Source organism: Candidatus Limnocylindrales bacterium, assembly GCA_035559535.1.
Taxonomy (GTDB): Bacteria; Moduliflexota; Moduliflexia; order Moduliflexales; family JAUQPW01; genus JAUQPW01.
On the sequence record DATMBG010000021.1, the window covers coordinates 115,343 to 226,397 of the forward strand.

Annotated in this window: 90 protein-coding genes and 2 pseudogenes (1 of these 92 only partly in view); 41 read left to right on the forward strand and 51 right to left on the reverse strand. The window is 45.7% G+C overall.

Translation table 11 applies throughout. The annotated features are described in order from the left end of the window. The 5 genes from VNM22_06375 to VNM22_06395 all read left to right on the forward strand — a co-directional run. A protein-coding gene (locus VNM22_06375) for a lysophospholipid acyltransferase family protein (GenBank protein ID HWP46771.1) crosses the window boundary here: on the forward strand, positions 1-218 show its 3' end. The gene continues 448 nt to the left of window position 1, outside the view; the window shows 218 of its 666 coding nt (coding positions 449-666); its start codon lies beyond the left edge, outside the window; its stop codon occupies positions 216-218. 548 nt (positions 219-766) lie between these two features. Further along, positions 767-1,525, forward strand: coding sequence for a ComEC/Rec2 family competence protein (locus VNM22_06380; GenBank protein HWP46772.1), 759 nt, complete (start codon positions 767-769; stop codon positions 1,523-1,525). Next, positions 1,492-2,031: a VanZ family protein gene (locus tag VNM22_06385; protein HWP46773.1), complete on the forward strand. Its 540-nt coding sequence runs from the start codon at positions 1,492-1,494 to the stop codon at positions 2,029-2,031. Before VNM22_06380 ends, VNM22_06385 begins: the two co-directional genes overlap by 34 nt. A gap of 127 nt (positions 2,032-2,158) precedes the next feature. After that, complete coding sequence (locus VNM22_06390) at positions 2,159-3,121, forward strand: diguanylate cyclase (GenBank protein ID HWP46774.1); 963 nt, start codon at positions 2,159-2,161, stop codon at positions 3,119-3,121. Positions 3,122-3,214: 93 nt separating this feature from the next. Next, the gene (locus VNM22_06395; protein HWP46775.1) at positions 3,215-4,027 is read left to right on the forward strand and encodes a Phenylacetic acid catabolic protein; all 813 of its coding nucleotides are present in this window, start codon (positions 3,215-3,217) and stop codon (positions 4,025-4,027) included. A 112-nt stretch (positions 4,028-4,139) separates the two neighbouring features. Here VNM22_06395 and VNM22_06400 read toward each other — a convergent pair whose 3' ends face one another. Continuing rightward, positions 4,140-5,126, reverse strand: a complete 987-nt coding sequence (locus VNM22_06400) for an ornithine cyclodeaminase family protein (protein HWP46776.1) — start codon at positions 5,124-5,126, stop codon at positions 4,140-4,142. 185 nt (positions 5,127-5,311) lie between these two features. On the opposite strand from VNM22_06400, the gene icd reads away from it, so the two are divergent. Further along, positions 5,312-6,556, forward strand: a complete 1,245-nt coding sequence (gene icd / locus VNM22_06405) for an isocitrate dehydrogenase (NADP(+)) (GenBank protein HWP46777.1) — start codon at positions 5,312-5,314, stop codon at positions 6,554-6,556. 81 nt (positions 6,557-6,637) lie between these two features. Then, on the forward strand, positions 6,638-7,564 hold the full coding sequence (gene mdh, locus VNM22_06410; GenBank protein HWP46778.1) for a malate dehydrogenase: 927 nt from the start codon (positions 6,638-6,640) through the stop codon (positions 7,562-7,564). A gap of 195 nt (positions 7,565-7,759) precedes the next feature. Here mdh and VNM22_06415 read toward each other — a convergent pair whose 3' ends face one another. The 42 genes from VNM22_06415 to VNM22_06620 all read right to left on the reverse strand — a co-directional run bounded on the left by VNM22_06415 (position 7,760) and on the right by VNM22_06620 (position 59,949). Then, positions 7,760-9,655 carry an ABC transporter ATP-binding protein gene (locus VNM22_06415; GenBank protein HWP46779.1) on the reverse strand — a complete coding sequence of 632 codons (1,896 nt, stop codon included), beginning with the start codon at positions 9,653-9,655 and terminating at the stop codon, positions 7,760-7,762. 344 nt (positions 9,656-9,999) lie between these two features. Continuing rightward, positions 10,000-10,719 (reverse strand): CpsD/CapB family tyrosine-protein kinase, encoded by a 720-nt coding sequence (locus VNM22_06420; protein ID HWP46780.1) that lies wholly within the window; start codon positions 10,717-10,719, stop codon positions 10,000-10,002. Next, positions 10,720-12,195 (reverse strand): GumC family protein, encoded by a 1,476-nt coding sequence (locus tag VNM22_06425; protein HWP46781.1) that lies wholly within the window; start codon positions 12,193-12,195, stop codon positions 10,720-10,722. 9 nt (positions 12,196-12,204) lie between these two features. After that, entirely contained in the window at positions 12,205-13,797 is a 1,593-nt protein-coding gene (locus tag VNM22_06430; protein ID HWP46782.1) for a polysaccharide biosynthesis/export family protein, read from the reverse strand. 172 nt (positions 13,798-13,969) lie between these two features. Then, complete coding sequence (locus VNM22_06435; protein ID HWP46783.1) at positions 13,970-16,942, reverse strand: tetratricopeptide repeat protein; 2,973 nt, start codon at positions 16,940-16,942, stop codon at positions 13,970-13,972. A 6-nt stretch (positions 16,943-16,948) separates the two neighbouring features. After that, a complete protein-coding gene (locus VNM22_06440) occupies positions 16,949-18,703 on the reverse strand; it encodes a hypothetical protein (GenBank protein ID HWP46784.1) in 1,755 nt (584 codons plus the stop codon). Positions 18,704-18,739: 36 nt separating this feature from the next. Further along, positions 18,740-19,747 carry a GDP-mannose 4,6-dehydratase gene (locus tag VNM22_06445; protein ID HWP46785.1) on the reverse strand — a complete coding sequence of 336 codons (1,008 nt, stop codon included), beginning with the start codon at positions 19,745-19,747 and terminating at the stop codon, positions 18,740-18,742. A 43-nt stretch (positions 19,748-19,790) separates the two neighbouring features. Continuing rightward, positions 19,791-21,086, reverse strand: a complete 1,296-nt coding sequence (locus VNM22_06450) for a glycosyltransferase (GenBank protein HWP46786.1) — start codon at positions 21,084-21,086, stop codon at positions 19,791-19,793. Positions 21,087-21,135: 49 nt separating this feature from the next. Then, positions 21,136-21,909, reverse strand: coding sequence for a formyl transferase (locus VNM22_06455; GenBank protein HWP46787.1), 774 nt, complete (start codon positions 21,907-21,909; stop codon positions 21,136-21,138). Beyond that, entirely contained in the window at positions 21,899-22,900 is a 1,002-nt protein-coding gene (locus tag VNM22_06460) for a polysaccharide deacetylase family protein (protein HWP46788.1), read from the reverse strand. Before VNM22_06460 ends, VNM22_06455 begins: the two co-directional genes overlap by 11 nt. A 57-nt stretch (positions 22,901-22,957) precedes the next feature. Further along, positions 22,958-24,844 carry an asparagine synthase (glutamine-hydrolyzing) gene (asnB, locus tag VNM22_06465; protein HWP46789.1) on the reverse strand — a complete coding sequence of 629 codons (1,887 nt, stop codon included), beginning with the start codon at positions 24,842-24,844 and terminating at the stop codon, positions 22,958-22,960. 43 nt (positions 24,845-24,887) lie between these two features. Next, positions 24,888-26,045: a UDP-N-acetylglucosamine 2-epimerase (non-hydrolyzing) gene (gene wecB, locus VNM22_06470; GenBank protein ID HWP46790.1), complete on the reverse strand. Its 1,158-nt coding sequence runs from the start codon at positions 26,043-26,045 to the stop codon at positions 24,888-24,890. Positions 26,046-26,380: 335 nt separating this feature from the next. Then, positions 26,381-27,013, reverse strand: a complete 633-nt coding sequence (locus tag VNM22_06475) for an acyltransferase (protein HWP46791.1) — start codon at positions 27,011-27,013, stop codon at positions 26,381-26,383. A 3-nt stretch (positions 27,014-27,016) separates the two neighbouring features. Then, positions 27,017-28,243, reverse strand: coding sequence for a DegT/DnrJ/EryC1/StrS family aminotransferase (locus tag VNM22_06480; GenBank protein HWP46792.1), 1,227 nt, complete (start codon positions 28,241-28,243; stop codon positions 27,017-27,019). A 43-nt stretch (positions 28,244-28,286) separates the two neighbouring features. Beyond that, positions 28,287-29,015, reverse strand: coding sequence for a glycosyltransferase (locus VNM22_06485; GenBank protein HWP46793.1), 729 nt, complete (start codon positions 29,013-29,015; stop codon positions 28,287-28,289). A 112-nt stretch (positions 29,016-29,127) separates the two neighbouring features. Continuing rightward, positions 29,128-30,213 (reverse strand): Gfo/Idh/MocA family oxidoreductase, encoded by a 1,086-nt coding sequence (locus VNM22_06490; protein HWP46794.1) that lies wholly within the window; start codon positions 30,211-30,213, stop codon positions 29,128-29,130. A gap of 84 nt (positions 30,214-30,297) precedes the next feature. Further along, positions 30,298-32,043, reverse strand: coding sequence for a hypothetical protein (locus VNM22_06495; protein ID HWP46795.1), 1,746 nt, complete (start codon positions 32,041-32,043; stop codon positions 30,298-30,300). 18 nt (positions 32,044-32,061) lie between these two features. After that, the gene (locus VNM22_06500; GenBank protein HWP46796.1) at positions 32,062-33,144 is read right to left on the reverse strand and encodes a glycosyltransferase family 4 protein; all 1,083 of its coding nucleotides are present in this window, start codon (positions 33,142-33,144) and stop codon (positions 32,062-32,064) included. Position 33,145: 1 nt separating this feature from the next. Continuing rightward, on the reverse strand, positions 33,146-34,513 hold the full coding sequence (locus tag VNM22_06505; protein HWP46797.1) for a glycosyltransferase family 39 protein: 1,368 nt from the start codon (positions 34,511-34,513) through the stop codon (positions 33,146-33,148). A 662-nt stretch (positions 34,514-35,175) separates the two neighbouring features. After that, a complete protein-coding gene (locus tag VNM22_06510) occupies positions 35,176-36,429 on the reverse strand; it encodes a glycosyltransferase (protein ID HWP46798.1) in 1,254 nt (417 codons plus the stop codon). 7 nt (positions 36,430-36,436) lie between these two features. Further along, positions 36,437-37,360: a glycosyltransferase gene (locus tag VNM22_06515; protein ID HWP46799.1), complete on the reverse strand. Its 924-nt coding sequence runs from the start codon at positions 37,358-37,360 to the stop codon at positions 36,437-36,439. 36 nt (positions 37,361-37,396) lie between these two features. Continuing rightward, positions 37,397-38,515 carry a glycosyltransferase family 4 protein gene (locus VNM22_06520; GenBank protein HWP46800.1) on the reverse strand — a complete coding sequence of 373 codons (1,119 nt, stop codon included), beginning with the start codon at positions 38,513-38,515 and terminating at the stop codon, positions 37,397-37,399. Beyond that, complete coding sequence (locus VNM22_06525; GenBank protein HWP46801.1) at positions 38,512-39,516, reverse strand: glycosyltransferase family 2 protein; 1,005 nt, start codon at positions 39,514-39,516, stop codon at positions 38,512-38,514. The genes VNM22_06520 and VNM22_06525 overlap by 4 nt, the downstream gene beginning before the upstream one ends. Then, positions 39,513-40,727 (reverse strand): glycosyltransferase family 1 protein, encoded by a 1,215-nt coding sequence (locus tag VNM22_06530; protein HWP46802.1) that lies wholly within the window; start codon positions 40,725-40,727, stop codon positions 39,513-39,515. The genes VNM22_06525 and VNM22_06530 overlap by 4 nt, the downstream gene beginning before the upstream one ends. After that, positions 40,724-41,530, reverse strand: coding sequence for a class I SAM-dependent methyltransferase (locus VNM22_06535; protein ID HWP46803.1), 807 nt, complete (start codon positions 41,528-41,530; stop codon positions 40,724-40,726). Before VNM22_06535 ends, VNM22_06530 begins: the two co-directional genes overlap by 4 nt. After that, positions 41,527-42,654, reverse strand: coding sequence for a DegT/DnrJ/EryC1/StrS family aminotransferase (locus VNM22_06540; protein ID HWP46804.1), 1,128 nt, complete (start codon positions 42,652-42,654; stop codon positions 41,527-41,529). The genes VNM22_06535 and VNM22_06540 overlap by 4 nt, the downstream gene beginning before the upstream one ends. Next, a complete protein-coding gene (locus tag VNM22_06545; GenBank protein ID HWP46805.1) occupies positions 42,651-43,064 on the reverse strand; it encodes a hypothetical protein in 414 nt (137 codons plus the stop codon). The genes VNM22_06540 and VNM22_06545 overlap by 4 nt, the downstream gene beginning before the upstream one ends. 103 nt (positions 43,065-43,167) lie before the next feature. Continuing rightward, on the reverse strand, positions 43,168-43,989 hold the full coding sequence (locus VNM22_06550; GenBank protein HWP46806.1) for a methyltransferase, TIGR04325 family: 822 nt from the start codon (positions 43,987-43,989) through the stop codon (positions 43,168-43,170). A 2-nt stretch (positions 43,990-43,991) separates the two neighbouring features. Next, on the reverse strand, positions 43,992-44,930 hold the full coding sequence (locus tag VNM22_06555; GenBank protein ID HWP46807.1) for a hypothetical protein: 939 nt from the start codon (positions 44,928-44,930) through the stop codon (positions 43,992-43,994). A 34-nt stretch (positions 44,931-44,964) separates the two neighbouring features. After that, positions 44,965-45,843, reverse strand: a complete 879-nt coding sequence (locus VNM22_06560) for a sulfotransferase domain-containing protein (protein HWP46808.1) — start codon at positions 45,841-45,843, stop codon at positions 44,965-44,967. A gap of 30 nt (positions 45,844-45,873) precedes the next feature. Next, positions 45,874-47,100, reverse strand: coding sequence for a glycosyltransferase (locus tag VNM22_06565; GenBank protein ID HWP46809.1), 1,227 nt, complete (start codon positions 47,098-47,100; stop codon positions 45,874-45,876). 4 nt (positions 47,101-47,104) lie between these two features. Further along, positions 47,105-48,217: a DegT/DnrJ/EryC1/StrS family aminotransferase gene (locus tag VNM22_06570; protein ID HWP46810.1), complete on the reverse strand. Its 1,113-nt coding sequence runs from the start codon at positions 48,215-48,217 to the stop codon at positions 47,105-47,107. Positions 48,218-48,249: 32 nt separating this feature from the next. Then, positions 48,250-49,119 (reverse strand): formyltransferase family protein, encoded by an 870-nt coding sequence (locus tag VNM22_06575; protein ID HWP46811.1) that lies wholly within the window; start codon positions 49,117-49,119, stop codon positions 48,250-48,252. Beyond that, positions 49,119-50,126: a GNAT family N-acetyltransferase gene (locus tag VNM22_06580; GenBank protein ID HWP46812.1), complete on the reverse strand. Its 1,008-nt coding sequence runs from the start codon at positions 50,124-50,126 to the stop codon at positions 49,119-49,121. Before VNM22_06580 ends, VNM22_06575 begins: the two co-directional genes overlap by 1 nt. 359 nt (positions 50,127-50,485) lie before the next feature. After that, the gene (locus VNM22_06585; protein HWP46813.1) at positions 50,486-51,586 is read right to left on the reverse strand and encodes a Gfo/Idh/MocA family oxidoreductase; all 1,101 of its coding nucleotides are present in this window, start codon (positions 51,584-51,586) and stop codon (positions 50,486-50,488) included. After that, positions 51,583-52,473 carry an acyltransferase gene (locus tag VNM22_06590; GenBank protein HWP46814.1) on the reverse strand — a complete coding sequence of 297 codons (891 nt, stop codon included), beginning with the start codon at positions 52,471-52,473 and terminating at the stop codon, positions 51,583-51,585. Before VNM22_06590 ends, VNM22_06585 begins: the two co-directional genes overlap by 4 nt. Next, complete coding sequence (locus VNM22_06595; GenBank protein HWP46815.1) at positions 52,470-53,723, reverse strand: ABC transporter ATP-binding protein; 1,254 nt, start codon at positions 53,721-53,723, stop codon at positions 52,470-52,472. Before VNM22_06595 ends, VNM22_06590 begins: the two co-directional genes overlap by 4 nt. Before the next feature lie 30 nt (positions 53,724-53,753). After that, a complete protein-coding gene (locus VNM22_06600) occupies positions 53,754-54,605 on the reverse strand; it encodes an ABC transporter permease (GenBank protein ID HWP46816.1) in 852 nt (283 codons plus the stop codon). Positions 54,606-55,203: 598 nt separating this feature from the next. Continuing rightward, positions 55,204-56,361 carry a DegT/DnrJ/EryC1/StrS family aminotransferase gene (locus VNM22_06605; protein ID HWP46817.1) on the reverse strand — a complete coding sequence of 386 codons (1,158 nt, stop codon included), beginning with the start codon at positions 56,359-56,361 and terminating at the stop codon, positions 55,204-55,206. 33 nt (positions 56,362-56,394) lie between these two features. Then, positions 56,395-56,910: a UpxY family transcription antiterminator gene (locus VNM22_06610; GenBank protein HWP46818.1), complete on the reverse strand. Its 516-nt coding sequence runs from the start codon at positions 56,908-56,910 to the stop codon at positions 56,395-56,397. A gap of 153 nt (positions 56,911-57,063) precedes the next feature. Further along, entirely contained in the window at positions 57,064-58,377 is a 1,314-nt protein-coding gene (locus VNM22_06615; GenBank protein ID HWP46819.1) for a FecR family protein, read from the reverse strand. Positions 58,378-58,449: 72 nt separating this feature from the next. After that, positions 58,450-59,949, reverse strand: a complete 1,500-nt coding sequence (locus VNM22_06620) for an MtrB/PioB family outer membrane beta-barrel protein (GenBank protein HWP46820.1) — start codon at positions 59,947-59,949, stop codon at positions 58,450-58,452. 815 nt (positions 59,950-60,764) lie between these two features. Here VNM22_06620 and leuS point away from each other — a divergent pair. The 3 genes from leuS (at position 60,765) to holA (ending at position 64,889) form a co-directional block, all read left to right on the forward strand. Beyond that, entirely contained in the window at positions 60,765-63,263 is a 2,499-nt protein-coding gene (gene leuS, locus VNM22_06625) for a leucine--tRNA ligase (protein ID HWP46821.1), read from the forward strand. Positions 63,264-63,329: 66 nt separating this feature from the next. Next, complete coding sequence (locus VNM22_06630; protein HWP46822.1) at positions 63,330-63,854, forward strand: LptE family protein; 525 nt, start codon at positions 63,330-63,332, stop codon at positions 63,852-63,854. A gap of 27 nt (positions 63,855-63,881) precedes the next feature. Further along, positions 63,882-64,889 (forward strand): DNA polymerase III subunit delta, encoded by a 1,008-nt coding sequence (gene holA, locus VNM22_06635; GenBank protein ID HWP46823.1) that lies wholly within the window; start codon positions 63,882-63,884, stop codon positions 64,887-64,889. Positions 64,890-65,443: 554 nt separating this feature from the next. Here holA and rpsT read toward each other — a convergent pair. Continuing rightward, positions 65,444-65,725: a 30S ribosomal protein S20 gene (rpsT, locus tag VNM22_06640; GenBank protein HWP46824.1), complete on the reverse strand. Its 282-nt coding sequence runs from the start codon at positions 65,723-65,725 to the stop codon at positions 65,444-65,446. Positions 65,726-66,013: 288 nt separating this feature from the next. Here rpsT and VNM22_06645 point away from each other — a divergent pair, with 288 nt between their 5' ends. From VNM22_06645 to VNM22_06695, 11 genes are all read left to right on the forward strand, one after another. Further along, the gene (locus tag VNM22_06645; GenBank protein ID HWP46825.1) at positions 66,014-69,133 is read left to right on the forward strand and encodes a HEAT repeat domain-containing protein; all 3,120 of its coding nucleotides are present in this window, start codon (positions 66,014-66,016) and stop codon (positions 69,131-69,133) included. Between the two features lie 72 nt (positions 69,134-69,205). Next, entirely contained in the window at positions 69,206-69,922 is a 717-nt protein-coding gene (locus VNM22_06650; GenBank protein ID HWP46826.1) for a MotA/TolQ/ExbB proton channel family protein, read from the forward strand. A gap of 4 nt (positions 69,923-69,926) precedes the next feature. Then, positions 69,927-70,358: a biopolymer transporter ExbD gene (locus VNM22_06655; protein HWP46827.1), complete on the forward strand. Its 432-nt coding sequence runs from the start codon at positions 69,927-69,929 to the stop codon at positions 70,356-70,358. Further along, a complete protein-coding gene (locus tag VNM22_06660) occupies positions 70,355-71,599 on the forward strand; it encodes a cell envelope integrity protein TolA (protein ID HWP46828.1) in 1,245 nt (414 codons plus the stop codon). The genes VNM22_06655 and VNM22_06660 overlap by 4 nt, the downstream gene beginning before the upstream one ends. A gap of 80 nt (positions 71,600-71,679) precedes the next feature. Then, positions 71,680-73,011 (forward strand): Tol-Pal system beta propeller repeat protein TolB, encoded by a 1,332-nt coding sequence (tolB, locus tag VNM22_06665; GenBank protein HWP46829.1) that lies wholly within the window; start codon positions 71,680-71,682, stop codon positions 73,009-73,011. Between the two features lie 109 nt (positions 73,012-73,120). Continuing rightward, positions 73,121-74,086, forward strand: coding sequence for an outer membrane protein assembly factor BamD (gene bamD, locus VNM22_06670; protein ID HWP46830.1), 966 nt, complete (start codon positions 73,121-73,123; stop codon positions 74,084-74,086). A gap of 13 nt (positions 74,087-74,099) precedes the next feature. Beyond that, complete coding sequence (gene gcvT, locus VNM22_06675; GenBank protein ID HWP46831.1) at positions 74,100-75,230, forward strand: glycine cleavage system aminomethyltransferase GcvT; 1,131 nt, start codon at positions 74,100-74,102, stop codon at positions 75,228-75,230. A gap of 59 nt (positions 75,231-75,289) precedes the next feature. Further along, complete coding sequence (gene gcvPA / locus VNM22_06680; protein HWP46832.1) at positions 75,290-76,729, forward strand: aminomethyl-transferring glycine dehydrogenase subunit GcvPA; 1,440 nt, start codon at positions 75,290-75,292, stop codon at positions 76,727-76,729. Positions 76,730-76,776: 47 nt separating this feature from the next. Continuing rightward, complete coding sequence (gene gcvPB / locus VNM22_06685) at positions 76,777-78,345, forward strand: aminomethyl-transferring glycine dehydrogenase subunit GcvPB (protein HWP46833.1); 1,569 nt, start codon at positions 76,777-76,779, stop codon at positions 78,343-78,345. 171 nt (positions 78,346-78,516) lie between these two features. Continuing rightward, entirely contained in the window at positions 78,517-79,557 is a 1,041-nt protein-coding gene (locus VNM22_06690) for a TRAP transporter substrate-binding protein (protein HWP46834.1), read from the forward strand. Between the two features lie 19 nt (positions 79,558-79,576). Next, entirely contained in the window at positions 79,577-81,388 is a 1,812-nt protein-coding gene (locus tag VNM22_06695; GenBank protein ID HWP46835.1) for a TRAP transporter large permease subunit, read from the forward strand. 73 nt (positions 81,389-81,461) lie between these two features. Here VNM22_06695 and VNM22_06700 read toward each other — a convergent pair whose 3' ends face one another. Then, positions 81,462-82,016, reverse strand: a complete 555-nt coding sequence (locus VNM22_06700; GenBank protein HWP46836.1) for a TlpA disulfide reductase family protein — start codon at positions 82,014-82,016, stop codon at positions 81,462-81,464. Between the two features lie 190 nt (positions 82,017-82,206). Between VNM22_06700 and VNM22_06705 the strand changes: the two genes are divergently transcribed. After that, the gene (locus VNM22_06705) at positions 82,207-83,628 is read left to right on the forward strand and encodes a radical SAM protein (GenBank protein HWP46837.1); all 1,422 of its coding nucleotides are present in this window, start codon (positions 82,207-82,209) and stop codon (positions 83,626-83,628) included. Positions 83,629-83,716: 88 nt separating this feature from the next. Next, a complete protein-coding gene (locus VNM22_06710) occupies positions 83,717-84,880 on the forward strand; it encodes an NAD(P)/FAD-dependent oxidoreductase (GenBank protein HWP46838.1) in 1,164 nt (387 codons plus the stop codon). 21 nt (positions 84,881-84,901) lie between these two features. Here the strand turns inward: VNM22_06710 and VNM22_06715 are convergent, their stop codons facing one another. Further along, positions 84,902-85,567 carry a YceI family protein gene (locus VNM22_06715; protein ID HWP46839.1) on the reverse strand — a complete coding sequence of 222 codons (666 nt, stop codon included), beginning with the start codon at positions 85,565-85,567 and terminating at the stop codon, positions 84,902-84,904. A 187-nt stretch (positions 85,568-85,754) separates the two neighbouring features. Here VNM22_06715 and VNM22_06720 point away from each other — a divergent pair. Then, positions 85,755-85,934: pseudogene (locus tag VNM22_06720) on the forward strand (glutathione S-transferase N-terminal domain-containing protein). A 186-nt stretch (positions 85,935-86,120) separates the two neighbouring features. Further along, a complete protein-coding gene (locus tag VNM22_06725) occupies positions 86,121-86,483 on the forward strand; it encodes a glutathione S-transferase family protein (protein HWP46840.1) in 363 nt (120 codons plus the stop codon). A 656-nt stretch (positions 86,484-87,139) separates the two neighbouring features. Here VNM22_06725 and VNM22_06730 read toward each other — a convergent pair. The 3 genes from VNM22_06730 to msbA all read right to left on the reverse strand — a co-directional run bounded on the left by VNM22_06730 (position 87,140) and on the right by msbA (position 91,863). Continuing rightward, entirely contained in the window at positions 87,140-88,513 is a 1,374-nt protein-coding gene (locus VNM22_06730; GenBank protein ID HWP46841.1) for an O-antigen ligase family protein, read from the reverse strand. A 399-nt stretch (positions 88,514-88,912) separates the two neighbouring features. Beyond that, positions 88,913-90,040, reverse strand: a complete 1,128-nt coding sequence (locus VNM22_06735; protein HWP46842.1) for a glycosyltransferase family 9 protein — start codon at positions 90,038-90,040, stop codon at positions 88,913-88,915. A gap of 5 nt (positions 90,041-90,045) precedes the next feature. Further along, on the reverse strand, positions 90,046-91,863 hold the full coding sequence (gene msbA / locus VNM22_06740; protein ID HWP46843.1) for a lipid A export permease/ATP-binding protein MsbA: 1,818 nt from the start codon (positions 91,861-91,863) through the stop codon (positions 90,046-90,048). Between the two features lie 382 nt (positions 91,864-92,245). Between msbA and VNM22_06745 the strand changes: the two genes are divergently transcribed. Further along, entirely contained in the window at positions 92,246-93,634 is a 1,389-nt protein-coding gene (locus VNM22_06745; protein ID HWP46844.1) for a sigma 54-interacting transcriptional regulator, read from the forward strand. A 216-nt stretch (positions 93,635-93,850) separates the two neighbouring features. On the opposite strand, the gene VNM22_06750 is transcribed toward VNM22_06745, so the two are convergent. Next, on the reverse strand, positions 93,851-95,263 hold the full coding sequence (locus VNM22_06750; GenBank protein ID HWP46845.1) for an undecaprenyl-phosphate glucose phosphotransferase: 1,413 nt from the start codon (positions 95,261-95,263) through the stop codon (positions 93,851-93,853). A 228-nt stretch (positions 95,264-95,491) separates the two neighbouring features. Between VNM22_06750 and VNM22_06755 the strand changes: the two are divergent. Further along, a pseudogene (locus tag VNM22_06755) lies at positions 95,492-95,701 on the forward strand (DnaJ domain-containing protein). Between the two features lie 582 nt (positions 95,702-96,283). Here VNM22_06755 and VNM22_06760 read toward each other — a convergent pair. Continuing rightward, positions 96,284-96,685, reverse strand: coding sequence for a hypothetical protein (locus VNM22_06760; GenBank protein ID HWP46846.1), 402 nt, complete (start codon positions 96,683-96,685; stop codon positions 96,284-96,286). Positions 96,686-97,230: 545 nt separating this feature from the next. Between VNM22_06760 and VNM22_06765 the strand changes: the two genes are divergently transcribed. The 14 genes from VNM22_06765 to VNM22_06830 all read left to right on the forward strand — a co-directional run bounded on the left by VNM22_06765 (position 97,231) and on the right by VNM22_06830 (position 110,815). Further along, positions 97,231-98,250 (forward strand): WYL domain-containing protein, encoded by a 1,020-nt coding sequence (locus VNM22_06765; GenBank protein ID HWP46847.1) that lies wholly within the window; start codon positions 97,231-97,233, stop codon positions 98,248-98,250. A gap of 64 nt (positions 98,251-98,314) precedes the next feature. Beyond that, positions 98,315-98,863 (forward strand): hypothetical protein, encoded by a 549-nt coding sequence (locus VNM22_06770; GenBank protein ID HWP46848.1) that lies wholly within the window; start codon positions 98,315-98,317, stop codon positions 98,861-98,863. Positions 98,864-98,900: 37 nt separating this feature from the next. Then, on the forward strand, positions 98,901-99,035 hold the full coding sequence (locus VNM22_06775; protein ID HWP46849.1) for a hypothetical protein: 135 nt from the start codon (positions 98,901-98,903) through the stop codon (positions 99,033-99,035). A 221-nt stretch (positions 99,036-99,256) separates the two neighbouring features. Beyond that, positions 99,257-99,616: a hypothetical protein gene (locus VNM22_06780; protein ID HWP46850.1), complete on the forward strand. Its 360-nt coding sequence runs from the start codon at positions 99,257-99,259 to the stop codon at positions 99,614-99,616. Beyond that, a complete protein-coding gene (cas7a, locus tag VNM22_06785) occupies positions 99,607-100,950 on the forward strand; it encodes a type I-A CRISPR-associated protein Cas7/Csa2 (GenBank protein ID HWP46851.1) in 1,344 nt (447 codons plus the stop codon). Before VNM22_06780 ends, cas7a begins: the two co-directional genes overlap by 10 nt. Beyond that, entirely contained in the window at positions 100,931-101,791 is an 861-nt protein-coding gene (gene cas5a / locus VNM22_06790) for a type I-A CRISPR-associated protein Cas5a (protein ID HWP46852.1), read from the forward strand. The genes cas7a and cas5a overlap by 20 nt, the downstream gene beginning before the upstream one ends. Continuing rightward, positions 101,760-103,181: a CRISPR-associated helicase Cas3' gene (cas3, locus tag VNM22_06795; protein ID HWP46853.1), complete on the forward strand. Its 1,422-nt coding sequence runs from the start codon at positions 101,760-101,762 to the stop codon at positions 103,179-103,181. The genes cas5a and cas3 overlap by 32 nt, the downstream gene beginning before the upstream one ends. Next, complete coding sequence (locus VNM22_06800) at positions 103,159-103,686, forward strand: hypothetical protein (protein HWP46854.1); 528 nt, start codon at positions 103,159-103,161, stop codon at positions 103,684-103,686. Before cas3 ends, VNM22_06800 begins: the two co-directional genes overlap by 23 nt. After that, complete coding sequence (locus VNM22_06805) at positions 103,673-104,506, forward strand: hypothetical protein (protein HWP46855.1); 834 nt, start codon at positions 103,673-103,675, stop codon at positions 104,504-104,506. The genes VNM22_06800 and VNM22_06805 overlap by 14 nt, the downstream gene beginning before the upstream one ends. After that, positions 104,503-105,555: a hypothetical protein gene (locus VNM22_06810; GenBank protein HWP46856.1), complete on the forward strand. Its 1,053-nt coding sequence runs from the start codon at positions 104,503-104,505 to the stop codon at positions 105,553-105,555. Before VNM22_06805 ends, VNM22_06810 begins: the two co-directional genes overlap by 4 nt. A gap of 39 nt (positions 105,556-105,594) precedes the next feature. Next, complete coding sequence (cas6, locus tag VNM22_06815) at positions 105,595-106,392, forward strand: CRISPR-associated endoribonuclease Cas6 (protein HWP46857.1); 798 nt, start codon at positions 105,595-105,597, stop codon at positions 106,390-106,392. 259 nt (positions 106,393-106,651) lie between these two features. Further along, the gene (locus VNM22_06820) at positions 106,652-107,161 is read left to right on the forward strand and encodes a hypothetical protein (protein HWP46858.1); all 510 of its coding nucleotides are present in this window, start codon (positions 106,652-106,654) and stop codon (positions 107,159-107,161) included. Positions 107,162-108,447: 1,286 nt separating this feature from the next. Then, the gene (locus VNM22_06825) at positions 108,448-109,749 is read left to right on the forward strand and encodes a serine hydrolase domain-containing protein (GenBank protein HWP46859.1); all 1,302 of its coding nucleotides are present in this window, start codon (positions 108,448-108,450) and stop codon (positions 109,747-109,749) included. Between the two features lie 121 nt (positions 109,750-109,870). Further along, positions 109,871-110,815 (forward strand): DUF2231 domain-containing protein, encoded by a 945-nt coding sequence (locus tag VNM22_06830; GenBank protein ID HWP46860.1) that lies wholly within the window; start codon positions 109,871-109,873, stop codon positions 110,813-110,815. Positions 110,816-111,055 lie beyond the last annotated feature (240 nt).

The following is a 111,055-nucleotide window of genomic DNA, read 5'->3' on the forward strand; positions in this document are numbered from 1 at the left end:
TAACGGCTTCAGCTAAAAGATATAAGGAGTTTCAGAGTTGGGATCGATTCTTAGTTCCCTATCCTTTTTCAAAGGCTGTGGTCCTCTTTGGAGAGCCGTTTTTTGTACCTTCAAAGGCAACAGAGCAAATGATTGTTGATTATCAGGAAAAATTACAAAAAGAATTAAACCGGATTACAGAAGAAGCGGATCAGTATTGTCGATGGAAAATTTCTTGACATTTAAGAAATAAAATCATTCACTAATACTGTTCTCCCTTAAGGAAGGGAAATACCTTTAATCCCAAATTTACAGGCTCTGTAGTTCCAGACCCATTCGCTAAGAAAGGATAGCCCGGTCAGGTAATACCGGATGGGTATTGAAATTTGGTAAAAAGGATAGGGACCGTCTCACCCAGGCCTTCTCCACATGCGGGAGAGCCAGGGAGAGGTTGCCTACGTGAGGGTAACCCTGCAGGATTGCTTTCAAGAGTATCTTTTCGCTAACCTAACCCCCTTCCCGCGTCGAGAAGGGGGAACTTGGTGTATACACGCCAAGATCTCTCCCTTTCCCTCACAAGGAAGGGGAGTTGGAGGGACTAGTCCAAAAAATACCCTTAAAAGCCGCAGGATCATTCCTACCCGGCATGCAACCTTTTCAGAGGGGAGGGGGAGGCTGTCCCCTATTCCACCAGGATGGATAGGACCCATTCTAATTAAGAGAGGTCAATATGTTTCCTTTGCTTCTTATTTTCACCTTTTTTTCAACCCTGGCAGGAGGGTCCCCTTTGCTGGAAGTTTTTTTCTTCGATGTGGGATATGGAGATTCCATTTTGATACGATTGCCGGAAGGCCGACATGTCCTTATCGATGGGGGATATCCTGAATATGGAGCCCGGGTCGTAGACGAAATCAAAAAATTAGGGATTACCCACTTAAATCTGGTCGTTTCTACCCATCCCCACCCGGATCATATTGGAGGACTTGCCGAGGTTTTGAATCATTTTAAGGTGGATAGAGTCTTCGGAAGCCACCCCCTGACCTCGGATTTGCTTCCAGAGGCCTTTGTAAGTGCCATCAAAAATAAAAATATCCCCTATAAACCCGGAAGACGGGGAGAGAAGCTCTTTGAATCCGAGGAACTGAGTATGGAGATCTTTCACCCGGTTCAGGTAGACGAAGACCTGAATAACAGTTCTATAGGAATTCGATTAAAATTTAAGAATATAAGTTTTTTATTTACCGCAGATATCAGCCCAAGAGCTGAAAAAGAGCTCCTCCTGGCCGGAGTTCCTTTACAGGCCAATGTTCTCAAGGCCGGACACCATGGGCATGCCACGCTTCGGGAGTTTATAGAGGCCGTTCGACCCGACCTGGTAGTTATTTCCGTAGGAGAAAACCCTTATGGAGCCCCTTTACCTGAAACCCTGGAATTATATCAACAATTGGGGATTAAAATTTTAAGGACCGATCAGATGGGTACGATCCGTCTGGCAACCGATGGTTTAACCCTATGGAACCTTACAAATTCAAACAAAAAGCCTTAGATTGGCTTATTTTAATTCTTTATACCGGAATCGTCTACGCAACACTCTACCACGCCCGGCTGGTTTCCACCTTTCTCCGACAACGTTTAGGATCCTGGTATTCCCCCTTTGTGAATATTTTCATCCTAGCCATGGGAACCTTCTTTCTGATTCAGATGGGGCAAAAGAGATGGACCTCCTACTTATTCCTTGTTCCGATTTTCGGAATATATGTGTACCTGTTTAAGCAACTTCCTTTACCGGAAGAACGGATCCATTTCCTGGAATATGGGGTTATGGGCTACCTTTCCCTCCGAGCCTTAGCCCACACTTTCCCTCCCCCATCACTTTATCTATGGGCTGTGGGTCTAACTTTCCTTCTGGGATGGATCGATGAAGGTATTCAAGGACTTTTACCAAACCGGATTTACGATATACGGGATGTATTCATGAATGGACTTTCCGGGATTTTAGGAATTCTGGTTTATAAAATTTTATTAAACCCGAACACTTCTCCCCATACCTAATCTTAAGGGGGTATTTGTTGATTTGTCCGGAAGCCTTGGGTAATCCTTAGAAGATTGAATAGTCTTTTTCGGGGGTTTGATGAGGGATATCTCCAAATCTCCTTAAAGCTTTAAGAAAATACACTTCATGGCAAAAATACTTGTGGTTGACGATCATACTAATATTTTGCTCCTTATTTCCTTAATCCTGAAGCAATATAACTATCAGATTATAACCGCCGAAGATGGGGTAGAAGCTATTGAAAAGGCCAGAAAAGAGCAACCTGATTTGATTCTCCTTGATGTCCAAATTCCTAAAATTGACGGGTACAGGGTCTGTCAAATCCTTAAAGAAACAAAGGAAACCAGGACGATTCCCATTATTTTCATTTCTTCAGCCCATCGAGATTTAAAGGATATCATCCGGGGACTGGAGACTGGAGGTACCGATTATATTACAAAGCCCTTTGATAATTTAGAGCTTGTAGCCCGCATCAAAGCTAACCTGCGAATCAAGATGCTGTATGACGAGCTCGAGGAGAAGAATCGACGTTTAAAGGAGTTATACAATGAATTGGAAGAAAAAAATAGAGACTTAGAAAGGATCGCCGTTACCGATGGATTAACCGGGCTTTACAACCATAGACATTTCTACGAACGTCTCACCGAAGAGTTTGCGAAAGCAGTACGCCATAACTTAAATCTATCCTGTATTATGTTAGATATCGATCACTTCAAGAAAATCAACGACACTTACGGACATTTGCAAGGGGATAAAATTCTCAAGAGCTTCTCAGAAATCCTCAAAACCAGCATTCGACATACCGACATAGCCGCCCGGTATGGGGGAGAGGAGTTTTCTATTCTTTTACCCCATACCGACATAAAAGGGGCCTTTCTGGAGGGGGAACGTATTCGAGTCCGTGTCAGCATGGCAGAGTTTCCCTGCCAGGACCAAATCTTAAACATAACCGTTAGTCTGGGTATCTCAACTTACCCCCATGAAAAAATTCAAACGGCCAACGACCTGGTCAGTTATGCAGACCGTCTTCTTTATGAGGCCAAGCGTTTAGGGAGAAATCAAACCGTTATTTCCACCGATAATTCTTAATCTCTAGGTTTGGTGGGATTTTTGCATAATTATATGAAAAGATAAACATAATTGCCTAAAAAGATAAAAAAGACCTAGGAAGGAGGTTCTGACATGGAAAAAGAGGAAAGAATGATGGCCAAGATTCGGGCGGGGGAGAAAATAGAATCTCCCGAAGAAATGACCGAGGAGTATCGGGAGAATCTTATCCATCTGATGCTCATGCAGGCGGATTCTGAACTGGCGGGAGCTTATGGTTACGTACCCATCATCATGAAAGCTCCTAATATTACCGAAGCTCTAGCCGTAGCGACCATTGTCAAAGATGAAATTCGCCATGCTCGGGTTATGTATAAGCTTTTGGAAGATCTGGGGGTCGATATGGAGGCCCGGTTTAAGCAGTATGATTATACCCTGAGGGTGAGCGATAAGATGGATCTTGGAAGTCGGCGTGTGGCCGGAGATGCCCGGGTCAATATTTTCTACTATCCCATTGAAACCTGGGCCGATTTTGTCATGTTCAACTTCTGTATGGATCGGGGTGCAGGTCATCAACTGGTGGATGCCTTGCATTGCAGTTACGGTCCCTGGAGTCGAGCCATGGAAGGTATCTTCAAAGAAGAAAGTATGCATATCTCCCATGGAGAAACCTGGGTAAAGCGTATGGCCCAGGATCCGGCTACACGGGACGAAATTCAAGAGGCTTTAAACCGATGGTATCCGCGAACCATGAACATCTTCGGCCGTCCGAATTCCCCTCGTAATAAACTTTACCGTAAACTGGGTCTTAAACAACGAGACAACGAGGAAGTTCGTCAGGCTTTTGCCAGGGAAGTGAAGGAGTTTGTAGAACAGGTTGGGTTAACCCTACCGGAATGGAAACCCAACTGGGAGAAGGTAAGCGAAGAAGCGGCCATTCCGGGTTAATGGCTCTTTGGGAACTCTCCCTTTATAGATTCCGGTCCGGCAGGCAAGGATCTTGAAGATGGAGGGCCGGGTATCCTGGGATCAGGGAGAGGAAGAGCTTTACGGTATTCTGTTATGTTTCATTGTATAGAATAGTTCCGACTCCTAGCTGCACGGCCCTATCATAAGCCAGCTTTGCCGTAGCCGCATCTTCAATGGCAACTCCTACCGATTTAAACAAGGTAATTTCCTGATCGTTGGTGCGTCCGGCCTTCTGTCCCATCACCAGTTCACTCAGCTCTGCATAAATATCCTCCAGGGTGATAAGCCCCATTTGAATCGGGATCAGGAGATCTCCTGCTTCAGTCTGGGTCCCTTCATAGGTATCTACAACAATTTTAGCCGCCTGAACCAGATCTTCATCGACCTCGCGGGCCTGAGGGGTAAAAGCACCGATAGCATTAATATGAGTTCCCGGCGTAACCTCCCGACCTTGAAAAACAGGTACTTTAGAGGTTGTAGCCGTTACCAGAATATCCGAGTCCTTGACGACTTCTTCCGGTCGGGACATAGCTTCAACGGGAATCTGATACTTTCTGCTCATTTCCTTGGCAAACATCTCCGCCCTGGCCAGGGTTCGGCTATAGACCAGAACTTTTTTCAACGGAAAAGAAGTCTTAAGGGCCCATAATTGGAATTCTGCCTGAACTCCCGCACCAAAAATACCTAAAACCGTAGAAGATTTACGGGCTAAATACTTAGAGGCTATGGCAGAAGCGGCCCCTGTTCGGATACCTGTCAGATAGGTCCCATCCATAACCGCTAAAGGTCGTCCGGTCTTCGCATCATTTAAGATGTACAGGGCCATCACCGAAGGGAGCCCCTTTTGAGGATTTTGAGGATAAACAGAGACCAGCTTGCTCCCCATAACTTCGGAACCTCCTAAAAAGGCCGGCATCAAAAGTAGAGTTCCTTCCAACTCCGGAATCTCCAGGGAAAATCGGACAGGCATCCGATACTTTCCCTCCCCATACTCTCGAAAAGCATTCTCCACGGCCTCGATAACTTCTTCCATACGGAGAAGTTGTTTAAGGTCTTTTTGTGAAAGAAATCTCATCATGGTTTTCCAGCTCCCTCGACTCCTGGTCGTTACCAAGAAAACTCTTGACAATCCCATAAAGATCCACCAAGATGGTGGAGTAGTTTGAATCCTCTTTTTAGTTTTTTAATTCTATGGCATAGAACAAGAGGAGTAAAGGGAAAACAGTTAAATTTTTAGTAACCCTTCGAAGGATTAAACATCATATGATCACATTTGACAAATTGAAGGTACCTACGGAAGGAGATAAAATAGAAATTCAAGACGGCCATCTCAAGGTTCCAGACCAACCGATTATTCCCTTTATAGAGGGCGATGGAACCGGACGGGATATCTGGCGCGCCACTCAACGTGTTTTGGATGCCGGAGTAGAGAAAGCTTATCAGGGACGTCGAAAAATCATCTGGTTTGAGGTCTATGCAGGGGAAAAGGCCAAAAAATTCTACGATGAATGGCTACCTAAAGATACCTTGCGGGCCATTGAATATTTTATTGTAGCCCTCAAGGGTCCTCTAACAACTCCTGTTGGAGGAGGAATCCGAAGCTTGAACGTAACTCTCCGGCAGACGTTGGATCTTTATGCCTGTATTCGACCGGTTCGTTATTTCCAGGGAGTTCCCACACCGGTCCGTAATCCGGAGAAAATGAATGTGGTTATCTTTCGAGAAAATACCGAAGATGTCTATGCAGGGATTGAATGGAAGGAGGGATCGGAAGAAGCGAAAAAGGTTATTCGGTTTTTAAACCAGGAAATGGGAGTTCAGATTCGGGCAGATTCGGGGATTGGAATTAAACCCATCAGTATTACAGGTACTAAAAGATTGGTCCGTAAAGCTATTCGCTATGCCATTGAGCGTAAGCGTAAAAGTGTTACCTTAGTCCATAAGGGGAACATCATGAAATTTACCGAAGGTTCTTTCCGGGATTGGGGATATGAACTGGCAAAGGAAGAATTTGCCGATCAAACCCTTACCGAAGATGAAGTAAATGCAGTGTATGAGGGGAAAGCTCCGGAAGGGAAGATTATCATAAAGGATCGGATTGCCGACAGCATGTTTCAGCAAATTTTAACCCGGGCGGATGAATACGATATCATTGCAACTCCCAATCTCAACGGAGATTATCTTTCTGATGCCTGTGCGGCCCAGGTTGGAGGGCTTGGAATGGCCCCGGGTGGTAACATAGGGGATTATATTGCCCTTTTTGAGGCTACCCACGGTACAGCCCCCAAATATGCCGATAAAGACATGGTAAATCCCGGATCCCTTATCCTTTCTGGCGTTATGCTTTTGGAATATCTGGGATGGACCGAAGCGGCTGACCGGATCACGCGAGGACTCGAGAAAACTATCCTGCAGAAGCGAGTTACCTATGACCTGGAGCGGCTCATGGAAGGAGCTACAAAACTCAAGACTTCGGAATTTGGAAATGCCATTATAGAGAATATGTAGAAAAGGATACTCAAAGAAGGTGGAAGAAGGGGAGAAGGGAAGATGTAGCATCCCTTCTCCCCTTCTCCCTTTAGGTAAAAGATGCGTAAGAAAATTACCATTGTAGGTGCAGGTAATGTCGGAGCAACGGCGGCTCACTGGGCTTGTACGAAGGAATTAGGAGATATTGTCCTGGTCGATGTTATCGAAGGAGTTCCTCAAGGAAAGGCCTTAGATCTTCAAGAAGCAGGACCCATCGAAGGCTATGATGTAAAAATCATCGGGAGCAACAGTTATGAAGAAACCAGAGGATCCAATGTGGTGGTTATAACCGCCGGAATTGCCCGGAAACCGGGGATGAGTCGAGAGGATCTCCTGGACATCAATGCCCGGATTGTGAAAGAAGTTACAGAAAAGATTGTAGCCCTTTCCCCTCAAGCCATCCTGATTGTTGTTTCCAACCCTCTGGATGTGATGGCCTATGTGGCCCTGAAGGTCAGTCAATTTCCGAAAAATCGGGTCATTGGAATGGCCGGGGTTTTAGATACGGCAAGGTTTCGAACCTTTATTGCCATGGAATTAGGGGTTTCTGTGGAAGATATCCAGGCCTTTGTTTTGGGAGGGCATGGAGATTCCATGGTTCCCCTGGTCCGCTACTCCAATGTGGGCGGGATTCCCATCGAAAAACTCTTAACCCAGGAACAAATCGCTCGCATTGTGGATAGAACCCGAAAGGGGGGGGGAGAAATTGTAAACCTGCTTAAAACCGGAAGTGCTTACTATGCCCCCTCCGCAGCGGTCATTCAAATGGTAGAGGCCATTCTTAAAGATAAAAAGCGTATTCTCCCCTGTGCTGCCTATCTGGAAGGAGAGTATGGGATCAAAGGTGTTTATGTAGGTGTACCTGTTTTATTAGGTTCAAACGGTATTGAAAAGATCTTCGAAATCGAGCTCACGAAAGAAGAAAGCGAGGCTCTCAGGACTTCGGCGGAAGATGTGCGAAAATCCATGGAAAGACTGACCTTATAACGACCCTGGGGTTTCCTGGAACAGAGGTCCAGCTCTTTATACTCATCCTGATTGAAGAGGTCGTATTCTATCCATTCCCTCTGAAGAGGTGGCACCCTGGGCAGGGACGACCCTGCAGGCCCTCAAGCAGACAGCCCCTCCTCCCCCTTCGATCCCCCCGCATGCGGGGGGAAGGGGGGCGGGGAGGGAATTAGGTCATAAAAAACCAACCTCTGAAAAACCCTTACGCCCGGATACTGGATCGTAGAGAAAACTATTTTTAAATTGCTCAGCATACAACCGGGCGTAAAGACCTTGCTGCCTCAAAAGTTCCTCATGATTCCCCATTTCCACAATTCTTCCTTCTTCCAGTACCACAATTCGATCGGCATTCATCACTGTGGAGAGTCGATGGGCGATAATCAAAGTCGTCCGATTTTTCATTAGCTTTTTCAGTGCATCTCGAATAAGATTTTCCGATTCAGAATCCAGGGCCGAGGTCGCCTCATCCAGAATGAGAATTTTAGGGTCTTTTAAAAAAGCCCGGGCTAAGGCAATCCTTTGTTTTTGACCTCCGGATAACCGAATTCCCCTTTCCCCGACTTCTGTATGGTATTGTTTGGGTAACGACATAATAAAATCATGGATATGGGCTGCTTTTGCGGCAGTTATAACTTCCTCTCGCGTAGCTTCCGGATTTCCCATCCGGATATTATCGAAAAGGGTCCCACTAAAAAGGATATTCTCTTGCATTACCATCCCTATCTGTTTCCTGAGGGATTTTAAGCTTACCTGCCTGATATTCACCCCATCTATGAAAACATCCCCCTCATGGGGATCATAAAATCTAGGGATCAGTTTAACCAGACTCGATTTACCTGCACCACTCCGCCCTACCAGAGCTAAAACTTCCCCCGGTTTTACCTGAAGATCGATTCCGCGAAGAACCCCTTTCTGTTTCTCATAGGCAAAGGAAACATTTTTGAAGACAATCTCCCCCTTCAAAATTTGGATAGGTCTGGCCTGTGGAACCTCTACGACTTCCGGTAAAATATCGAAAAATTCAAACACCCGTTCCATAGCGGCTAAAGACGTCTGCAACACGTGATTCAATTCCGTCAGGCGTTTGATAGGATCGTATAATTGCCTTAAATAAACATAAAAGGCCACAATAGCCCCTGGAGAAAGGCGACCCTCTAAAACCAATTTACCCCCATAGCCTAGAACAATGACCGGCGCAATGGAGGTGAGAAAATCGGTCAGGGTATTGGAAGCAGAACTGTATAAAACTTTTTGAATAACAAGCCTGAAATATTCTTTGCTTTTGTGAAAAAAATTCCGTGCCTCAGCATGCTCTCGGGTAAAAGCCTGGACCACTTCGATTCCGGCGATTTTTTCATGCAGGTCTCCGCTGATTTCCTCTATTTTGGAATGCTCGATATGGGTTAAGGTTCGCAGTTTCCGGCTAAAAAAGATCATGGAAGGGATATACAACGGAAAGATGCTCAGAGATACCCAGGCCATGTGGGGATTCAGGTAAAAAAGAATAGTTAAATTCGTTATCAAGGAAGTGATATCCATAAGAACATTGGTAATCGCGGAACCCACAAAACTTTGGGCGACCTGGATATCGTTGATGATCCGGGTTACGACACTTCCTGTTTGGTGGCTTTGATAGAATCCCAGGGAAAGGCGTTGGAGGTGAAGATAGAGTTGGTAACGAAAATCGAAAATGATTCGCTGACCCACTTTACCGGCCCAATAACTGCGACCGAAAGTAGCCAGGGCATAGATCACATAGACAAAAACCAATCCCCAGACAATAATAAGTAAAGTTCGAAACTTCTGAGAGGTATCCCGGTTGGGATTGATAAGGACCTCATCGATCAGGACTTTAAACGTCCAGGGAAAGACAAGAGGAATATTATAACGGATAACCCCGCAAACCGTCATCAAAATAACGAGATGTTTATAGGGGGCTACAAATTTCCAGAATCGACGAAGAGGACCGGCTGAGGTAGTTTTATCTTGCCTGCCTTTGGATAGATCCGGATTCCAGTGAAAAGTAAAATACCTGTGACGATTTTTTCCCCTACAATTCCCTAGAGCCATACTTATCCTTACTCCCCTTTTTAACTTCTCAAAGCTTACTTCTGAACCTGGCTAAGTAGAGAACAGACCCGGGTCCCAGAAGTACAACCTAAGAATCATGAATAACCCTCCTCATGGGTCAGCTACGAAGCCATCTTTGATAGCCTCCATTCTTTATCAAGGTAAAAAATAATCAACTCTCTTCTACTTAGAAGATTTTTTTAGAATATTTTTTAAAGATGAGGAGGGATTAAGGGGAAGGAGCTTTCCGTTTCAAGATGAAACAACTCCGACCGGGTCCTTGTTTCAGGCAGGCACTGGGGAGCAAAGAATGTTGTAGGAAATCCAACTTTCTCTATTCCTTTTTATTTATCTCCATAACTATAATAGGAAGAATAATAGTAATAATAGTTGTAGTAATATCTTTCTTTTTTCAAATCCACGGAGTTTAGAACAACTCCAACAATCCGGGCATTGACCGTTTCCAACTGGTATCTGGCTCTTAAGATCATATCCCGGCTGGTTTTATTAGCCAGAACAACCAAAAGCACATTGCCGACCAGAGAAGACAAAATAGCTGCATCGGCTAGGGAGGTAACAGGGGGGGAGTCCAACAAAACCATATCAAAACGTTTTTGAACGAGCTTAAGAAAATCCTGCATCTTTTGGGAACTCAATAATTCTGAAGGGTTAGGAGGGATTAAACCACAAGTTGCAACCCAGAGGTTATTCACTCGCGTAGCCTGATAAATTTCATCGGGTTCCACAGTTCCTACCAGCATGTGGGTTAAACCCTTGGTATTGTTAAGTCCAAACAAGTGATGAAGAATCGGACGACGTAAATCGGAATCTATCAGAAGCACTTTATTCTGGGCCAGGGCAAAAGTAATTCCCAAATTCGCCACCGTCATAGACTTTCCCTCCTCAGGGACACTACTGGTAATTAATAAGGAACGAATAGGATGATCCGCCTGTGAGAAAGTAAGATTGGTCCGGAGAGTTCGATAGAATTCTGAGACTGCCCGGGGTGTTTTCTCTTCGTCAATCAGAAATCTGGTTTCTTCTTTTAATCTATATCTTTTCATTTAATCACTCCCCTTTTCTATAAGGACAAGAGGTTCTTTTTCTAAAGAAAGAGGTTTCTTTTCAGGTATCACCTTCGGGATGATACCTAAAACCGGTAGTCCTAAATAATACTCCACATCAGCTGGGGTTTTAATCGATCGGTCAAAGTACTCTGTCAAAAAAGCTACCACCAGGCCTGAAATCAAGGCAATGACAGAACCAATCAAAATATTTCGCACACGGTTTCTACTTGGAGTAATATCATGGGCCTTAGCCCGTTCCAGGATTCGAATATTATTTTTCTCAAGGCCTCCTGTTACACTGGTTTCTTTCAATTGACGAAGAAGAATATTATAAAGTTCTTCATTCGCGGTTACTTCTCGTTGGAGAGCCGCGTATTCTACCGCCTTTTTATTATCGTTGATGGTTTCTTGCTTGTATTGATTGATGGAATCCAACAGGGCACTTTCCCTGGCTTTTAAAACCGTTACTTCGGCCTCTTTAGCCTTAAAAAGGGATTCCACTTCACTTTTCATTTTATCCTTTAAAGTTTGAAGTTTTAACTCGGCCTGTTGAAGCTTTGGATGTTTCTCCTTATAGGTTTGCCGGAGGTTGGTGAGTTCGATTTCGGTATTGACCAATTCGGTATTGAGAGCCATCAAAGAAGGGATACTCAGGTTTACGTTGGCAACGGTTGCTGCCGAGGTTGGTTGCTGATCCTGAAACTTTTTTAGCTCGTTCAATAAAGTCTCTGCTTCTACACGTTTTTCTTTAACCTGGACGTACATGGTATTGAGTTCGGCCAGTTTTTCCGATTGAACCTTCTGATTTCCTTCCAGGGAAAAAATTTCATTTTGTTTTTGAAATTTCTGTAAAGCTTCCTGAGCTTCCTTAACCTTCGCTTTCAGATCTACAATCTGTTCACTCAACCAACTTACCGCTCGTCGAGCCGCTGTAAGCTTCGTTTGAAGGTTGTAGTCGATGTACACATCGGCCAGAGTGTTGGCTAATTTTTCAGCCTGTTCTGAATTTGAATCTCTAGCCAGAATCTTAACCATCAACGTTCCAGGAACCTGGGAAATAACCACCTGTTTTCGATACTGGGCCAGAGCAGTTTCATAACCGGCCGGATCCTTCTCCGGGTCTGCTAATTTCAACGTCGTCAACACCCGCTCGGCCATAATATTGCTGTTGAGGATGCCCAACTGGGTATTTAAATCGTAAGATTCACCAAAATAGTTTTCATAGGCAGACTTTCCACCCTCTACGGTAACCAAAGCCGGCTTCTGAGAATCGATAATGAGGGTTGCGACAGCTTCATAGAAGGGTTGGGGGTCTGGTTGCAAATAAACTCCAATAGTAATCGTAGACGCCAAAGTGATAAAAACCAGCAGGATGACCCATTGCCGTCTTCGAATGATTATCCAGTAATCTATAAGGTGTAACGCTTTTCCTTCCAAAAGGGCTACTTCTCCTTCTTTCCATTCGGTCATCATCTTTACCTCCTAGAAGAAGCTCTCCGGGACAATAATCATATCCCCGGGATAGACGGGTGGATTTTTATCTCGAACTCCCTTCTTTACCACATCTTCCATTTTAACTTTGAAAGTTTCCGTCTTCCCATCGATTTCTCGAACAATTTTAGTTCCATTTTTTGCAGCATAGTCTGTAAATCCTCCGGCTCGCAGAACAACATCTAACACGGTATCTCCATTCTGATACTCATAAGCCCCTGGATTTTTCACACTCCCTAATACATAAATCAGACCGGTGCCGACAAATGGGGACGTTTGTCCTACTCCCTGGCCTTTTTCCAAAGATGAAGGGCCTCCGGTGGCACGGGATCTTTTCTCATTTTCGGATACGATGAGTACATCCCCATCTTGAAGTGGAATATTCTGACTTATATCTCCCTGAATGAACAATTTCCGAAGATTCACAACAATCGGATTAATGATTTCCATACCTTCTTTGCCTTCGAGATCCTTCTGAGACAATCTGAGAATTTTTAATTCTGAATCAAAGGAAGAAGGTCCGCCGGCGCTCAATAGGGTACTTAAAACCCGACTATCTCCGGTCAGTTCATAAGACCCAGGTTGGCGAACCGCTCCGATAATATTGACCTTCCTGGACCGGAGTTTAACTAACTCTACGGCAACCTGAGGATCCACCAAATAATCCCTGGCCAATAACTCCGTGATTTTTTCATCCAATTGGTTGACCGTAAGACCCTCAACCCGGATATCCCCTAAAAGGGGAAAAGTTACCAGACCCTCCGGGGAAACCGTATAGGTTTTACTCAAACTCTCCTCTCCAGAAACCGTAAGCCTGAAAACATCCCCTGGCCCGATGAGATAGCCTTGCGAAGTACTCATATCTGAAGGAGAAAATCGAGAAGTAGGGGAGGACGATAGGAAAGTCGATTTTTTCCTGGATGTAGATATCGTAGCCGAAGAGGGTTGAGGGGGACCAGAGGAGGATCCGGTATAAGAAAGCGGGGGTTGAGGCTTCTGCATAGACGGAGTTTTTATCTGCTTTAAGGGCGGATTGGGTGGTAAAGATGATTCTCCGGAAGTTTCAGAAGATAGCGCTAAAGACTCAGATTCTTCGGATTTAGGGGAACCTGGGATAGCCGTGGGTAATATCTTCTTGATATCCAGTATGATGCGAAAAGGTCGCTCCAACGTCTTAGGGCTATAGGCAACCTGTTCATCGGTCAGGGTAAAAATAGCCCGAACCATAGAGCTTCCAATTTGCTCTACCGTTACTGACTTGATTTGACCATTCTGAACCGGAATCTCTTGATGAGGGGGATTTATCACGGTATCCGGTATCTCCATAATGAGTTTATTCCGGGTCTGTAAGAGGTTATATTGGACCTCCCGATCCAATTCAAAAATGAACCGATCGATCCCTTCGAGATAAGCATGGGTAACTTGAGTTACTGTAGATAATTTTGAGGGGGAAATCCCGGATTGGGACGGGGAGGATAACTCTGGACCGGCCGGGGCCTTGGTTCTCGAAGAAGAACCGGCACAATACGTCAGTAAAAGAGGTAATAGACTTAACACAAAAATTAACTTAATCCGATGATTCATGTAACACCTCATCCCTCAAGACAAGCCTCAGGATTTAACTTCCAAACTCTGATTTAACAATTCAGTCTTTAGCCTTTAAAGTTAATATCCTGAAACTACCGCGGATTAATCTAAAATAAAGGAGTTGTCAAGTTAAATTAGGAGTTTAGAAACCAAAACAATGGGGTAGAATTTAATTCCTGTTCTTAATTTTCTTTTGGGCGATTTGATTGCCTGGTTGAAGATTCAATACGGCCTCATATTCTTCCTGCGCTTTATCAAATCGAGAAAGCTTCTCATAGAGAGCAGCCAGTTGGAGTCGATAATCAGGATCCTTAGGGTTCTTCCGAACGATTGCTTCCCATTGTTGGGTAGCCTCATAAATCATCCCCTTGCTCAGGTAAAGATCTGCTAGGAAGCGTCGATAGGATACGTTTTGAGAATCTAAAGCGATGGCTACTTTAGTTTCTTTAACCGCCTCTAACCAGTTTCCCATCTGGTTCTGATACAGGGCCAGTTTATGTCTGGCTACTGCATCATCAGTCCTTATATCCAGGTACCGATTCCAGGTAGTAATAACTTCAAAGGGTTTTCCTATCTGGTGATAAAGATTCGCCAACCCCTCGTAATACTTCCGTTCAAGGGGTTGTAAACCTATCGCATCTTGATAGGCCTCGATGGCTTTAGGGAGGTTACCCATTTGCACGTATATTTCTGCCAGGAGTCCATAAAGTTCCGGTTGCCGAGGCATCAACTCCAGCGCCTTATGATAAGCTTTCAAAGCACGCTCCGGTTGCTTCATTTGAATCCATACCTCTCCTATTCCTCGCCAGGCTTGAATATTATCGGGTTTTATCTCAACAATTTTCTCATATTCTTCCAATGCTTTCTTCCCACTTTCCTTTTCTCCCGGTTCATTGTTTCTGGTTTCTCCATATCCGGGTACTCCTACACCCCTACCAAGAGCCTGGTAAGCACGAGCGATTTGAAAACGAATCGACACATTTTCAGGATCTTTCTCCAGGAGGCGGCGCCAAAGAGAAATGGCCTTCAAGGGTTTCCCTCGTTGGGTGTAAAATCTGGCAAATTCTTCACAATAGATGGGATCGTTCTGGGTTAACTGAAGAACTTTCTCATATTCAGCCTCTCCTTCCGACCAAAGGTTCTTGTGAACCAGGAATCGAGCAAATTGAAGCCGGGCTTCCGGCGTATTTGGAACGCTTTCTTCGCATAGGTTATAGCGTTTTCCATAGAGGAGACATTCTTCGAGAACGTCGGAAAGTTGGGAGATATTCAGTAAGAGAGCCTGACGATAAGCAGAAATTCCACATTCTGGCTTCCCTTGCAAAAAGCAATAGCGAGCCAGGTTCCGATGGTAATAAGGGTTACGGGGGTATAATAAAACGGCTTTCTCAAACTCGGCCAGGGCCGCGGTCTGATTTCCCAGTCTTGCATACACCCATCCTAAATTTAGATGAGAACCCGGCTCAAAAGGATTAAGGGCTACCGATCGGGCATGGAATTCCAGAGCTTTTTTCCAATTTTCTTGAATCTTTTCTTTTTCTTCCTCTGTTTCCTTACCTCCTTGTACGGTTACAGGCTTATTTCCTGCTTCCAAATAAGCATTTCCCAACCCGGTCTGATAAACGGCATTTCCTCCCTCCAGGCGAATAGCCTTTTCATAAGCTTGGAAGGCTTCCTGCCACCGGCCATTTTTTTGATAACCCTGGGCCTGGTGAAAGTAAACTTCTGCCAGATATGCTTTTGCCGTCCAGGAAATAAAAATCAGAATCAGAAATATTCCTACCCAAAACGGGAGAATAGGCCAACGGGAGAACAGGAAGCGGAATATTGGATTCCAAATCCCTCCACCCTTCCCCTTTCCCCTTTTCCTTTGAGGGGTTGTGGTGAATCGTAAGGAGACCATTAAAATAGCCAGGATGGTGGTAAGGAGGAGGGCGTTGGCCGGGACCCGGAGATTAAAATCCACTATTCCATGGAATAGAAAAGCCAATACGCTGGTAAGGGCTGTCAAAGTGAGAAGCTTCAGAGATCGTTCCTCGGGTGAAAAATAGGCAGTTAAGGCCGATTGAAAAACCCGTTGGATTCCCCAAAGGAAAACAATCAATCCGAGTAATCCGGTATCTACGAGAAGTTCGATGTAGATACTTTCTGCGTGGAAGGCCCTGAGGGATTCACCCAGATAAGGGGCATATTTAAGGAAAACGTACTGAAAGGTACCCAGGCCGGTACCCAGCAAAGGTGCTTCTTTGAGGAGTTCTAGACTATTCTGCCAGAAGGTGAGTCGGATAAGTGTGGATTCATCCCATTGGCCACCTAGCCAGGTCTTCTCGATCCGCTCAATGACCGGCATGATTCCTATCCAGGACAGATAGGTTAAAATGGCCAAGAAGAGAGCTAAGAGGATCCAAACAGGTTTCTGGTCTGTTCGGCGGATGGCCAGACAAATACTTAAAAAAATCAGTGACAGGAGAAGACTGATGATGCCGCCCCGGGATAAAGAAAGCGCCAGGGCAGTTCCCATTATGGCAACCAGTAGACCTAAAAGGAGTTTTTTTTCCCATTGCCGGGTTAAGAAAGTCAGGCCGATGGCCAGCGGAATTATCAATTCAAGATAAACGGCAAAGTGGGTTGGGCTGATGAAGGTTCCGGCCATCATACCCTGGGGAACTTCCCGTCCCAGTAAATGAGTAAACCCTTGAAAATAGCGGATAAGACCAAAAAAAGCTTCCAGACTCCCAGCAATCACAAGAATAGAAACCAGCCCAACTAACTGACGTTGGGTTCGCAGATGGTAGACTAAAACCTGATAAAAGAGACAATAAGTTAAAAATTGGTAGAGCCACTCCCTGGTCACGTAGGGATAGATAGAAAAGCAGGTATTAAGAATCACGAGGATAAAACCCAGCAACAGTGGCGTATTCAATGGGGTTCGAGATCGAACAAAAAGATAAAATGGTTCCTCTTTACTTTCCAGATAAATCTGCAGGATCCAGGCCAGGGTTATAAATCCTACTGTGAGCCGCATCACCGTAGTAGCCCAGAGATCTATAGAACCAAAGGCCAGGGGGGTAAAAAAGACAAGAAAGAGGAAACCTAGCTGGGTAAAAATATAAAAGAACTTAACCTCCTTTGATCTGTTCATGGAAGATCACTCGATATAGATCCTTAGTCTCTTGGGATTTACCCCCATGGTGCGCAGATAATCCAGTTTACTTTCGGGTACTTTCGTACTTGAGACCAGCACCTCTTTAACCCCGTAAGTACGGATCAAATCCGGCAGTTTTTGGGTATCAAAAATGCGACAACCATGGATAAGCTTACCGGTCTTACGGGTATCATCATCCACGAAGCCTACCGGCAGGTAGCGATGATTTGGATTATTAAGGATTTCTCGAATCAAAAGCTCACCTCCATCGCCTGCACCATAGATGAGTACCGGTTTTGCATCTGGCAGAAGGTTTGAGCGATCTACAATCAACACCCGCAGTAATCGAAAGGATAGACGGCTTGCACTTACAAATACCAAAAGCAGAAGGGCATTCAGTACCAATACACCCTGCGAAGGTCCGTGGAAGTTATAGATGGTGAACACAACCATTGAACTGGATGTTGCCCCCATGATGACCGATTTTGCGATGACGACGAGGTCATCAATTCCCGTGTAACGCCACAACCCGCTGTAAACCCCTCCCAGTAAGAAAAACGGCATTTGTATCATAATCATCAGAGGGAGTGTTTCGATGAAAATGGCCAGTTGTTGGTCTGGTAGACTGGCATCCCAGCGCAATACATAGGCCCCATAGTAGGCCATGACCACAAGGATCACATCCAGCAAGATTTCGAAGACACGACGTTTATAGTAGAAATCTGCCAGTGCATTAGTAATCGTATTCCCCGAGATGGGAGGTTCGTTCGCCGCCTGGATACTTACTTTACCCAGGTAAAGTCCCAGAAACAGGATGGTTAGTGCAAAGCTCGGGACGAGTAATAACACGGCTTCGACTTTTAGGACTCTAACCAGCAACGCCAGTATACCCGAAGCCGTCGCAAAAAGGTAAAGCATGAGGACGGCTCGACGTTCGGACATACCCAGGGCCACGAGCCGATGGGACGTATGGTCCCGTCCACCCTGAGAGATGGGGCGACCGGATAACTTCCGGGTGATCGTCACCATACAGGTATCAAAGATGGGGATCATCAGAATTAAAACCGGTGTGAATAAAACTGCGATGAGATTACGTGAACGGCCATAGTCACTGAGTAAAGCGATTCCACCCAGCATGAAACCTAAAAACATAGAGCCACAATCCCCCATGAAAATAGAGGCCGGATGAAAATTAAACACCAGAAACCCGAACACAGCACCGCCCAGAAGGGTCGAAATCAGGGCTTCCGGGGTCTGTCCATTGAGGAGGAAGGTAATCGTAAGAAACACACAGGAAATAAAGGTTATTCCACCGGCAAGACCATCCATATTGTCCAGCAGATTAAGGGCATTGGTGATCCCTACCAGCCAAAAGATGGTTATGACATCGTTTATGGCCTTATAGCCTGTCCAGGGCAAGTGCAATCCAAAGTAAACGATCCCGGCCGCAGCAATCAACTGGATGATGAGTTTGGTGTAGGGTTTAATTTGAATAATATCATCTATCAGCCCGGTCAAAAACAGTAAGGTACCTGAGATCAGAATAGGATAAATGTACGAGGGTTTCGATCCAAAAAGAAGGTAACCTATACCAAACGCCAGATAAATGGCAATGCCTCCCAGCAGAGGAGTAGCTTTTTTATGCCAGCGATCTTGCCGGGGGGTGGCTACAATACCGATCCAATATACAACGGCCCGGACTATGGGAGTCAGAGCCAATCCCAATAACCACGTACAGAGTCCGCCTAAGAGAATCATCTGAGATTGATTGACCTGATTCAGAAGGTAGGGAAATTAGATCTGAAAAGCAGCAGGAGCCGGAGTACCAACTTGTTTGGCGATTTTAGCTCTCTGATGCTCAATAACGCTCAGGAGTATCTCATCTAGAGTGATTTTCGGGGTATAACCGATCAACTTATGTATTTTAGATAGATCTGGAACTCGCCGCAGCATGTCTTCGAAGCCTTGTTCATAGGCTTTATCGTAGGGGATGAAAACTATGCGGGAATTAGACCCGGTTAGCTGTTTAATCCTTTCAGCGAGTTCTAAGATGGTAACTTCCTGGGTACTACCGATATTATAAACTTCTCCTACGGCCTGGGGATGCTCTGCAAGTTGGATCAGTGCTTCCACCACATCGGAAACATGGGTGAAACATCGACTCTGAGAACCATCTCCAAATACCGTGATATCTTCCCCTGTAAGAGCCTGACGCACGAAGCTGGGGATTACCATGCCATAACGACCGGTTTGACGAGGACCGACCGTATTAAATAGCCTGGCAATGACGGTTGGAACGCGCTTCTCTTTCCAATAGGCAATAGCTAAAAATTCGTCGATGGCCTTCGAACAGGCATAGCTCCATCGGGCCTTACTGGTTGGACCCATGACCAAATCATCATCTTCCCGAAAGGGGACCTGGTTCCGCTTGCCATAAACCTCTGAAGTTGAGGTAATAAGAACCCGTTTACGTTTCTTAGCAGCCAACTCCAGTACGATCTCGGTACCCCGGATATTCGTCTCAATGGTTCTAACCGGACTTTCCACAATTAACCGGACACCCACGGCCGCTGCCAGATGATAGATGATATCGCACAAATCAATAAGCTCAGCAGTAAGCCGATAGTTATTGACCGTATCAATATAATAGGTAAAGTTAGGATGAGTTTTTATATGCCGGATATTCTCGATGGTACCGGTTGAGAGATCATCGATAATGTAAACTTCATCGCCTCGATCCAGGTGACGCTCAACCAGGTGTGAACCGATAAATCCGGCCCCGCCTGTAATTAAAACCTTCATGTACTACCTCCCGTATCCGGTTGAAGATTCCGAGTTGAAGGTTTCAGGTAAAAAAAGCCTGAGAAGTTGAAACGTTAAACTCGAAACTTGAAACGTTAGGACGGTTTATTAATTCTCGATATAGATTTTCTATATCTCCTATGAGTCGATCTTTAGAGAAATTTGCCTTCACAAAGGCATGCCCTCGTTTTCCCATCTCACGACGGAGCTCTGGATGCTCCATTAAATATTTCAGTGCACGGGCAAATAGGAAAGCATTCTGACCGGGTACGGTAATTCCATGATCCCAAATTGAAAAACCGTTATGTAATTCTCTGCGCGTACCCATCAGATCAACAACTCCCCCAACCTCTGTTGCTATGACCGCTCGATGGTAACATAAAGCCTCAAGCAATGTCAAGGGAGTTCCTTCATTAAGTGAGGTGAGTACCACCAGATCAAAAGCAGCATAAAGCGATAAGACATCTTTGCGGAAACCCAGAAACGTTACCTGGGCTGAAATACCCAGCTTATGGGACAATGATTCCAATTCCTTGCGCAGATGACCGTCCCCCACCATAACGAGGTGGACCTGAACTTCTTGTGCGGTAAGTTGCGCTACGGCTTCGAGCAGCAGAGCAGGATTCTTGACTTCACATAAACGACCTACCATCCCGATGAGTAACTTATCTCGGGTTACTCCCAGTTCTTCTCGCAAATTGCTCCTATCTTCAGCCCTCTCATTTAAATCAATACCCAGCGGAATGACCCGAAACTGTTCGGGGTTTCCTACACGAAAATGTTCTGAGATTTCCCGACGTTGTTGTTCACTGATGGCAATGATCCGATCTGTAAAAAGCCTGGCTAAAATCCGTTCAATGGTGATGAAAAACCGGGTCTTGAAGGGACCGTAATAGCTATGGAAAATGTGACCGTGGTAAGTATGTACAAGATAACATGTACGCGGACGGAGCCATAAGATCGAGGGAGTTGCCCATTTATAAATGATTCCGGCGATACGTCCCACGGCACCGGCTTTGGCTTTATGGGTATGGATAATGTGGGGTTTCAATTTCCAGAACCGGTAGAGTAGTTTCAGGATGACTACCACGTCCCTCAGGTTGATCTCCCGGCTCATCTCCTGGATCACCACCGGGTTGACGCCTGCTGCACGGGCAAAATAGCCCATGTCGCCTTCACCCCATGGAACAATACCCGTGATAAGCACGGTTTCGAACTCTTTTGGATTCAACCCGGAGGTTAACCAGGTAACGTGCTTGGCCGGACCTCCAATGTTAAGCCGATCAATGATACGTACAACACGGATAGGAGTATGAGTCGAAGCCTTTTCTTGATTCATCAGGGGATATCAATCGGACTTCTAAGGGGTTTAATTAGTTTTGTTGAAGTTATTTAACTCCCCGGTAAATTCTGTACCTCAGGTATTCCGCCAGGGTAGGGTGACTCCACAACCTGGATCTTCCTTCCGGGTAGGGTTTAATTTCAATTCGATTTTCAAATACTTCCTGGATTGCTTTTTTTAAAAGGGGAATACCTGTGGCCAGTTGAAGCAAAGGATAGGTGACAAAATTATCTTTTTCGGTTGGCTCCACAACCTGCTGTTCAAGTATCTTTCCAGTATCTATACCTGTATCAACCAGATGAACGGTAACCCCACAGGCCTTTGGGTTGTTTTCAACTAAGGCCCAATAAGCTCCATGGACCCCTCTGTAGAGAGGGGTAATACCCGCATGGATATTAAGGAATTTAGAAGGAACACAATTAAGGACTTTATCTGAAATAATACGGGTCCCGCTGATAACCACAACCGATGGGTGGACTTCTTTCAAAATGCCCAGGGTTTCATCGGAATTGACCGATCTTACGCGGGTTATTTTAACCTCATGGATAGGTTCATCATTCAACTTGAATTCCTCCATCAGCTCCAGAATACGTTTCTGTGAGATCATGCGAAGGTAAGGAACCATTCCTATCTGAAAAAGAATTTGTCCCAGCACTTTAAAAAAACCGAGCCTCTGAATCCGCCTCCTTAAAAATTCGGTCCTGGGAACCGGCTCCTCCAGGACGACGGTTTCTATAGGGAAATCGTTTTTGAGGGCGTGATAAAGGATATGGGTTGGTTTTCCAGGACCTGCCAACATAACAAGGGTATTAGTTTTCATAAGCCAGGGAATCGTCCAGACGACGTTGGGCCAGTTCTCCCATGTTGAGGCTTTCCATCCCGTACGCTTCTTTAAGACTTAAAAAATGATCCAATATTTTCCTGAGAAAAGACAGATTTTCTTCTAAGTGGATTCCAAAATTATGGGGATGCCACCACAAATGGTAAATCCACCTCCTTCTGGCCGCATACGTCAGGTCGGATAAAATTCGCCGTAATCGAAGGGGTTCTAAAACTTTCAATCTGTGCGAGTAAGGTCGAAGAAAACGGCTTGAAGGAATGTTACAGGGAAGGGTAGATCCCAGTGTACCCATGGAATAAGAATTGTGCCCGGAGATATTAACGTAGGCATCTATGAACCGAAGGACTCTTCTTAACAGGGATTCCTCCTCCCGACTTCTGGGTCTATATATCCAGGAATTTTCGTTTCCTCTATAAGCTTTTATACCCATTTCCTTACAGACGGAGAGATACTCACCGTTAAATTGATTTCGGGGAAAAACCAGACTTTTAAGTTCGAGGCTATAGTTCCCGGCAGCTTTTATCGCGGCGCTTAAATCATCTTTAAATGCTTCGATATCCTGACCCTGTTCTAAACAGTAATAGTGAGAAAAAGTATGACTTCCGATTTCTTGATAAGGAAAAGAGGAGATAAGTCTTATCCACGAAGGTGCATAATGAAAAGGATCTTCTTCTTCATTCCAACCAATCTGATGAATCTCTTCATAAGGACAGAGTTTACTGTTTACGTAGGCTGGTTTTTTAACAGGGAGTCCTCGAAGTAACTCATCCCGATTTTCAAAAAATAAAAACCCAACCGTTGCCCATGTGGCATGGATACTATACTCCTCAAATAATTCTAAAAGGCGAGGTATTACGGAACGAACCCCTAAAAGATTTTCTTTATAACTTTCCAGGGTTTTTCTATCCCGCACGCCCCAATAGAGTTCAAAATCCAACGAAATAACAAAAATACCGTTTGGTTTGTTCATGGAACGATATCGCTTCTACATGGAAACAAGCGAAGGGGTAAGAGGGCGATGGGATTATCAGGTCGGGAGTTCTCGATACCACAATTCCAGCATCAGTAAATTCCACAGTTTAAGGGAGTGATCTACCTGACGATCCAGGTGTTGGGTGAGGAGGTGGTTAATCTCCTGGAGTTTAAAACACTCACCGATGAAACTTCGTTGTGATAAAAGGGTATCTGAGAGCCATTGGCGTAATGGGCCTCGGAACCATTCTCCCACCGGAACCCCAAAACCCATTTTACGTCTTCGGGAAATTTCGGTAGGGAGTATATCTTTAAAGGCAACCTTAAGCAAATATTTAGGGGTTCTTCCCCGTAACTTCATCTGGGAGGGGAGTTTTGCCACAAATTCCATCACTTCATGGTCGAGAAAAGGGGATCTTACCTCCAGGCCATTAGCCATGGAGGTGATATCCACTTTTACCAGCAGGGCAAACGGCAGGTAAGACTGCACATCTACAGCCATGGAAGCCTCTACCGGATCCAGATCCTTGACTTCTTCAAACAGCGATTCCAGCCAGGCTTCCGGTCGTCTTTTGGTGAGTAGTTCACGTAAATCCCCCTTATAAAGTCTATCTTTCTCCATTTCGCTGAAGTAGCCCACCCAACGGCTATATCGTTCTGTTATAGAAGGATGGATTCCGGTTAAAAAGCGTTGTAGTCGCCGCAGAGGGCTTTTAGGATCTGGTGAATCCGGAAGGATAGGGGTTAAAAGCTTGAGAGTCCGTCCACCTCCTGGAATCCTGTGGATCCAATGGGCTATTTGATTCCCCCGGTAACGTGCATAGCCTGCGAAGTTTTCGTCTCCACCGTCTCCGTTAAGGGCAACCGTGACATAGGTTTGGGTCATCTGGGACAGATAGAAAGTTGGAACGGAGGCTTCATCGGCGTGGGGTTCGCCGTGATGGCGTGCCAGTTTTGGGAGAATGGGGAAGATATCCGATTTAACTATGAATTCATGATGATCCGTATTCCATCGTTGGGCCACGCAACGAGCATAAGCCAGTTCATTATAATTAATTTCTTCAAAGCCAATGGAAAAGGTCTTTACCGGGCGATGGGATAGTTTTGCCATTAATCCGACTACGATACTGGAATCGATGCCGCCGGAAAGGAAAGCACCTAAAGGCACATCGCTCCTTAGCCTTAACTGCACGGCCTCCGTAAGTTTCTCGCGTAGGGCTTCTGCAGCTTCCTCTTCACCCAGGGGCAACTTTGGAAGATAGGTTAGGGACCAATACCGTTCAACCTGAATCTGGAAACCCGAAGGGGTCGCTTCCAGCGTCAACCTATGTGCAGGCGGAAGTTTGTAAACATTGCGGAAAGCGGTTTTAGGGACCGGAATGTATCCCCAAGAAAGATAAGCATCGATGGCAGTAAAGTCTACCTCACGGGGAACAAGGGGATTGGCGAGCAGGCCCTGAAGTTCAGAGGCGAAAAGAAAAGAGTTACCGATCTGGGTGTAGCAGAGTGGTTTCTTACCGATGCGATCCCGTGCCAGGAAGAGTCGACGTCGGCGCTGATCCCAGAGGCCAAAAGCAAACATCCCACGAAATCGCTCAACACAAGCCGTACCCCACTGTTCATAGGCATGAACGATAACCTCCGTATCTGTCTGGGTACGGAAGCTGTGACCCAATCCCTCTAGTTCTTGTCGAAGTCTCTGAAAGTTATAAATTTCTCCGTTGAAAGTAACCCAGCAGGTACCCTCCTCATTAGAAAGGGGTTGACGTCCGGCTAAAGTGCGATCGATAATCGACAATCGACGATGACCCAGCGCACATATTTCATCGGACCATATCCCCCAATCGTCGGGACCCCGGTGATGTTGGGCCTCCAACATGGGCCAGATCTGGTACGCTAAGTTTTTAGCCGTATCGGAAAGAATTCCAGCAATTCCACACATAGACCCAAACTAAAAGTTCACACTCTAAGATTTATTTAGAAGGCTACCCCATTGACATGAGATGTCTGGGTTGATCGGAGAATTCTTCGACGGGTTCATTGAGTAAAATTTTTATAATACGTTCTGCAGCCCGTCCATCCCCATAGGGATTGATAGCTTGCGCCATTTGTTGATAAGCAAATGTGTTTTCCCATAAATGAATAAAGGTATCCAGGATCTTAGAAGCATCTGTTCCTACAAGGTAAGCAGCTCCTGCCATAACGGCTTCTGGCCGTTCTGTGACTTCTCGTAATACCAGTACCGGTTTTCCCAGGCCTGGGGCTTCCTCTTGAATTCCTCCAGAGTCGGTTAGAATCAAATAAGAATGTGCCATAACCTGAATCAAGGATCGATAGGTTAAAGGAGGGGTTAGCTTCACTTGCGATAAATTTCCCAGTAATTGCTTTACAGGTTCCTGGACATTCGGATTGGGATGTACAGGGTAGACAATCCGGATGGCATCTCCATAGCGGAGACAAATTTGTCTTACTGCCTGACAGATAGTTTCGATACCTCGACCGAAATTCTCACGTCGATGGACTGTGAGCAGTACTACGCGTATATCTGGATTCTGGGGTAATATCTTATTTATCAGTTCATCCTCCAGGGGGAGTTTTGCAATCCATTGAAGGGCATCAATAACAGAATTGCCGGTAACCCATATAGTTTCCGGCTTTACATGTTCTTTCAGTAAATTTTGACGTGCTATTTCTGTGGGCGCAAAATGTTTATCAGCTATAAGAGTGGTAATATTACGGTTAACTTCCTCTGGAAAAGGCTGCCACTTATTGTATGTTCGCAATCCGGCTTCCACATGCCCTACACCCACTTTAGCGTAAAAAGCTGCAAGAGAAGCAGCCAGCGTTGTGGTCGTATCTCCCTGAACCAACACCCAGTCGGGTTGTTCGTGCTTCAAAATTGGTTCCAAACGAGAAAGAATAGCAGAGGCTACTTGCGTCGGAGTTTGATTATCCATCATGATATTCAAATCATATTCCGGCTTGATATTAAAAAGATACAAGACCTGATCCATCATTTCTCGATGCTGGGCGGTAACCACTACTTTAGTACGGATACGATCCGCATGCTGGCCCAGTGCTTTAATAATGGGTGCCATTTTAATTGCCTCTGGACGGGTTCCTATGACGGAAAGAACTTTCATTGCGCAAGACAGTAAGGGCACGGCGCGCCATGCCCCTACTTAGACCTGGCAGGATTCAATAAGGGGGACTTAATACACTGTTTACTTAGTTTTGCTTGACTTTTAAGTGGCCTTCACCCCCGGTCCCTCTCCCCTCACCCCCGGTCCTCCTCTCCTGGGTAGGGGCGGGAGGCCTCCCGCCCCTACGGAGAGGGGGGATTGGGGGGCTAGGGGGGGATGGGGGTGAGGGGAGTTGGAGAGTAAAAGTAACCCTATGAGGTCAAAATTAAGATAACAGCGCATTAATTCTATTGGACTATCAGATTAACTAAAAACCTCTCCAAAAGATAACCTTACTATGAAGGCAAAGGAGAAAGGATGCCGTTTATAAGCCTATAACCTTTTCCACACCGTTTACAATGTACTACCTCTTTAACAGAGAGTAGATCCGTATTACCCAGTGGATAACCACAAGCACTGACATACCCATGCACACGAGCAGGAGAGCCAAAGGCTAAGGCATAAGCAGGAATGCTCCTGGTTACCACACTACCCATCCCGATCATTGCAAACTCGCCAAGTTCTATGCCGGGACCAATTGTGGCATTTGCTCCTATTGTTACCCCCCGTCGAACTATCGTCTGCAGCGTTTCATCGGTTGGTTCTGAAGGCATCAGATCGCTAAAATCGGGTAGGATGGCTCGAGGAAACTTATCATTGGTAAAAACAGTATGGGCAGAGATCATCACACCATCTTCAATGGTTACCGCAGTACAGATATAAACCCCGGCATTTAGTTTAACAAGGTTACCGATTTGCACAGCATAGGCAATGTATGTTTTTTCACCAACAATACACTTCTTCCCTATCCGGGTTCCACGCCGAATATGAACATTATCCCAGATAACAGAACCCTCTCCTATTTGAACCCCTTCTTCGATTAAAGCAGTTGGATGAATGCGAACATTGGGGAAGCGCGGGTCGGTCATAGGTTAATTATACAGACAATCTTTAATAGCTTCGGCTATATACTCAATGTGCCTGTCGGTGTAAAGTTCATTCCAGGGCAGAACCAACATATGGGCTAATGCATCCATCGTACCCGGATAATCCTCCACGCGGTAGTGAATAGGGGGATCATCTTTTCGAAACGGGTTATTCCGCAATGGAAAGCCACTATTACCAAAGGTTTTAGCCTCCCTGAGAACCTCACATTGAAATGCAGGTTTCGCGATATAGCGGGGAGCAGAAAAAATATCATAACGGGTGCGTAATCGTGTGGCAAGTTCACCTACGTCGATACCTGTAGCCTTTTCATCCACTCGCAAAACATATTTCCAATATACATGGGTTGCGCCTTTAGTAATTTTTGGTGTTTGTATGCCTTTCAAGGTACTTATCAGATCAGTAAACTTCTGGGCCATTATTTGGCGACGTTCCACAACAGTTTGAACTTTTTTTAATTGGGCCAGTGCCACCGCTCCTTGTAGCTCGGTCATTCTATAATTTAAGGCCAGGAAATAATGATCGGGCTTTGGATCCCCGTAGCCCCAGGCCTTATCATGAAACAGGCGAATATGGCGTGCAAGTTGAGGATTATTTGTAATAACCAACCCCCCTTCCCCCGCAGTCATATGTTTTGTTTGTTGAAGACTGAAACAGCCTATAGATCCCAGGGTACCAACCCGTTGACCCCGGTACGTTGCAAAGAAGGCCTGAGCCGCATCTTCAATAACAAGAATTCCATGTTTGTTCGCCAAATCAAGAATCGGCTGCATATCGCAAGGATTGCCAAACAAGTGTGTAACAATAATCGCTTTAGTTCGTCGTGTAATTTTTTTTTCGATAGTATCGGCTGTAATGTTATATGTGTAAGGATCTACATCCGCAAATACAGGAACTCCTGTTTGATAGAGGATGGGTGTTATAGCACCCATATCCGTGATAGGGGTTGTGATAACTTCATCGCCCGGTTCCAGGTTAGTTGCAGCAATAGCACAGTGCAGAGCCGCTGTTCCTGAAGTAACGGCAATACAATTCTTAACTCCGTAAACACGGGCGAATTCTTTTTCTAGCTGCAAGACCATGGTACCTCGTGTACAGTTTAATGTTCCAGAACGGATTGTTTTAATTAAAAGTTCGATCTCCTCATTATCAAATGTCCGACCGGTTGCATTTGCTTCGGATGGTAAAACCATTTTCCGTTGGGTTTCAGACACCGTTTAATCCTCCTTAAATATTTATCCAGAACCGTTAGTCTTTTTACCAGCAGTTCCAAATGAGCTGTAAATAACCCAGAATATTACGCCAAACACGCATCTTACTTGCACCAACCTTTTGGTCATAACGTAATACCAGAGGTACCTCAACAATACGTGGATAAAAACGGCTGAGTTTCAACAAAATTTCAGGTGTTACGGCAAAGGTAGTTGATTGAATGAAGTCTTCACCATAAGTTGCCAGGGCACGCTGATAGAGTGCAACCCGCACTCCACGAAAACTACAGGAGTACTCTCGGACTTCAGGAATAGGAAACAACAGTTTAATAACCCATCGTGCACTATGGCTAAGAATACGACGTACCAGGGGTATTCCACTCTCTCCGCCACCGGGTACAAAACGTGAAGCAAGTACAATATCTACACCTTCATAAAAACACCTTAACATCTCCCCTATAAGGCCAGGATCATGGGTGTTATCGGCATCCAGGGTGATTAACACATCCTCGGGGGCCGCATATGAACAGATATGAGTGATTCCGGTACGGAAAGCGGCTGCCAATCCACGATTTGTTGGGTGCTTTATTATATCGATCTTCATATCTCCACTGAATTGCCGGGCACATTCCGCCGTTGCATCATTACTCCCATCATCCAGTACAACTACACACCAATCCTGGTTCCATGTAGATGCAGCTACCTTAATTCGCTCCAATAATCTGGGTAACGCTTCTTGTTCGTTGTAAGCCGGTAATAAAATATGAATCCTCATAAAAGGAAGGCTTCCCTGAACTTTCTACTAAAATGAATAATCAAAGTTGACAGGGTTTAGAATAGAGTTCCTTTTGCAGGAATATAAAGGTTTGTTATGTCTGGCACACTTTTCAGGTATTTCCTACCAGTTGATTAAAATTTGTAACTTCTATTTTGGGTAAAAGAACCAGACTCTGCAAGTTCTGCCCAGGGGAGTCATTCCTGTTACCTATATCCAGCCATTTGTTAAACCTCGCCGATTCATAGGCAGCATCGATTACTCTTACGGATTCGACAGCATCCTGTGGAGTAATGATGGGTATTTCGTGGTGCAGCAGGCAATTAACAAAGTGCTGTAATTGTCGTGTGAAGGCCTTTTGTTTGTCGTAACCTTTCCCAAACCTGACCCAATTTAATTTCTCACTCTGCCGATATTTAGACTCTTGCCATCCTATGCTTAGGGTACCTTCAGTACCGTAAACACCAATATAGGTATCAGAATCCTTATAAATACTCCAGCTCAGATCTATAATTCCTAATACACCGGATTCCGTTTGAAAGTAAAAGCGACTTGTATCTTCAACTTCAATAGGTTGAACCTGTATGCCGTGTTGAGTTTGGACTGAAACGATAGGCCCGACAAGGAATCGAGCAATGTCTACAGCATGGCTACCGTTATCAATCAGAACCCCACCTCCGGATATTTCGCGCATGGCATTCCATCGACCTGCCATATTTACCTTACTACAAAATACGTTCTCATAAAGGATAATATTACCCAGAATCCCCGATTGGATGATCCCCCGTGCTTTGATAACATCTTCACTAAATCGGAACTTGGATGCCATCATGATAAGCCTGTCTTGTTTTTCAGCATACGCAACCATCTTTAAAGCATCTTCAAGTCTTGTGGCAAAGGGTTTCTCACAGAGGACATGTAATCCATACCCGATGGCATCACAGGCGATGGTAACATGGGAAGACGGAGGTGTACAAATAATAACCGCATCCAATTTCTCGGATTCTAACATCTTGCGGTAGTCGTCGTAAGCCTTTCGACAGCCGAAAGCCTCTTTTACACTTTGAGCTACAACATTATTTATATCACATACGGCGACTAACTCTAGCATGGAAGCTTCTTGACAGGCTTGCAAATGGGTCTGTGCGATGCGACCACAACCTATTACGGCAATCCTTATAGGTTCATGAACGGACATATTAATTCCCTCCAAAGATAAAATTGCAGGATTACAGTGCTTCTTAAACTTTAGGAGATAAAAAGTGTTCCAAAATTAATTATTTTAAAATGAACGTGCCAGAACGACGACCCATTCGGAATCGGTGATCCTCAGCGGTAGAGTTAAGGTATGAAACCGATTTGAATTAAGCAATTGTTCGCTCAGCTTTACCCACTGGGACCAGAACTGAGAGAATGGATAAGAACCTTTAGGATTCCAACTTTCCCGACTTAAGATGATAACATAATCTGATTGGTTTTCCACTTCCTCTACTATCTTATTGAGATATGCCTTATGCGTTTCATCCGAGTCGCTGGCATCTAACCATGCCACAGCTGAGTGGATATGGAGGATGGGAGGTCTTGATGGTTTGAAAAGGTTAGACTCAGATTGCTTCCCTATCATCCTGACAGATTGATTTTTATCAAACAGAAATACATTGGCAAGCGAATAACGGTTAAGAGTTCCCCAATAGGTTATAGATATCTGAAATTCCTGTTTGTCTTTATCAGCTTGCTGATGGTAAATGTCATCAAGAATGGATTGAGTAATTTGCAAGGTGGTTTGTTTGCTGAAAGACGGTGTAGTATGCTGTTTATACATGGTTATTACAAACCAAAAACTTGCAATTATGATCATCAGCATAAGTCCCATCCGATAGGATTTACTTTGTAGAATGCTTCTCTCCCTAGGGTTTTGTTTGAAGGGAAAAAGAAGAGTTAGATAAAATCCCATATAAGCAGGAAAGGCATAAGGAAGATTTTCCGTATGCAGAAGCATAAGAATCAAGAGAGGACTTATACCCATCCAGATATAAATCCAATTTAGCTGCTTCAGTAAGGAGATCCCATTGACTCCTTTTATAATAACAGACCCCGGAATCCAGGAAAGCCAAAGGGTCATTCCTATATAAGGAATATTGTTTCCAATTAATTCTCTTATGAAACCTTTCCATAAAAAGGGTAAACGGGCAGGCGACAGGTTACCCATCGATCCGAGAGGATGACCATACCAGAAGAAAAAGAATTTTATGAACTCGTATAGGGAGAAGATCAACCACCAGCCACTTACCATTAAAACGGTTGTTCCCAATATTAATAAACCTCGAAATACCACAGAACGCGTTGAATGATAGATGAGTCCCTTGATAAATAGGGGCATAACCATGATCCCTAATAAAATAGCCGTAGGTATCCGTCCTAAAACTAATAGTCCCCAGAACACTCCGGCCAGAATAGTTGCCCAACTTTTACTTAAGTTATCGCTGAGCAGTAAGTAACAGATGGTACTGACACTTAGAACGTAGCTTAGAAAGTCTACATTCATGTTTGTTAAGCCTTCATAAGCCGTAGCTACAGGGGAGATATAAATCATTGGAGGTATAGATAATAGGATGGATAACACTATAGAATGAGTTCTATCCCAAAATAACAAACCTAAACTCACAGACATGGCTAAATACCATATCCCATTGAATAAGGGGCCAACCGACATGCTAAGGTTCAGAAGGGGTCCTAAAAGAGCCGCCATAATCTGGTGTAAGATATACATGCTGGAGTTAACCGCGAAGTTTAAAGCCTGGAGAGTTCCCTGTGTTTTTGCTATCTGAATAGTTCTACCAACTGAAAAATAGATCCCCATTCCATCACTGAAAGACAGGTGGGTCTTATAAAACTGCTGGTTCATAACCATGGAGAAAGTTATTACCAGCAGGGCAATAGTTGAAATACTCAAAAAAACAATCCATTGACTTCGGGGGGCAATACCTGTCAGATTATTTAAGCCTGCCACTTCTGCAGATCTAAGCATAATCACCTGTTCTTAAAACTATCCAGAGGCCGATCCAGTCACAGTTTTCAGGATACTTAAAACCCGAGGAGCCTGTACCTGAAGGGAATATTCGGTTTCTACGGTGGTACGTCCGGCCTGACCCATGGAGCGGCGAAGCTCAGGATCCCGAATCAAAGCAAGTAATTTCTCTACCCACTCGTCTTCCTTTGCAGCCAGAAATCCATTTTTCCCATCCTGGATGATGGTAGAATTCACGCCAATGGGAGAGGCTACAACGGGAATCCCAACAGACATGTAAAGCAATGCTTTCATCCCACACTTGCCATAACTCCAGGGCTCATCAGGCAACGGCATAATGCCTATATCAAAGCCTTGAAGCTCTTTTATTTCGGTTTCCGGGGACCAGCGTCGTAGCAAGAGGGGTACTCCCGATAACTGGAAATCTCCCCCCATTACCCGGAGTTCTACAGAGGTAGCAGCGGCTACCCGTCGTAATGCTCCCGAGATAATATGAAGGTGTCGGATGGTGGAAGGGCTACCACTCCAGCCTATGACTACAGGCCCCTTTCGAGGAGTAAGATTCCCGGGCAGATATCGTTCGGTATCTACGGTGCTGGGTACCACCCAAACATTTCTATTGTAGATACGCGCATAGTTTGCCAACCACTCATTTCCGGCAATGACGATGGATGCCATTCGACACAACTGAGCCGTCTTCCCCGGGCACTTCAAGACACTCCAGCGACGGTTTACCTCCATGGTATCCGGGATCCAGATCGCATCATCAAAATCATAGATCAGGGGAATACCCCTACGAACCAACAGCCACTCCACAAGGGGAGGTCCTGCTACCAGGGCTGTACGGGAGAGCCAGATGGCATTATACTGTCCGGGGCGTGGGAGATGGCATAAAGCCCGCACCAGACTCATCCCCACTATCTTCATTTTCTTTATGGGAGAAACCCGGGAGTAAAGGAGCCGCTGTTCTTCCGGGGTCAGCAAAGGTAACATCTCCGAACTTATCCCTGCATCCCGAAGATAAGGAAGCCATTGCTCTATACGATACCGTTGTCCCGGTACGAGATTTAAAGCATAGGGTAATACGCAGAGTATTTTCATTTCAAGCAGACCGTTTGATGGGCAAGGTAAATCGCATCAGAGGTCGTTTTCGTTTATACCTGCGCAGACGCCACTGGACATAACCTGCAGCCGTAAAGACCAGATAGAGAATAATCACCTGGGAACGATAACGATAAGCAAGACCTATATTTGCGGATCCCAAGGTGTAGACAAAGCTAATAATGATGAGGGGTAATAATAAAGCCAGATTTTTCCTGGCCCCTTGCTTTAATGCCTGCTTCACTATCCGCCAGATAAAGGGGATGGTTAAATACCAGGTCAGCATTTCCGGTAGTGTAATCACCTGCCTGAAACCTCTTATTTCCCAGGGAAACGGAGAGAAGAGGAAATAAACCAACCCAATGGGAATAAAAGTAATAAGCCCAAGGGGATTACTCAGGTCTATATCCCCATAATAACCCGATTTTCCAGAGTATACACTGGCTATACCCTGGCGGAACTTCTCAATCTTCTCAAGGTCTATAAATTCGAGACCTTGTTTACCTATATCGAATTGGTAGTATAGCAAGAGTAACAAGACCGAGAAGCCGATTCCGAGAAACAGACCACGTCCCAGATTTTTTGAGTGGGATAAAACAAATACACTCAGTACGGTAACCGCCATTATCACGAGAAGATAAGGCCGAACATACTGAAGCCCTATCATAACACCAAGAAGGGTGGCAAAGGAAGCCATGGATAATCGCTCGCGAAGGAGTAAGGTATGCCATACAATCACGAGGATGCTTAAAGTCAGCCAGATATCCCGTAAGTTTAAGACAGACCATAATACCAGAGAGGGAAAGAAGGTTACCCACATAGCAGTAACCCTACCTTCTATACGCCCAAAAACATGAAGTCCGAGACGATAGGCATAAACGATGGTCAGAGCCCCGGCCAGGCAATTAAATATTCGAGGGACCAACAGGGAGGGACCGAAAATATAATACTGAAGTGCCAGAAACAGATAGTAGCCAATCCGGTCGGCGGACCGCCCTTCAAAAAGAAAAGCAGGCTTAGGGCTGATCCCCTGCCAGTAACGAACCAGGAAAAACGGCATGTGATCGTAACCGCCTTGATCCTCACCGAAGAGATCCCGATCGATCGGTCCATAAAAGATAGCAAAGGCTACCAATACCCGAATGAACAGGGCAATGAAACTCAGATAGAGAAGCCACTTACGATCTTCAAGGGGCAGGCTACGAAAACGCAAGAACAACCAGAGAAATATCATACATACCGACAATGCCATCAGTGCCGGAAATATCTCATCGACGGTACCAAAAGCCAGTCCCACCCCCGGGATAAAAGCGATGGCAATAAGCACAAGAATATGTAAAAAAACCTGGAGAGTTCGTGTCGAAAGCATAGATATGAGAGTTCTTAGCCTGTGAGGGTTTTTTCTAAAATCGCTTTCTCGTCTTGGAAATTCTCAGAAATCCCCCTGACACCCCCTTTTCAGGAGTATGTTTTAAGAACCAGACCTGGGGTCTAGACACCCCCCTGGTCCCCCTCCAGGGGGGAACAAAGGGGTATTCCCCTTGGAGGGGGGAATTTGGCGGGTAACCTTCTAAATCCCCCCTGGAGGGGGACCAGGGGGGTGTTCAGGCCGAAAATAAGGTTTTCCCCCCCTTCTTAGCTGGATGTATAGGAGGTTAAGAGAGCGTTTTCTAAATTGGAGCAATGTCTTGAGCCATAACACGTCTCGGGAACCCAGACATCTCGCCTGCTGCCTCAGGTTGGATATTAAAACTGTATAAACCTTAAACGATTGTTACTTATGAAAAATCTCCTCAGGACCAGGGGTGGTAAAGAGATAGTTCAAATACCGGGGATGACCCCCACTCCGATCACGAAGAACAGGTCCATGGGGGGTTAACAGATAGTAATAATAACCCAGAGGATTCAGTATTGATCTTTATGGGATCGATTCGATCCAGGCCGATAACTGTTAACAAACTATGAACGGTTGAAGTCATGAGATAATTGAAGGGTTGTGAAGCCCGAAGTTGTTTTAAAAAATGTTTGATATCATACACGGGAACGGGTAATGAAGGAGGTAGTACAGGAAATAAGACTTTGATAAAGTGTGAGTTGTCGCTCACAGGCAGGCTCAAGGGCGTAATGGGTTTCCGCAGCACGTCGACAACGTAGGGATAATCCACGATCTTCGAGAAGTGATCGAAGCTCCCGAGCAGCCTGTCGATATTCGATATCAGAGTGTTCTTTCACAATGACTCCAACCCGCTCCCGGCGGATGATGTCATCTGTATCACTCACGTTAGGGGTTGTAACAACCGGTAATCCTGAAGCCCAATACTCCCCTATCTTGGTAGGCGAGCATCCATGCTCGCTGATTCCCTGGGCCAGGAAAAATAGACCTGCCTGTTGGTACGAAAGTTCCTGGGGGATCGCCGTATGTGGAACACTGACCACAGACCAGCTACCGGCAGGTAACCCACTGGCCTGAAGAGTTGAGTCGATCAAATCGGGTTCTGCCCGGGTGAGGACGCGAAAATGTATCCGATTTATTTCCCGGGAAGCAAGGGCTACAAAGCGCCCGATCTTATCAAAAAGGTATCGTCCCCCCACACTACCGATATAAACAAAACGAAGCATATCTTGCCGGATCAGGGATTTGGATGGGTTCCATGGGAAATGGTCCAGATCTACACAACTGGGAACTACAATTACAGGAGTGCTTTTACGTTGCACAGCCGGAAGCTGCTGGATTACCTTCCTGGCTCGATACGATAAGGCAATAATCCCATGGGAGTGGGTATATAATTGCTGTTCGAGAAATTTAGCAATCCGATGAGGGAGGGAATTTGCCTTCCAGATGCCTCCATCGACCTGCTCATCGGGATAAAATCCTTCATTATGATAAACCAATTTTGCCTGCAAAAGTGGGACAAGGATAAATCCTATCAAGCCACCGATAAAGGTACGTGCATGGATGATATCCGGACGAACCCGTAACCGGGCCATAATGGCATAAGCACATCCCTGGAGAATATCAAAAATTTTTGCCGGTACCTTCGGGCGTTTATGATACCGGAGGGGGATCCAATACACCCCGCGTTCTTCCAGAAAAGCACGGATCTTTGCCATTTCACTATGATGGGCCAGATCCTCAGGCTTTTCAAAGGTAACCAGGGTTACGTTTACACCGGATTTCGCCAGTCTGGCCACAGAAGGTAAAACGAGAGACTGCCCTAACGGCTCGGCAGCTCCCCAATAAACCAGGTAAAGGATCTTGGGAACCCCCTTCAACGGATTGGGCATGGTTTTGTCAGACCGTTTTTATAATCCGACGGCCGGAATAATCCCTTGATTTTTCCAATCGTCGGACCATCCCTCCCATTACCTTTAACAGGTTGGGAGGCCACCACAGGATACTATAGAACCCATATCGGCAGGCATTTAGCCACTGTCCTGCACAGGCATGATCGCCGGCCAGCATATAGTAAAGCCGTCCGTAACACTGACAATGAAAACGCCAGCCCAGTCGTTGAACATAAGGACTATGTAATGCTTTATGATATAAACGCTTCCAGGCCTGGGTCATGATCTTCACATTGGCATGGGTATTACTCCCATGGAGACGATACAGCACCAGGACCTCATCGACATAATCAATGGGATAACGGCTGGCGATACGCCAGAGAAGATCCGTATCCTCACAGGGAGGTAAGTTAATATCAAAATCTCCTACCGTCTCCAGTACCCTGCGGGGGATAAGAGAGGTACTACCCACCCCACCCCCTGAAAACTTTCCCAATAAAACTCTTTCCAGTACATGTCCCCGGAGATCCGCCCGAAGGTCCCTTAAAGGATTACCCTCGATATCAATCTCCCGTAACGAACAAGAAACTAAACCCAGATCTGGATTCTGCTTGAAAAGGGCTATCTGCTTCTCAAGTTTTTGGGGTAGCCAGATATCATCTGCATCGATAAAAGCCATCAATTCCCCGGTTGCATGGCGTAATCCCTTATTCCGTGCAGCAGCCTGGCGTGCATTCCTTTGATAAATATACCGTACCCGATTTCCATATCCTCCAACGATAGAGGCTGTAGGGTCCGTAGAACCATCATCCACCACAATAAGCTCAAGCCTGGAATAGGTCTGGGCCAGGACACTATCTATGGCAGTCTTAATAAAGCGTGCGGCATTGTAAGCCGGCAGGATAACACTTACTAAAGGATCGGTAACCATTCGCTACCTCTTCGTCTTCCATAGGGTTTCACAAGATCAAAGCCGTTCATATAAGTCTAAATGCCGCTCTACCTTAAGTTGATTACTAAAAAGCCGAATAGCGTCTAATCGGGCCTGCCTGGCCAGGTTTTTACGTAGTTCAGGATCCCCCTTTAATTTCAGGATGGCCTCTGCAATTTGATCGGAATTACCGTAATCCACCACCATACAATTTTTCATATGTTGGGCGGTTGTAAAAGCATACCCTGATCTTGTTAAGATTTGCGGACGTTCTGAAATCATTCCTTCGATAACATTTATCCCGCTATTCTCAACATATTTATTAATAGGGACATGGACGTGAATATCCAATAACTGAAACAACGCGATGGGATCTTCTATAAAACCCTTGTAGAACACATGGTAGGACAGATTATACTCTTTTACTTTTTCCATAATTTTTTCATATTCAGGGCCTTGAGAACCAAAAATAAGTAATTTGACCTCGGGATGTTCTTTAACAATTTTCCGGATAGCCTCCACAAGGTAAATATGCCCCTTCCAATACTCAAACCGGGCAATAACGCCTACGATAAAATCCTGATCTTGAATCCCGAGCTGTTTTTTCAATTTAAGTATTCGATCCTTCGAGATGTTATCATAATCCGTAACCTTGAGACCTTGATAGATCGTCGTTAACTTTTCAGGTTTAATTTTCCATTTTGTTTCCAGATACTCCCGGGCTGTGTCTGAAACGGCGATAACCTTTTTAGCAGACCAGAAAGTCAATCGGTCTATGATTTCTTGCTTCTTACTCTTAAAATCGTGGGCCCAGCTTGCATTTTCACAGGTGGTCACCCGTTTCTGAATTCCGGTCAGTAAAGCCGCCAACTGGCCGATTAAATTTCCATAGGGTAAACTGGTATGTACGAGATCAACCGAATGCTTTTTCAAAATCAGGATGACCTTAAAAAGGTTGATAAAGTGTGAAAGAAAATTTTTATGTTTCAGATAATAGACCTCCACCCCCAGTTCTTTTAAATCCCTGGCTAAAATTGGCTCATATTCATTGAGGATAATATGAAAGTGTTGAATATTTCTTTTAACCAATTCTTCAGAGAACCAATACCACTGAAGGGACTTATTGATATGGGAAGTAATATAAGCGATTTTCATCGTATTTTGGAACGCCGAACCGATTCGATAAAAAAGTCGGGAAAGAAAGTAAGCCGCTGGATTACTTTTTTTAACTCCTTATCTTCTTCCATATAACTTTTATAATTTTTCTTCAGATAGGCAGCTACTTTGCGAGCTCTTGGAAAATTTCCGGTTCTATAATCGGCTTTAAATACGTAACTTAGAAAATAGAACAACATGAGCCTTGGGTCGATAACCTTCTGATGGAAATCAAAATTAAATTTCACAGGATCGGAGAAATATGTATCAAAAACCTTCAATTTTTGTAATTCGCCACGAATCCAATCTAGTTTAAGATTACCTACGATATTTATAAAAATCCGGATCCAATCTTCGATAAAGTACCTGTCTAAGGCCACACTTTTACTTCCTGCATGGAGTCTATACTTAGAGAAAACATCCTTAACTTTTTTAAATTTGGTTACCAGGGCCAGTCGGGCAAACAAATCATAATCCATTCCATAGTGATAGGTTTCATTCAATAAACCAACCTTATCCAGGTATTTCCTTCGGATATAAGCCGAGGGCTGTGAGAAAGACATTCCGCTGAGATATCTTTCAAGGGTCGGATTTTCATATCCAAAATCTTCCCGGATATCTCCTTTTTGATCAAACAAAATGGTCCCTCCATGAATGAGTCCTATCTGATCCGATTCCTTTTGAAAAAGATCGGCGACTCTAAAAAAAGTACCCTCTGTAACCAGGTCATCACTGTTTATCCAGGTCACAATATCTCCCGTCGCTCTTTTAAGTCCCTTATTAATTGCGTGGCTCTGTCCTCTGTCGGGTTCACTTATCCAGTACGTAATTTTATGTTCATATTTTTTGAGGATAGAAAGGGTGTTGTCCTTACTTCCCCCGTCGATGATAAAATATTCTAAATGAGGGTAATCCTGACGAATAATGGAGAGAATGGTCTGTTCAATGTATGGACCCTGGTTAAAGGAGGGAGTGACAACAGATATTTTAGGATATGTCATTTCCAGCAATATCGAATAGGTTCGAACTCGTCCAGGATCGAGAAAACCCCTTTGACATAATCTTCTCCCGTCCATTTAAGTGCCTGTTCTAATCCCCGTTGAATCAGTGTATGGCGTAGGGTATGATCTTCGTAAAGAGATTTGATGGCAAGGGCCATTTGTTCCGGGTCTTTAGGATCCACCAGCAAAGCCGCATTATCGAGACGTTCCTGAGCACCTGGGACATGGGAGGCAACTACCGGGCAACCTAAGGCGAAGGCTTCTAAGGGAGGCAGATTTTCTGGACCAAAGAAAGTCAGATAGGTCAGCGCAAAGGCCTTTCGATAAAGCGAGATTAAATCTTCTTGAGGTACAAATCCTAAAAAGTGAACCTGGGTGGACAGGCCCAACCCGGCGACCTGTTGCCTGATATAGGATTGGTTCCCTTTGTCGGAACCCACAAACACCACAGGAAAAACGAGTTGATATTTCTCCCGTAACAATCGAACTGCTTGTAGCAGTCCGGCGTGATTTTTATGGGGCCAGAACTGAGCGGGGTAAAAGAGATAATTTTCAGGAATATGATATTTAGCAAGGACTTGTTTTCCGTCCTCCGATGAAGCCTTTAATGCATTTAATGCAAAGGAAGGAGTTGGATGGGGAAGTATTTTAATACGTTCTTTCGGGACCTGATAAAAATACTCAATTTCAGCTTTACCGGCCTCTGTGCCGGTAATAACTGCAGCAGCCCGACGTAATACGGTCCCATAAAAGCCCTCCCGCCACTTCCATTGCCCTTTTGTACTTACTTCCGGAAAATAGGGCTGAAGTCGATGTTGTAAATCCCAAACCACGGTAATGTACGGAATTTCCATGGTGAAGCAATCGGGAGTCAGATACCAGATAAACTCAATTCCGTTTTTAAGAAGAAGTTTTTCGACCCGACTTTCTATGGTGAAGAGACTTCTCGGATGTCGTAGTTTTTTAAAAACGCCCGTTGCCGTTCGAGAGAGTTTAGATATTACACGCTTTCCTAAACCCTGATAGAGGGAGACAAATTGAATATTTCCGGTTGAAATTTTAGGAGATTGCCCTTTCGTCCAGGTAAGCACCACAAAAGTGTGGTTACTTTCCTGACCAAACTTAATCAGAGACTGATATACTTCCCTTTCAAAGGTATATCCTCCTCCTTCTTCAGGTATATTCATTCCCAGGAACAGGCCAACTCTCATGATACCTCGAACTCCTTTATTTCATTAAGACTGTTTGGGGTTTTTCGAGCTACAGCTACAACATGCCAGGTCTGTTCTGTAATCTGTTCATCGGGAGTAAACCCGGCAAACCATTTAAGGGGTGTGAAACCACTGGAGGATAACCAATAGGCCATTTCTTGAACCAGGAAGTAACGGTTTATTTGAGTTTCCTTAAAACTGGAATAGGTTCCGTTATCCCGTAACTCATAAACGGTATAAGTTACCTGACTTAATTGTTGAGGATACTTTAAGTTGGTTTCAGAGATACGGAGCAACTCCCCACCGGGAATGGACCAGCGTCTGATCCGTACAGGATCATAACTTCGAAGCATAGCGGCAGCATGCCAGAATTCAAACACAAATAAACCATTCGGACGTAAATGGTTATAGACCCCTTCTAAGACCTGCTTCAACGCTTCATTAGTTGCAACATATCCCATAGAATCAAACAAACAGATCACCGCATCAAAGGGGTCATCGGGTAGATTAAGAGCACGCATATCCTGCCAGCGAAAGTCTACCTGGGAAGAAACCTGGGTTATTTTACGTCGGGCACAGGCTAACATATCTACAGAATAATCCACCGCTACAATTTTATAACCCAACTTTTCAAGGGCGAGGGCATGTCTTCCGGTTCCACAGGCCAGTTCCAGTAACCTTCGGGTTTTACCTATACTGTATTTTTGTAAGCATTGATCGACAAAAGCAGCTTCAGCCTCGTAAGGTTTATTGGCATAGAAAATGTCGTATAACTCGGCATGTCGACCTATATAGGAACTCATAAGGTAGTTTTTTTTGCGTGCTGGGCGGCACGCCGAATACTTTCTGCAATGCTTTGAATCGTCGCTTCAGATAGCGTATAACTGGAAGGTAAATAAAGTCCTCTTTCCCACAACTTATCTGCCACCGGGCAGGAGATTTCACGGAATCCCGGCTGGGATTGCAGGCAGGGTTGCTGGTTCATGGGACAGAAAAAGGTACGGGTATCAATCCCCTCCCGACTTAACCATTTCATGAGTTGATCTCGACTGATACCAAACTCAGGCTGAACAACCATCGCATACATCCAATAAACATTTCGTGCCCAGGGAGCTTCAGAGGGAAGTTGTAGGCCTGGAATATCAGACAGATAACGGTGATAGGTATGGGCCACCCGTCGCTTCTCAGTAATAATCTGTTCGATTTTGTGAAGCTGGACGACGCCCATGGCGGCCTGATAACCGGTCATCCTGAAGTTATACCCGGCCAGTTCGTGTCGGAAGCGCGGCTTTGTAAAGGCTAAATTCCGTAATAACCGCAGACGTTCGGCCAAGACTTTATCGTTGGTTATGACCATCCCCCCCTCGCCGGTGGTAATCACTTTATTGGCATAGAAGCTGAAGCATCCCATATCCCCAAAACTACCCGTCTTTTTTCCACGGCAGGTAGCCCCATGGGATTCCGCACAGTCCTCAATCACCTGGAGGTTATGGCGTCTGGCAATTTCACATAAGCGATCCATATCTACCGGATGACCATATAAATGGACCGGAATAATGGCCCGGGTACGTGAAGTGATGAGAGATTCAATCAAATCCAGATTGAGGTTCCATGTGATTTCTTCAGAATCTACCGGAACAGGAACGGCCCCATGGTGAAATACAGCCAGGGCGGTAGCAATATTGGTACTGGCACTAACCAGTACTTCTTCTCCAGGACCAATACCCGCAGCAGCAACGGCTAAATGCAAGGCTGCCGCCCCGCTGCTGACGGCAACTCCATATTTACAACCGCAATACCCGGCAAATTCCTGTTCAAATCGGACAATGGATTCGCCAAAGGATCCGGAAATTTCACCCCGTCTCAAGGCCATAACGACCGCATTAATTTCTTCTTCACCGATTACAGGTTCAAAAACCGATATCATTTCTTCACCTTTACAAAAACCTTATCATGTTCGGTCCCTAAAAAGGGTCCCTGTTTAACGCTGATACATTGCATATCCTCAATCACACGGATTGCATGGACTCCATGAACCAAAACGATGGCATCACCGGGATGCAGGATGATTTCACGCAGAAGATCTCCGTCATCACTATATAACTGAACCGCAACAACCCCCCGTTGAACAACAAACATCTGCTGCAAATCATGAATTTGCCGGGAGATAGGCTTATGATAATGGGGTGGTTCTATAAACCCGGCCTCGTGAGCAAGTAATCCAAACTGAAAGGACGACTCAGGGGGAGAAAAGAAGGTGGTTTTCTCCACCCGGGTATCGGCCCAAATAATTTCGGCATATTTTACCCCGTTATATTCAATGGATTCAATACTCATATCTTTATCCTTTCTCTGCCGATTTAAAAATTTGTACTTTCTGCCGTCGAAAATTCTTGCCAATGACCTTCTTTCAAACGTCTGGGGGTCATTGGTACAACTTCTATCGTTTTCGTCTTGCCAACAGACCGACACTGAAGATGGGTCCACTCTCGATGGAGAACACATCACCTGGTTCATCAAACGTCATGACAACGTCATAGTCCTTACTTATTGCATCGTAAAACGTGGATTCTCGCAGGAAGACAACTGGATATCGTACTTTTCGATCTTGTACACCGCTGGGCATGGCACCAGGTCCATTACAACTGAGCCAGGATTCTTGAATGGTGATGATATCCTGGGAACCTTTTGTCAGATTGAGTCTATTGAATAGAATATGAGTCGCATGGATTGAGACAAGAGTTCTTAAGTATTCACAGGGATTATTGACGTATTGAAGGGTTCCCGATGTATGCAACAAATCTATCTGCCTGAGAGAGTCAGCAGCTTCCCTCAAGTTAGATGAGAAAGTCAATTCATCGTTGGTAAAGATTTCTGCGGCTTTTTGGATCATTTTAGGTGTTTCAACGACAATCCACCTCAATTTGTAAGAAGGAGGAAGTACAGCACGTGCTAGATAGTAGTGGGCTCCACACGCCCCACCGAAATCGATGACTCGGATCTCCAGCGCTTCAAGGGATGCGAGGAGGGAGCAGAGGCTGTATGCACTGGTTGGACTGAGACGAATAGGTTTTCCCTCAGACAAGAGGCTGTCCCGGTATTTCTGGGTTTTTTGTAGAACTACCTCAATGATATCTTCGTTTTCGTAGCCGTGCTCAGTACAGTCAGCTAACGCTGTCTCATAGGTAGTATATTGCTTCTGGCCTGCCTTTTGAGTAAAAGGGTTTAAAATCCTTTTTAAGGTAGATTTCAACTTCCCCATGATCAAACCTCAAGATCCCCCAGTCTAACCAGTTTATTTTTCTCTAGGTCGTAAACAAGCATATCCTTAATGACTTCAAGACGTTCCTCTCCGGACAGGTAAGAAAGCTGCCCTTGCCTATCTCGGGAGTCTCTGAATTTAGATTTTACATACCCGGATTCAATCCGGAGGGGCTTAAGCCGGCCGAGTTTATCCTTTCGCACAAAATAAGCATTATTTCCCTGGCTATTCGAGCCAACAAAGGCATAACCCTTCTTTTCAGCCAGCAAACCCAAAGCTTTTAATGAACATCCCCAGAACAGGTTAGAGAAATGGGCTTTGGTTCGATTAAAATTCGGATCGTAGGGAACTGTAATGGCGTATCGATCACCAAAAACACTGTTGTATTCAATAATTACAAGGATGGGATCCACAACGTGAATACTCTCCCAAATCCAATAATCATTTCCATCGATATCGATACTTAAAATTCCTATCTCGCCGGAGAAATTATTTTCCAACAAGATCCTGTTAATATTGTCCCTATCGACAAAAGCCTGCACGGCGGTCAGGTCATACTTCCAGTAGAGACTGTCCTTCTGGATATAATCGATATTCGCTTTATTTCCATCGATCACAAGGCCTTTCCAGTTATTATTTACCAATAAAAACCTTGTATTGGATTCTGTATAATTTTCGACTCCAAACTCAACAAAGGTCCGGTGGGTTATTTCAATCTGATTTATCAAATACTGAATAATCCCATCGTCTCCAAACTGGGAGAAGACTTTAAATTCTGTATCCCGGAGGTTTTCATATAGGCCGTGGGCCTTGATCTGATTGATCAGAAGTTTTGCCGTGAGAATTTTGACCTCCTCAATCTGGTTCTGTACAGCCGTAATCTGGGATATACCGGATATTTCTTTGATGAACCGTTTTATCAAACTAAGAATTTTCATCAAAGGAGTAGAGAAAATTCCCGAAATGATTTTTTGTTCACAGCCACCGGGATAAATCTCTTTGAATAAGCTCGCTTAACTTTACAATATCCTCTTTATAGGCATCCCGAAGCTTTTCCTTTAACGTTAAAGGTAATGTACCCTTATGTCCTAACTTCGTGTTTAAGGCCATCATGGCAAATAAATACCTGCGAACCGGCTCACCTAAGGGAACAGGCAGCCTTTCAGATGACCTGCAGAACCAGCGCAGTAAATACTGGAGTCTGATAAACCGGGGAAGCCTGCTGGCATTATGAACCGAAAAGTCAGGCTGAAACCCATTGGAAATTCCAAGGAACTGGCAAATATCTTTATAAACCTGCGAAGGGTTATTCTTTAAATCCTCGAAGAGATAAATTCGAATCAACTCAGGTTCAAAAGTATCCAGATATCTTTTAACCTGTTGGTAATAAAGGCCACTTCGAAAGTATATATAATCCCAAAAATACTCCGGATTTTTATTTTGGAAAGCCCGGCTGGAGAAGCGCCGTTCTTCTTCTTTCAACGCCCTTTCAAAGGTCGGAAGCCATTCATACCCTTCCATAATCATCCAGGAATATAAGGAAAAGGCTCTCTCAACGGGATTTCTAAGCAGTATGATAATTTTTAAATTTCCCAACTTTTCTTTAATCCAGGCCGGACTTTCGGGTGCAGCCAGATAGGCTGCCGAGCAATCACCTATGGCTATCTTTCCTCGTCCGGGCTCAAAGAGCGAAAGGTACTCCTCCCAATCTGAGATCCTATGCTTGTAACCGTGTACAAAAAAACAGGGTTCTTTCACATGGGGTACAAATACCTCGGGATGGCTTTTAAGCCAATAATAAAGGGAGGTAGTACCGGCCCTTGCAGCACCAATAACTAAAAAATTCGGTAACACCGTACGAGTTTAAAATCGAGTAACCTCTCTTTATAGATACCGACGGATAAGGTTTACCAACTCTTGCACGCGGTGGAAGTAAGTATGTTCCCTCAGGGTACGCTGTTGACCGGAACGGGCTATGGTTTGGCGCTCCTCTTCGTGATCGAGCAGGTAACGGACCTTTTCGATACATTCTTCAACCGAGCGATACGTTACCACCTCTACATCTGGTTTGAAGAGGTCAGGCAGGTTGACCTTCCAATCTGTAAGCAAACAGGCACCCATTCCTGTGGCCTCATAGAGACGGAGGTTACCTGCATATTCCCCGGCACAATCTATATGACTGTTGAAGACTATCCTGGATCTTGCCAAAATTTCATAGTTCTTTAATCCCATCACAGGCTCGTGAAACCTATGGGGATAGAGCTGCTTTACGGAAGGTAGTGAAGGATCCGATATCCAGGGAACTCCCCGGCGAACGACCGGAAGTTTCGATCGGAAGCTTTGGGATACCCCCAGGCTTTTCAGAACTCTGTTCGCCTCATAGCTAACCTTGTCCAGAATCCGATCTTTTCGGGGCCGCAACCTGGGGTCACTGACCTGACCCCATACCTGTAAAGGCGTGCACGCTACCAACTTCTCAATCCAGGCGTAGCGCTGGGAATGATATCCGTTTCGACTCCCTAAGTTTCCAACAAAGGAAAAGGATAAATCCCTTTCCATAGTAGGCTTTACAACGTCCAGAATCGTATGCTCAAAGGCCAAGGGCATATATACTGCACGGGCACCATTCTGTTGGAGCAGCGTAACGAAGTTGGGAGCAGACGTCAGAATCAGATCTAAATCTTTAAAAATGGTGAAATCCGGGGTCGGTGATGCTCTCCAACCCAGGATTATGACCCTTTTGTTGCAGACCTGACGTAACTGCCAGCGAAAGTCTTGATCAAACAGGTAGAGATCCTGGAGATACAAGATATCTGGTTGAAAAGCCTTAACCTGGGCAAGAACAATATCCTTTAGCCAGGTATCCTCCCCATACTTTATCCCTTTTTCTCTGGCCCAGGCTTTCTGGAGAGGTTCAAAGGAAGCAAACAGATCCTCCGCTTCATGGCCTAAAGCCTCCAGATGCTTTGCATAGAAGTCAGCCGATCCATACCGGGTATAGGTGAATCGCCTATACAGTTCCTGATAGGAAAGGCTTTCATAATCGGGATTATCTGCCAGAAATTGGTGGATAAAAATGGGATAAACCGTTGTGAATTTTTGGAATCGCATTACCTTAGCCAACAATCTTTGAATGCGTCCACGACCGGATCGAATCGGATATATAGGTCAGGTGTTTTTCCGTCAACTCGGCGTACATGGGTAAGCTGACCACTTCTTTGGCTATCCGTTCTGTTACCGGCAATACCCCTGCGGGAATTTTCAAATGCCTGTACGCAGGTTGTTGGTGAAGGGGAACAGGATAATGAATTCCCGTATCGATCCCCCTCTCTTTGAGCCAGGCCTGAAAACGTTCTCGTTCGGATACCCGGATGACAAACAGGTGCCATACCGATTCGGCATCGGGATGGATAACGGGTAAGGTAATTCCACACCCTTTCAACGCCTCCAGATAATAGGCTGCATGCCTGCGGCGCGCCGCATTCCACGTATCTAGATATCGTAATTTGACGCGCAATATAGCTGCCTGCAATCCATCCAGACGACTGTTTAGACCCTGAATCTCATGGAGGTATTTCTCCTGACGGCCATGATCGGCCAACATGCGAATCTGGCGGATCAGATCTTCATCCTGACTGACTACAGCCCCTCCATCTCCATAAGCCCCTAAGTTCTTTCCGGGATAGAAGCTAAAGCAGGCCACATCCCCAAAAGAACCTGCCCGCCGCCCTCGCCACCTGGCTCCATGGGCCTGGGCAGCATCTTCGATCACCTTTAAATTGTATTGTCGGGCTATTTCCAGGATTTGATCCATCTCACAGGGCTGACCGTATAAGTGAACCGGAATGATGGCCCGGGTACGAGGTGTGATGGCTGCTTCCAGTAACTTCGGGTCCATCAACATGGTTTCTTCCTGGATATCTACAAAAACAGGCTTTGCTCCGGTCAACGAGATGGCCTCTGCCGTAGCCATAAAGGTATGGGCTACGGTAATAACCTCATCTCCCGGTCCTATTCCCAAAGCTCGAAGGGCCAGATAGAGAGCATCTGTACCGTTACCTACCCCAACACACGCCCGGGTCTCACAATAAGCTGCGAACTCTGCTTCAAACCGTTGTACTTCTTCTCCCCCAATAAAGGCACTCCGCCTGATAACAGCCTGAATAGCAGCGTCTATTTCGACCTGGATTGAATCATACTGAGCCTTCAAATCTACAAGTGGAATCATATTTTTCAATCCCCTTTCTTGGGAAATAAAAATTAGAGTGGTATTTTTTCATTTATTTTGATGTTGTACTTAAACGGATCGAATCCGGATAGTCTTACACAAGACCCATCTTCACAAATGATGGTAGCTCCATCTGCGTGGATTTCGCATACCAGCGGAGCCGAAAAGCCTACATATTTTTTATTGACCAGCTCGGCTGAAAATACCTGCACCTGCTGGGAGTTGAACATAAAGAAGGCAGGGTTACTTTCACTCCTCAAAGCCATGACTTTACAATATATCACCCGATTGGTCGACCAATCGGTTAGCTGACTATCTCGCGGAAACCGCCGTGTAACATAGGTTGCCTGGTCCCGGGGGTTTGGCATGGCCTTGATTTCCCCTTTTAGAAAATCCTCCAGGAACCGGCCAAACTCTTCTTCGACCAGATCCAGCAGGCGATTTCGTAATTCTGCAACGGACATCCCCTCATCAAGCTTTATCATACGTTGCCAGTAAATGTCTCCGGCATCGATTTCTTCTATCATCTGATGGAGGGTTATTCCAAATTCTTTTTCGTCGTTGATGAGGGCCCAATGCATGGGATGTCGTCCCCGATACTTAGGCAAAGGGGATGGATGCACATTAAGGGTTGGATAAAGTTCCAGGATCTTTTTAAAGCGAAAATTGCAAAAGCAGTTGATGAGCAGGTCGAGACTATAAGGGGCCGCAATCTGTATAAGTCCTGACTCATCGAAGCCTTCATAAAATCTGGCCTCTTCTATGAAGGTAAGATAAGCTTTTCTGAGAGTTTCATCGACCGGTTTCTGCAGCCCAACAAAAGCCGGTAACAAACCTACCTTATAAACCGATCGCAATAACCGTAAAGGACCATCATTATTTCCAACGATAGCGAAATTCATTATAAAGGTGGAAAGTTATAAAATTGATAAGCGGCTAAATTATCCAGTGCCCAGACATCCTTGAAGGTTGCCCGTCCCCCCATCCGTTCTTTGAATTCTAAAATACCCCATTTGATCCAATCCCCCCGGGAAGATAAACCGAAATTAAACCATCTAAACCCCAGAGCTTTATAGTAATTGAAAACCTCGTAGAAAAGCAGGGGCATTACGTTCCAGCGGGCATAAGTATAATCCGGGGCGATATAAAATGTATGGACGGCCTGTTTATTTACCACAAATACAACCAGGGTCGCAAGGGTCAGATGATCTTTTATGGCTACCCAAAAGTGAATACGATCTGGATATCGGGACTTTAGGTCGGAGAGTTCCTCCAGGGAATGGGTGGGTTTTTTCTCATACCGGTTAGCCAGGTTTTGGGCTATCAGGGAATAGGGGGTAGAGGGGTCTTCAATCTGGCGAACCTGGATACCTTTATTTTTTAAGCTTCGAATGGTAGCCGGATTTTTCTTTCGTCCCATCCTTAGCCAGTTATCCTCGTTTTCTAGATTTACACAAGAGCAGACCTCACGGGTTACCAGCTTAAATCCCCGGTGCCACAGGAGGTACAAAAGTTCTCCATCGGTAGGATAGGAAAATAACGCTTCTGCCAGGCGAAATTCCAGACGATAGAAGCCTTTATTTTTATAATATTCGATGGCTTTTTCCAGCATTAAAAGCACTTCCCGCACCGTCATTTCTTTATGATAAACCAGGGCTCCGGCAGTACTCCCTGGATGAGAGACAACAGCCAGTTGCTGATCAGCCGTGATGCAGCACGCTGCGGGTAAAACACCTATCAGATGATGGCCTGAATAAAACAGTAAGCTTTCATCTTTAAATCTATCTTTGGGATGATAGGAAAGAAATTTGCGTTCTTGAAATATCCCCCCATTACGGGATTGGTTTATGATAAAGGCATCCCATTCTGCGGCAAAGCTTTCTTGATAAGGCTGCAGGTCTATCTGCATAGGAAAAAGATCCCTCTACACGCCCTCCCTCCCCCCCTATGCGGGCAGGGCTGTTAAGTTCTCAAGTATTTCGGGAAGTCTTTAACATTTTTGATAAAGTGAGTCCCAGAGAAGCGCCCTGGATTCGTGCTCATCCAAAGAGACTCATCCGTACTTCTCAGAGAACTTAACAGCCCTGCCGCATAGGGGGGAAAGAGGGGGAGGAGCGGGTAGCAACCCTCACTGCCCTTACCTCATAAGGGTATCTTTTTATTGACCTGACCTCCCATGGCGCCTTTTTTAAGCTGAAAAGCCCCGTCAGGGGCGAACAGTTGATAGCTTCCGACCCAAGTGGGGGGATTCGGATATCCAGAATTTTTTCAAACTCCCTGGCAGCGGCCTGTTAAACAGGTCGCCCCGCACGCCCTGTTAAGGATTGAATTAAACTCCTTGAGATAAGGTCGCTCGCGAAGTGAGCGTTCTCCCATCTCCAACACGGCTACGACATCCCGAGCATGCCGGGGGCCCGTTAAAGGGGTTTCACCTGTTCGGATACACTCTAAAAAATGGGCAACCTCCACCTTTAACGGTTCTTGAAAATCAATTCGAGGTAACCAGATATCCCCTGCCCGGTGAAACAGTTGATAGTTATTAAAATGATCGAAATCCATGCTCTCTCCGGCTTTGGGTACCCGATCAACTCCCTTATCCAATATGGCAATTTTGTCGTCACTGATATCATCATAGATAACCATCTTGCGACTGCCCACAAGGGTCATTTTACGGATTTTACCGGGGTCTAACCAGCTCACCTGCATATGGGCGGTTATACGATTGGGCCAGGTCAGGGTAGCAAATACCACATCCTCAATTCCAGGCTGGATATAATCCACTCCATAGGCCATCACAGAAACAGGTAATTCGCCGTCCATGAGGTAAAGCAAGATACTGATATCGTGGGGAGCTAAGTTCCACCAGGCATTTATATCCGAACGTACCTGACCGAGATTAAGCCGCTGGCTATAGATATAGTAGACCCGCCCGATTTCACCCTTATCCAGGAGCTTCTTCACATAACGTACGGCAGCATTGTAGAGAAAAGTATGTCCTACCATTAAGATACGATTGACGGAGGCGGCTAAGGCTAGCAGCTCATCGGCTTCCCGGGTACACATGGCCAGAGGTTTTTCCACAAAGGTATGTTTACCCGCCTTGAGAGAGGCCTTTGCCAGTTCATAGTGGGTTGAGGCCGGTGTGGCTATCACGACAGTATCTACCTCTGGATCGCCTATTGCATCTTCCCAACTCGGAAGGGCTCTTGTCTTTGGATAGTTTTCCTCAACGTAAGCCCGTCGCTGAGGATTTAACTCTGCGACCCATTTGACATGGCAGTCCGGGTGCGTGGAAAAATTACGTAACAGGTTAGGACCCCAATAACCACAACCGATCTGGGCGACAGTAACTTTTGTCCGATTTTTCATTTCCTGGAGATAATTCGTGGATACTCAGAGACCACCAGACTATCTTCTGGAACCGATCCTGTAACCGTTGTCCCCATCCCCACAATCACCCGATCCCCTATCTTTGCCCCCTTAAGAATCAGGGATCGCATTCCAATCCAGACATCATTTCCGATTTCGATGGGTTTCGTGAGGGGTCTGGCAACTTCCTCCATCCCTACCGGATAACCCACTTCCATCCGATGACGACGCTCCTTCCAATCAACTGAATGGGCGTTTGTATCGTAAACCACTACGTCATAGGATATCAAACAATAATCCCCGATCGTTATGGCCTCTTCGCATCGTAGCAAGGCTCCCATCCCGATGCCGGTATATTGGCCGACTTTGAGCCGACCTCCAAAGCGAACAAAAATATCTCCACTCACATGAACTCTGGGTCCAAATACCGCCGAACCTTTATTTATAATCACAGAGAACGGATGATTTGGTTCACAAACAAAGACACCGCCGGCAGCAATATCCAAAACCCCGGCCTGGGAAACCTGAATGCTCACCCCTCGAAGTTGGACCCCTTCACCCAACGTAACCGTGGAATTGTCCCCCACCATTATGGTGGCATCTTGCAGGGTACAGAAATCCCCGGCTTGTAAAGTTGCCTTTCTACCCACCTTTATGTGGACCCTGGATAAAGCCACGTGGTTGCCGAGTTGAATAGTGCCGAAGGGATCACATGATAAACGGGAATAAATATCGGCATGGCTGTCTCTTCCCATCCTTACAGATTTTGTAAGTCCCATACGGGGAAGCATATTGGCCTGAAAAAGATTCTCCAAAGCCCGGGCAACTCGGGCGACCTTTCGGGCAGCACGACCCATGGGGGAGTTTGACAAAACCAACAACCTCATACTACTTCCCATTCCTGGTCCACCAGGAGTCCTCCATGACTTGGAGGAGGTAAACGTCCGGTACCAAAAAAATCTCCGGCCTCTACGGTCAACTGCCCGGCATCTTGAATCCAGTCTTCGATCTCTCCCTTCCGTCGCAGGATAAAGTTAAGATTAAACACACCGGGTGCCAGGGGGAGTCTGGGAATCTTGCACCGTATTCGGCCAGAACGATTAAGGCCACTAAACTCAGCCCCTGTCAGTTGATTGTTGCATTGAATCAAATGCTGGCCGTAAAGGGTAAAGATACCGATCCCGAAAACCATATCATCCAGAGGTACAGAATCCCTGGCTTCATAGGACAATACGATATTAAGTTCCTGCCCGGATATGGCAAACTCGACTTTCCGGCCCTGATTATCCATTAAACAATAATCCGTAAGGACAATATGACCACAACCCCGTCGGTCTAAGCGATCCCGGAGAGGAATTGAACGCAGAACGGAGAGATCTTCCAGGTATTGACGGATAATAACCGAAACGGCTCCGGAATCGACCAGCCGACCCTCCTTTATCCAGCACGCCCGGTTGCAGAGGGCTTCCACAGCCGCCATATTGTGGCTTACAAAGAGTACACTTCGTCCTTCTTTAGCCACTTCTCCCATCTTTCCCAGACATTTTTTCTGGAAACCTGCATCCCCCACGGCCAGTACCTCATCCACCAGAAGGATCTCCGGCTCTAAATGGGCGGCTACGGAAAAAGCCAGCCGTACATACATGCCACTGGAATAATATTTGACGGGAGTATTTAAAAATTTCTCTACTTCGGCAAAGGCCACAATTTCATCAAACTTTCGATCTATCTCGGCTTTTCTCATACCCAGAATGGCGCCATTCAGGTAGATGTTTTCTCGCCCCGTCAATTCAGGATGGAAACCCGTCCCCACCTCCAGTAAGGATCCTACCCGGCCATGAATCTCGGCGTAGCCTTCAGTGGGTTCTGTGATGCGGGAAAGAATTTTTAGAAGTGTGGATTTACCGGCTCCATTACGACCGATGATACCCACCACTTCGCCGCGCTGGACCTCAAAGGAAACCTCTTTGAGGGCCCATAGCGTCCGGTCTATCGGGTATCTCTTGTGTTGTAGGAATCTGAGGGGAACTTGAACCGCCCTGATCACAGACTCACGCAAGGTTGCGTAGGGAGCTCTATAAGTACCTAGACGATATTGCTTCCCCAGCCCTTCAATACGAATGGCTATTTTACCCATTCCAAACCGTAGAATTTAATTGTAAGGTTCCTAGATAACGTCGGCAAACCGCTTCTCCATACGACGAAAATAATACGCACCACTGACCAGCAGGAGTATCGATACCCATATTGAGACAACCAGCAGGGCCCCGGGAGGGTTGGCCCCCAGTAAAACCCAGCGAAAACCCTCTACCACACCTACCATGGGATTCAGACCGTATAAAGTTCGCCAGGGCTCGGAGAGAAGGCTGCTGGGATAAACCACCGGGGTGGCAAACATCCAGAATTGGATTAAGAAAGGGACCACATAACGGACATCTCGATATTCTACGTTTAGTGCAGAAAGCCAGGTACCTGTTCCCAATGCGGTTATCAAAGCCAACAGTAGAAAAAAGGGTAATAATAAAATTTCCAGAGTCGGCCACACGCTATAATAGATCATCATCCCCAGCAGAACGGTAAAGGCAATGGCAAAATCTATCACCCCGGAGAGGACACTGGAAATAGGGATAATCAGGCGGGGAAAATAGACCTTACTGATTAAGTTGGAACTACCGATCAGGCTATTGGAAGCCTGATGAAGGGAATGGGCAAAATAATTCCAGGGCAACAGGGCAGCATAACTAAAGAGGGGATAAGGAATTCCATCGGAGGGAATCTTAGCCAGGTGGCCAAAGAAAAGGGAGAATATCACCATACTAAAGAACGGCTGAATTACGGCCCAGGCCGCTCCCAAGAGGGTCTGTTTGTAACGTACTTTGATATCCCGCCAGGTTAGAAAATAGAGCAGCTCTCGATATTCCCACAACTCACCCAGCTTGAGGGAAACCCACCCTTTGGAAGGTTTGATGATAATGACAGGTAAGGAAGTCATGGGTAATTTTTCATTTTTTATTGACATCTATGGGAAAACCGATAAACGGTTAAATTGAATCCAGCCTGATAACATGGCTTCGCCCTTTAGCTTACAGAATCCGTTTTCTAAAACCTCCAGATTCCCAGGACCTGTACGCAGAGAAACTTAAAACTACCCTTTAAAAACATTCCGCCCTTGCTTCTCAAGTCCGTATCGGTTTAGCAGGTAAATCTCTCTAAATTCCCTTCCAGGAGGAATATAAGGATATCTCCTCTCGAAAGTTTCCCTTTGAGGGGGTTAAGAGGTTTGACCTCGCCGGCTAATCGGTACGGCTGGTTACTTCCTTTAAAATCTGTTTCAAAAAAGACCGGAATGTCCAATTGTAAAAGAGCTTGCAAGCCACAAGCCATCTTACTTCTGGCCGGGTTTATTTGCAATCATTACCGGGTCCGATCTTTTATCCGGGTCGTCAAATTTTCATCTCCCAAGTTTTTGTATCAATTTGGATCATTGTACCAAAATGAAAGACTGTTCCCATACCCGGTCGATATGGAAATATGGTATGAAGGCTAGGGATCACCCCTCCCCGTATGCAGGGAAGGGTGGTACAGACGCTTGTAGGGCAGGGGTCTTCTTTCCCCCTTTACCCCAGAACCTTTTTTAGGGCCTTGATGACATCTTCTACATCCTCATCGGTAAGCTTAGGAGAAAGGGGAAGGGAAAGGGTTCGTTCTCCAATATACTCAGCATTGGGGAAGTCTCCCGGTTTATATCCGAAAGCTTGTCGGTAGTAGGGATGTAAATGAAGGGCCGTATAATGGACGCCGGTTCCGATATTTTCCTGGATGAGTTCGTTTAAAACCTGATCCCGAGATTTTTTTATGCGATCGATGTGGAGAAGGACGGTATAAAGATGACGGGCATGGATCATGTAAGGTTCCACCGGAGCCGGAAGGGTCAGGGGTAATTCTGCCAGGGCCTCATCATAACGTTTCCAGATTTCGTTACGCCGGAGGAGGTTTTCTTCCACCCGTCGGAGTTGATGGATGCCCAAAGCAGCCTGAAGGTCCATCATGTTATACTTGAACCCCGGAAAGACCACCTGATAATGTTTATAACCCTCATCGGAGAAGCGCTTCCAGGCATCCTTGGTCATTCCGTGAAGTCCATACATCTTGATTTTGTCGGCATAGGATTCATGACGGGTGGTGACCATGCCTCCTTCCCCTGTGATCACATTTTTGGTAACATAGAAACTGAAACAGGTTATATCGCCGATGTTACCGATTTTTTTCCCTTTATACCATCCTTCAATGCAATGGGCGGCATCTTCAATCACCAATAAACCATATCGTTGGGCAAGCTCCAGAATAGGATCCATCTCGCAGGGACGACCTGCAAAGTGTACCGGTAAAATGGCTTTAGTTCGGGGTGTGATGGCTTTTTGAATCCGGTCCGGATCTATATTGAGGGTTTTTCGCTCTACATCTACAAAGACCGGCCTGGCTCCGGTATGGACAATGGCATTGGCCGTGGCACAGAACGTCATAGGGGTTGTGATGACTTCATCCCCGGGGCCTATGCCGGAGACCAGCATGGAAAGATGGAGGGCCGCTGTACAAGAATTCAAGGCTATGGCATAAGGGGCTCCTATGTAGGCCTTAAATTCTTTCTCAAACCGATCCACCTTGGGGCCTGTCCCCAACCAGCCAGACCGAAGGCTGTCCACTACTTCGGCAATTTCCTCTTCTCTGATATCGGGACTTCCAAATACTAAAAATGAGTTTCTAACCGGAGCCACAAAAACCTCTCCCCTCCAAACCTTTCCCCTTTTTTAAGAAACTGGCTCTACATCGGCGGCATCTATTTCCATAGCAGCCGATTGCTGAATAAGATCCACCGAAATAACCAGACGGAACTTTCTCCTTTTTTCCATAAGAATCCCTTCCACACCTGCCAGAGGTCCTCTCTTGACACGAACCCGTTGCCCTTCTTTGAAATAAGGAACCGGATCATATTTTAAACCGCTGGTAATCATCCGCTGAATCGCGGAAATCTGTTCTTCAGGAATCGGAACCGGTCCTTCATGAAATCCAACAATCTGAACCACACCGACAGTGGTTAAAATTTTCAATTTGTCCAGGAGCGGGAAATAGCCAAAAATATATCCCGGAAAGAGAGGAAAACTGACTAACTTTTTTCGATCTTTCCAATATCTTAATTTTTCTACCAACGGTAGGAAATGGACAATGTTTTTCTTTTCAAACTGCTCTTTTACCTTATGTTCATGACGAGATCTGGTATGAATAGCATACCAGTGAGGGTTTTCTAAAAGATTCCTTTGTATCATACTTTCTTTGAATTCTAATTTACGATAAAACCCAACGATAAGACCTGATACTGACACCTATGCCGGATAGCCCCGGCTTTTCAAATCCAGAACTACCTGCAACATGTACGGGCGTAAGGCCTTACGCCCCTACCCACCTGTTGACAGGACTTCTCACGGGGACACCGGTGTGGGGGTTGGAGGGGGCAGCGGAGTAGGGGTTGGAGTTGGAACAGGACCTGGTCCTGCCGAGCTGACAACCAGGGTTACCACTGCGATGGCGGTTTTACCTCCGTTATCCGTTCCAGAAATCGTTATGGCATAAGTTCCCCCTGAGGTTGTAGGAGAAGTCGTAATAAGGAGCTGAAGTTGGGCATTTCCGGCCCCACCCGTAGGGGATACAGGATTTTCGGTAAAGGCGCCTGTTGTATCCGGTGGGAGTCCTGTCACACTTAAAAGAGCCGAATTACTGGAACCTGTAAATCCGGCCACAACATTATAAAAAGTAGAACCTCCGGCTTGAACCGTTCGGATGGGGGGGGCTGCAAGAAGGGCAAAACCCGGACTAAAAGTCGGGTTCGTAAGCTGTGAATCCCTGAAACCTCCTGCAGGAATTGGTTCACCTGGAGGATTTGAATGAACGCCAATTCGGAGCCCACCCGGGGGGATAACGCCTGAGGTCCCATCGGGATTTGTAATTTCGATGGTTCCTTCAAGGGTGCGAATAATTAAAGTTTCACAATCAGAACGAACTTCCACTGCATTGCCACCGTGAAGTTTAACCCCAGGAGTATTTACCCCGAGAAACTGGAATTGCATCTCACCACTCAAAACTTCAGTGGTCACCACCGTCTCAATATTTGAAAGATCCGTCCTTGTGAATAAAACCTCCTGGCCCTCTCCTGATCGGGTAGAGAGTATTTCCCCGCAGAGAGGTACGTACACTTCAGTATTTCCGCTGAGAAATCGGACCCTTATGGTCCCTTCAAGGACCATGACTTCGGTTTTAGAAGATCCTTTGGGCTTCCGAACTTCCATCTCTGATAGTTCGACACCTGCAACGGCCGTATCCGTCTCAATTTCATGAATGGTCCTGGTGTAATTTACCGATTTTTGAACTCGAGTCCGTACAACTCCCCACCATAACTTAAAACGGGACATGCGCTCAGATTCAGAGATCTGGAGCTGACTGATTTCCAGTCTGGTATGATCCTTCAGATCTAGAGTACTTCCATCACTTAATGTTAACTTGGCTCTGGACCCAGAGCCTGTTTGAATATGATCTCCTTCCCCTAAAACCATGCCCGGTTCAGCCGAAATCCAATTCCCCTGGTCCTGGGGCAGGACTTCCACCTTCCCGGTAAAGTCCGTTAATAGAGCCGTCGACCCGGCAGAAACCGTTGATAAAGCCATGGATCCGCAAAACAGGAAAAAAACCGACCCGACACTTAACCCTTTAAAGAATCCAAATCGAGATAGAAATTCCATAATTACCCTGCCACCTTAAAGATTCCGAGATGTAAAACATAAAAACACACTTTAACCTTTGAGTACCACTCCTCAGAAGGTTGCCCGGCTAAAGATGTTGAACCGATTAACATTATAATCGTCGATATCAAAATTAGAGTTATTATCGACAAACTCATAGCCTATATTGATCGAGAGATATCGGGTTAAGGAATAGCCTACACCTACATTAAAAGTCTGAGTGGTATCTTCCCGGTCTCCTCGAGTCGGGTCAAAGAAGATCTCACTGAAAAATTGCCTGTTGGCAATTTTATATCCTCCGAAGGTCCGTATCCTTTGAGTAATCATATACTCGATATCTCCTGCAAATCCTATGCTGTTTGCAGTATCATTACCCGTAGCAATACCGGGTACAGTAGCCGGAGTTTGAATCAGCTCCCGAGTCTCATGGAGATAATTAAGGGCCAGGCTCGCTCGGGCATTGTCCCCGAGTCGTAAAACAAGCCTACTTCTGATATCATCGGTTTCCAGGGTCTCTCCGAAATCATTTTCACTGAAAAAGCGGTCGTAGGTAAGAGCCAGGCTAGAACTTGCCGTGATATTGAAATTCAACCCGAAGTTTGCTGCAAACCCACTGCGATCCCTCTGATCAATCCTCTGAACCTGTCCTGTAGTTGGATCTACAAACTCAACTGCCGAGAAGGAGTTAGTTTCAAATCCAATTTTGGCAAGACCACTCAATCTTGGAGAGAGTTTAAAATTAACCCCACCGGTCAAACGCTGACGGGTAACATCAGCCCGGGTTCTCGGATCCACAATCTCATTGGGTTTGGGTTCTTCACGGAGAAGTCGGGAAATATTATAATCCGTTACCAACGTTAATCTGGGGTTAAGGATATAACCAAAATTAAAGACCCCTCCATGGGATTGACTGTTCGAGACCACCTGGGTCGTCTCGGTCACCAGGGGGGTTGACGTAAGCTGGACGGTATTTTTGGTATAATCTATCCGCCTATAACTATATCCGGCATCGAAGAAGGTCCGTTTGGTATCTATAATTCGATAAGAAGGGGTGATTTGAAATTCATTCCGAAAGGTTTTATTACCGGGAAGGAGGGCCTGGGTGGTATCAATAGGAACCGTAGTCAGGTTTTCTTTAATGTTAATGGTAAGTCGCTTGAAATAGGCACGCTTACCTACATCAGCTTTTAATTCCAGGGTATGGATAAATTGATCATTCTCATCGTTATCGGCATAATTTTGATAATCCATTCGATACCCAAGACCGAGGGTAAGGAACTGAGTTATATCCACATCTAAACCGACTCCTGTAGATAAATTAAAAATCGAATCATCCTTACTTTTTGCGTTGATGGGAAGAGATTCTCCATCAGAAAGAAGAAAAACGTTATCATCGAAGGTCTCTCGGACCTCGACAAAGGGGGTTAACCGGGATCTTGAGGAAAGCTCGAAGGCCAAAGCATCTGGGGAAAGAAAAATAAGCCCGACTATGATGATCAAGCCACTTCCGAGTACCTTTTTTAACGCCTTTGGAAAACGCTGATTACCTGGAGTACTGAGATTCTGATTCATGAGGATCCTCCGATTATAAATTAAAAATCTAGACCGGCTGCCATCTAAGGGCCTGGAAGAACAAAAAGATAAAGCGATAAAAAATTACTCCTTATTTTAATGGAATTTTTCAGGGATTTGTCAAGTTAAAAAACGAGAAGTCAGTTTTCAGGATCTTGGTTAAACCTGTTTCAACAGGACCCCTTTGACCTCTTGGTCTTCAACATTAAAACCAAAGTTAAAAAGGCTTTACATAAAGCCTGTTGTTATGTTTTCCCCTTGACTTTTCCAGTTCTGTTCTTTATGATAATGATATTCCTGAATGGTTGCTATTTGCTTTGCTGTTTGCTTTCACCCCCGCCCTCTCTCCCGAAGCTTCAGGGGAAGGGTTGGAGACCTGGGGGCCAGGATAAGGCTTGACTGAGCATGCAACCCTCTGCTTCATCTCTCCTTCTCCCTTTCCGGACGCTTCAGGAGAGGGGGAGCGAGGACATAGCTGTCGGGTTACGCTGAAAAGCCCCGCCAGGGGCGAACGGTTGATAGCCCCATGTAAGTCGAGGGATTCAGTCATTCAGAATTTTTTCAAGCTTCCGAAGGAAGCCCCCCTTTCCTCTATATCCCTCCGCATGCGAGGGGAATTGGGGAGCGGCCTGTTAAACAGGTCGCCCCGCCGGGGCTAACCGAATTGTCAACCGGGGACGGTTAACCTACTTATCCTGGCGCGTATGGGGAGCGAGGGGGTGAGGGTAGATCCTAAAAAAATTAAAAATTTTAGAAACTAACGAAATTAGAGATTATAAAAAAAAATAAAAAGATTGAAAACAGGAGAGAGGTGCATGGAAGCCCATTACGATTTTAAACGAATTGAAAGTAAATGGCAGAAAATCTGGGAGGAGACCAAGCAGTACAAGACCGAGCGTGATCCGCAGAAACCGAAGTATTATTGCCTGGAGATGTTTCCGTATCCTTCTGGAAGAATTCATATGGGGCACGTCCGGAACTATAGCATTGGAGATGTCATAGCCCGTTATAAAATGATGCAGGGCTATAATGTGCTCCATCCTATGGGTTGGGATGCCTTCGGAATGCCCGCAGAAAATGCTGCCATTCAACATCGTGTACATCCAGCAACCTGGACTCGGGAAAACATTGCTTATATGAAAAAGCAATTGAAGTCCATGGGAATCAGCTATGATTGGGATCGGGAACTGGCTACCTGTGACCTTATCTATTATAAATGGCAGCAATGGCTCTTTCTAAAAATGTATGAACGCGGGTTGGTGTATCGAAAGAAATCCTTCGTAAACTGGTGTGAGAGCTGTCAAACGGTTTTGGCCAACGAACAGGCAGAAGGAGGAGTTTGCTGGCGGTGTGGAACCCAGGTAATCCAGAAGGAGCTGGAACAGTGGTTTTTTAAAATTACCGATTATGCCGAAGAGCTGCTGGCATATTGTGACAAATTGACAGGCTGGCCGGAACGGGTTCTGACCATGCAACGGAATTGGATTGGAAAGAGCTACGGCGCCCAGGTTAAGTTTCCACTGGCCGACCGACCTGGTTTCATCGAGATCTTCACGACCCGACCGGATACCCTTTACGGTGCAACCTTCATGGTTCTGGCTCCGGAACATCCTTTGGTTCGAGAGCTCACCCAGGGAACTCCACAGGAAAAGCCGGTTATGGAGTTTGTGGACCGAATCCTGAAACAGGATAAAAAGGTGCGTACAGCCGAAGAGGTGGTTAAAGAAGGAATTTTTACAGGGCAATATGCGATAAACCCCCTCACCCAAGAGCGAATTCCCATTTGGGTAGCCAATTTTGTTTTGATCGAGTACGGAACCGGAGCGATTATGTCGGTTCCAACCCACGATCAAAGGGATTTTGAGTTTGCCAAAAAATACGGGCTGCCGTTACGGGTCGTCATTCAAAAACCGGATGGTTCTTTATCTGAGGAAACCATGACAGAAGCCTATGTGGGTGAAGGAATTATGGTTAACTCCGGCCCCTTCACCGGTCTTTCAAGCACCGAAGGAAAGGAAAAAATAACCAAATACCTGGAAGAAAAGGGGATCGGTAAGCAGGCCACGACCTATCGATTGCGAGATTGGGGAATCTCCCGACAGCGCTATTGGGGAAATCCCATTCCCATGATCCATTGTAAAACCTGTGGCATTGTTCCGGTTCCTTATGAAGACCTGCCGGTGGTTCTTCCAGAAGAAGGGGTTCAATTTACGGGAAGAGAAGGTAACCCGCTGGATCATGTTCCGGAGTTTGTCAATACCCTATGCCCTCGCTGTAAAGAACCGGCCCGACGAGAAACGGATACCATGGATACCTTTGTGGATTCTTCCTGGTATTATATGCGCTATACCTGCCCGCAGTACGATAAAGGACCTCTAGATTTGGAACAGGTTAATTACTGGCTACCGGTGGATCAGTATATCGGGGGTATCGAACATGCGGTACTGCATTTGCTCTACTCTCGCTTCTTTACCAAAGTCCTGCGAGATATGGGCCTGCTGAAAGTGGATGAACCCTTCACGCGTTTACTCACCCAGGGTATGGTCCTTAAAGATGGGGCCGCCATGTCTAAATCTAAAGGAAATATTGTGGACCCGGATGAGCAAATCAATAAGTACGGTGCAGATACGGCGCGACTCTTTATCCTGTTTGCAGCTCCTCCGGAGAAAGAGATTGATTGGAATGATCAGGCTGTTGAAGGCGCGTTTCGATTCCTGAACCGGGTCTGGCGCATGGTATATAACCATATAGACTCCCTCCAACAGGTTAAGGAAGGAGTTATTGAACTCCAGAAGCTTTCCGGGCCCTCTCGGGAACTTTATCGCTGGACCCATAAAACGATTAAAAAGGTTACCGAGGACATAGAAGATCGCTTTCATTTCAATACGGCTATCAGTGCCGTCATGGAGCTGGTCAATACCATCTATCAATTTGAAGTGCCTCAACAAGAAGGAGAGGAACGAGATCAGGCCCTGAGGGTTCTGCGAGAAGCTATAAAGGCGGTTATTCTGTTACTGGGTCCTTTTACGCCCCATATTACCGAAGAGCTCTGGCACGAGCTGGGGTATACCACCAGCCTGTTCAGCGAACCATGGCCGACTTATAATGAAGAAGCCCTCAAAGAAGATCAAATCTTGATCGTGGTTCAAGTTAACGGAAAAGTTCGCAGTCGAATTACCGTGCCGGCCACCGCTTCAGGAGATGAGGTTAAGAAAGTCGCTCTAGGCGATGAAAAAGTCAAAAAATTCATGGAAGGAAAGCCCGCCAAAAACATCGTGGTTGTTCCAGGAAAGCTGATTAATATTGTAACGTAGGAAACTCTTTCTATTTAACCATCAAAAACCCGTTTTCCCTGGAAAACGGGTTTTTCACAAGCTTATATGGTCAAATCGATCTTTTCTCTTTTGTTTTATCTTCTTACCCTCACGGTAAGTATCTCCGGCTGTGGTTATCATCTGGTCGGGAGTGGGAGTCTGCCGGCCCATATTAAAACCATCTCCATTCCGCTTTTTATAAACAAAACCCAGGAACAGGGAGCCGAAGATATCCTTACCCGGGCCGTTATTAACGAATTTATAACCGGTAAGGTCAAACTCGTAGATTCTTCTCAAGCCGACGCCCGACTTAGCGGTGAAATTGTGTCCTACCTCGTCCAGCCGACCCAGTTTAACTCCAATAAGCAGGTCATCCAGTACAAACTAACCGTCGGCGTTAATGTAAAGTTGGAAGATCTGGTCAATCGAAAAGTTCTATGGGAACAGCAGAACTTAACAGAAGATGAAGACTTCAATGTGAGCCCGGATATCAGCCCCATAGAGCTTGATGATAGAGAACGACGGGCTTTTGAAAGACTCGCCGAGGACCTGGCGGGAAGGATATTGGATCTGGCTACAGAGGGATTTTAACGGCTTCCCGAAGGTCAAACGGTACAGGTGGCTAAATCTTATCTGACTTATTCAGAGCTACGGAATAAACTCGAAGCGGGAGACATCCGACCCCTCTATCTCTTTCAAGGAGAAGAGGAGTTTTTAATGGAAGAAGCCATCGACCTTCTCAAGGAGAAGGTCTTAGGCTCTGCATCTTCTGATTTTAATTTCGAGAAATTTTACGGTAAGGAAACAAAGGTAACCGATATCCTCTCCAGTGCAGAGACCACTCCCTTCCTCAGCCCGCGACGTCTCCTTCTCGTGAAAGATGCAGATCTCTTTCCGCCGGCGGACCTGGATGCCCTTGCCGATTATGCCATCAAACCCAATCCGGCTACCTGCCTGGTCCTTATGGCAAAAAAAATAGATACCAAGAGAAAAGCCTTTTGGGAAGCCTGGAAGACCTATGGGGAAATCGTCCAATTTTGGAAATTGTTTGAAAACGAAGTGCCCAAATGGATTCAACAGCGGGCTAAAAAATATAACCTTTCTATGCCGCCGGAGACTTCCTTATATCTTTATGAAAGAGTCGGGAACGACCTGCGACAGTTGGACCAGGAGTTGGAAAAAGTTCGTACCTTTCTGGGTCCAGGACAGGAGGTATCCCGGGAAGTCCTGGAGAATTTATCCCAACATATTCGACCATATTCGGTTTTTGATTTAGTGGAAAGTTTAAGCCAGAAAAAATTGGATCAGACATTCAAAATACTGGATGTTCTCCTGAGGGAGGGTGAGGAACCCTTGAAAATCCTCGCCCTGATAGCCAGGCAAATCCGTTTGCTCTGGCAGGTTAAGCTGGCCAGGGCCGAGGGAAAATCCTCGACCTGGATGGAAAAAGAATTGGGTATTCCGGCAAGACACCTGAAAAACCTTCAGGAACAGGAGAAGAACTTTTCTTTAGACCGCCTTAAAAAAGCCTTTACACGGCTATCCGAAACCGATATGGCCCTGAAATCCAGCCTTCATACCCCCCAGATTTTGCTCGAAAGCCTGATCCTTGATCTGATTATTTAGTCAAGGCGTTAAGGGATATCTAGACCTTATGTCTGATCCTTAGCTTGACGCGCATGGGGCACATGGGAAGTTGACCTGGAGATCCATCGGCTTCCATAAGCACCAGTTAAGCTGAAAAGCCGCGTCAGAGTGGGCGACGACATTGTAGGGGCACGGCGACGCCGTGCCCCTACGTGGATAGGATTTTGTTTCCCCTGGCGTAAGCCAGGGGCTATTCCCAGGTCGCCCCGCTGGGGCTAACCTTCTTATGCTGATGTATAGGCCCCCGGCTCTCCTTTCCCATAGCGTGGGAGAGGGGAGCCGGGGGCCTATGCATCAGCATAAGACCAGAAGGAATTACTTTATTAATCCCAACACCCCCCTGGCCTCCCTCCAGGGGGAACCTAAAAGGGGAATGGTCCTGACCGAAGTCCCTCCTGGAGGGGGGCCAGGAGGGTGTTCTTCTCTGCTTAACCTGGCGCCTAGGGGGGCTGGGGTAAGGACGGAGAACTACCCGCAATTAACTTTACAAGGTAGTACCCTTCATCGGGAGGGATGGGGAAAGCTCTAAACCTTTAAGCAGAAGTTTGAGACGCTATGAGAGCATTCAATTTATGCATCAGACGGGATTTTTTTCGACTGGCTTTATTCAAATGAATGATTCCCTTGGCAGCCAGTTTGTCCAGAATAGGTATAGCCTTTTGTAAGGCGGCCTTAGCACCTTCTATATCTTTCTCAGCAATCGCCATCTCCACCTTCTTAACCAGATTTTTCATCCGCGTCTTATAAGACGCATTTCGCCGCCGACGGACCTCGTCCTGCCGCATTTTTTTAATAGCCGATTTATGATTCGCCATAGTTTGGAACAGGCAATGCGCACTACCTACAGGGGATTTTTTAACCTTACCTGCTACGCATCCTGCAGTACGCATTACAGGGGTTTATTTTAATTTTCTAAAAAGCTAATACCCCGTCCCTAACCTTGTCAAGTTCTTTCCTTTATAAAGTTTTGCAAAAAATTTCTTGATCAGAGAACGGTAATAGCGTATATGTCATGATAGAATGGGATTTATAATGGTAAAGATAGGCTTAAAGGTCTGTCTTCTTTTAGCAAACCACCTGGAGGGTATTTGGAAGGTGAGGTTATGATGGGATTTTTTAAGGCGAATAATTCAGAGAAAAAAGCCGAGAAATTTATGTTAAAGGGCCAGGACTTATTTAGACGGGGTAAGGAGGAAGAAGCAATCCGAAAATTTGAGCAGGCCGCACTGTTATTGCCCACTTCTCCCAAACCAAGTTTGTGCCTTGGAAAAGCCCATGCAAAAAGGGGAAATTTCGATCTGGCTCTAAAGCATTATTATAAGGCCCTGTACTTCTGCGATCTTCTGGAAGAGCCTCACATCCTGTATGAAATCGCACGCATTTATATTCAAATGGGTAAATTTGATCTGGCCGAGGAAAAGTTATTGAAAATCCTGGATCTGAATAGCAATTTCGAACCGGCCTGGAGTGGACTCGGTTATGTTTACCAAATCACAGGTCGTCTTTCCAAGGCCATCGAAGCCCAGACTAAGGCTCTAGAATTAAGAAATCAAGACCTTTCCAATCTCACAGATCTGGCGCAATCTTATGCCCTTCTGGGGGAAAATCAAAAGGCTTCCGAGTTGTTGAGAACCGCCCTACCCCTTGCAAAAAAATCGGGAAATGCTTACTGGATCGAGAAAATTTCCTTGGGGTTAAAGGAGATGGAATTTCGGGATGGAACCGAGTTAGGGATTAAAGATCGACTGTATATCGATCAAGAAATCCTCTGTCTGGGGGGAGATCGGGATGATGGGATTCAAATCCCGATTTATCATAACTATGAACTTCAATATACGGACTTTGCCCGATTCGTCCAGCGATTTCTGGCCTTTAAAAGGGTCTTCAAATGGAACATTACCTGTACCGCCTTTCAAGATAAAGAGTCTTTACCCCTGGCTACTGCCCTGGCCTGCTTAATGGAGATTCCGGTTAAAAGTGTCTCCAAGGTACAAAGTTCGGATCGGGTTTTGCTGTGCTATACCCTCTTAAAAGAATTGGATTCCCTGGCCACGACCCTCTCAAAATTAGGTAAAAAATCCAAAAGTATTATCTCCTTTGCCGCAGCCGTTGTCTTTCCGGTGATCCCAGAAAGACCTCTACCGGATATTATCGGTATTCCGGTCAGTGGTGAAGTTTCTTTACCCTGGACGGATCGCCTTCTGAACGGAGAGACAACCACTTCTTCATCGCCGATTCGAGAAAATCGTTTTTTCCGCCCGCGCCACGCTTCCCCGGCGACCCAGGAAACCGGCTCTTCAAGTCCCCAAACCGATATCTCTCAAAATATCCTGACCGCTTTATATAATATTTTGGAGGATCGAAATTTAGAGGCCCAGATTTCCTACTATTTTTTGAATCATCCCCAGATTCGGGACCATTTAAAAACCCCTTCCCTTCATCGAAGTCCCTCGGAGATAACCAAAGCCTTAACCCGGGAAATGAATGAGGAAACTATCATTGAGAATCTCTCGTCCCACAATAAAGGGAGGATTCTATCGGTTGTTGGATGTATGACCGAGCAACATCTCCAATCTCCCAAAGTGATTGAATCCTTAAAGAAGGCTTACCTCGAAAATCAGGACCCCATGGTTCGAAATTTTCTGGGCAAATTGTTGATGAATGTCCGGGACGATGAGGGATTAGATTACCTGATTAAGATTTTTCTAAATTCTCGGGCCGAAGTCCTTAAAGGGGAAACCCAGCAGGTTCAGAATTCTGCACTTTCTCTAAGAAGAGCGGCCATTCAGGACATCATTACCAGTAACCACCGAAGAGTGGCCGATGTTATTTATCGGGCTTTGAAGGATCCAGATGAAGAAATCCGCTATGCGGCTACCCAGGGACTGGATAAGTTAGAGCCTGCACCTAAAACTACCCAACTGGTTCTCCAACTCTTAAAGGATAGTCCCCGAATTTGTTGTGCCGCTTTGCAGTACCTGAGTAAAAATGAACGGGAAACTTTACTGGATCACCTTCCTACCCTTTTGCGGCATGAGCAGCCGGTGGTTGTCTATGAAACTTTGAAGGTCATTAAAGATCTGGGGGCTGAGGTAACCAACCGGTTGTCCTTACTTCCCCATGTGGTCAGACTCCTTTCCCATTCCGATCTGAACCTCATCCGGGAAGCGGTAGGGGTCCTCGGAGCCATAGGAGATGTAGATTCCGGAAGGTACCTGTTTCCTCTTCTGGAACATGAAAATCCTGAAGTAAAAAAAGCGGTTATTAACAGTCTGGTAAAAATAAACGGAACGGGAGCAACCCTCTTTCTGTTAGAATGGCTCAAGAAGGAAATCCCGGAAATAAAAGGTAAAATCATCGAATTATTGGGAGAGGCCGGCTCCGAGGAAGTTACCCAATCGGTTATTGAATGTGTAGAGGAAGATCCCGAAAATTTGGAGCTTCGGATCGCAGCCATCCGGTATCTTAAAAAGTTCAAGGATCGTAAATCTCTCCCCTTCATTCGGAAAATGTTGAAGAGGGAGAAGGATGAAGATGCCCTGGTTGACATGATCCAAATCCTGGATGAAATTGGAGAAGAAGAAGATATAGAACTTCTTACTTCTCTGCTGGCTTCCTCTCCCAGGGTTCAGTTTAAGGCCGCAGGAGTCCTCTACAAGAAAGGAAGAGAAAAATATTTTGAGATCCTGGAAGATGGGATTCGATCTAAAAAGCTCTCCATGAATCTGGAAGCGGTAAAAATCCTGGGGGAGATCGGAGACAGTCGGAGCCTAGAAAAGCTTTTTGAAGCTTTTAAGAAACGGGATATTCAATTGGATGAACGGATTGTGGAGATCCTTTATAAGCATAAAGATCAGACCACGCTATTACCCCTTGTTCAAGAATCTACAGAAACAGACCAGGAACCCCAGAAAGTGGATATCGAAGGAATCCTCCGGGTTGCCCAAGGCGGCACCCTACGAGAAACCTCTTATAAGGCCCTATTAATACTCGAGCAGTTTATTGGAAATAAAGTCATGAAGATCGTAAAAGATTTGCTAAAACCCGGGGTGGACTATAAACTTAAATGTAATGCGCTTCAGTTTTTAAGTAAGCATAAAGCAGAGCAGAATCGACGGCTTATAGAACAAATGCTGGAAGATGAAAATATCTACGTGGTTAATACAGCGCGGAAGTTGCTCATGCAGGGAAATTCGTCTGTTACCCGTTGTGTGGAAAGCTAACCCCCAAGCCCATGGTTTTGATTTTAAAGTAACCAACAAGGAACAACGGGCAGCAGACAACAGGTAAAACCGATGTTACAGACTTTCCAAACCCTTGATATCGTCGAAATGATTCAGCAGGCGGGCATCGTAGCCAAGATGGTCCTGCTACTTCTGGTTCTCATCTCTATTTTTTCCTGGGCTATTATTCTTCTTAAATTCAAGATCCTGACCACATCCCAACGAGAATCCCGGAAGTTTTTATCTATTTATGAAGAAAATAAGGATTTTGCCGACCTTTACTCCAGTTGCAATATGTTACGGAAAGGCTCCCTGGTTAAGTTATTTAAGGCAGCTTATCTGGAACTCCAGCAAATAAGAAAGGATATTCTCTCTAAGAAAATAGCCGGAGACCTTAACCTGAAGAGCGATGTGGCCGACTGGATAGAAGATCTTAGCGATCTTCTTCAGCGGGTTCTGCTGACCGAAACGGCTTCTCTGGAAAGATATCTGGTATTTTTGGCTACCATAAGTACCTCCGCCCCTTTAATCGGATTGTTCGGTACGGTTTGGGGCGTTATGAATGCTTTCCGCAGCATTGGAGGTCAGGGATTTGCCAGCATTGGAGCGGTAGCCCCCGGTATTGCAGAGGCTCTGGTAACCACCGTTGCAGGACTGGCTACGGCCATTCCGGCTGCCATCTTTTACAATTATTTTATTAATAAAGTGCGACTTTATTCTCTGGAAATGGAGGCATTTTCCTCTGAGTTGACCAGCGTTATTAAGCGAGAACTGAAGGGAATGAAATAACCCTATGCAAAGAAAAGAGCATCACACCCTGGCCGAAGTTAATATCATCCCTCTGGTCGATGTGGTTTTTGTTTTACTCATTATTTTTATGGTTACAGCCCCCATGATGCATCGGGGTATCGATGTGCAATTACCCCAGGCGGGGGTAGGGGCCATGGGGCCCGAGGAAAAACTGATTATCACCATCACCGGGGATCGGCAGGTTTATCTCAATGACCGCCCGGTTTCCCTAGAAGATCTTCGCGATTTGCTTCAAAATCTAAACTTATCGAAACCCGAAGAGACTGTCTACATCCGTTCGGATCAGTCGGTGCCTTACGGTTTCGTCGTCAGTACCATCGCGAAGATTAAGGAAGCGGGAATTCAAAAGATAGGCCTGGTAACCAGTCCGGTAACCTCGGAGAAGAAAACAGAAACCGTTAATAAAAAGCGATGAAGACTCAAGATAAGGGATATAAAGGCCCAGAGATACAAAAGCGCGGAGAGGACCCAGAGATCCGAAGACCCGGGGCCGAAGAAAAAATCTCCGGGTCCCCAAAGCTTGGAGTCTCCGTGTTACAGGATGTGGTATCTCCACATCCCCAGGCTCCCTCCTCTCAAATATGGAGCATGATCGGGGTCTCTCTTCTGCTTCATATCCTCTTTGTAGGGATTGTCCTCTTTGCTGCTACCTACCTCCTTAAACAGCAGGGAGTGATTTTCTCAGGGCAAGCCATCACAGTAGGGTTGGTTTCCGATTCGGATCTGGGAGGTCTTCCTTTAGGAGAATCCCTGACAGGCTCTAAACCGGGCCCGGCTAAATCAAGTTTTGAAGATATTCCGAAACCTGAAGTCAAAAAGGCTTCCACAGAAACCCCGCAAATAGAGGTTAAAGAACCCATCACACCTCCTGTGGAAAAAAAAGATACACCTGAGAAAAAGGACGAAGTCCTTCCAACCGGCAAGGAAGCAAAGGTAAAAAAGGATGATCCCAAAACCTCATTTCGAGAGGTCAAGGATATTCCAAAGGTAAAAGACGAACCATCGGCCATTGCCGAGAAGCAATTTTCTAAACCCCCCAAGAAAACGGAAAAGGCCCCGGCCAGGGTTACAAATCGTGAGGAACGGTCTGCGGTGAGCCCTGTGGAACCACGCTCGTTTTCCGTTGAGGAAATCAGGGAAAAGCGCTTAAAGCAAATGGCAGAAGTTCTCCCCGAGAAACGACCTCCGCCCATTCCTACCCGAGAGCCAACTCCGAATCCTCCAGAAGCTCTGCCTCCGACCTCTCAACCGGAAGATAACCCTTCCCTGCGGGGTCAGAGAGTGGAATCCTCAGATGGAAAGATGGGAGGAAGTTCGGGATCGGCCTCCCTGGAATTAGGAGGAGATTTCCAGCAGGGTTCTCGGGCCCTGGTGAGTTACATGGAATCGGTTACCAATATCATCAGCAATCGCTGGCTCCCTACCAGTGGAAAGGGTCGGGGAATTATTCAATTTACCATTTTTAAAAGCGGAGAGATCTCCGATCTTCATATTTTAAAATCCTCTGGAGACAAAAACCTGGACGAATCCATTTTAAGGGCGGTAGAAGACTCTAATCCTCTTCCCGAATTCCCACCGGAATTACAACAGGAATTGGATCGCCTGAATGATTCATTCATACGAGTAAAATTTCATTTCGGACGCAGAGTGTCCTGAGCCTGGAGGATAAGAATAGAAGATCGAGGATAGAAAGTCTGTTTCTTCCTCGATCTTCAATTTTTAATCCTCAATCCTTCATGCGTAACTGGAGTAAGTACAGTATTGTTTTTGGCCTCCTCTGCATAGGGGGAATCTTTGGATTTTCATCTCCAGTACTCGCTCTGGAGTACGAGACTGGTTCCGATATCATAGGAACTAAAAAAATCAAGATCGCCATAGCCCCTATGATATCCTCCCCGAACTCCCAGGCTTCGGTAGAGGGGCTTTCAGAGGATTTAACGAAGATCCTACGAAACGATTTGGAGATATCCGGATTTTTTGATACGCTGAAAGATAAAACTTCCCTTATTGCCCAGTTAGATCAATCTGAAAGGGGAACAGAGAATATCAACTTTGATCAATGGCGATCTCAAACCGAAGCCCAGGCCCTGGTCAAGTGTATCCATACCCTTCAACCGGGTAAACTTTCCCTGGAATGCCGGGTTTACGATACCCAGAAAGCCGCACAAATTTTAGGAAAGGCCTATGAGAGTGATCCTAAACAGACGCGTAAAGTCATCCATCGATTTGCCGATGAAATCATCTTAAAGTTCACAGGGGAACGCGGCGTCTCGGATACCAGTCTGGCTTTTGTTTCCACACGAAGTAAAAACCGGGAGATTTATCGGATCGATTTTGATGGAGAGAACCTCCAACGCCTGACCAACGATCGTTCCATTGTGCTTTCCCCTAGCTGGTCACCGGATGGACGTGAAATTCTTTATACCAGTTATCGGAATAATAACCCGGATCTTTTCGTTATCAGTGCCAACGGCGGAGAGCCTAAACCCATATCGATACAACCAGGGCTTAATCTGGGTGGAAAATGGTCTCCCGACGGAAAACAAATTGCCTTAACCCTTTCAAAGGATGGAAATTCAGAGATTTATGTGATGGATTTGAGTACCCGTAATTATCGGAGACTTACCAAAAATCGCTGGAACGATGTCTCACCGTGCTGGTCACCCGATGGAAAACAAATAGCCTTTACCAGCGATGAGTCTGGAACACCTCAAATTTATGTCATGAATAGCGATGGATCTAATATCCGAAGGCTCAGTTTTATAGGTAACTACAGTGTCTCACCCTCCTGGTCTCCCCGGGGAGATCGAATCGCTTTTGCTGCCAGAAAGAATGGAAAATTTGATATTTACACCATCAGCGTAGATGGAAAGAGTCCTCCGCAACAACTAACCTTTGATGCAGGTAATAATGAGGATCCGGTCTGGTCCCGAGATGGCCGATATATTGCGTTCCATTCAGACCGGGATGGGGTGAGCGGTATCTATGTCATGAACCAGGATGGCACGAATCAGCGAAGGGTGACCGATCTCCAGGGGAACGATATGTCTCCGACCTGGTCACCTTAAAAGGAGGAAAAGAACAGAAGAAATGGAAGATGGAGAGAATAGGAGAATGGCAAGAGGAATCTCAGCCCCTCCCATTCTTCTATTCTCCCTTTCTCTCACCCTTTAAACTATGGGCGTGCAAGATCCTTTATCCAAAGTGATTCCCTGGCTGTGCTTAGCTATCTTACCCTGGGTTCTCACAGGCTGTGGAGGAGCTGCGGCAAAACCCGATGATCCTCTGGTTCAACTTCAACAGCAGATTGCGGCTTTGCGAAACGATATAAATCAAGATCGTAAAGCAGAAACTGAACGTATGGCCATTGTAGAAAAAAATCGAGCGGATTATCTGGCCGATAGTGAAGAAATGAAATCCAAACTTCAAGCCATTGACTCTAAGCTCAATGAATATAATGAACGGATGAATCAACTGGCTGAAAAGCTTGACAATCTGCAAACAAAGTTTAATGAGGAATTGGAAAACAGGCAGATGGGAAGAATTCCGACCCCGGGCTATACTCCCCCGACTACAACTAACCCGCAGTCTTCTACTACCGGAACGAGTCCGGTTACCAATAGCGGTGAAGCAGCCTCTTCCGTAAATCCAATGGGTAATCCCTCCCATGTTAATCCAACACCCCCTACCGGTCAAACGGGTTCATTGCCCCAGCTACCTTCTGTACCGCCTTCACCAGCAGTTGGGGGGAAATCAGAGGATTTAACCTCTCCAGAACGGCTCTATCAGACCGCTCAAAATGAATACAATCAGGGTAATTACGATGTGGCCATCGCCGGCTTTCAGAAATATCTGGAGCTCTATCCCAATGCAGAACTGGCCGATCTTGCTCAATACCAAATTGCAGAGGCATTCTTCAATCTCAAAGCCTATGAAACGGCCCTTAAAGAATACGATAAGCTTATTAACCTTTATCCTAAAAGTAAGAGATTACCCTGGGCCTATTATAACAAAGCACAGGCCTTCCTGAAATTGGGCAGGCAACTGGAGGCCACTTCCCATCTACGCTATATCTTGACCCAGTTTCCCAATTCAGAAGTCGCAGAGAAAGCCAGAGAAGATCTGGCCAGGCTGGGTGGATAAAGTTAAAAGAGAAATGAAAAAAACTCCCCTAAATCAGATTCATAAAGCTCTCGGAGCTAAAATGATCGATTTTGCAGGATGGGAGATGCCGGTCCAATACACCGGAATCATCGAGGAACATCTCACAACCCGCACGAAGGCCGGACTTTTCGATATCAGCCATATGGGCGAAATCCTGTTTAAAGGCCCTGGAGCTCTACAGGCCGTTCAGTACCTCACGACGAATCAGGCGGCAAAACTGGTACCAGGCCAGGTTCAATACTCGGCCTTGCTTTATCCCACAGGAACCTTTGTTGACGATATCACCGTGTATAAATTTAGTGAAGAGCAATTCATGTTCTGTGTGAATGCGGCCAACACAGATAAAGATTACGCCTGGATTCAGGAAATTATCTCCCCGAAAAAGCCGGGTTTTGCTCCCGTACAGATTAAAAATATCAGTGATGAGATAGCTCTTCTGGCTTTACAGGGACCGAAGGCTGCCGAGATTTTACAAAAACTTACAGAAATCGATCTCTCCACCCTTAAATCCTTTCGTTTTATGGAAGGAACGGTGGGAGGGATTAAAACCTGGATATCCCGAACCGGCTATACCGGTGAAGATGGATTCGAACTTTATATCCCTTCCGAAGAAGCCAATCCAGAAGACCATCAAGAAAAGGTTATTGAAGTCTGGAATAAGCTTCTCGAAGTGGGACAGGAGTACGGATTAAAACCGGTTGGTTTGGGGGCCCGGGATACCTTAAGGTTAGAGGCCAGATTGGTTTTATATGGAAACGATATAACCGATCAAACGACCCCCTTAGAAGCAGATCTGGAATGGATTGTAAAATATGATAAAGGAGACTTCATCGGGCGGGAAGCTCTCCTTAAACAAAAGGAACAGGGGATTCAGAAAAAATTAGTTGGATTTGAAATGATCGAAAGAGGAATTGCCCGACCTCACTATAAAATTCTGAAAAGCCAGGAACCCATTGGAGAAGTTACCAGCGGAACCTATGCGCCTTATCTGGATAAAAATATAGGACTTGGCTATGTAAAAATAGAATACAGTGAGATCGGCACCGAGCTGGATATTCTTATCCGGGATAAAAAGGTTAAAGCTAAGATTGTTCCCACGCCGTTCTATAAAAGAAAAAAATAGTATGGGAGTGGGAGTGTGTAGGGGCGATCGGCCGATCGCCCCTACTGGAGTATGGGGGTATGGGAGTGTGGGAGTGGGAAAGAATATACTTCCATACCCCCCTACTTCCATACCCCCACACCCCCACACCTCCATACCCCAGGATGCGTTATATACCCAACACCGACAAAGATCGTCAGGAGATGTTAAAAAAGATCGGGGTTCAATCGGTTGAAGAACTTTTTTCAGATATACCCGAGTCGATCCGATTAAAACGAAAATTGAACTTACCGGCTGCCCTGTCGGAAAAAGAACTCATAGAAGAGCTGAAAGCTCTCAGTGCACTTAATACCCCGGTAGAGGAATATATCTCCTTTTTAGGAGCTGGGGCTTATTATCACTTCATTCCCAGCCTTATCAACCATCTGGTTTCCCGCTCGGAATTTTATACGGCCTATACGCCCTATCAGCCGGAAATAAGCCAGGGTACTTTACAGGCCATCTTTGAGTACCAAACCCTTATTTGTCAGTTAACTGGCATGGAGGTGGCCAATGCCTCCATGTATGATGGCTCTACAGGTCTGGCGGAAGCCGTTCTTATGGCCCATCGAATCAACGAGCGTCCTGAAGTGATCCTTTCCACAGGGATTCACCCGGAATATCGAATGGTTTTAAAAACCTATGTAAAACATTTTGGAATCACGATTCGAGAAGTCGGTTTTACAGAAAAAGGAACGACCGATCTGGAGGTCTGCAGGAGTTTAACAAATCCAAATACCTCGGCGGTCGTCGTCCAATATCCTAACTTTTTCGGCTGCATCGAAGATCTGGCCAGGGTCTCACGTATGGCTAAAGAGGCGGGAGCTTTATTTATCGTGGTTGTCACAGAACCCATAGCTCTAGGGATTCTCAAAGCCCCTGGAGATTTTGGAGCCGATATTGTTGTAGGGGAGGGTCAATCCCTGGGTAATCCCCTCAATTTTGGAGGTCCCTATGTGGGTTTTTTTGCCGTTCGACAGGAATATCTCCGGAAGATGCCGGGGCGACTGGCCGGGGAAACAACCGATTTGGAAGGAAAGCGCGGCTACGTCCTGACCCTGTCCACCCGAGAACAACACATTCGGCGGGAGAAGGCCACCTCTAATATCTGTACTAATGAAGCCCTCTGTGCCCTGATAAATACCATCTATCTGTGCACATTGGGAAAACAAGGAATTCGAGAACTTGCCATTCAAAACCTTCAAAAGGCCCATTATGCCAGGCAGACTTTGGGTCAACTGAAGGGTTATAAACTCTTATTCGATGGGCCTGTTTTTAATGAATTTGTAATCCAGACCCCCCGACCCCTGCCGGAAATAAACCAGATCCTGCTGGAAAACAAGATTATCGGAGGGCTGGACCTGAGCAGATTTTACCCGGAACTCACGAACTGCATGCTGGTCTGTGTAACCGAGAATCATTCAAAAGGACACATAGATAACTTAGTGGAGGTCCTTAAAAAATTAACCCTTACCCCTTAACCATCGAGTTAGATATCGTTAACGGATAACTAGATGGTTAACAACCCATGCCCATGAAAGAGACGGTTGGGACCAAAGGCCTTATTTACAATGAGGATGTGATTTTTGAAAAGAGTGTAGAAGGTAGAAAAGCCTATTCACTTCCGGCTTTGGATGTACCGGAAGTGGAGGTCCGGCAACTTATCCCAGAGGAGTATATACGCGAGGAGGTTTCGGGATTTCCCGAGGTCAGTGAGGTAGATGTCATCCGACATTTTGTCCGGTTATCCCAATGGAATTACGCCATTGACGTGGGATTTTATCCTCTGGGTTCCTGCACCATGAAGTATAATCCCAAGGTCCATGAGGATATCGCCCGACTCCCCGGGTTTGCGCAGATCCATCCGTATCAGCCGGAGGAGTTAGCCCAGGGGGCCATTCGTCTCATGTACGAGCTGGAAAAGTATCTTTGCGAAATCAGTGGAATGGATCGGGTTTCCTTACAACCTGCCGCAGGAGCCCATGGAGAGTTGACCGGGCTCATGATGATTCGGGCTTATTTAACTTCCCAGGGAAATCCGCGCAAGAAGGTTATTATTCCCGATTCGGCCCATGGAACCAATCCGGCCAGTTCAACCCTTTGCGGTTATGAGGTCATCTCGTTAAAATCTAACGACCGGGGCTGTATAGACCCCGATCTTCTTAAAAAGGTTATGAACGAAGAGGTGGCCGCAATTATGCTTACCAATCCCAATACCCTGGGGCTGTTCGAAGAACATATTCTGGAAATAGCCCGGATCGTTCATGAGAAGGGGGGACTGGTTTACGGTGATGGGGCCAATCTGAATGCCTTATTAGGCATGGCCCGCCCGGGAGATATGGGAATCGATGTCATCCAGTTTAACCTTCACAAAACTTTTACCACTCCCCACGGAGGAGGAGGCCCCGGAGCCGGTCCGGTTGGGATCAAATCTCACCTGGTTCCGTTTATGCCTGTTCCTACACCGGAACGTAGAGAAAAAACCGAGGAAGAGAAAAGAACGTATGGGGGTATGGGAGGGAGTACGGGCGACCGGCCGGTCGCCCGTACTCCCTATTTCTATTATCTGGATTACAACCGGCCCCAGTCTATTGGAAAAGTACGGGCCTTCTATGGAAATTTTGGAATGATGGTTCGGGCCTATTGTTACATACGAACGATGGGAGCTGAGGGCCTTAAACAGGTCTCGGAAAATGCGGTTATCAATGCCAACTATATCCTGAGTCAACTCCGAGACGTATACCACCTTCCCTACGACCGATATTGTAAGCACGAGTGTGTTTTTTCAGACAAATATCAACTAAAAAATGATGTTAAAACCCTGGATATTGCTAAACGTTTGATGGATTATGGATTTCATCCTCCGACCATTTACTTTCCGCTTATCGTTCATGGAGCTTTGATGATTGAACCTACAGAAACCGAAAGTAAAGAGACTCTAGATCGGTTCATTGAGGCCATGCGAGCCATTGCAAAAGAAGCTGAGGAAAAACCCGAGGTTGTTCGCAGTGCTCCTCACCTTCCGAAGGTCCGACGTTTAGACGAGACAACCGCCGCAAGAAAACCCAAACTTCGTTGGAAAAAAGAGGTAGGGTAAGACGGCCGTCTTACCCTACCTACCTATGACCCGTTGTCCGTTGCTGATAACAGACCGACCCGGGCCTTATTAAATTGAGTTTGGGGTTTATGTGTCCTGCAGGGGGCACGAAAGTAAGATCAGGCCCGAGAGGGTCAGGGTTATACACAACGGACCAGGGGCACGAATACTATGGAGACCGAAAAAATTTCTTTGTTAAATCGTCGTGAGTTCTTTAAAATAGCTTTCATAGCTACCGGAGCGATTCCTTTATCTTCCTTACTTGGATTTAAGAAGTCTAAAGCCTTTGGAGCAGACAAGCAAATTTTAGCACGATTGGCCCACTCCCTTGCGGTGGGGGATCCCCAGCATACTGCATTGGTCAGTATGGCCGATAAGATCAAAGAGCGGACCCAGGGGAATTTTACGATTCAGGTAGTTCCTGCCGGACAATTAGGGGCCGAGATCGATGCCGCAGAATCAACCGCTATTGGAGCCATTGAAATGACCGTTGTGAGTCCGGCCGGATTGGGGACCTTCCAACCCCAATTTGCCATCTTCAGCCATCCTTACCTTTGGAAGGATTGGGACGAAGCCAAAAGAGTTCTCCACGGACCCTTTGTAAAGAACATGGAAGACCAACTGGTTAATTCAAAGGGACTGCAGGTAATAGATTACTGGTATTTTGGCTGGCGTCACGTATTTACGCGAAATAAACCCATCAATTCCCTGGCAGATATGAAAGGGTTAAAAATTCGGGTCTCTAAAAACCGCATGTTCACCGAGACCTTTAAAGCCCTGGGAGCCAATCCGACCCCTATGGACTGGCCTGAAGTCTATCAAGGTCTCCAGCAAGGAGTCGTAGATGGTGCAGAAGCTCCCCTCCCCTCCCTTTATGCCTCTAAATTATACGAGGTGACCAAGTATCTTGCACTTACTTATCATATGCTCCAGGCCAATATTCTGCTGGCAAACCACACCTGGCTTACAGGACTCCCGGAGGAATATCAGAAGATCCTGAAAGAAGAAGCCTTGAATGCTGCGGAATACATGCGAGAGCTCACCCAAAAACAAGAACAGGAGTATGCAGTAAAGCTTAAAGAGCTCGGCATGATTTTTTCAGAACCTAACCTGGATGAATTTCGCAAGGCCACAGCAGAGGTATATAAAGCCTTTGAAAAAAGTTGGGGAACCGATCTGTATCCGAAACTGCAGGCTGCAAAACAGGCTTAGTACAGGCAGGGAGGCAGGAATGAAACGTTTATTGGAATGGTTTGCCGGTTTAATTCTGGCAACAGAATTTGTAGTGGTCTTTTTAGGGGTTTTTTTTCGTTATGTGTTAAATAATCCCCTAACCTGGTCGGAAGAAATCGCCCGCCTGCTCTTGGTCTGGTTGACCTTCATGGGAGGTGCCGTAGCCTTCTTTCACAAACAACACATTGGGGTTGCGATTGTTTATCGTCGGTTTTCCCACAAGGCTCAACAAACCTTGGATATTGTCGGACAGTTCATCCTGATCTTCTTTTTTGCCTTTCTTTTCCGCTGGAGTGTAGAACTGGTCCAGCGACGTTGGGACGAGCCATCCCCAGCCGTAGGATTCTCCCAGAGCTTTTTCATGTTACCCCTCTCAATAGGAGTTCTGGCTATGATTATCTCCCTTCTTTTCCAGCTTTTCCGTCTCCCGGCTCGAGAAATCTTACGCGGAGGAGGGATTATTTTACTGCTGGGTCTGGGGGTCGGCGGTTTAGGGTATGGACTTAAGGGATTTATCCTGAGTTTGAATCCTCTGCTTGTGCTTCTGACCGGATTTATTATCCTGCTGGTTATTAACACGCCCATTGCTTTCTCGCTAGGTTTATCGGCACTGAGCTACCTGGTACTCGATGGAAAGGTTCCTCTCACAATTATGCCCCAAAGAATGGTGGTTGGGGTGGATTCCTTTGTTCTCCTGGCCGTCCCCCTGTTCATTGTGGCCGGAGCTTTGATGGAGACGGGAGGTATTTCTCAACGTCTGGTTAACTTTGCCATAAGCCTGGTCGGGCACATTCGAGGGGGGCTGGCCATGGTTGTGGTGATCTCGGAGATTTTGTTCTCCGGTATTTCGGGATCCACCACCGCAGATGTGGCCGCAGTCGGTTCTTTACTTATTCCGGCCATGATTCGGGCCGGTTATACCCAGGCAGAAGCCGCCTCCATTGTGAGTGCCTCTGCAGCTATGGGTATTTTGGTTCCTCCCTGCATCCATATGGTCGTCCTGGGAACCCTGGTTAATGTCTCGGTGGCCGCGCTCTTTCTCGGAGGGTTTATTCCCGCCTTTGTCCTGGCTGCTTCATTGATGGGACTTATTTACTTCAAAGCCCGCAGAGGAAAATGGGCCAGTACCCCACGTACTTCCTGGAAACAGTTGGGTAAGACTTTTCTTCATGCAATCATCCCCCTGATGACCCCGGTGATTATCTTTGGAGGGATTTTTACAGGAATTGTAACCGTTACAGAGGCCGCTGTGATCGCTGTTGCCTATGCCCTCATCGTAGGGCTCCTCATCTATCGAGAAATAAAGTTTCGGGATCTTCCCAGAATCTTCATCGAAAGCGCCACTACCAGCGGAATGGCTCTGTGGCTGGTTACAACGGCTACTATTTTCTCTTGGGTTATGGTCCGACAACAGGTTCCTCAATTGATCGTCGGTTGGATTACCAGTATCTCTTCAGGATCCTGGTTTTTTCTGGCTTTTACCGTTGTACTCTATCTGATTTTCAGCGGACTTCTTGAGGGACTTCCTTCTTTACTGATTTTAGCCCCCATCCTCTATCCGGTAGCCCTCCAATTTCATATCGATCCCATCCACTTTGGAATTATCTCCATTGCGGCCCTGGGAATCGGTTTCTTTATGCCCCCTATCGGTCTTGGACTCTTTTTGTCCTGCAGCATCGCCAAAGCTAATATCGGAGAGACTGCCAAAACCTTTGCCCCTTACATGCTGGTCTTAATCCTGACTTTATTGGGGATTGCCTTTTTAGAACCCCTCTCGTTGTTTATACCCAGATGGTTTGGATTTAATTAAATAAGGTCCGTTGCCTGTGGCCCCGGGAGTCCTTTGGGTTTAAGGCCGGGACTAAAAATACAAGCAACGGACCCTATTTAAGAAGATTTTTAACCAGCTTCCTGGCGTCCTCGCTGGCCCAATCCCTATCGCCTAAGGTCCATCCGATAAGAAATCCCTCCTTGTCGATTAAATAAGAGGTTGGTAAACCCCTTACCCCATAGTCTTTGGTTGTTTTTCCCTCTGAATCCAGAAGGATCGGAAAAGACACCTTTGTCTCTTCCAAAAAGGCCTTGATCTTATCTAAAGTTTCCTGGTAATCGATGGCTAGAACAACCAGGCCTTCATCTTTAAATTCCTGATAAAGTGTATCTATGGCGGGCATCTCTTTACGACAGGGAATACACCAGGTAGCCCAGAAGTTTAAGAGAACCACTTTACCCACAAAACTGGACAGACTTACCTCCTGACCCTCCAGGTTTTTCAGGGTAAAATCCGGAGCTTTTTTCTTTTCCTTGTATTTTGTAACCTCTAAGGCCTTCATCGGGTCATTGGCAGCAGAAAGCCAGGCAGAGAAAAACAGAACAGTTATTAAATTATACATGACCATCAACATTTTAGGCGATTTTTTACAAGCTTTCCTTGACATGTCTTCTCCTTCTGAGATAGAGTTAATAAATCAAGCTTTTCACTTTTAACCTCCACGACAAAGGAGGGGGCCTGGATTGAATGAAATTAAGTTAATATGATAAAAGTTTTTATAAAACCCTGTCAAGAAATTTGTCCGTTATCCGTTGTAGAGCGTAACCAACAGGCAACAGACAGCGGGCAACAGAGGTATGAAAGTATTACTTATTGCCATGCCGGATACCACCAGTTGCTTTGATCACATCATGGAGGTTCCAAACCTTGGAATATGCTCCATTGCCGGAAATTTAGAGGGATGTGATGTCAAAGTTCTGGATCTTGTCCTGCATAAAAAGAAGATCACCTCGTTTATTGAAAAAATCATGGACGATTTTGACCCGGATCTGGTCGGTCTCAGTGCCATGAGTTTTCAATACGACAGTGCACGGCGTATTGCCAGCATCTGTAAAAGAGTTAAGGGTGAAGTTCTAACGGTTCTAGGTGGGTATCATGCCAGCTTGATGTACCAGGAAATAGGGGACAGTGATGACGGCAGGCTGTTCGATTTCATCGTCCGGGGTGAAGGGGAGATCACCTTCAACCGATTGGTTCAGGAGTTAGCTTCTGAGAAGAAAAACTTTGCCTCCATCCCCGGCCTGTCCTTCAGGCAGAACGGGATCTTTTACCATAACCCCCCGGCCCCCCTTCTCGATCTTGAGCAAATCAAACTTCCCAATCGGGATTGTCGAATACTCCAGGATTTTGAATTCATGAAAAAGAAGTTCGACTGTGCAGAAACGTCTCGAGGATGTACTTTACCCTGCAACTTTTGCAGTATTACCAAAATGTACGGGCGATCTTTCCGACTTTACCCTATCCAACGCATTATCCAGGATCTCAAGAACTTACAAGCCCGGGGAGTTAAAGGGGTCTTTTTTGTCGATGATAATATCACCTTGAATGTAAAACGGCTCAAAGAACTGTGTAAGGCCATGGTTCGGGAAAAGGTCAACGATCTGTATTATATCACCCAGGCTAGCGTCCCGGGTATCGCAGCAGATCCAGAGCTGGCAGGCTGGTTAAGACAGGCCGGATTTCGTTTGGTATTCATGGGAATCGAAAGCGGAATCGAACGAAATCTAAAGGAAATGCATAAAAGAGGGGTTTTGCAAAATACCCGAAAAGCGGTTTCCCTTCTGCAAGAGCAGGATATTTGTGTATTGGGCGGCTTTATTATCGGTAATCCTCAAGACGACCGTGAAGACATCAAAAGCACTTACGATTATGCCTATGATATCGGAGTGGACCACGCCATCGTCCAGTGCATGACCCCCTATCCGAAAACCGAAGTTCGGGAAAAACTGCTGGCACAGGGTTATATCACCAATCCCGATGATTTAACACGATACACCGGATTTATTTGTAATGTACGAACTCAATTTCTGACCACCGAAGAGTTGAAGAAATGGATGATCCTGTATGGAATAAAGCTTTACTTCAACCCGCGATATATTCTGAGAAACCGCCTCTGGTGGCATCACAAAAGGAATGCCCATCGTATGTTGATAAATAATATCAAATTCGTGGTCGACGGATTGCGGGGAAAGTTGTTTTATTCAAGACATAGCTGGTGAGGGTATGGGAGGATGGAAGTGTGGAAGTGTGGGAAGATGGAAGTAAATACCCTCATACTCCCTACTCTATACCCTTACACTGATAGGCGTGTTTGACGTTATTATCGTTGGAGCCGGTCCTGCGGGGTCTGCTACGGCTACCTTTCTAGGACGGAGGGGTTATCGGGTACTTTTAGTGGATAAAGCCCGATTTCCCAGAGAAAAGGTTTGTGGAGAATTTATGAGCCCGGAGATCCCCGAAGTACTGGACCGGTTGGGTGCCCTCCCGGCCATCCGGGAAAAAAAGCCCTGGGAAACCCAGGGGATTTTTATCTCCTCCTACCAGAAATTCCACTTTAAACTGGATTTTTCAACCTATTTTCCCCACCGGGAAGATACTTCGACCCTGGGATTTAATATGCCCCGGTTCCTCTTCGATGAGATCCTCTTCCGAAATGCTCAGGCAACCGGAATTGAAACCCTGGAAGGATTCAAAGTAACCGATCTCATCTTTCAAGGGGACCGGATCTGTGGGGTCAGGGGTATTCACCCGACCGGGGACAAGTTAGAACTCAGATCCCGTATGGTCATCGGGGCCGGAGGAAGAAACTGTATAGTAGCCCGGCGACTTCATCTCCACAGGGGATACTGGTGGTTAAAAAAAGTGGCTCTGATGACCTACTTCAGAGAGGTTCGTGATCCGGGAAAATATGTGGAAATGTATGTCCATCCACCGGGATACTGCGGGATTGCACCCCTTGGAGAGGACCGGCTTAACGTTTCCCTGGTCGTAGATTGGGAGGCAATTCAAAACCGTCGTGGAGATCTCTGGGATTACCTCCTGGAAGGACTCTTCAGAAACCGTCTCGTTCGGGAAAAATTAGCCGGAGCTCGACCGGAAGGTCATCTCAAAGGCGTAGGTCCTCTGGCCTTCAAAGCAAAACGCTGCTCTTGGGACGGAGCCCTTCTGGTCGGAGATTCTGCCGGATTTATAGATCCCTTTACAGGGGAAGGCATTTATCACGCCCTGCGAAGCGGAGAACTGGCAGCCGAAGTTGTTCATGAAGCTTTTAAAGTCGGCAACTTCTCAAAGGAATTTCTACAAAGCTATGACCGTACCCGAATCCAGGAATTCCGAAAAAAATTCCGGATCTGCCACGTCCTTCAACATATTCTTTATCGCCCCTGGCTGGCTAATTTTGTGGCTCGATCCATGGCCAGGGACTCTATTCTCAAAGAATGGCTGATTCCCTGGAAACCATCGGAGGATTAAAACCCGACCCTTCCTTCAAAACTAAGGGCTCGCCTCGGCAACCAGATTAAATTCCACCCTCACATTCTTATCCATCTTGACAAAGACAATAACAGGAACCCGGGGCGGATCGATCTGATAATCTGTAATATCCAGAGGCATTTTACCGGAGATAGTCACCCGGTTACCTTCCCTCTTACTTTCAACTTCCACGGTCACAGGTCTCTCAACTCCATGAATACCCAGCATCCCTTCCACTTTATATCTGTCCGGGCCTGTATCCGAAGCCTTTTGAATCAAGCGGACCTGACCCAATTTGAAGGTGATCAGAGGATATTTCTCTACCTCCAGGGTTTCCCTCATCTTTTTGTCCCGACGATCATTACCCGTATTCAGAGACCGGGCCTCTACCCGAACTTCGGCTTTTAAATTTGAGGAAGGGGCCTGGGTGATCGTTTCGATGGGTCCCTCCAGGAAGCCTTCAATCTGCGTACTGGTACCCGTAAATTTATCAAAAGGGGAGCTTCCATAAAATTTAACCTGACTCAGGCCGGGAAGTATCTTATAAAAGGCAGGCTTCGAGGAAGCAGCCGGCTTAGCATAAGTCGGAAAGGTAAGGAAAAAATGCTTCGTCCCGATAAAAATGAGACCCTGAAACAACAAAAAATAAATAATGACTTTCTTAAAATAGTTCTTCTTGAAATTCATCAGCAACCCTCATTCCTGGCAGAGTAAACTATCCTTAAAGTAGGTAGAGCGGAGATAGCTGTCAATTCCATTTTTTAAGTATCTTGACAAAGTGCTTTCTGGTACCTATGTTTGAGGGAGAGTGAGAGGAGGTGAGAAGATTTACATGTTAAAGCTTTACCAGTTTGAGACCTGACCTTACTGTGAAAAAGTAAGAAAGGTTCTTTCTTATAAACAGTTGGATTATGAAAAAATAGAGGTTCCTCGCAACGACAAAAGCGAGTTGATTAAAATTTCCGGACAGGAACTCGTTCCGGTGTTGGTGGATAATGATAAAGTGATTGTGGACTCTACGGACATCATCGAGTACCTGGAGAAGCACTATTAATTTAAGTTCTAAAGACCTATTCTAGCTTTTTATATCGGAAAACCGGATAGGAGAAGGGGAGAAAGAAGGTGTGAAGGGCAGGATTTTCAGGGGTAGAGGCAGGTTTTTCTCACCTGACCTCCTGGCCCCCCTTCCTGAGGCCTGTCCCATCACTTTCCTTTCTCCCTTGTTTTTCTATTTTTTTAGATGAGACGGAGTGTACTTCCCGAAGATCCTTATGAAAGGGCTTTATGCAAGTTGATAGAAGAATACGCCGACGAGCATCTGGCCAAAATTCTGTATAAGTACAGAATGGAAATTAATAAAGAAGAATCTCAGCAAGATAAAGCGCTTTTAGCACAATATCAAAAAGCGGTGGAAGAAAATCTAAAAATTCTCAATGATCTCCTGACCGGGCGAGAATGGCTGGTTGGGAACCGGTATTCCCTGGCTGATATTTCTATTTACGCTTTTCTCCAAAGAATGGCCGCAGAACCTAAATCCTGGAAAATTGTTGAGGAGAGGTATCCTCAGATTATACGATGGTTTGAGGCAGTGAAAAAGCAATAATCGGTAGGAGAGGTTGGGCATAAGCCCCAGGCTAAGGCTTGGTCGGGACGCGACTGTCTGCCTTACCTCCTTTGCTCTCCCTCTCCCGAAGCCTCCCTCAACCCCCCTATGCGCCAGGATAAGAGTGAGATCCCTGAGGAGGACCCTTAATGTCAAATATCAAACGAGACGTTTGATCCACCGGATATTTAACCTACTAACCTTCCCCCGCTTTGCAGGGGAAGGAACTTTGAAGCGAAGTTCCCTCCCCATCCTATCTTCCTCTAAGCCTCAGCGGGGCGACCTGTTTCACAGGCCGCTCCTCCGGAGCTTGAAAAATTCTGGATGACTGGATCCCCTGACTTGCATCCTTAGCATTACCCACATTTTTTCATGTCGAAGGTGTGTCAACCGGGACGGTTGACCTACTAACCTGACCGTTTTAAACCCCATCCTCCCAAATCGAAAAATGTGAATAAAGGTAAGGACTTACGTCCGGGGCTACCCACGGTTCGCTCCTGACGGGCTTTTCAGCTTAACCTGGCACGTATGCCGAGTTCCCCCTTCTCATAAGAGTATCTTTTTTATTGACTTAAATCCCCTTCCCCCCTCTATCCCCCCGCATGCGGGGGGAAGGGGGGTTGGGGGTTAGGTGAGAAAAAACTGCCTTGAAATTTTTACAGATGCAGGATAACCATCACGGCCATAATAATCAAAATGGCGAAGGTCAAAATCCCCACCATACGCTTTTCTTCCCATACAAGTTCTTCCACATCGGTGGGTAAGGTTGTCGGGATAAGTTTTTCTTTGACAACCATAACAACGGCTACCAGAAACCACAGCATCATGGCTACTTCAGAATCTCCAAAATTGTTTTCAAAGAATCCTTCAACGAAAAAGGCGATAAAACCGGCCAGACAACCCAGGATCAAGGCCCGTAAGTAGTAACGGTCCGGGGGAATTTGCTCAAGGGTCACTCCGGTTTGTTTAAAGATCGTGATCCAGAGCCAGATAAAAGCCATCAGGCCTAAAATACCCCGATCAACGGTAATCATAATCAAATCATTGTGGGAATGGGCATGGCTTGGGGGTTCTTTAAAGGGGTAAGATTTTTGGTACTCCCGGGACAACTTATTATAATTTCCCTGTCCGATTCCAGTTATCGGATGATCTTTAATCATATCCAGGGAACTTTTCCAGATATAGATGCGATCCATATTCTGCTCAAAGCTAAACATACTCCTGGCACGGTTTAAAACCGAAGGTTGAAGCATAAAAATTATTATTACACAGACCAGAGCACCCAAAATCAGTTTTAAGAATGATTTTCGGCCTTTTAGATAACCTAAGAACAGCAAAGCAACCCCAAATCCTAACCAGGCACTTCGGGTATAGGTCCATATCAGGGCAAAAAATATACAGACTGCGGAAACGATCAGTGGAAATTTGTTTTTATTGGATCGATCAAAGAGAATAAAAGACCAGACCAGAGAAAGGACCATAATGAGCTGTCCAGCAAAGGTCATAGAGATGGAAAAAGTCCCGGGTATACGGATATCGGACCCAGGCAAATCAGTGACGGGTCTTAAGTAATTCTTATGGCCACTTAAACGGAACCAGTCTATATGCCAGAAGTGCTGGGCAATTCCATAAATTGCGTTGAGGGTTGCAATAATTAAAAGAAGGGTTATTAATTTTTTGATGGTTTTGAGATCTTTCAGGTAATAGAAAACCAGGTAAAACACCGACATGGGGAAAAGAGAAGGAATGAGGACCTTCAAACTCTTGAACACGTTAACGCTAAAGAGTGTCGAGATCAGAGTAGCCAGGACGAAGAGAAGGATAGGGAGATCCATAGGACTCTTCATAAATCGGAGTCGGCGGGTTGTTAGGGCCTCTGCAAAATAGGCAACCAAGATAAATCCCAGGCTGATCTGGGAAAAGGCAATAGAGGCCGGTAGAAATAAAACGAAGGAAAACAGGCCAAACTGGGCTAAATTTTCACACCATTTCAGGACCTGCTCTTTATGAGAAAGTGTTTGATTTAACATCTCTTATCAACCTGGAGTGTAGGAATACTTTGTAATGTTAATTCTGTGTAATTTCCCCTCACCCTCCCTTTCCCTCCCCGTGGGCGGAGAGGGAAGCGAGAAGATCTCCGGGCCAGCTCCCGGTGAACCCTCCTCATCCTCCCCGTGGACGGGAAGGGAAGGGGGAGAGGGGGGTTCACCGGGAGTAAAGGCAGAACCGTTATTCAAATCTAACTTTACAAGGGAGTAGTACACTGTTACCTTAATTTTGACCTCATAGGGCTGCTTTCACTCCCCAGCTCCCCTCACCCCCATCCCCCCCCTAGCCCCCCAGTGCCCCCCCTCCGTAGGGGCGGGAGGCCTCCCGCCCCTACACAGGAGAGGGGCCGGGGGTGAGGGCCACTTAAACGTTAAACAAAACTAGGTAAACAATGTAGTAGCAGGTAGGGTCTCTGCACTCCAGTTTTTTAAAAGAACTTCCACACCGGCTAAGACATCTTCTACCGAGATGGAATCTATTTTTCTGTTCTCCTTTCGAATGGCCAGGTAGATATCCCCAATCGGTTTCCATTGGGCTGGATTAGACGGCCCATACAAGCCGATAAGGGGAACCTTTTGGGAAGCAGCGATATGGAGGGCCCCGGTATCGTTTCCGATATACAGATCGAAATTTCGCACCAGGCCGGCCAGGGTCCTCAAGGTAGTGGGAGGAGATATAAAAACGCTCTCCTTATTTTTAACCTGCTCTTTGAGGGTTTCCACCAATTTTTCTTCACCGGGTCCGCGGGTTAAGATAATCTTAGCTCCATAAAGCTCCACCAGCGCATCGCATAAGTGGGCATATTTATCCAGGGGCCATCTCTTATTCTCAAACCGGGCCCCCAAATGGACTCCGATTAACCAACGGGCGGGAGGGATAGATAAAGATTGTAACATCTGTTGACCTTGAAGGATCTCTGCTTCGGTCAAAACCAGGATATAACTCTTATCGGTTGTATCGGCACCGATATACCGAACCACATCCAGGTTAGAATCTACCTGACTTTTTTCATTTTGGGTATCCACAGGTACGGCCAGGTTATAGAAAAGATCTCCGGGTCCGGGACCGTACTTTTTATACATTGATCCGAGTCGATATTTCGCACCACTTAGCCAGGCGATAAGGTCACTGGAGAAAGACCTGGAGACCGTATTGAGTACCACAGCCAGATCGTAGGGACGGATACGCCTGATAAAAGTTAAAAATGTGGAAAGACTCCAGTGTTGAAGTTGTCGATAATACACAAGGACCTCATCTATATAAGGATTATTGATCAGGATCTCCTGGGTCAGTTGGCGAACCACGACGGTTATATAAGCTTGAGGGAATCTCTCTCGCAAGGCTCTGAGGGCCGGGGTTGCAATCAAGAGATCACCGATTTGATCGTGCTGACGCACGACGAGAATCCGTTTAATCCGGGAATAATCTATCTCTTCCGGCCTGAGAGGGGTCGGAGTAAAGAACAGGCCAACCCCCCTTAGAAGGAGATCCCTGAAAAATCTCTCCAAACCTCTCAAGATTTATCTGTTGTTGGCCGTTCGTTGTCCGTAACCCGGGGTTGGTTGTTTAATACCGGGTATCCAGAGTCTACTCTGACCGACGATGGATAACGGACAGCAGATGCCTGCATTTCATACAACCGGGTATAAATTCCATTTAGTTTTAGAAGTTCCTCATGGGTTCCTTCCTCGACGATTCGTCCATGATCCAGGACCAGGATTTTATGGGCATTTTGAATGGTAGACAGGCGATGGGCGATGATCAAGGTTGTACGGTCTCGCATGAGATTACCCAAAGCTTCCTGGACCACTCTTTCAGATTCTCCATCCAGGGAAGAGGTTGCTTCGTCCAGGATCATGATGGGAGGATTCTTGAGAATGGCCCGGGCGATGGCAATCCGTTGTCGTTCCCCACCGGAAAGCCTGAGTCCCCTCTCTCCGATGACGGTCTGGTAACCTTCCGGAAGCTTCATAATGAATTCATGGGCACAGGCTGCCTTGGCTGCCTGTATGACCTCCTCCAGGGAAGCTTCGGGAACTCCATAGGCGATATTGTTTCGGACCGTATCGTCGAAGAGGATTACATCTTGAGTCACCAGACCGATCTGCCGTCTTAAGGATTTGAGGGTTACCCGGCTGATATCCACCCCGTCGATTCGAATAGTTCCCGAGGTCGGGTCATAAAATCGGGGCAGAAGATTCAAAAGGGTTGTTTTGCCCACACCACTTACACCGACAAAAGCAGTAACCTCACCGGCCCGGGCCTGGAAATGGATGTTTTTCAAAACCGGCAGGTCTTCATATTGAAAAGAAACATCAACATATTCGATATCGCCCTTGACAGGTGGTAATTCAATGGCATCGGCCGCCTCTAGAATATCCGGCTGGGTATCCAGAACTTCAAAAACCCTTTCAGCGGCAGCCATGGCCTGTTGAATTTTATTATTCGTTCGGCTTATTTTTTTGATCGGCTCGTAAAGCATGAGAAGGGCGGTCATAAAAGAGAAAAAGGTTCCCGGACTTGTAATTCCATGAATAACCTCATAACCCCCGTACCACATGACTCCGGCTACCCCCAGTCCTCCCAACAATTCCGAGACAGAAGAAGAAGTTGCATGAATCCGGGCAGATTTCATAGCCATATGAAAATAATCCTCTATAACCTGGGCGAAACGAGCGCTCTCCCTTTCTTCTGCACAAAAAGCCTTTACAATATGAATTCCCGAGATTTTCTCCTGAAGGATATGGGTAATATCCGCCATCTTCATCTGAGTGGCCCGGGTTATTTTCCGAACTTTTTGACCAAATCGGGTAATAAATAAAAAACCCAAGGGAAGGACCGAAAGAGAAATCAGCGCCAGCAGCCAGTGTCGATAGAAAATCACCCCTAACAATCCTAGAATGGTAAAACCGTCCCGGATCAGGTCGGCCAGCATATGAGAGACTACCACGTGGAGGAGCGTTACATCATTGGTAATTCGGGAGATCAAAATTCCGGTGGGGGTCTTAGAAAAGTATCGAAGGGATAAAAATTGAATATGGTGAAAGAGCTGATTGCGTAATTTCAGAATGACCTTTTCACCGGCATAAGCGATCAACGTCGCCTGCCCATAAGCAAAGAGACCTTTTAAGCCCAGGAGAACGATGACCACAACGGGAATGATCAGTAACATAAATTGATCTTTGTTGGCAAAGATATCGTCCACTACGTTTTTTACAATCAAAGCCGAAATTGCCGTGCAGAGAGCCACCAGGGCTGAACAGATCATCGATCCTAAGATCCACTTCCAGTAGGGTATGGCGTAAGAGAGCAAACGCTTATAAAGTTCCATGGTTCTATCTTGTTTTTCCCTTTAAAGATCGAAGGTTTTCCTTTTTTGAACAACAATAAAACTATAACGAATAAAACTATAATGGTTCCAAAGGAATTTGTCCAGGTTTAAGTTCCTTGAAAAGACGGAAGAATCCCTGTTATTGCTTGTGAAAGAATTATCTACCAGGAGAATCTCAAGTCCACAAAACCCTTGGGGGTAACTTCATCTCCCCGTTAAAGTATCCTGTAACTATAGAGAAGGCGATCTTCCTGCAATGAAGCGACATTTTCATAGAGGGATCGACACAATTTCACAAAAGCCTTGACGAAACAAGGAGAACTTACCATAATGAATGAAAATCACAACATCGGACTTATTTTAACATCAAAAGGGGGAGGTTATGTCAAGGGTTATTATTATAGGCGCCGGAAAAGGGGGAAAAGCTTTATTGGAGATTTTCCATGGAGATTCCGGAGTGACCATTGTAGGGGTTGCCGATATCAATCCCCATGCTCCGGGGATAGAGTTGGCCAGAAAATTAGGTATTCCGGTCACCACCGATTATCGCAAACTCTTGAAAAGTGAAGAGATCGATTTAATTATCAACGTAACAGGCAATCCCCAGTTGGATAAAGAGATTTATGCACATAAACCGGAGGGAGCCGAAATTATGGGTGGTGTCAGTGCCAAGTTCATGTGGGATCTCATTGAAGTACAAAAACGAAAGGACGAGCTTCTTCTGGAAGAACGAAAAAAGAAAGAAGAATTAGAATACAAATACAAATTGATGTTAAGGGAGCTGGCTTCCAAGTCTGAGAGTGAGTTTATCATCGGCAACAATCCCAAGATGAAAGAGATTGGGGAGCTAATCCTCAAGGTAGCTCCGACACCGACCACCGTACTCATTCGAGGGGAGAGTGGTACCGGGAAGGAGTTGATTGCCCGGGCCATTCACAAATACAGTCATCTTAAGGACAAGCCTCTGGTTACGGTAAATTGTACAGCGTTAACTCCGACTCTCATGGAAAGTGAGCTTTTCGGCCATAAAAAGGGATCTTTTACCGGAGCCATTAAAGACAAGATCGGGTTGTTTGAGAAAGCCGATGGAGGAACTATTTTTCTGGATGAAATCGGAGATATGAACATGGCCATGCAGTCGAAGTTGTTGCGGGTCCTTCAGACAGGAGAGATTAAAGCTGTTGGAGATGTAACCACGAAGAAGGTCAAAGTCCGGATTATCGCAGCTACCAACCGAAACTTAGAAGAAGCCATTGAAAAGGGAGAGTTTCGAGAAGATCTTTTCTATCGGTTTAACACGTTTACGATATTTGTACCTCCCTTACGGGACCGAGTGGAAGATATACCCACCCTGGCCTATCATTTTCTCCGGAAGGCAGAAGCCAAAGTTAACAAGAAGGTGGAAAGGATCTCTCCCGAAGCCATGGAATACTTGAAAAGTTATCACTGGCCTGGAAACCTTCGGGAGTTAGAAAATATCATCGAGCGGGCGGTTGTTTTAACCTTATCCACCCAGATCGAAGTCGGCCATCTTCCCCTTCATATCCAGGAAAAAAGACCCAGGCTGAACATCCAGGAGGGATTCATGAAGGCCAAGGAAAGGGCCATTGCCGAGTTTGAACGAGAATCCCTTATCCGATATCTTTCTGAAACCAACGGGAATATCTCCAGGGCCGCCCAAAAAGCTCAGATCCCCCGTCGGACCTTTCATCGCCTGTTGGCAAAACATGGCATCTCGGCCGTAGAATTTAAACTACAAAAAAAGTACTGAGTACTGAAGGACTTTGGGACACGGGGATTTTGGGACGCGGGGACGCGGGGACTTTTGAGACATTTCCTCAACATAATCAGAGGTTATATAAGTAAGATTAGCTGGAACCGGGAGAAAGGGGGACTTTTGAGGCATTTCCCCACATCTCTCAGTTCCCGCGTCCCCGTGTCCCAAAATCCCCGTGTCCCCATGTCCCCGCGTCTCCGTGTCCTTTATTTAATAAGCATGGTCGTTGACCATCCCTTTCCAGAGGGTAAGGAGAAGGATTTTGATATCAAATAAGAGGGACCAATTGGCGATATAGTAAAGGTCGTATTCGATCCGCTTTTCAATGGAAGTATTTCCCCGCCAGCCGTTGACCTGAGCCCATCCGGTCATACCGGACTTGACCTTATGGCGAAGAATGTATTGAGGGAATTTTTCTGTAAATTGTTCAACAAAGGGAGGTCGTTCGGGTCGAGGACCGACCAGACTCATTTCTCCCTTCAAGACGTTAAAGAGCTGAGGAAGTTCATCCAGACTGGTTCTCCGCATAAAAGCCCCGATTTTGGTTCGACGAGGATCGTTTTTCTTTGCCCAGACGGCTCCGGTCCTTTGCTCCGCATTGACATACATAGATCTGAACTTATACATATTGAAAACCCGTCCGTCCAGTCCCATTCGTTGCTGAACGTAAAAAATCGGTCCTGGGGAAGTTAACTTAATCAGGATGGCCAGGATGATCATGATAGGAGCGAACAGGATGATTCCAATCAGGGACAGGAGGATATCGAACCCACGTTTGATAATACTATTCCAACCCTGAAGTGGTGTTTCCCGCAGGGTTACGATGGGAATACCGTCTAACTCGTCGACACCCCCTTTGAGGGCTACATATTGGACCAGATCCGGAACGACTTTAATATCCACATATTCCCGATCCAGGGTATTCAAGATAGAGAGAAGGCGTTCATGGGCACTCAAAGGCAAGGCAATAAAAAGCTGTTGAATCTGATGGGTTTGAATAACTTCTCGCAGATCATCCAGAGTACCCAGTACCGGAACTCCCTCGATGATTTTCCCTTGTTTTGCCGGATCGTCATCCACAAACCCCCGCACATTTAATCCAAGCCCTGAATAGTAACGGGCTTTACGAACAAGCAATTGGCCTAACTCCCCGGCTCCCGCAATCAGGATATGGCGCAGATTATATCCCTTACTCCGGGCGTAGGAGATGAGATCATGGAACAAAGCTCTTCCGATGCCGATGAGAAAGACATCGATGGCCCAGAAGTAGAGAAGACCTAATCGGGAATAGGTGGTGAGCGGAAAGAAAAAGAAATTAAACGTAATAAGGAAGAGAGTCCCCAGCGTTACCGCTTGAAAGACCGTAACAAACTCATCAATTTTTGAATGGCCCCGGCGGGGAAGATAGAGACCACACAGCTTAAAAACGATGGGCCAGATGACCAGGATGGGATATAAAGCTTGTAAATAAAGGGATAAAGGTGGAATCCCTTTGGTTACCGGAACTATGTCCGTATAAAATCTTAAAGTGTAAGCCAGAAGTAGAGAAAGTGCTGTTGCAATAAGATCAATCGTTACCAGTCCCGTTAAAATCAACGGATGGTTTTTTTTCAATGAAGCCATACCTCCCTTTCTCCTGTCCAGTTTCTAAATCACTTCCATTATCCAGATATCCAAACAACTCTTCCCTAACACTTTTCGACTTTAAATTTGTAAAAAGGGAAAGCTTAACTCTATAAAACGCAATTAATTAAACACACAGGTTACCCTTCTGTCAACAAAAATTCTCACTTAAAAAATGCAAAAGATATTTTATTGACATTCTTTCCAAAATTCAAGATAGATTAAGTTATGAAAAATAAAAACTACTATGAGATTTTGGGAATTTCCAGGGAGGCTTCCGAGGCCGAGATCAAGGCAGCGTATCGAAGGGCTGCCTTAAAGTATCATCCAGATAGAAATCCTGGAAATGCAGAGGCTGCCGAAAAGTTCAAAGAAGCTGCCGAGGCCTACGAAGTTCTCTCCGATCCCGAGAAGCGTAGACTATACGATCGGTACGGGCCTGATTTTGGCCGAAAGGGTCGTACGACTCGAGAACAAAAGCAGGAGCCCCCCTCCTACGAACCTTCCGACATGATGGAAGAAGTTTTGATCGAGTTGGGCTGGGCGTTGGTGAAAGAGCATGGAAAGTACATCCCCGAGCATGTTTTCGACACCCTGTTCCAGGATGAACTCCAGGCCCATATACGGCTTCCTTTCATTTACGAACGCATCCCCCATCCTGCTACGGGTCGACCGGTCGTCTGGATGAAAAAAATCAAGAAGAGCAAGATATCAGCTACCCGGGCGCAACAGACCGAAGATAACCTCTCCCGTCTGAAAAGTGCGTTGAAAGAAGCCGGGCTTTCCCTGGAAGACCTCTCCTACTCTGAAATCCTCCAATTTACCAAAGAGCTAGGCATTACGCTGGGTACCAAGATCCTGAAAAAATTGATGAGGAGAGAGTAGTACCGGCCTGGCCGTCGGATATTGGAATACCTTTTAGATCATATAAAACTTAGAGTTCTCACCGGCATGAACTGTAGCAGTTCCCAAGCTATCCCACCCAACTTTACAAAAATTTTGAAACCTTTTTGTCCTTTTCTATTCTACGAACCGAGAGGGTAAAACCTCTTCCTCCCCCATTTTATCCTCAATAAAAGCCAGCCGGGATTCTATTCTTTCAAAGGCAGTTGCCATGGTAAATTCCAACTGCCTGAACCGTTCGCTCTCCAGAAGGGAGGGGTTGGAACTTTTCAATTTTCTGAGTTGGGCGATGAGTTGGAGGATCCATTCCAGGAGGAAGAGGGCCAGGTAGCTGAAGAGGATAATGAGGGCAAGAACGGTGGTCGTTATACTGATCACCAGCAGAAATCGAACATCCTGGGGAGTCAAGAGGGGACCTGCCAGTTGAAAAAGGTTATAGAGCAAATAAATTCCTGCCAGTCCTCCAAAAACGGTCAGGATCCTCAAGGAGTCTGCCAGGGGATTTTGGGATTTTTGCATGATAGATCACCTCCAGGGAATGGATAGACTTTCTGGTTTTTCAAACCAGATTTTTTTCTTAACGATACCATTGCATTTTTTCCAAGGTCTATCCGTTTGTATTCAATTCAATTGAAGCACTTCCTGGTTTCTAAGGCCTCTCCCTGTTCACCCTGGGTTTGTTGAAGGGGGAACACCCTCCGAAGGGCAGGGTCGGGTTAAAGGCCGATTTCAATCAAAGGGTTAGAGATACGTATGCAGATAATATACAGGCGAATAAAAGGAGAAGTCAAAGGAAAATTAACCGGGTGAAAAGAAAGACTTGGGAGGAAAGGGATTGGTTTTTATTTTTTTCCGGGCCTATTTCTCTCCTTGACAGAGGATCACCGGTTTTATAAAATTTTATCCAACTTCTTACCGATTTCCTATCCTTGCCTTTCGTAAGGGAAAAACTTCAACTGTCCGGACAAAAAATTAAAAATTTTTACCCTCAATCCAGACAGGGGCGGACTCAACGGGTGTCAGGGTCTGGTGAGAGCCAGATTCGGAGACCTAAGTTAGGGTTGATGTTAAAAGAAACAAATCATTCAAACTTCAATTATGGAGCGACCAAGTTTGCACGCATGATCCGCCTCATGTCGGAGGTCAAGACCAACCCTTATCAACGACCGGAGGAGCTTTGGCGACTGTTGGGGATCAAGCGTTCGCAGTTTTTTGAAGATCGGAAGGTACTGGCCCAATTCGGTTTTGAATTCAAATATGATCGGCGCGAGAAGAGGTATAAGATAATCCGGGACATTTTCATTCCTGTGCTGGACCTTACGGTAACCGAAGTGATCAGTCTGGCCATGGCCGTACGTCAGCTTTCGGCGGCCGGGGATCATACCCTTGTTTGGGATGCCGTACAGGCGATTCGAAAGATTGCGGCCAATGCTCCTGAAGCGGCGAGTGAGATGCTTTCCTATGCGATTAACCAGAAAACCCTCAAAGATACGTTCAAAGTCAGCCCAAAATGGATGAATCTGCTCTGGCAAGCCCGGCAGAATCGCCATCGTGTCAGGATACTCTATGAGGATTACTCCCGAGGGCAAAAACGTTGGTTTCTGGCCGATATTTACATGATTTACTTCAAAGGTCGAGCCTTGTATGTAGATGCCTATTTACCCGGCGAGGATCGTATCGCCATGTTAAGGGCCAGCCGGATCAAGCAGGTGGAGCTACTTTCGGAAGAGTTTCAGGTGCATCCCGACTATAACTTTCATGAACGTCACCGTTACAGCTTTCGGGTCATGATCAGTGAAAGCAAACCCGTACGGGTACGAATTCGCTTCGATCCGAAAATTGCCCCTTACATTCGTGAAGCCTACTGGCATGAATCCCAGCAGATTCTTGGATGCGACGATGGAGGGTTGATTCTGAGTTTGACCGTAGCCGAGCCGCAGGAAGTGTTGTGGTATCTGGTCTTTCCTTGGGGTGAAGGGGCCGAGATCCTCGAGCCTGAGTCGCTACGCCAGGAAGCGGCCAGAGTTGCGCTTCAGGTGTATAAGCGGTATACAGAAAAAAAAGATCCCGGATTTGAAACCTGAAATCTTTGCAGTTCATAAGGGATAGGTTGAGGGCGTCCGACAGCAGGTGGAGGGAGGGTAAGATATGTCCAGACAGGATATCAAAACGATTATTTTTTTAACCTTTCTATTGCTTGCCATCCCGGGCTGTGGAGACGATGACGATCATAATGACCTGACACCCAATGTAGCAGGGGTTTGGAATCTCAGCGCGAATCTGACAAGTAACAGTTGTCCTGTTCCGGCCACGCCCATTGTTGTGGATCAATTTTCCATAACCCAAAATGGGAACGCACTAACCGCCGTGGATACAAGCGGAGCGCCTTATACCGGAAGCATTACAGGTAACACCATCAGGTTATCGCTGGCGACTCCCACGACCGAAACAGAGGATTCCTGTACCCTCACAGGGGATATCGATGTCCTGGCGTTTGTGAACCCTGGGGAGGTAAATCCCAGCCGGGCCACCGGGACCCTCAGTTTTCTCTTTACCTCGAGTGGGAGCTGTGCACTTCCGATAAACTGTCGGGTGGACCACAGTTTAACCATGGAACGGGCAGGAGTGGCCAAGGAGCAGCCGTCGGGTTATCCGGGTTTAAGGAAAGTGTTAGGAGAGATGATGAACAGGTTTTAAGTGAAAGAGCTGTAAGCGGCCCGCAAAGGGCCGCTTCATGGGGATAAGGGTTTTCTTTGATAAAGGGTTAGGCGAGTTAGCCATAGAATGGATTCACCTTCAGTGGGGGCGGGCCCTTTTAATCATGGGAGCCGTTTTAGTAATTGCCGGGGCTATTGTAAAGGAAAGCTGAGTTGCTCACTCTACTCTACAGCTACTTGCTCGGATTTTTAATGTGTCACTTTCAGCGATGCGTTGTCGGTTGCCTGCGCTTGGGTTTTTGAAAGATTCTGAAAAAGAAGGGCAACCGGGTCTATTTGAGTAGAAGTGTGATAGGTAAGTCATGAAGGCTCAAAGGTTATCGTTACAAATACCGTGAATCGATACTCCATGATCATAAAGGAGGGTGATGAGATGAGTTTACAGGAACAGATTACAAAAAGCAAAGAAATAAAAAGAGTCGCCGGCTACCTGAGAAATGTGTTTGAAGTAGAAATTGCCTATGATATCTTAGATAAAATTGCCAAGGCACGAAAAATCGAAGATTTTTGCGAAGGTCTGTATACCGCTCTAAGACTTCAGGAAAAGACTCAGAGAGAAAAAAAGAAAGAAGGTATTAACAACATTTATATCCCGTCGGGAGATGATCTTCAGAAGGTTGTGGAGCTTGCTAAGCAAAACCTTAAGGAAACATCGAGGTATTTAGCTTCTCTAGCCTTGGCATATCCAAGTAAAAGAACTGAGAAAAAGGAGGAATCGATATCATGTTTTTAAGGATTACAGGAAGAATTTTTCTGAATGTTCAGTCGATGAACGCTCAGGGTGGCGGTGGAACTAATTATATTGAGATAACTAAAGTTCCTATCATTTTAAAATCCAATGGGAACTACAAACCTTGTGAGGTCCCTGCTATTTCTGGCAACATGATCAAACATTATCACTTTGTGGGGTTTACAGAAAGATTTAAGCAGACTCCTTACGCCCAAAATCTTACGTGGGATGCATCCAGGGCTTACGTTGCTTTAAGATTTGATCGCGGTAAAACAGCCAAAAAAGCAAATGGACAAGAGATTTCCCTGCAATCAGAAGGAGAAATACTAAGCCATTTTGCAGATGCCGATCTTCATGGCTTTTTAGCCCCAGATACCCAGTGTCGAAGGGAATCTATTTTGAAGTTCTCTTTCTTTGTTCCAGTAGAAGAGTTCGTTGAAGAGGTTGAGGTAAAGGCTGTGGTTCATAACAGAGTTGATGTAGATGAAGAGGGTAAGATACCCCCTAGAGAAGAAGGTGCCATGATGTTCTTTAAACGAGAGTATACCTCTGCGCCATATGGTTTCCTTATGAGCTTTGATCTACCTTACAGCGGGCTAACTCTCGCAAGCATGAACTCACCAAACGTACTGGGAGTACTCGAACGCCAATCAAGGGTTAAATCAGCCATCTTAGGGCTTATGGACCTGTTATCTGGAAGGGCGGGCGCAAGTTTATCCCGGGCTTTTCCCGCTGCAAAGGTTGAAGAGTTAATCGTGGCTTCTTCCGAAGAGCCGCTTCCGGCCCTGGTTCACGGGTTTTACAAAGACTATGCGGAACAGAGCGCCAAAATCCTGAAGGCTTATAAGAGTCTTTCGAGTACTGATATTACTGTAAACCTCTATGCCAGGAATTCTCAAAGAAAATCTGAACTTGAGCAGATGCTTAAGGATAGCCAGAGTAGCTTAGAAGTCAAGGTTTTTGATGACTTCATAAGCCTTTTATCCGATGCAGAGAAGAGTGCTGAGGAGGTAATTGCGAGTATGGCCATGAAAGAGCTTAAAGAAATACAAGAAAAGGTTTCTCTTCAATCAAAAGAAGAAATCAAAAAGGTTTTAGAGAACTGGCAAAATCTATTGGCTAAAGCCCAAGAGATTTATCCAGCAATATGGGAAGAGTATAACCTGCTTGAACAATCGATGGAATCTGAAGATAAGGATTTGAAAAAACTTGCTGATGAGCTTAGGGAAGCAAACTCCACGGAAAAAAGAACTGAATTGATTAAGGCTCTGAGGGAAGGAATCGAAAAGAAAAAAAACAAAAAGAAGGAGGAAGAAGGTGAAGGCTCTGGCTCTTAGAGTACGAGGGCCCTTGTACTCCTCAAAATCTGCCCCCAGGGAACTGCTGTCTTATCAGGTGGCTATCTGTCCGCCTTTGCCCTTACCTGCTGCACTTCTAGGTGCTTTGATCCGAGCCTATGCCCGGCTTGATAGGAGTGTGTCAAAGGATAAGGTGGATAAAGCTGCGGTAGAATACCTTGAAAGGTTCAAGAAGTATGGCATCTCAGCTACATGTAAGCTTTCCTCAGATTCCTCTCTTATCAAAGGAGCCATATTACTAAAAAGATTTAGAACTCTAGAAGCAACGCCCCCAAAGGGAGAAGAAAAAAGTGATGCCATGCGCCGTGAGTACATTTTCCATAATAAACTGGATATCTTCTATCTCTTTGATTCACCACCTGATGACTTCAAAAAGATAGAGCAGGCCGGGTATCTGATTGACAGGATGGGTGATACAGAATCTTTAATTACCGTTGAAGAGATTATCACCGTCAATAATCAGAACCCCGTTAATGATCGAGAAGTTGAGATCAATACCGTTACTCCCTTTGACCTTTTGGATGAGCATCCGTCTAATGGGATGATTTGGAACGGGCTGGCTGAGTCAATATATCCAGGTAGGGAAGCAAGGCCAGGAGCATTTGTGTTACCCCTTGAAACAAGGGTTTCAAAGGGATCTGAGTATTTCGTTGGATGTTCGTTCCAAGCTAAAATAAAAGAGGGCGTTAACGTTCACAGCTTCGAGTTTAAAGGTGAAACGATTACAGTGATAAGTTGGGCAGCTCAACAAATTACTTATAAGACCGAGCAAAGAAAGAAAACAAAAGATGGAAGAGGAAAAGGTAAAAGAAACTTTTAAGAGGATTATCGAAAAAGAACCCTACGATTATCAAGAGAGAGCATTCCGAGAAATCCTCAATCTCTCTGATTCGGGTGGGCTGGCCTTAATAGAAGCACCTACCGCGTCGGGTAAAACAGAAGCGGTGGTATTTCCTTATCTAACCCAACACGACATAAAGAGCTTTCCACTCGCCAGGAGATTGATTTACGTTCTTCCAACTCGCGCACTGGTTAACGCCCAAGCCCTGAGGATAAAAGGGTATGCTCAAAAGCTTGGCCTAAATCTGGTTGTTAACATAGATCATGGTGCTGTTCAATCTCCCACACCAATGTTCTATGGTGATGTTGTCCTTACGACGTGGGACGCTTTTCTCTATGGATATGCAGCTCAAAGGACCATAGGGACCAGGTTAACCATCCCTGCCGGGAATTTGGCTCTTTCCATGTTAGTCTTTGATGAGGTTCAGATGTATCAGGATTGGGACTTCTATACACCCAGGCTGATGGGATCTATTTTAAACCACTTTAAAGGCCCTGGAATTCCCATTGTGTTTATGACGGCCACACTACCTGCACGGCTAAAGGAAATGTTGGGTTTAGGGGAAGCTGTTCTAATCTCATCTCTTAGCTCTGACGCTAAAAAACCCCTTCGTGGAACTGTCCATGTTGAAATTGAAAAGGAAAAAGACATCTTAGACGTTATAGCTAAAAATAGAACCACCCTGGAAGAGACTATAAAAAGACAGGAGAAAGTGCTGATTGTAACCAATACGGTAAAAAAGGCCGTTGAAGTTTGGGAGAAAGTTAAAGAAATCGATTCAGAAGCAATTTTGCTTCATTCGCGGCTGGTCAATCAGGCAAGAAGAGAAAGAGAGCAACAACTTATCAACGGGCACTTTAAAGTGTTAGTTGCAACCCAGCTGGTAGAGTCAGGTCTTGATATACCGAAAATAACTTTGGGTATTGTGGAAGCAGCTCCACCCGATGCTCTTATCCAACGAATCGGTAGGGTTGCAAGAAGAGAAAGCGAGCATGGGCAGGTTTTAGTTGTGATACCAAGAGAAAATGGGAAAGTTCACTTTAGACCATACTTGTCAGTCAGTGAAGATGATTTGAAGGGATTGAAGGCTGAGATTGAGAAATTAGACGCAAAAATCAAGAAATTAAAAGAAAAAAATGAAAAGGCTGATAAAATTAAAAAACAACACAAGGAGCTTACACGGCAGCGTGAAGAGCTTAAACGTATTTACAAAAAATTTTATACTTTGGAAAATTTCTGGGCTGACTTGAACAGGGACAGCGTGTCTGAAGCATTAAATAATCTGGAAGCGTGTCGAAAACTCCTGGATAATTTCTATGATCAATTCATTGTTGAGGAAGAAGAAAATGGCGAAGAGAAAGCAGAGTAAAATAAAAGAAGAAACTAAAAAATCAATCGTGGAAGAAATTAAAAAGCGTGAGAACGAGATACAGAGAATACTTGCTGCTGCAGAGGCTTACTTTAGCGAGTTCTCCCTCTTCTCCCTTCCACCCGAGATTGAACTCAGAGCGAGACCGGAGCTTTATGTCACGGCGGTTTGGGTCCCCTCCTGTGAAGAATTCAGAGAGCTAAGAGAACAGATTGAACAATTCAGCAAAGGTTCAGACAACTCAAAAGATGTGGAAGCTTCGCCCCAGGAGATTCGAAAACTGTTTGAAGATTACTCCTTCAATTTACCTCTCCGACAGGCACATGCCGTTTTAAAGTGGGACGACAAAAAATTCATTGTCCTTGAAGTTAGCCAAACCTTGAAGAGGGAAGGGAAAATCGAGGTCAGGATAAGAAAACAAGACTATCTATCAGGTCTTACGACCGCTTTGGTCAAAGAGTATGATTCCGAAATGGGGTTAATAGGAAATCATGAGAGAGAATAATACCTCATTTAAATGTCCCCATAACTACGGCTGCACAGGTCTTGTAGACTGTAAACTTCCTTCCTTCTATGAGGGGAAGAATGGAAGCAGAGAACCCAAGGAATGCTTTGTCCAGCACATAGAACTTTTGCTCAATACCTGGATAAATCGGCTGGAATTAAAATACTTACCTTCTATTCTCAGGGTCTGTAAAACAATAGACCCACTGTTGGATCCAGATACCCTAAACAGCTTAATAAAGGCTGTGATGATTTTTCATGATGTGGGAAAATTAACCGACGTTTATAAAGCTGGTAGGGGTATAGGGGACTTTCGCCATGAGTTTGTTAGCTCCTATGTTTTCAACTTGGTTCTTGAAAAGCTTTCGACCAAGTTTCACTCTGAGTTAAAAACGGCGGCGATAGGCGCTGTGCTCCTACATCATGAACCTATCCTTATGGGACAGGTTGGTCAAATTCATGAGGAGAAACTTACGACCACTGAAATTTGGAGACGCCTAAATAGTGTGGATAAAGAGAAAACCTTACTTCTTGAACGAACAGTTGAAGCTATCAACAAACTTGTAAAAAAGTACTGTGGATGGGATGTGGAAATACCGCGAGAGATAGTGATCAAGGAATTGGCAGGTTTTCTTCAACGACTCCTCACTGGTTCGAGACACCTGGGTAAGAGAGAAGATAGAATAAAAAGGAGAATTTTAGTAGGTGTTTTTTTATCACCCCTTGTTTTATGTGATTATACGGCTGCAGTTAATTTCAGAAACGAAGACAAACAAATAACCGCTTTTTGGGAAGTAGCAAAATCAGAGGTGGAGTTATGAAGCTATACACTCCCGGTTTTGGAGAAATTCCAGATATGTACATAACCTATGGTCTTTTTGAGGGAGCAGTAAGGGGATTACCTTACTCAGAGGTAAAACTCTTTCCGCAAGGACAAAAATTCATTTTGGAAATCGAAGCCGATGAAAGCGATATTTCCAAAGGTCTGATAAGAGGCGTAAAAGATGCTATTATAGAAATGCTAGAACTCTTTCAATCAACATGGAAAATCGGATATACATCCTTTGGAGGAGCTATAGATAGGCTTGATTTAGGAAGGAATTATAAGTCTGTTCCTGGAAAGTTAAAGACTTTTTTGAAAAAATCCTGGGATCTTTCAAGTAGTTATAAAGAAGCTCATCACAAGTGCAGTAAAAAAACGACCCCTTATCTCCCTATTACTCCACAACTGGGCACGAAGCGTTCTTTTTTATATGAGACTGTAGAACGAAAAAACTACTACCAAATCCTTGGAGAAAATTGCTGTTTTCCCCTCTGTTGGGTTGGCTTACATTATTATAGCTCTTTCTATACAACAGGAGATTCAACCACTTTTTGCACTTTAATTCCAACATCTTTGTTAGATAAAACTGACTTACTTCCAGTTAAAGATATCTCAACTCGTGTTCAATACCACAAAGAGTCGAGGAAAGTCCAGCTAAACTTGTTTTCCTTGGCACTTTATTTGCTTTCAAAAGGTGAGACATTATTTGCATTGAATAAGCCATGGAAATTATGTATCTATAACATTTCTATTAGTGGAAAGGCCCCTTCAATAAGAAGCTACACAATAATTCAACCAAAAAGATTTCTCGAGTTTATTTCAGTAGTAAAATCCTCCTCGCCAAACTGGCTAAGACTCTTAGATAGTCTAATAAAAGAAGACAAGCAAGAATCTATTTCACTTATTGCAGAATCTCTTTTGTTCAACAATACAAATAGCTTATACGATGCCCTGAAGCAAGTCGAAAGAAGCTTAGGCAAAGAAGAAAAACAGTTCCTCGACGAGGCTATAGTAGATGCTCTCTACAAAACTATTTGGAGTTTGTAAGATGAGGGGAACTTATTTGAGGGTTATAGGTGAAATAAAATGCCCATTGCAACCGTTCTTCATAGTATCCTTTCCGAAGATCTGGACGCTTCAAAAATCAGCGGCGAAGCTCTCCATGGACTCTTTTTTGCCATCCTTGCCCAGAAGGACAAAAGACTGGCCTGGCAACTCCACAAAGCAGCCGGAACAAAGCCTTTCACCCTGGCCTTCCTGAACCGGGGAAAAAAGAGCAAATTTAAACCCGGTGAAGAACTGAGAATGAGGGTGACTTTACTCGACGATTCGCTTTTCATGAAACTTGCCGATGCCTTTATGAATCCGCAAATGGAACTCGAACTTCAGAACGCCAGAATAATTCCCACGATGATCAACCTCTCTGCCACAGACAGGGGCCTGTGGACAGGACAACAGAAATGGGAAGAAATCTACGATTCGGCAGGGGAAGGTATCGAGATAGTCCTGCAGTTTGTAACCCCCACGACTTTTCGGCAAAGAGATATGGACGTTCCCCTCCCCATTCCCAAACTGGTGTTCGGCAGCTATCTAAAGAGATGGAAGGAGTTCTCTCCTATTCCCCTTCACCCGGATTTACAAACTGTAGTGGAAGAACGCATCGCTGTCTTCGAACCACACATTAAACCCGCTCCGTTTTTTACAGGAAAAGTATGGGTACACGGATTTATCGGTCGAAGCCGGTTTAAGATCATGGACGATGTCAGCCCGGAACTCGTGAAACAGATTAATATCCTTGCCGACTTTGCCTTTTATTCAGGAACTGGTTACAAGACTACGTATGGAATGGGAATGACCAGAAAGTTAAAAATTTTTTATATTTAGTCCAGACAAGAGCGGACTCGGGTAGGATCAAGATCTTGTAACAGTTGGACTTACAGAAATAGGTTAAAATTAATGATAAAACCACTGTGGATCAATTTTCCATAACCTAAAGTGGGAGCATCCTTTCCGCAATCTCACAGGGCTGAAACCTCAGATATGGAAGGGACAGAGAAATAACCTTCAAACTTCCAGAGCAGATTATAAGCCTGAGAGGCAAAGCGTGCGGGAACAATCTTACCACTTAAAGGAGGAATTCCCTATGCTTAAAACCACGGCATCGATACTGGTTTTTGTGTTAATCTTTGAATCTATTGCCTTGGCCGTTGATTCCAAAAATGCGGCTTATGTAGGCGGTACGGCCGTTGAGTTTGGGAATCCAGAAGAACCTATCGAGGGGAAATTGCTCACAAAGAGTGAAACAGAGCTTCAATTTGTTTGGGGGGATAAGAAGGGTTCTAACACCTTTTCTATTCCCTATAAAAATATCCTGGATTTAGAATACGGCCAGAAAGCAGGGAGAAGGGTAGGAGTAGCCATAGGAACTGCGTTATTAGTAAGTCCCATAGGTCTATTTGCCCTTTTTTCCAAGAAACGAAAGCATTTTCTAACCATCGGATATAAAGATGCCCAGGACAAAGAACAGGTAGTTGTTTTTGAGTTAGGTAAGGGTATTGTACGAACCACCTTGCCTATCCTGGAAACCCGGTCGGGTAAGAAAATTGAGTATCAAGACAAAGAAGCAGAGAAAGCCGGTAAAGGTGGGAATTGAGTCCGGTACTCTCTTACAGGAATATCAAATGAGTTTGCTTTAAGTGACCTCTACTTATATTAAGTTTAGATCTCTGCAAATTTCGATCGGTACCAGGATCTCCCTTTTTAACCCTCTTACCAGAAGTATATATAACCTTGAAATCTTTTTAAGCATGCCCCAAACTTAGTTGGAGTAAGAAGTGACTCTCAGTTAAAAGAACTCAAAAACTAATACATAGTCCATTTAATATTGGCTTTAGAAAGCTGCCTTCACTCCCCAGCTCCCCTCTTCCGCAGCATGGGAGAGGGGCCGGGGGTGAGGGTCACTTAAACATTAAGCAAAATTAAAGTAACAAAGCATTACTACCTTGTAAAGTTAGATTTGAATAATCGTTCTACCCCCACCCCCAGCCTCCATACGCGCCAGGATAAGAAGTCAGGCCCCGGCGGGGCGATCTGTTTCACAGGCCGCTCCTCCGGAGTCTGAATGACTGGATCCCCCGATCTATATCGGTGGCTACCCACAGTTCGCCCCTGATGGGGTTTTTCAGCTTAATCTGGCGTGTATGCCCCGGTCCTTCTCCCGAAGCTTTTGTGTAATTTTCCACCCTTACCTCCCCTAATCCCTCGGCACCAGGTTAAGGCACCTCCACCCGACTCCTCCCACTTTCGATTTGAGAGACTAGGACTCAAAACGGCTTGGCTAGGCTTTGGGGGGTTGGTTACTCTTTTTGCAAAAGAAGGATCTTGCCTTCCCCAAGGAGTTCGGTCCATTTCGCCGTTTAGCCGATGGACTCATTGAACCCTCTCTTAATCTCCGAAATGAAAAAGTAGGTAATGGTTAGAACTTACGTCGAGGGCTACCAACCTTTCGCCCTTGACGGGGTTTTTCAGCTTAACCTGATGTGTATGGGGGGTTAGGAGAGTATCTAGACCCCCGGGTCTAACCCTTAACTTGGCCCATAGGGGGTAGCTCGTTGTGGTAGCCCTATTTAAGGGCGATCCTGGATGGTCGCCCTGCAAGGTTATATAACACTTCTATGATTTAGTATAAAATGATGAATATCATCGGTATTGACAAGCTTGCTTTTAGAGAGGAAGATAACCGGGTAGATGGGGTTCCGGTGGAAGCGGAAAATTCAACCTAACCTCGATGGGGGATTTCACACATAAAATTAACCCAGGAATGCATTTCGATCCGGAACCTAAGATATTTTGTTAATTCAAGGCATACTGGTAAGGTCTGCAAGTCTTAAAAGAGCGCCTGTACCGGGCCGGTTATCCTTCAAAAAGGAGGTTTTACTTATGAAACGATTTTTATTGAAAACGACTGGAATGATTCTCATGATAGTAGGGATAATTTCCATAGTACCTGGGGTGGGGGCTACCTCCCTATCCCCTGTGAAGCCTGAACAGGTTGGTCTCTCCTCGGAGCGATTGGATCGCCTGGATCAATTCTTCAAAACTGAGATTGACCAGGGTAAAATCCCAGGTGTTGTAGCTCTCATTGCACGAAAGGGACAGATTGCCTACTTTAAGAGCTTCGGTTTTCGTGATAAAGCAAGCGGCGCACCCATGTCCAATGATGCCATCTTCCGGATCTATTCCATGACCAAGCCTTTTACCTCGGTAGCAGCGATGATGCTGGTCGAGGAGGGGAAAATTGTCCTCACCGACCCCATTTCGAAATTTCTTCCACAGTTGGGAAAGCTGGAAGTGAGTGTACCGAAGTTTGATCCCACTACCGGTATGGTAACCTATTCGACCACACCCGCCGTGCGTGAAATTACGGTTCAAGATCTGTTGCGTCACACCTCCGGTTTTACCTATGGAACCCAGACTACAAACGTCTACGTGAAGGAACTCTATGACAAGGTAGGTGTAGATGCCACCGATATTACAAATGCGGATCTGATCGAACGTCTGGCGAAGGTACCACTGGTCCACCAGCCCGGGACGGCCTTCGAATACAGCCGGTCAACAGATGTACTGGGGCGACTCATCGAGGTTGTGGCCAACACGACCCTGTCCAAATTCTTCAAGGAGCGTATCTTTGATCCTCTTAAGATGGAAGATTCCGGGTTCTATGTGCCGGAGGAGAAACTGGGTCGCCTCGCCCAGCCGTTTCCCACCGACCCAGCTACTGGGAAGCCCATTAAACTACTGGACGTAACGAAACCTCCCACCTATGAAGCCGGAGGTCAGGGTGCCGTCTCTACGGCCAGCGATTATGCACGCTTCTGCCAGATGTTGCTTAACGGCGGACATCTCGATGGTGTCCGGCTACTCAGCCGTACAACGGTAAATCTCATGACCTCCGATCATCTGGGTAAGATACTGGAAGCCGCTCCGATGCCCAGCCAGCTCTTGCTTGGTGTGCCCGGTTATACCTTTGGACTCGGATTCGCAATCCGTCTGGAGCCGGGTATAGCAGGAGTTCCAGGATCGGCCGGGGAATATACCTGGGGTGGCTTTGCCGGAACTTACTTCTGGGTTGATCCTAAAGAAGAACTTATCGGTATCTTAATGCTCCAGACCCCGGGCCCGGCACGGGTCCAATACCGAAAACTTTTCAGACAACTGGTTTATCAGGCCATCGTCGACTAATCGCGTTCAGATTTAAAGGATCGATCCGGGTGGTTTAACTTTGTTTTTTCAATCGGACCTTGTTCCCAACATCTTTTTTTCATAAACTTACGATTTTAAAATCGTGTAGAGGAGATGAATTATGATAACCCGAGCGACTCTTAAAGGACATCCCATTCATTCCATATGGGTTGTGCTTCCCATTGGAGCTTTTTCAGCTTCCTTTGTCGCTGATCTTGTTTCTTTTTGGAGCCAGGACTCCATCTGGTACTGGCTGGGATGGTATAACTTATGGATAGGTTTTATAGGAGGGCTGGCAGCGGTAATTCCGGGTCTTATAGACTATTTTTCTCTTCCTAAAGAAAGTGCTGCCCGGCGTACCGCTTTCCTTCATGCAAGCCTGGCCCTGGTTATGCTGATTTTGTTTTTTATAAGTCTTCTACAGCATGGAAGTTCTACGGCTCCCTTACAACCTGCCTGGAAATCAGGATTTTTATTCTCTTTGATGGGAATCCTGGTTATGCTGGCCGTGGGATGGTTGGGGGGATCCCTGGTATATAAATATCAGGTAGGGGTTCAACCACCCAAAGATCTTGATCTTGAAACCCTTGGGGAACCCAGGAGCATAGCCAATATCAAGGGTCATCCCATCCATCCCATGTTGGTACCTATGCCCCTCACGCTTTTTCTGGTTTCCGTCCTGTTTGATCTGTTTGTTTTATTCGGAAAAGAGGCCGCTTTCTGGGAACGGCTCGCTTTTTATGAACTCAGTCTAAGTTTAGGAGGAGCCGCTTTAGCCTTTTTTCCCGGAATGATAGATGCCTTTCATGTCCTTTCCCTACCGTCCGGACAGACAGTAGGTAAGCATGTTATAGCCATTGCCTTATTCCTTTCTTCACTTACCATCAGCCTGGTAGTCCGTGTCTCTGGGCTCCCGTTCGCCTGGTGGGTTGGTTTTATAGCTTCTCTGGTGGGCCTGGTTTTCTTGGGCATAGGAGGCTGGTTCGGAGGGGAGAATGTTTATCGGGAACGAATAGGGATCGAAAAAGAAAGGGTTCAGGCCCGGGCTGAAACTTTACCGCGGTAAAGAATTTTATCCTGAACTAATCCCTTCAACCCCCATACGTACCAGGTTAAGCTGAGAAGTCCCATCCAGGACGAACTGTCTGTAACCCCCGACGTAGGTCGAGGGATCCAGTCATTCAGACCCTGGCGGAGTGGCCCGTGAAACAGATCGCCCCGTCGGGGCTAATCTCCTTATTCTGGTGTGTATGCCTCTGATCCCTCTCCCCTCACCCCTTGTCCCCCTCTCCTGTGTAGGGGCGGG

What these genes read in the sequence shown, in the direction of transcription:
- VNM22_06705 (HWP46837.1), top strand. Translation starts at nt 82,207, where the DNA reads ATGAAAGTATTACTTATTGCCATGCCGGATACCACCAGTTGCTTTGAT.
- VNM22_06695 (HWP46835.1), top strand. Translation starts at nt 79,577, where the DNA reads ATGAAACGTTTATTGGAATGGTTTGCCGGTTTAATTCTGGCAACAGAA.
- VNM22_06700 (HWP46836.1), bottom strand. Translation starts at nt 82,016, where the DNA reads ATGTCAAGGAAAGCTTGTAAAAAATCGCCTAAAATGTTGATGGTCATG.
- VNM22_06775 (HWP46849.1), top strand. Translation starts at nt 98,901, where the DNA reads ATGGGGATAAGGGTTTTCTTTGATAAAGGGTTAGGCGAGTTAGCCATA.
- VNM22_06580 (HWP46812.1), bottom strand. Translation starts at nt 50,126, where the DNA reads ATGCAGATAGACCTGCAGCCTTATCAAGAAAGCTTTGCCGCAGAATGG.
- VNM22_06690 (HWP46834.1), top strand. Translation starts at nt 78,517, where the DNA reads ATGGAGACCGAAAAAATTTCTTTGTTAAATCGTCGTGAGTTCTTTAAA.
- VNM22_06655 (HWP46827.1), top strand. Translation starts at nt 69,927, where the DNA reads ATGCAAAGAAAAGAGCATCACACCCTGGCCGAAGTTAATATCATCCCT.
- VNM22_06435 (HWP46783.1), bottom strand. Translation starts at nt 16,942, where the DNA reads ATGAACAGATCAAAGGAGGTTAAGTTCTTTTATATTTTTACCCAGCTA.
- VNM22_06590 (HWP46814.1), bottom strand. Translation starts at nt 52,473, where the DNA reads ATGAGGTTGTTGGTTTTGTCAAACTCCCCCATGGGTCGTGCTGCCCGA.
- VNM22_06515 (HWP46799.1), bottom strand. Translation starts at nt 37,360, where the DNA reads ATGGTTACCGATCCTTTAGTAAGTGTTATCCTGCCGGCTTACAATGCC.
- cas6 (HWP46857.1), top strand. Translation starts at nt 105,595, where the DNA reads ATGCCCATTGCAACCGTTCTTCATAGTATCCTTTCCGAAGATCTGGAC.
- VNM22_06650 (HWP46826.1), top strand. Translation starts at nt 69,206, where the DNA reads ATGTTACAGACTTTCCAAACCCTTGATATCGTCGAAATGATTCAGCAG.
- VNM22_06760 (HWP46846.1), bottom strand. Translation starts at nt 96,685, where the DNA reads ATGCAAAAATCCCAAAATCCCCTGGCAGACTCCTTGAGGATCCTGACC.
- VNM22_06550 (HWP46806.1), bottom strand. Translation starts at nt 43,989, where the DNA reads ATGGGGAAGTTGAAATCTACCTTAAAAAGGATTTTAAACCCTTTTACT.
- VNM22_06425 (HWP46781.1), bottom strand. Translation starts at nt 12,195, where the DNA reads ATGATGACCGAATGGAAAGAAGGAGAAGTAGCCCTTTTGGAAGGAAAA.
- rpsT (HWP46824.1), bottom strand. Translation starts at nt 65,725, where the DNA reads ATGGCGAATCATAAATCGGCTATTAAAAAAATGCGGCAGGACGAGGTC.
- VNM22_06770 (HWP46848.1), top strand. Translation starts at nt 98,315, where the DNA reads ATGTCCAGACAGGATATCAAAACGATTATTTTTTTAACCTTTCTATTG.
- VNM22_06475 (HWP46791.1), bottom strand. Translation starts at nt 27,013, where the DNA reads ATGACCGACCCGCGCTTCCCCAATGTTCGCATTCATCCAACTGCTTTA.
- VNM22_06800 (HWP46854.1), top strand. Translation starts at nt 103,159, where the DNA reads ATGGCGAAGAGAAAGCAGAGTAAAATAAAAGAAGAAACTAAAAAATCA.
- VNM22_06600 (HWP46816.1), bottom strand. Translation starts at nt 54,605, where the DNA reads ATGTCAATAAAAAATGAAAAATTACCCATGACTTCCTTACCTGTCATT.
- VNM22_06455 (HWP46787.1), bottom strand. Translation starts at nt 21,909, where the DNA reads ATGAAAACTAATACCCTTGTTATGTTGGCAGGTCCTGGAAAACCAACC.
- VNM22_06645 (HWP46825.1), top strand. Translation starts at nt 66,014, where the DNA reads ATGATGGGATTTTTTAAGGCGAATAATTCAGAGAAAAAAGCCGAGAAA.
- VNM22_06725 (HWP46840.1), top strand. Translation starts at nt 86,121, where the DNA reads ATGAGACGGAGTGTACTTCCCGAAGATCCTTATGAAAGGGCTTTATGC.
- VNM22_06810 (HWP46856.1), top strand. Translation starts at nt 104,503, where the DNA reads ATGAAGCTATACACTCCCGGTTTTGGAGAAATTCCAGATATGTACATA.
- gcvT (HWP46831.1), top strand. Translation starts at nt 74,100, where the DNA reads ATGAAAAAAACTCCCCTAAATCAGATTCATAAAGCTCTCGGAGCTAAA.
- VNM22_06715 (HWP46839.1), bottom strand. Translation starts at nt 85,567, where the DNA reads ATGAATTTCAAGAAGAACTATTTTAAGAAAGTCATTATTTATTTTTTG.
- VNM22_06585 (HWP46813.1), bottom strand. Translation starts at nt 51,586, where the DNA reads ATGAAAAATCGGACAAAAGTTACTGTCGCCCAGATCGGTTGTGGTTAT.
- msbA (HWP46843.1), bottom strand. Translation starts at nt 91,863, where the DNA reads ATGGAACTTTATAAGCGTTTGCTCTCTTACGCCATACCCTACTGGAAG.
- VNM22_06520 (HWP46800.1), bottom strand. Translation starts at nt 38,515, where the DNA reads ATGAAAATCGCTTATATTACTTCCCATATCAATAAGTCCCTTCAGTGG.
- VNM22_06765 (HWP46847.1), top strand. Translation starts at nt 97,231, where the DNA reads ATGTTAAAAGAAACAAATCATTCAAACTTCAATTATGGAGCGACCAAG.
- VNM22_06820 (HWP46858.1), top strand. Translation starts at nt 106,652, where the DNA reads ATGCTTAAAACCACGGCATCGATACTGGTTTTTGTGTTAATCTTTGAA.
- VNM22_06630 (HWP46822.1), top strand. Translation starts at nt 63,330, where the DNA reads ATGGTCAAATCGATCTTTTCTCTTTTGTTTTATCTTCTTACCCTCACG.
- gcvPB (HWP46833.1), top strand. Translation starts at nt 76,777, where the DNA reads ATGCCCATGAAAGAGACGGTTGGGACCAAAGGCCTTATTTACAATGAG.
- VNM22_06575 (HWP46811.1), bottom strand. Translation starts at nt 49,119, where the DNA reads ATGAATTTCGCTATCGTTGGAAATAATGATGGTCCTTTACGGTTATTG.
- VNM22_06530 (HWP46802.1), bottom strand. Translation starts at nt 40,727, where the DNA reads ATGAGAGTTGGCCTGTTCCTGGGAATGAATATACCTGAAGAAGGAGGA.
- VNM22_06615 (HWP46819.1), bottom strand. Translation starts at nt 58,377, where the DNA reads ATGGAATTTCTATCTCGATTTGGATTCTTTAAAGGGTTAAGTGTCGGG.
- VNM22_06395 (HWP46775.1), top strand. Translation starts at nt 3,215, where the DNA reads ATGGAAAAAGAGGAAAGAATGATGGCCAAGATTCGGGCGGGGGAGAAA.
- VNM22_06595 (HWP46815.1), bottom strand. Translation starts at nt 53,723, where the DNA reads ATGGGTAAAATAGCCATTCGTATTGAAGGGCTGGGGAAGCAATATCGT.
- gcvPA (HWP46832.1), top strand. Translation starts at nt 75,290, where the DNA reads ATGGGAGTGTGGGAGTGGGAAAGAATATACTTCCATACCCCCCTACTT.
- bamD (HWP46830.1), top strand. Translation starts at nt 73,121, where the DNA reads ATGGGCGTGCAAGATCCTTTATCCAAAGTGATTCCCTGGCTGTGCTTA.
- VNM22_06545 (HWP46805.1), bottom strand. Translation starts at nt 43,064, where the DNA reads ATGAGTATTGAATCCATTGAATATAACGGGGTAAAATATGCCGAAATT.
- VNM22_06450 (HWP46786.1), bottom strand. Translation starts at nt 21,086, where the DNA reads ATGAATCAAGAAAAGGCTTCGACTCATACTCCTATCCGTGTTGTACGT.
- VNM22_06660 (HWP46828.1), top strand. Translation starts at nt 70,355, where the DNA reads ATGAAGACTCAAGATAAGGGATATAAAGGCCCAGAGATACAAAAGCGC.
- VNM22_06830 (HWP46860.1), top strand. Translation starts at nt 109,871, where the DNA reads ATGATAACCCGAGCGACTCTTAAAGGACATCCCATTCATTCCATATGG.
- VNM22_06535 (HWP46803.1), bottom strand. Translation starts at nt 41,530, where the DNA reads ATGAGTTCCTATATAGGTCGACATGCCGAGTTATACGACATTTTCTAT.
- VNM22_06505 (HWP46797.1), bottom strand. Translation starts at nt 34,513, where the DNA reads ATGCTTTCGACACGAACTCTCCAGGTTTTTTTACATATTCTTGTGCTT.
- tolB (HWP46829.1), top strand. Translation starts at nt 71,680, where the DNA reads ATGCGTAACTGGAGTAAGTACAGTATTGTTTTTGGCCTCCTCTGCATA.
- VNM22_06500 (HWP46796.1), bottom strand. Translation starts at nt 33,144, where the DNA reads ATGAAAATACTCTGCGTATTACCCTATGCTTTAAATCTCGTACCGGGA.
- icd (HWP46777.1), top strand. Translation starts at nt 5,312, where the DNA reads ATGATCACATTTGACAAATTGAAGGTACCTACGGAAGGAGATAAAATA.
- VNM22_06490 (HWP46794.1), bottom strand. Translation starts at nt 30,213, where the DNA reads ATGTCCGTTCATGAACCTATAAGGATTGCCGTAATAGGTTGTGGTCGC.
- VNM22_06565 (HWP46809.1), bottom strand. Translation starts at nt 47,100, where the DNA reads ATGCGATTCCAAAAATTCACAACGGTTTATCCCATTTTTATCCACCAA.
- asnB (HWP46789.1), bottom strand. Translation starts at nt 24,844, where the DNA reads ATGTGTGGAATTGCTGGAATTCTTTCCGATACGGCTAAAAACTTAGCG.
- VNM22_06745 (HWP46844.1), top strand. Translation starts at nt 92,246, where the DNA reads ATGTCAAGGGTTATTATTATAGGCGCCGGAAAAGGGGGAAAAGCTTTA.
- VNM22_06620 (HWP46820.1), bottom strand. Translation starts at nt 59,949, where the DNA reads ATGAATCAGAATCTCAGTACTCCAGGTAATCAGCGTTTTCCAAAGGCG.
- VNM22_06485 (HWP46793.1), bottom strand. Translation starts at nt 29,015, where the DNA reads ATGAGGATTCATATTTTATTACCGGCTTACAACGAACAAGAAGCGTTA.
- VNM22_06460 (HWP46788.1), bottom strand. Translation starts at nt 22,900, where the DNA reads ATGAACAAACCAAACGGTATTTTTGTTATTTCGTTGGATTTTGAACTC.
- VNM22_06780 (HWP46850.1), top strand. Translation starts at nt 99,257, where the DNA reads ATGAGTTTACAGGAACAGATTACAAAAAGCAAAGAAATAAAAAGAGTC.
- VNM22_06400 (HWP46776.1), bottom strand. Translation starts at nt 5,126, where the DNA reads ATGATGAGATTTCTTTCACAAAAAGACCTTAAACAACTTCTCCGTATG.
- VNM22_06390 (HWP46774.1), top strand. Translation starts at nt 2,159, where the DNA reads ATGGCAAAAATACTTGTGGTTGACGATCATACTAATATTTTGCTCCTT.
- mdh (HWP46778.1), top strand. Translation starts at nt 6,638, where the DNA reads ATGCGTAAGAAAATTACCATTGTAGGTGCAGGTAATGTCGGAGCAACG.
- VNM22_06570 (HWP46810.1), bottom strand. Translation starts at nt 48,217, where the DNA reads ATGATTCCACTTGTAGATTTGAAGGCTCAGTATGATTCAATCCAGGTC.
- cas3 (HWP46853.1), top strand. Translation starts at nt 101,760, where the DNA reads ATGGAAGAGGAAAAGGTAAAAGAAACTTTTAAGAGGATTATCGAAAAA.
- VNM22_06730 (HWP46841.1), bottom strand. Translation starts at nt 88,513, where the DNA reads ATGTTAAATCAAACACTTTCTCATAAAGAGCAGGTCCTGAAATGGTGT.
- wecB (HWP46790.1), bottom strand. Translation starts at nt 26,045, where the DNA reads ATGAAAGTTCTTTCCGTCATAGGAACCCGTCCAGAGGCAATTAAAATG.
- cas7a (HWP46851.1), top strand. Translation starts at nt 99,607, where the DNA reads ATGTTTTTAAGGATTACAGGAAGAATTTTTCTGAATGTTCAGTCGATG.
- VNM22_06825 (HWP46859.1), top strand. Translation starts at nt 108,448, where the DNA reads ATGAAACGATTTTTATTGAAAACGACTGGAATGATTCTCATGATAGTA.
- VNM22_06540 (HWP46804.1), bottom strand. Translation starts at nt 42,654, where the DNA reads ATGATATCGGTTTTTGAACCTGTAATCGGTGAAGAAGAAATTAATGCG.
- VNM22_06385 (HWP46773.1), top strand. Translation starts at nt 1,492, where the DNA reads ATGGAACCTTACAAATTCAAACAAAAAGCCTTAGATTGGCTTATTTTA.
- VNM22_06805 (HWP46855.1), top strand. Translation starts at nt 103,673, where the DNA reads ATGAGAGAGAATAATACCTCATTTAAATGTCCCCATAACTACGGCTGC.
- leuS (HWP46821.1), top strand. Translation starts at nt 60,765, where the DNA reads ATGGAAGCCCATTACGATTTTAAACGAATTGAAAGTAAATGGCAGAAA.
- VNM22_06610 (HWP46818.1), bottom strand. Translation starts at nt 56,910, where the DNA reads ATGATACAAAGGAATCTTTTAGAAAACCCTCACTGGTATGCTATTCAT.
- VNM22_06440 (HWP46784.1), bottom strand. Translation starts at nt 18,703, where the DNA reads ATGATTCTCTTAGGCGGACTCTGTACGTGGTTATTGGGATTGGCTCTG.
- VNM22_06445 (HWP46785.1), bottom strand. Translation starts at nt 19,747, where the DNA reads ATGAAGGTTTTAATTACAGGCGGGGCCGGATTTATCGGTTCACACCTG.
- VNM22_06420 (HWP46780.1), bottom strand. Translation starts at nt 10,719, where the DNA reads ATGAAAAGATATAGATTAAAAGAAGAAACCAGATTTCTGATTGACGAA.
- VNM22_06525 (HWP46801.1), bottom strand. Translation starts at nt 39,516, where the DNA reads ATGACATATCCTAAAATATCTGTTGTCACTCCCTCCTTTAACCAGGGT.
- VNM22_06415 (HWP46779.1), bottom strand. Translation starts at nt 9,655, where the DNA reads ATGGCTCTAGGGAATTGTAGGGGAAAAAATCGTCACAGGTATTTTACT.
- VNM22_06430 (HWP46782.1), bottom strand. Translation starts at nt 13,797, where the DNA reads ATGAATCATCGGATTAAGTTAATTTTTGTGTTAAGTCTATTACCTCTT.
- VNM22_06495 (HWP46795.1), bottom strand. Translation starts at nt 32,043, where the DNA reads ATGCTTAGATCTGCAGAAGTGGCAGGCTTAAATAATCTGACAGGTATT.
- VNM22_06510 (HWP46798.1), bottom strand. Translation starts at nt 36,429, where the DNA reads ATGCCCAATCCGTTGAAGGGGGTTCCCAAGATCCTTTACCTGGTTTAT.
- VNM22_06750 (HWP46845.1), bottom strand. Translation starts at nt 95,263, where the DNA reads ATGGCTTCATTGAAAAAAAACCATCCGTTGATTTTAACGGGACTGGTA.